Genomic DNA, 115343 nt, shown 5'->3' on the forward strand with positions numbered 1-115343 from the left:
ACCTGCAATGGGATGAAGCACTGTTTGGTTACACCATCGGCCATCCCGACGGTGATCTAAGTTTCGATGAGCGGGACAGTGCACCGTTTATGCCGCGTTGCCGCGTGATCGACCCGGCCTTTACCTGGGGTCGCTCGCGGGATGTGCAGTTGCCTTGGGATCACACCATTGTTTATGAGACCCATGTTCGTGGGTATACCATGCGCCATCCATCGGTACCTGAAGCGCTACGCGGCACCTTTGCCGGGCTGATGGTCAACGATGTGGTTGACTATATTCACTCCCTTGGCGTGTCGTCGGTTGAGTTACTGCCGATCCACGCCTTCGTAGATGATCAGCGCCTGTTAGAGCAAGGGCTGCGCAATTACTGGGGCTACAACACGCTCGGTTTTTTCGCCCCCCATTCGCGCTATCTCTCTGGCGAAAGCATCAATGAATTTAAAGAGCTGGTGGCGCGTTACCATGCCGCCGACCTGGAGGTCATTCTCGATGTGGTCTACAACCACACGGCCGAAGGTAACGAGCTAGGCCCCACCCTTTCGCTTAAAGGCATCGACAACGCCTCTTACTACCGGCTGATGCCCGAAGAGCCGCGCTACTACATCGACGATACCGGCACGGGTAATACTCTTAATCTTAGCCATCAGCGTGTGCTGCAAATGGTCACCGACTCGCTGCGCTATTGGGCCACCGAGATGCGCGTTGATGGTTTCCGCTTTGACTTGGCCACCATTCTTGGCCGCGAACCCCACGGCTTCGATGAGGGCGGCGGTTTTCTCGACTCCTGCCGCCAAGATCCTATTCTCAGCCAGGTCAAACTGATTGCCGAACCCTGGGACTGCGGCCCCGGCGGTTATCAAGTCGGTGGCTTCCCTCCTGGCTGGGCAGAGTGGAATGACCGCTACCGGGACACGGTACGCGCTTTCTGGCGCGGCGATGAAGGGCAGTTACCGGAGCTTGCGACCCGGCTAATGGCATCGGCTGATTTCTTTAAGCGTCGCGGACGGCGGCCATTCGCCTCGGTTAACTTCATCACTGCCCACGACGGCTACACCCTTTTTGATCTGGTGGCCTACAACGATAAGCATAACGAGGCGAACGGCGAGGACAATATGGATGGCCATGACCACAATTTATCGTGGAACCATGGCGTCGAAGGCCCTACTGACGATGAGGATATCCAGGCATTACGGCTGCGTCAGATCCGTAATTTTATCGCCACCACGCTGCTCTCCCAAGGCACGCCGATGCTGCTGGCGGGCGACGAACTATTGCGCACCCAGCAAGGCAACAATAACGCGTACTGCCAGGATAACGAGATCAGTTGGGTGGACTGGAACCTCGACGGTGACGCCCACGCCATGATCGAGTACCTGCGGCGCGTGATCGCACTTCGGATGCGTTACCCCATCCTGCGGCGAGGTCGCTTCCTTTCCGGTGAATACAACGAAGAAATGGGGCTCAAGGAAGTGACATGGCTGGCCCCGGATGGCGCCGAAATGGATGTTGAGCGCTGGGAAGATACCGAGGCGCGCACACTCGGTCTTTTACTCGATGGTCGCGCGCAGCCTTCCGGCATACGCCGTGCGGGGGCCGATGTCACCTTGCTGCTAATTTTCAATGCGCACCACGAGGCCGTCGCTTTTCAACTACCGGCCGCCCCAAGCGGTAGCGGATGGTTATGCCGCCTCGACACCAGCCAAACCTGCGAGGAAGCCCCGTTCCAGCGCGCCTTTGGTGAAGAACATAGGATGGAAGGTCGTTCACTGGCCCTGCTAGAGCTAGTACAGCACAGCGAAGGCGCCGTTACCTAGATATAAGGCGGCGCGGATACCTTCGCTGTCGTTTTCGCGCTGCAAGGAGAAGCATGCGATGAGTTCACCTGTCTATCCCACGTCCGGGGCTCTCCCGGCACAGAGTCAACACCAGAACCATGGCCTAGCGGCCACCCATGCCCCGCGCATTGCCATTGAAGCCGTCACCCCTTCCCTGGATCAAGGGCGCTTTGCGACCAAAGCCATCGTTAACGAAACGGTAGTGGTGAAAGCCACCATCTTCGCGGACGGTCACGATGTGCTGGCAGCGGCTATCTGCTGGCATGACGATGAGGGGCAGCAACAGCGCGCGCCCATGAGCCAGGTCGAGCCCCTTGGCCTGGATGTATGGGAAGGGAGTTTCACGCCTCTCCGGGTGGGCCGCCATGGTTTTATTATTGAAGCCTGGTGGGATGTGTATGCCACTTATCACTACGAACTTGCCAAGAAACACCAGGCGGGGGTTCCCATCGGGCTCGAACTGGAAGAAGGCAGACAACTGGTGGAACAAGCCGCCGAGCGTAGCGAAGGAACGCTTTATGAATCACTGTCTGATCTCCTTGAGCAATTTCAGCTAGCGCAGAATGATGCAGACCGCGTCGCGCTGCTATTAGATGATGAAACCACTAGATTGATGCACGAAGCGGATACTCGTCCGCACCTAACCAGAAGCGACGCCCTCTATCCGCTCGAAGTCGAACGGCTTAAAGCGCGTTTTGCCAGCTGGTACGAACTGTTCCCCCGCTCGGAAACCGACGATCCCAATCGCCACGGCACGTTCAAAGATGTGCACAGGCGGCTACCGTTAATCCGCGACATGGGCTTTGACGTACTCTATTTTCCGCCTATCCATCCCATCGGTCGGGCGTATCGCAAAGGGCCTAACAACAGCCTTGAAGCCGGGCCGAACGACCCAGGCAGCCCTTACGCCATTGGTAGCGAAGAAGGCGGACATGACGCCATCCATCCTGAACTTGGCACCCGCGAAGATTTCCGCGATCTGGTGTGTGTCGCGGCGGATCATGGCCTAGAGATAGCGCTCGATTTTGCCATTCAGTGTTCACCGGATCACCCCTGGCTAAAGGAGCACCCCGGCTGGTTCTCCTGGCGGCCCGACGGCTCAATTCGCTATGCAGAGAACCCGCCCAAGAAATATCAGGATATTGTTAACGTCGATTTCTACGCCGCAGAGGCGATTCCCTCGCTGTGGCTTGAACTGCGTAATGTGGTTCAAGGCTGGGTCGATGAAGGGGTAAAGATATTTCGTGTAGATAACCCACACACCAAACCGCTGCCCTTTTGGGAATGGTTAATTGCCGATATTCGCCAACGTGACCCTGATGTGATTTTCCTGGCCGAAGCGTTTACCCGCCCGGCCATGATGCTGCGCCTGGGCAAGCTGGGTTTCACACAGAGCTATACCTATTTCACTTGGCGCCATACCAAGGCGGAGTTAACCGAATACTTCACGCAACTCAATGAATCGCCTCTGCGTGACGGCTATCGGCCCAACTTTTTTGTCAACACACCGGATATCAATCCCTACTTTCTGCAATCGTCCGGACGGGCAGGTTTCCTGATTCGCGCGGCGCTGGCCACCATGGGTTCAGGATTGTGGGGCATGTACTCCGGCTTTGAACTCTGCGAAGGCGCACCGGTACCCGGCAAGGAGGAGTACCTCGATTCAGAGAAATACCAGATTCGTCTGCGCGACTATAGCGCCCCCGGCAACATCATCTATGAGATCGCCCAGCTCAACCGAATCCGGCGCGAGAATCCGGCGCTGCATAGCCATCTTGGGCTGACTTTCCATGCGGTACACAACGACCGTTTATTGCTCTTCGCCAAGCGCACCGAACTAAGCGACGAGGCCATCTTGGTCGCCGTCAACCTTGACCCGTTTGAGCCTCAGGAGGGCGCCTTTGAGTTGCCCATGGCGCTATTCGACCTTCCCGATGAGGCGGCACTGCATGTGGAGGATCTCATGAGTGGCCGTCAATGGACTTGGCATGGCAAATGGCAATCGATGCGCTTAGACCCCAGCGTTATGCCGTTCGCCATTTGGCGACTTCGCCCGGTTTACTAGCTACCGGTTTACTAACTCCCGGTTTATTAATAACGGTATTGGCTTGGAAGCCGCTAGTTCATGTCAATTTTGACCTAATGATCAAAGCAGAGAGGGTAAGCCAATGATGGATGCCAGCAGCGAAACACACGCCGTCGAGGCGATGGATTTCCTCGATGACCCACTCTGGTACAAAGACGCAGTGATTTACCAGGTACACGTGAAGGCCTTCTTCGATGCCAACGACGACGGTATCGGCGATTTCGAAGGTTTGATTCAGAAGCTCGACTATATCGTCAGCCTGGGTGTTAACACGATTTGGATTTTACCGTTCTACCCCTCGCCGAGTCGCGACGATGGTTACGATATTGCTGAATACACCAGCGTTAGCCCCGATTACGGCACGCTTGATGACGCCAAGCGCTTCATCCAGGAGGCCCACCAGCGCGGACTGCGCGTGATTACCGAACTGGTCATCAACCATACGTCTGACCAACACGAGTGGTTTCAACGCGCCAGACAGGCGCCAGCAGGATCACCAGAACGCGACTTCTATGTCTGGTCGGACACCGACCAGAAATACCCCGGCACACGGATCATCTTTCTCGACACCGAATCCTCCAACTGGACCTGGGACCCGGTGGCTGGCGCCTACTACTGGCATCGTTTCTACTCCCACCAGCCGGATCTCAACTTCGACAATCCTGTGGTACTCGACGAGATTCTCAAGGTCATGGAGTACTGGCTCGATATGGGGGTGGATGGCCTGCGCCTGGACGCCATACCGTATCTGGTTGAGCGCGAAGGCACCAACAACGAAAACCTGCCCGAAACCCACGTGGTACTCAAGAAGATCCGAGCGGTGCTCGACGAGCGCTACCCCGACCGCATGCTGCTCGCCGAAGCCAACCAGTGGCCCGAGGACACCCGGCCCTACTTCGGCGACGGCGACGAGTGTCACATGGCGTTCCATTTTCCTTTGATGCCGCGCATGTACATGGCCCTGGCTCAGGAAGATCGCTTCCCGATTACCGACATTCTGCGTCAGACGCCTGAAATACCGGCCACTTGCCAGTGGGCGATCTTTTTGCGTAACCACGACGAACTGACCCTTGAAATGGTCACCGATAAGGAGCGCGACTACCTCTGGAATCACTACGCCGCCGACCGCCGGGCGCGTATCAACTTAGGCATCCGCCGCAGGTTAGCGCCGCTGCTGGAGCGCGACCGGCGACGTATCGAGCTACTTAACAGCCTGCTGCTCTCCATGCCGGGCACGCCGGTGCTCTATTACGGCGACGAAATTGGTATGGGCGACAATATCTATCTCGGCGACCGTGACGGCGTGCGTACACCCATGCAGTGGTCGGTGGATCGCAACGGCGGCTTCTCTCGCGCCGACCCGGCCAAGCTGGTGCTGCCGCCCATTATGGATCCGCTCTACGGCTATCAAACGGTGAATGTGGAAGCACAAATTCGTGACTCGCACTCGCTGCTTAGCAATATGCGGCGGCTACTGGCGGTACGCAGTCAGCACCGTGCTTTCAGCCGTGGCACCATGCGCCCACTCTACCCCTCCAATCGGCATATTCTCGCCTACCTGCGTGAGATGACGCTCGACAATGGTGAGACAGAAACACTGCTATGCGTGGCCAATGTGGCCAGCACTGCCCAGGCGGTAGAGCTCGACCTTTCCGCATTTGCCGGTCAGGTGCCGGTAGAAATGGTCGGCGGAAGCGCTTTTCCCCCGGTGGGTAAACTGGCGTACCTGCTGACGCTGCCTCCCTACGGTTTTTTCTGGTTCTTGCTGGCCCCGGCTACCGCCATGCCGGAGTGGCATGTTCCTGTACCAGAGCCCATGCCGGATTTCGTCACGCTGATTATCAAAAAACGCCTTGAGGAGATTTTTGAGGAGACGCCCAGACGGCTACTCGAACGTGAAACGCTGCCCAGCTACCTGCCCAAGCGACGCTGGTTTGCTGCCAAGCAGTCCCGTATCGAACACGTCCACCTACACCCCACCGGCCGTCTTGAGCACAGCGGGCACTCACTGCTGTTTAGCGAACTGGAGGTCAAACATGGCCAAGGTAGCGAGCGCTACCAACTGCCGCTGGCTTTCCTGGGCGAAGACGAGCAAAGCAATCCGCTACCCCAACAGCTCGCCATGGCACGGGTGCGTCGTTTCCACGAAGTCGGGCTGCTCACCGATGCAGTCACCCTGGATGCCTTTACGCTGGCGGTACTAGAAAACATGCGCCTAGGCACTGTGCTGCCTTATGAGAAAGGAGAAATCCATTTCTTGCTCACCGCCGCCTTCGCCGAACTGACGCTTCCCGAGCACCCCGAGGTAGTGCAACAGAGTGCCGAGCAGTCCAATAGCTCGGTGATCATCAATCATCAATTAGTGCTCAAGCTGTTCCGACGCTTGGAGCCGGGCATTCACCCCGAAGCAGAGATCGGCAGCTACCTGACTGAGCGGGGCTTTATGCATACCGTGCCCCTGTACGGCGTGGTAACCCGGCTTGAACAGGGCTCCACGCAGACGCTCATGATTCTGCAAGGCTTCATCGACAACCAGGGCGATGCCTGGTCATGGACGCGCAATAAGCTGGAACGTGCCATTCGTGAAGCGGTGGCGGACGACGAACGCGCAAGCGAGCCAAAAGCCGAATCCCGCTACGGCGCCTTCGAGGAGTTGGAAGAATTTTCCACCACCTTAGGACGCCGGCTGGGTGAGCTGCATATGGTGCTGGCGATGCCCAGCGACGACCCAGCATTCGCGCCCGAAGTCGCCGGGTCATCCCATGTACAGCACTGGACGCAACGCGTGACGCAGCGTGTTGAGGAAGCGCTAAACGTGCTGGAGCAACACAAGAATACTGCCAACGAAGCCGAACAGCGGCTTGCCGACATCATTTTGGCTCGCCGCGCCAAGTTGATAGATGCCATCAAAAAGATGGCGGAACTTGCCCAAGGCAGCCTGCTCACCCGTATTCATGGTGATTTACATCTCGGCCAAGTTCTAGTGGCTCATGATGATGCCTACATCATCGATTTTGAAGGCGAACCAGCCAGACCCCTGGAAGAGCGTCGCGCAAAAGATAGCCCGCTGCGCGATGTGGCTGGCATGTTGCGCTCCTTCGACTATGCCTATGCCAAGGTGGAGGAAGCCCGGCCCGGCGACAATGAAGGCGCCGATACACATACCGATACTAGCCATTCGGTGGTGGAGCAGTATCTGCTTAAAGGCCGCCAAGCCTTTCTCAACGCTTATTGGCTGGCCACCATGGAAATACCCCACGAGTGGAAGCAAGCCAGCGGAGCCGCCGCGGCGGTGGACCTGTTCGTGCTCGAAAAGACAGCTTACGAAATTGCCTACGAAGCCGCCAACCGCCCCGAATGGTTGGGTGTGCCGCTGCACGGCTTAGCTGCCCTCATCGAACAACTCAACCCAGGAGAGCCACATGAATAATGTTGTTCACACCCGACCCCTTCTGGATCGCAGCTTGTGGTTGACTGAGGAAGACGCCAGTGCACTAGCGCAAGGAACCCATCGCGATCCCTTCGCCATTCTTGGCATTCACAGTGATGGCAAAGGACAGTTTTTGCGCGTATTCCTACCCGGCGCGGTAGGGGTTGATGTTCTCGACCGCGACGGCGGCAATGTGCGTTGCTGCCTCACGAGCATGCAAATTCCTGGTCTATTCGCCGCCCGGCTGCCGCATGCGGCTCCCTATCTGCTGCGTATTCGCTGGCCCCAAGGCGAACAGCTAACCGAGGACCCGTATAGCTTCGGCCTGCTGCTGGGCGAAATGGATCTTTACCTGCTGGGCGAAGGCAATCATCGACAGCTGGGGCACTGCCTGGGTGCCCAGCCCATGACAATAGATGGCGTCAACGGCGTGCGCTTTGCGGTCTGGGCGCCGAATGCCCAACGTGTTTCCGTGGTCGGTAATTTCAATAGCTGGGACGGCAGACGACACATAATGCGCCTGCGCATCGCTGCTGGGGTGTGGGAGTTATTCGTACCGCGCCTTGGTCCTGGGGAGGCGTACAAATATGAGGTGGTCGAAGCCCACGGTGCAATTGGCCTGCGTGCCGACCCGGTCGCTTTAGCCACCGAAGCACCGCCCTCTACCGCCTCGGTGGTAGCCGACACCACGCCCTTTACCTGGCATGACGACGCATGGATCGCCCAGCGGCAAAAAATCCATGACCCGACCCACCCAATAAGCATTTATGAAGTGCACGCCGCCTCCTGGCGCAAGCATGGCGGCGACAACGGCGAAATCTATAGCTGGCGTGAACTGGCCGAGCAATTGATTCCCTATGTGTTGGAGATGGGGTTCACCCACGTTGAGCTCTTGCCCATCATGGAGCATCCCTTCGGCGGCTCCTGGGGTTATCAGCCGCTGAGTCAGTTTGCGCCCAGCGCCCGCTTCGGCAAGCCTGCCGACTTTGCCTACTTCGTTGATGAGTGCCATCGCGCAGGGCTGGGCGTCATTCTCGACTGGGTGCCGGCCCACTTTCCCACTGACCCCCACGGCTTGGCACGCTTTGATGGCACCGCTCTGTACGAATATGAGCATCCTTTTGAGGGGTTCCATCAAGATTGGGACACCTATATCTATAACCTGGGAAGGCGCGAAGTACATGGCTTTATGCTCGCCTCGGCACTGCACTGGCTGCGGCATTTCCATGTCGATGCACTGCGTGTCGATGCCGTTGCCTCAATGCTCTATCGCAACTACTCCCGTAACGAAGGCGAATGGATTCCCAACCGCTTTGGCGGTCACGAAAACCTGGAAACCATCGACTTCCTGCGCCACCTCAATGACGTTATCAGCGAGGAAGTCCCCGGCACCATCGTTATTGCCGAGGAGTCAACCGCTTGGCCGGGTGTCACCCAGCCGACCAAGGAGGGCGGGCTGGGCTTCGCCTATAAATGGAACATGGGCTGGATGCACGACACGCTGGAATACATCGCCAAGGACCCGGTGTATCGCACTTACTCCCATCACGATATGACCTTTCCGATGGTCTACGCTTTCTCTGAGCACTACGTGTTGCCGATTTCTCACGACGAAGTAGTCCACGGCAAAGGTTCGCTGATCGGTAAGATGCCTGGCGATGAGTGGCAGAAGTTCGCTAATCTCCGCGCCTATCTCGCCATCATGTGGTCACAACCCGGTAAGAAGCTGCTGTTTATGGGCTGTGAGTTCGGCCAGTGGCGTGAGTGGAGCCACGACCGCGAGCTGGATTGGTCGCTGCTCGCCGAAGGCCGGCATGCCGGTGTCCACCGTTTACTTAGCGACCTTAACCGTTGCTACGTCGAGCTACCCGCCCTGCACCAATGCGATAGCGAACCAAAGGGGTTTACTTGGGTCGTGGGCAATGACAACACCAATAGCGTTTTTGCCTGGCTGCGCTGGAGTGCTTCCGGTGAGCCGCTGCTGGTAGTTGCCAATATGACGCCGGTGCCACGTCAGGGTTATCGCCTGGGCGTGCCGCTTGCCGGTGGCTGGGAAGAACGCCTTAACAGTGACGCGGAGTGCTATGGCGGTTCCAACATGGGCAACCTGGGTCGGCTAACGGCTGAAGACTCCCCCCTACATGGGCAAATCGCCAGCCTGGAGTTGACGCTACCGCCACTCGCGGTATTGCTGCTACGTCCGACCGACATGCCCAACACTGACTGAGGTACTCAGCCAAAACACCACCTAATCCTAGTAGCGAGGAAGAATATGCACGAATTTAATATTGGGTTATTAGTCGTTGCAGCTAGCGCCTTATTGCTAGGGCTATTATCAACACCGCTGAAGCGCGTCGGCTTGCCCGACTCCGTCAGCTTGCTGCTGGTCGGGGTGGTGTTGGGGCCTACCGGATTTGGGCTTCTTGACCCAGCGCAGTGGGGGAATGAAATGGCCATTTTAGAGCAAGTGGCCCGTCTAGCCCTCGCCATTGGTTTGATGGGTATCGCGCTGCGGCTCCCCAAATCCTATATTTTTCACCATTGGCGATCGCTCTGCGTGTTATTGCTGGTGAGCATGCCGGTCATGTGGCTGTGCAGCAGCGTTATAACCGGCTGGGCTCTTGGTCTGCCATTAGGAGCGGCGTTACTCATCGGTGCTGTGATTACCCCCACAGACCCGGTGGTTGCCTCTACCCTGGTGACCGGCCCCGTTGCTAAAGAGAACCTCCCCGCTTATCTACGCCATATCATTTCGAGTGAATCGGGCGCCAACGATGGGCTGACGTTCATCTTTGTCATGTTTGCTGTGTTTTTGCTGACGTTACCGGCGAATCAATCAACAACCGTACACATGCTAGGGATTATAGGAGGCGATATTTTAGCGGCCCTTATGTTGGGGGCCATCATCGGTTACACGGTAGGCTTTGCAATGCGCAAGGCTGAAGAAAAAAACACTATCGACCAACCGTCGATGCTAATGGTAACCACAGCGCTTGCGCTCACCACCCTTGCCGCGGTGAAGCTAATGGGCAGCAATGGAATACTCGCTGTGTTCGTAGCAGGGTTAGCATTTGATCAACAAGCTAACGCCTCAGAAAAGCAGGAGGAAGAAAGAGTGGTAGAAGGCGTGGACCGCTTTTTTACATCTCCCATTTTCCTCTTGCTCGGCTTGATGATCCCTTGGCAAGCGTGGCTCTCCTTGGGGTGGCCCGCGCTGCTGCTGGTGATTGGTGTGCTTTTCCTGCGCCGCTTACCCATTCTGTTGTTAGTAGGCGGCCGTATTAGGGATCTTCCCAGCAAGTTAGATGGCAGTTTCTCAGGCTGGTTTGGGCCGATTGGGGTCGCCGCGCTTTACTATGCGGCATTGGCTCATCATAAAACCGATGTTGCTGAACTCTGGCCCGTGGTGAGCTTGCTGGTTGTTGCGTCCATCTTGGTACACGGGCTGACCGCCATGCCGTTTTCGCATCTTTATAGACGAATGAAAGATTCCAGCGCTTCATCGTAAGAGTGCTCTCAGCGTTCTATTCGCTACTGGTTCTTTGGTTAACGCCATAGACCACCTGAAGCGCTTTCGAATATCGAGATCAGCGTCTACTTTTAGGTGGCAAGATTAGGGTTTGCAGGTAGCAGACCAAGAGCAACATTAAGCGAAGGGAATATGTGCAAACACCTATTACTCTTAGGTGTTACCGCTCAAGGACGAAAGGTGAAATATGGCAGGTGCCAGCAGTATGTTGATCGCGCTCGCGGCCCTCTTCTGGGGAATTTCAGGGGGAATTGCAGGCATTTTATTAGATGCCGGCTGGGATGCCGGAGTTGTCTCTTTTTATCGTGGTTTTGTAGGGCTCCTCTGCGCGCTAGCTTGGCTGCTACTGCAACGCAGCCATAGCGGTTTAGCCAGGCGACAGCTTTGGTTTTGGTCAGTGGTGGCGGGGCTTGGCGTAGCGGGCAACTTCACGTTCTATTTTATCAGTATTGATCATGGCAGCGTGGCGGTCGCGGCTACCTTGATGTACTGCGCCCCAGTATTTGTTTATCTGATCTCCTTTGCCCTTAAGCTTGAGCGCCCCACCGCTGCCAAGTGGCTAGCCATCGTGCTAGTAATGGTGGGTGTGGTGCTGTTAACCAAACTGTATGCCATTAGTGCTAGCGGCCTCTCGTTGATGGGCGTAGCTACCGGGCTGCTTGCCGGGCTCTCTTATGCGGCCTTCATTTTTGGCTTTAAGTACGCTGCACCCCATGGCAGCCCCCAGGCGATACTGACGATCGCCTTCGCGGTACTGGCCATCATGCTCGTGGTGCCAAGCGATACGGGGCAGATTGTGAGTGTATTGGGCTCATCGGATTGGCCTCTATTTTTAACACTCGGCGTTTTGGGCGCAGGCGTGTCTTTTGTGCTGTATATCGTGGGGATAAAACGAACAACGCCAGCGCTAGCCTCCATGGTGGCCATGGTCGAACCTATCACGGCCACCCTATTTGGCGTTGCTGTTCTCAATGAAAGCCTGAGCATGATTCAGATAATCGGCATTGGGATCATCTTACTCACCGTGACCGCGCTTAGCATTACTTCCCGCTAATGGGCCGTTGTCTCATCGCATATGAATGCACTGAGCGCCTTGGCACACAGCAGCGGCATTCCAGGGTACAGCGGCAGCACTGCTGCCGCCTCCTCGGGCAAATGGATGAGCGTAAAGTTAGGCACCCCACTCAGCAGTGCCGATAGTTGGAGGAAGTCATACCGGTGCCGAGCTCGGCAAGCCCAGGGAAGCTGGGTGAATTGTGCAGCCAGGCTTAGTACACTCATCTTGTGAGCGCGGTTGCCGTGCAGTAATTGATCATGAAAATACAGACTCACTTCGCAAGGCGTTGCCAGGTGAGCGGTAAGCTATAGCGCGCTGACCACATTATCCAGTACATCGCTTCTTGGCTCACCCAGCGGAATTTGAGCGCCGATGGAAGTCACAGGCTTGCTTAACGCTCCGAGCATAAACGACAGCGCTGCGGTGTAGGCCATGGTGTCGATGCTGGGCAGCACTACGAATGCATCGTTGGCCTGACAGTCCTTTTCTATCAGGTGGTTCCACGCCCGGGCATAAGCTCGGCGCTGTCGATCAGTGGCTGCATTCCGTCATTAGAAGACCAACCCACTTCGCTCTTGTTTAGATCGACATACAATTATGCTATTACTCTGCAGAAATGGGACATAGAACAGAACTAACAATCATATTGATAAGTGTTGATATGCATTTTTTCAACACTACAAATTGGAGCGACAACTAAACACATTAACGGTGTTGAGTATGAAATTTGAGGCAGTAGAACTTGAGATCGTCGATATATAATTTTTAGACATTTATCACCTCCTGAGACTTTAACTTCAACATTAAGCTTTTTTTGTAAAAGAGATTCAAAGGCCCACTAAAACCATTTTCTCTTGCATTGGAAGAAATTATCGGCATGATGTAATCGGACAATACGTCCAAATTTTTAAGATCATAATCAAGAGTATATAATACCCTTTCACCTACTAGGACATGGCATGCAATAATTGCTTTTTTCATAGGAAGGTATTTTAGCCTATAGTCAATAGCTGCAAGCTGGTAAGCTTCATCCGCATAGGGAATACGTTTAAATTCCATAACCGTATGAAGGTAGCTCATAAATGGATAATAGGCCTCTTGTTCCTCTCTAGAGCGCTGCCAAATAACGTTGTCACACAAGCCTATTTGCTCAAGATTTATTTCTAGCCCACCATAAAAATTACGTACAATTATCTCTACACATTTTTCTCTGACTTCTAGGCTTTCATGATGCATGCCTAGAAAAACTGAAGCATCAATAATTGGCACCATTTTATATCAAATATCTCCAATAATATTTCATTGCCTTTATTATATTTGAGAGCTCACTTGGGTCTCGTGTTTGCCAGGTTTGTCATGACACAGGCACCTCAGCAACCCTTACCAACAGCCTACAATGTTGTTAAAATTCATTTATACCTTCGGCTCGCATTGCACTTTTAACGGCCGAACGATTAGAGATACGTTCCAGGAAACTTGATAAGTTTTGGTATGACACCAATTCCATATTGAACAAACCTGCCCATCGCACAATCGTGAATAAATAGATATCAGCGAGTGAAAATTTGTTATCAACAAGATACTGCTTATCTTCTAGGTGCGCTTCGATTATGTCAAAGCGCTCATAAATTTTCTGCGTCGCAATCTGTTGCGCCTCAGAGCTGTATTCCGGATGAAACAGCCAAGGGCTAAACATCTTATGTAATTCCGTGCTGATAAATGTGAGCCACTCTTGGAGCTGATAAAACGAGGAAGACCCTTGCTCGGCATTCAGGTTAGCGGGAGAGCCCCGGTCGGCTAAATATTGCATTATGGCCACGCCTTCTGTAAGCAGATAACCATCATCAGTCATAAGAGCAGGCACATAGCCTTTGGGGTTGATATGCCAGTAGTCGCTGCCGTTATCGGTATGGTGTTTTTTGATATCAACCTTTTGAGATTCCAGCTCTATGCCCAGTTCATGTGCGACAATACGCGGCCCAAGTGAGCAAGTTCCAGTGGCATAATAAAGTTTCATGATCTTCTCATAGGTGGGGTGGAGTACATTTAGCGAATTTAACCCTAAAGCAAGCTAGGCAAAATCACAGCAAAAGCGTTCTGATATCGCTCAGCGCCTGGGCCAGGAAGTCCGTGAAGCGGGCCGCATCCGCACCGTTGACCGTACGGTGGTCGTAAGACAACGACAGCGGCATCATCAGTCGCGGCGCGAACTCTGCGCCGTCCCACACCGGTTTCGTCTGCGCCTTGGAAACGCCGAGGATGGCGACTTCTGGGGCGTTCACGATGGGCGTGAAGGCGGATCCGCCGATGGAGCCCAGACTGGAGATGGTAAAGCAACCACCTGTCATCTCCTCGCGCTTGAGCTTTTTCGACTGCGCCTTGCCGGCCAGTTCGACGGATTCCTTGGCCAGCTCGATCAGCGATTTCTGGTCGGCGTTGCGGATCACCGGCACCATCAGGCCGTCAGGCGTATCCACGGCGATACCGATGTGCACGTAACGCTTCTGCACCAGGGTCTCCCCGTCGCTCTTCAGGCTGACGTTGAACTGCGGGAATTTCTGCAGAGCGTAGGCACAGACCTTGATCAGAAACGGCAGCGGCGTGAGCTTGGCGTCCTGATGGGTGGCCTCGTCCTTCATCGACTTACGGAAGGCTTCGAGCTCGGTGATGTCCGCTTCGTCGAACTGGGTCACGTGCGGCACGTTGAGCCAACTGCGATGCAGGTTGACCGCACCAGCTTTCATCAGGCGACCCATAGGCTTTTCCTTGACCTCGCCGAACTGACTGAAATCGATATCCGGCACCGTCGGGATGCCCTCCTCGCCAGACGGCGTGGCGATGCTTCCGGCATTGCTGGAACGCTGCTGAAGGGCGTTCTGGACGTAGCCTTGTACGTCTTCCTTCAACACGCGACTCTTGGGCCCGGTGGGAGTAATCTGGGCAAGATCGACGCCCAGTTCACGCGCCAACATGCGTACCGCCGGCCCGGCATGGACGTGAGCACTGGAGTTCTTCTTGTCTTGCTTGTGACACGCTTCGGGGCTCGGCTCGCGCGTCGACTGAACCACGCGTTTGGCATCGGGCTTGGTCGGTGCAGACTGGGACTCGCTCGCCTTTTGCCGACTGGCATCGGCTTTCTCATCAGCAGGCAGTTTCGTCGTTTTCGGAACATCTTCATTAATTTTGGCGCTGCTGGATACATCACTCGCTGACATTTCACTGGCATCTCTACCTTCGTCATCACCTTTGCTCGCAATCTCCAGGATAGCAATCAGGTCTCCTTCAGTAACGCTATCGCCTTCCTTGATTGATATCTCGACCACCTTGCCCTTATAGGGGCTGGGCACGTCCATGGACGCCTTGTCGGACTCCAGCGTAATCAGCGTATCTTCCACGTCGATCTCGTCGCCTTCGCTGATCGCCAATTCGATGACCGGCACGTTCTCACTGCCGCCGATGTCCGGTACCCGTATCATTTCCTTAAGCACTGTAGCGCTCCTCATCCTTTAATCCGCTTCCACATAACGTGGGCTCATATTCAGGTACGCTTTAATGATCGAGCGGGTTAGGCGCAGCAGGATCGATGCCGTAATGTGTCATCGCTTCGGAAACGGCTTGCGGCGCTATCTCGCCACGTTCGGCTAATGCCCAAAGCGTCATTGTCACCACGTGATAGCGGTCCACTTCAAAGAAGCGGCGTAGCGCCTCGCGTGTGTCGGAACGTCCGAAACCATCGGTGCCCAGCACATGAAAGTCACTCGGTACCCAGGCACGAATCTGATCGGCATACAGACGAATGGAATCGGTGGCCGCGACCACGGGGCCTTGTCGATCGGCCAACTGGCGCTTCACCCAAGGGGCTTCCTGGTGCTCACCCGGAGCAAGGAAGCGCCGGCGATCATAGTCGAGCGCCTCGCGACGCAACTCGTTGAAGCTGGTCACACTCCAGACGTCTGCGGTCACGCCATGTGCTTCGCGCAGTATCTCGGCCGCCGCCTCGACCTCGCGGAGAATCGTCCCGCTCCCCAGTAGCTGAACCCGGGGCTTGCCGTCGTCACTCTCTCCCGGATGCAACAGGTACATGCCGCGCACGATGCCATCTTCACAGTCGTCGGGCATGGCCGGGTGCGGGTAGTTCTCGTTCATCACTGTCAGGTAGAAGAAGATGTCCTTCCCTCGCTCGTACATCTCCTGCAGGCCATGGCGCACGATGACCGCAACTTCATATGCATAGGTCGGGTCGTAAGTACGGCAGTTGGGAATGACAGAAGCGAACAAGTGACTATGACCATCCTGATGCTGCAGCCCCTCACCGTTGATCGTGGTCCGCCCCGCCGTGCCGCCCACCATGAAACCCCGACACATCATGTCGCCAGCGGCCCAGGCGAGATCGCCGATGCGCTGGAAGCCGAACATCGCATAAAAGAAGTAGAAGGGAATCAACATCGTGCCGTGGTTCGCATGCGACGTCGCCGCCGCGATCCACGACGACATGGCGCCGGACTCCGTGATGCCTTCCTCGAGAATTTGACCCGCCTGGTCCTCGCGATAAAACATGATCTGCCCGGCATCGGCCGGCTCGTATTTCTGGCCTTCCGGCGCATAGATGCCAAGCTGGCGAAACATGCCCTCCATGCCGAATGTCCGCGCCTCGTCGGGAACAATCGGTACGATTCTCTCGCGTAGTGGCTTGTACTTGGTCAAGCCACTCAGCACACGTACAAAGGCCATGGTGGTCGAGACCTCGCGCTCCCCGGTGCCCTTCAATTGAGCAGCGAATGGCTTGTCTTCGAGTTCGGGAATCGGCAGCGTCTCGTGATCAGTTCGCCGCGCGGGCTGAAAGCCATGTAGCCGCTCGCGACAGTCTTGTAGATAACGCATCTCGGGAGAATCCGACGCCGGCCGATAGTACGGCATGCCACCGCCCTGCAGCTGTTCATCGGTAACCGGTACCTGAAAACGGTCGCGAAGTTGTTTCAGGCCTTCAGGCGTCATAGTCTTGATGTTATGGGCTTCCATGTCGGCCTCACCATGTTCGCTGCCCATGCCATAGCCCTTCACGGTATGCGCCAGAATCACCGTGGGACGGCCATTGTCAGCGTCCATGGCGGCACGATAGGCAGCATGAACCTTCACTGGGTCGTGTCCGCCGCGGATGAGCCCTTGGATTTCCTCGTCCGATAGAGAGGCGACCTGCTCTCCCAGCTCATCGTACTTACCGAAGAAATGCTCCCGTGTGTAGGCCCCACCTTGTGCCTTGAAGTTCTGGTATTCGCCATCGACCGCTTCGTCCATTCGCTGCTGCAAAAGACCGGTGCGATCTTCATTCAGCAAGGGATCCCAGGTACTCCCCCAGACCACCTTGAACACATTCCAACCGGCACCCCGGAAGGTCCGCTCCAGCTCACTCATCACGCTACCGTTGCCACGCACCGGCCCATCGAGACGCTGCAAATTGCAATTGATCACGAAGATTAGGTTATCCAGGCGCTCTCGGCTCGCCACGTTGAGCGCGCCCAACGCTTCCGGCTCGTCGCATTCGCCATCGCCGAGAAACGCCCAGACTTTACGATTCTGGAGAGGCTGTAGTCCGCGATTATCCATGTATTTCATCAAACGCGCCTGATAGATCGCCTGAATCGGCCCCAAGCCCATAGATACCGTCGAGAATTGCCAATAATCTGGCATCAGATAGGGGTGTGGGTAAGATGACAACCCTTCGCCCCCAACCTCTTGCCTGAAACGATCCAGTTGGCTCTCTGTCAGGCGCCCCTCAAGGAAAGAGCGTGCATAGATACCCGGCGCAATGTGGCCCTGAAAATAGATAAGATCGCCGGCGAAATCCGTCGACGCAGCACGGAAGAAGTGGTTGAAGCCGACTTCGTAGAGCGTGCTGCTCGACATGTAACTAGCCAGATGACCACCGAGGCTCTTATCCTTGGCATTGGCGCGCACCACCATGGCGACGCTGTTCCAGCGGACTGCCGACCGTATCTTGCGTTCTAGTGCCAGGTCGCCTGGATAATCCGGCTCGTCCTGGTGGGCTATAGTGTTACGGTGGTGAGTCGCGAATCTTCCGTCGAATGACACACCGCTTTTACCGGCCGCTTCTAGTAACTGGTGAATCATGAAGCGCGCCCGATCCTGGCCCTCGTAGTGAGTCAGCGATGACAAGGCATCCAGCCACTCATTTGTTTCAATGGGATCCGCATCGACAATGTTGCTGACAACGTCGCTCATAGAGTCGCGCCTTTATTCAAAATAAAATAAAACAACCTGTATAAGCGGCCTGCCGCCTAACCCTTAAAGAGCCTAATGTTTTGCCCAAATACTGACAACGCAATAAGCTTGGAAACACTTTCCCGGATTTGAGCCTATGAACCTTGACTACCTTAAAATCTTTATTGTTATCGCTAAGCAAGGCTCTATCCTTGCAGCCTCCAAGGCGTTAAACATTCCCAAATCCACTGTGGCGCGCCACCTTGAACAACTAGAAAGGCAGCTATCCCATCAGCTAGTACTGAGAAATACGCGCCACTTACGTCTTACCGCTGAAGGCCAGCGTCTGTATCATCTGGTAGGAGACATCATTAGCGACTTAGAGGAAGTAGAGCATGAGATGAGGGGCCGACATGGCAACCTGAGCGGTAGGATTACTGTCGCCATCCCTACCGAGTTCGGTGTCAAATGGCTTAATGAAAGTATCGCTAATTTTGTGGCCGCCCACCCGGACATCGCCATCGACTGTATCACCAGCATGGCGCCCCTCGACCCTGTTAGAAGGGATGTGGATGTCTCAATCTGCTACCACCGTGGCAAACTGTCCGATAGCGGCATGGTGGTTCGCCCACTGGTCAGCATGCGCAGCGCAGTGGTCGCCGCACCTTCGTTCATTGCCGACCATGGCCGGCCCGCTTCGGTGCAGGAACTCAAACAGTTACCCTGCATTTCGACATTAACGGCGCTACAGGCGAACCCCTGGCATTTCATCGATGAGGAAGGCCGAATCATCGCTCTGGACGTGCCGACTCGCTATCGCGTTGACAGTAGTTTGATGCTCCTCGCCGGTGCCCACGCTGGGATCGGGTTCGCGATCATTCCGTATGAGTTTTGCAAGGAAAGCATTGAGGCAGGTGATCTGGTCGAATTGGAGCTAGATCTTAAACCGGCACCGCTTGAAATCGTCGCGATCTATCCAGATCGGAAAAGCATTTCGTCACGAACGCGTGCGTTCGTAGATATCGTAGAGAAGCAGTTACTGTCACGCCACTGATACAAACAAGTAACAGTGGCATAACTAAATTTTATAAAATACAACCTAAACCTTCTGCCTGACACCGTAACGCCATCAAAGTGGCTCGCTATCATCACTTCTGGTTAACGCTTAATTAACCGCTTTCGCCGCCCGAGCAGCGTGGAGCTTCTTGTAGCTGTCGATCAGGCGCTGGTGGCGCTCAAGGCCCTCTAACTGCATGTTAGTCGGGGTTAGGCCATGGAAGCGTTCCTCGCCACTTACCGAGCCCACGACGGCCGCCATGGCTTCCTCGCCAAACATGCGCTGGAAGCTGTGTAGATAATCGTTTAGCTCCAGCTCGTCATCCAGCACAATTTCCAGCACCGCGTTCACTGCTTGATAGAACAGGCCGCGCTCGACGGTGTTGTCATTGTACTGGAGGAACATCTGCACACAGTCCAGCGCCTCTTCATGACGCTGCAGCGCCAGATAGACCAACAGCTTCAGTTCCAGAATCGTCAGCTGACCCCAGACGGTGTTCTCGTCAAACTCAATGCCGATCAGGGTAATAATATCGGCATGGTCATCCATCTGGCTCTCTTCCAGCCGCTCGACCAGATCAGTGAGCTGATCGTCGTCGAGGCGGTGCAGGTTGAGAATATCTTCGCGGTAATCCAACGCCTTATTGGTGTTATCCCAGATCAGATCTTCGATGGGATATACCTCGGAGTAACCCGGCACCAGAATGCGGCAGACCGGCGCGCCCAGGTCCTCGTGTACTGCCATATACACTTCCGCACCCAACTCTTCAAAAATGCCGAACAGCGTCTCGGCTTCTTCATCATTGCTGCCAGAGAAATCCCACTCGCTGAACTCGAAGTCGGACTTGGCACTAAAGAAACGCCAGGAGACCACGCCGACCGAGTCGATGAAGTGCTCCACGAAGTTGTTCGGCTCAGAGACCGTCTGCGAATTGAAGGTGGGCAGCGGCAGGTCGTTCAGGCCTTCGAAGCTGCGGCCCTGCAGCAGTTCGGTCAAGCTGCGCTCCAGTGCCACTTCAAAGCTCGGGTGGGCACCAAAGGAGGCAAACACGCCGCCGGTGCGCGGGTTCATCAAGGTGACACACATCACTGGGAACTGCCCGCCCATGGAGGCATCTTTTACCAGCACCGGGAAGCCCTGTGCTTCCAGGGCGTTAATGCCTTCGACGATACTTGGGTACTTGGCTAACACTTCCTGCGGTACATTCGGCAGGGTTAGCTCCTGCTCGAGGATTTCACGCTTCACCGCCCGCTCAAAAATTTCTGACAGGCACTGCACCTGGGCTTCTACCAGGGTATTCCCTGCACTCATACCGTTACTAAGAAACAGGTTTTCGATCAGATTGGAGGGGAAATAGACCGCTTCACCGTCGGATTGGCGTACAAACGGCAGCGATACAATACCCCGGTCTTCACGCCCCGAGTTGGTATCAATCAGGTTGGAGCCGCACAGCTCGCCTTCCGGGTTGTAAATGGCCAGGCAGTGCTCGTCGAGAATTTCTGCGGGCAGCTCGTCGTTCGGGCCCGGCTTGAACCACTTCTCATTGGGGTAGTGAACAAATTCACTGTTGGCAATCTCTTCACCCAAAAATTGGTCGTTATAGAAGAAGTTGCAGCTCAGGCGTTCGATAAACTCGCCCAGCGCCGAACAAAGCGCACTCTCTTTGGTCGCGCCTTTGCCGTTGGTAAAGCACATCGGTGAGGCCGCATCGCGGATATGCAGCGACCAAACGTGAGGCACGATATTGCGCCAGGAGGCGATCTCGATCTTCATGCCCAGGTCAGCCAGGATCGCACTCATATTGGCGATGGTCTGCTCCAGCGGCAGGTCTTTACCCTCAATATAGGTACTGCCGCCTTCCGGTGCGCCCATAAGCAGCGCTTGGGCATCATCGTCTATGTTCTCTACCGTCTCGATCTGAAAGTCGGGGCCAGTTTGCACCACTTTCTTGACCGTGCAGCGGTCAATGGAGCGCAGAATGCCCTGGCGATCTTTTTCAGAAATATCTTCCGGCAACTCGACCTGAATTTTGAAGATCTGCTTATAGCGGTCTTCCGGGTCGACGATATTGTTCTGGGAAAGACGGATATTCTCAGTGGGAATGTCTCGAGCGTTGCAGTAAACCTTTACGAAGTAGGCCGCGCACATGGCAGACGACGCCAGGAAGTAGTCAAACGGTCCTGGTGCCGAGCCGTCGCCTTTATAGCGAATTGGCTGATCGGAGATAACCGTAAAATCGTCGAACTTGGCCTCCAGACGGAGGTTGTCGAGATAGTTAACTTTGATTTCCATGAGCGGGCATCCGGAGCAATGAGTGTGCCTAGGCTTTTGCAAAAACAAGCCAACAGGCGAATTGCGGCCCATTATCCAGTTTTTTACCCGCTTCGTCTTGGTGAGTCGCTTGAATCACTTATTCCTTATCAAGCAAGAACGGCAGCGCCTCTTCTAACAGCGTCTCGGGAATCTCTTCAGCAATATAGTGACCACAAGGGAGCGCTTTGCCTTTTACATCGGTAGCGACTTTTTGCCATTCACTGAGTGCATCGAAGCAAGCTTCAATGGCGCCTTCAGCGCCCCACATCACATTTATCGGACAGGTGAGCTTAATGCCCGCGTCGATATCGGCCTGATCATGCTCCAAATCGATGGTGGCACTGGCGCGGTAGTCGCCACAAATACCGGTGGCGGTGTCTGGGAGCGATAGGCAGCGCTCATACTCCACCAGCGCTTCCGGGTCAAAAGGCGTCATGCCCGCGCTGCGTGCGCCCATCACGCTTTTCAGATATTGAGCGGGGTCGGCTTGAATCAGCATTTCCGGCAGCGGCTGGGGGCGAATCAGGAAGAACCAATGCCAGTAGCTGCGCGCAAAGGCCTCATTAGTGCCGCGATACATGGCAAGCGTTGGCGCGATATCGAGAAGCACCATACGCTCAACTCGCTCAGCGTGGTCAACCCCTAACCGATGGGCGACTCGCGCCCCACGATCATGGGCCAGCACTTTAAAACGTTCAAAGCCCAGCGCGCTCATTAGCTCTGCCATATCGGCAGCCATGGCGCGCTTGGCGTAATTTAGGTGCTCAGGATCGTCGTCGGGTTTACTGCTGTCGCCGTAACCGCGCAGGTCGGCTGCGATAACGGTGAAATGCTGGGCAAGCTCTTCTGCCATTTTGTGCCAAATTACGTGGGTCTGTGGGTGGCCGTGGAGCAGAAGAAGTGCCGGGCCGGTGCCGCCCATTCGAAACGTAATGTCGACACCGTTAACGTGACGTGTCTGTTTTTCAAACCCTTCAAACATGGTGAGCTCCTGACTTATGTCATGACGAATCAATTCAGCCTGCGCTGATATTACGCAGCAGAGTTCTTTTTAATAAAACAACATCCGGGCATGATGGTGCCACTTATCGTTAACGAGAGAACTACTATGAAAGCGTTCGCCTTTACTCAAAGCCTACCCATCGACCATCCTGATGCGCTGCAAGCCATTGAGCTCCCCTTACCCACGCCTGACGCCCACGACATTCGCGTTGCAGTTAGCGCGATTTCCGTAAACCCTGTTGATGCCAAAGTGCGCAACAGCGCCTTGCCGGAAACCGGTGAGCCGCGCGTACTGGGATATGACGCGGTAGGCATCGTGGATGCCGTCGGCAGTGCGGTCACCCGCTTTCAGCCGGGCGATCGCGTCTGGTACGCAGGCAATATCGCCCGCCAGGGCTCTAACGCTGAGTTTCAACTGGTCGATGAGCGCATCGCCAGCCTAGCGCCGAAAAGCCTATCTGATACTGAAGCCGCTGCCCTGCCGCTAACTGCCATCACGGCCTGGGAACTGCTGTTTGACCGGCTAGAGCTGGGCATGCGTGATACCCAAGGCAAAAGCCTATTGGTGATTGGCGCCGCGGGAGGCGTTGGCTCAATCCTGGTGCAACTTGCCAAGCAGCTCACCGATATTACCGTGATTGGTACGGCGTCTCGGCCCGAAAGCCAAGCCTGGGTGAAGTCGCTAGGCGCTGATGCCGTGATTAATCATCACCAGCCGCTTGATCAAGAGCTTAAAGCAGCGGGCTTTGACGGCGTGGATATGGTGATTAGCCTTAACCAGACCGATCACCACTTTGAAGCCATTATTGAAGCCCTCAAACCCCAGGGTAAGCTTGCCCTGATTGATGACCCGGAGCTGATCGATGTGCGTAAGCTAAAAATGAAAAGCCTGTCACTGCATTGGGAGTTGATGTTTACCCGCCCACTATTCGCGACGGACGATCTCGCCAAGCAGCATGACCTGCTTACCAAAGTAGCGGCCATGGTCGATGACGGTCGCCTAAAAACGACTCTAGGCGAGGTGTTGGGCCCGATTAACGCCGAAAACTTAAAGCACGCTCACGCCCTGATTGAGAGCAACCGCACGATTGGCAAGCTGGTCTTGGAAGGCTTTTAATACGCGTTCAACGTCACGCCCATCGCTGGCTATGGTGATGGGCGTACCAGTACTTGCTGGAACAGGATCGTTTCAAACTGCTCCATCGGCTCGACGGATTTAAGCGTTTTGGCACGCAGAATGGCCCCTTCCCAACCGGTGAGAATAAAGCTGGCGAGCGCCTCGGGTGCGGTGTGGCTGGCAATATCACCCCGCGCCTGAGCATCCTGCAGGCAGCGCACGAAGCGCTGTTCCCAGCGCTGAAACACAAGATTTAGCGCATCGCGGAAGGTGTCGCTCTGGCCCGAAAGCTCTTGGCCAAGGTTGCCAATCAAGCAGCCCGTGGCATGATCGCACTCGTGCATATGGTCACGGCCTGCTGCGAAGTACCGCTTCAGGCGCTCAAGTGGTGGCGTCTCACTATCTTCCAGCAGTGCCACCAGCGTTTCGTCATAAGTAGCCGCAAAGCGCTCAATCACCGCCAGCCCGAAATCTTCTTTGCTGGAGAAGTAGTGATAGAAGGAGCCCTTGGGTACACCGCAGGCCTTTAAAACGGCATTAATACCCGTCGCGTTGTAGCCTTGCTGACTAATCAGCTCGGCGCCACTATCAATTAATTTGTCGCGGGTTACATTGTTTTTCATATACTTAAAGTAGACCAGTCAGTCTATTACTATCAAATGAGTGAAAGCCAAGTAAGTAAAAGCCAAAGGATTGAGTGCCAAGTAAATGTTAATTACATGTTATTTGCACATTGTTTGACTAATCGCTGCTTAACAATGCGTGATGCTAGCATCATACGCTTATTTTTCTGGAATTTTCGCCCTAGCCAACGGATGACGCGCGGTAATGACACCAAAACGCTCCCTCTCTTCTCCTCACTCGTCTTATCAACGAGGCCGCGTTCGGTTAGGTGCCGTAGCTGCGCTGTTGATTCTTGTCGGCACCCTTGTGCTCGCTTGGTGGATTATATCTCAGCCACCCCGCATTGCGCGCACAGCGCCGCCGGAACCTCTACCTACAATGGTAGACGTAATGACCGTGTCCGCGAGCACTCAGGCTCCTAATCTTTATGGCTTTGGTCGCGTTGAGGCAGAGCAGGAAGCGATGCTGGCTAGCCGCGTAGCAGGGCAGCTTGAACGCTTCGCAGAGGGCGTGGTGCCAGGACAGGTCGTCGAGCAAGACGCCGCTGTCGCGTTTATCGATCAAGCCGATCTGGCTCTTACACTTGAAGATTCTCAAGCGCAGCTGGCTAATGCCCAGGCGCTACTTGCTTTAGAGCAAGCAGAGCAGCAGCGCGCCCGTAGTGAATACGAATCCTTTGGTCGCCAACTCTCCGCCGAACGCCAAGCCCTGGTTTTGCGTGAACCACAGCTGCGCCAAGCACAAGCTGAACTCACCCAAGCACGCGTGGCCCGCGACCAGGCAGCACTGAATGTTGAGCGCGCAACCCTCACCGCTCCCTGGCGGGCCATGGTACAGGAGCGCTTGGTCGGCGCTGGCAGTCTGCTCAGTCAAGGAACCGAGGTATTGCACCTGGTGGGCGTCGAGCAGTTTTGGGTGCGCGCCTCACTACCCGGTGAGTGGATGGAGTGGCTGGAAGCGGGCAGTAGCGTGACGTTAACCAGCCGCGGCTGGCCCGAAGGCGCCACACGTGAAGGCACGCTGGTGTCGATGTTGCCCAGTCTGGAAGAGAATGGCCTGCAGGCACAGCTACTCATCGCAGTGAACGACCCTCTGGCGCTAGAGAGCGACGGCCCGGCCCTGCGTCTGGGCGATGTGCTTCGTGCCTCTTTTCAACCCGCTATTCAAGAGCAGCTCATATCACTACCCTCTGCCGCGCTTCGCCCAGGGGATGTTACGTGGCGGGTCGACGAGGAGAATCGCCTGCGTCGCACGCCGGTCACACTAGCCTATCGCGGGGAAGATGACGCCTTGATTCGTAGCGGTCTGGAAACCGGCCAGCAAGTCGTCACCGCGGGCTTGGCCCAACCTCGAGAAGGCCAGCTAGTGCGCATTCGTCGGCCCAACGACACCCCGGCCCAAGCGGGAGATGAATCGGGAGACGAATCATGAAGGTACCACGCGGCCCATTGGCATGGATGGTGGATCACGGGGTAGCCCCCAACTTATTGATGGTGCTGTTTATCATCGGCGGCCTAATGGCGTCGCTAGCGATTAAAAAGGAAGTATTCCCTGAATTCGACATCGAAGTCGTGCAAGTCACTATCAGCTACCCTGGCGCCACGCCGGAGGATGTGGAACAGAGCCTGCTGTTACCGGTGGAAGCCGCGATTGCCGATGTAGAGGGCATCGACGAGCTGACCGCGACGGCCAGCGAAGGCAGCGCCAACGTCAGCGCCACGCTGATTGACGGCATTGATGTCATGCGCGCCTATCAGGATATTCAGCAGGCAGTGAACGCTATCACCACACTGCCCAGCGCCGCTGACCCACCGCGTTTCACCCTGGCGGGACGCTCTCGCAGTGTGCTCAGCCTGCAGGTTTATGGCCAGGTCGGCCTAGAGGCACTCCACGACGCGGCTGAAGATGTACGCGGCGAGCTGCAAGCCACCTCGGGCATTTCCCGCGCTGAGCTTTCCGGCAACCGCGAGCGGGAGATTCAAGTCCACCTGGACGAAGAGGCCATCGAGCGCTTCGGTCTCGACCATCAGGAACTGGCTAGCCGCATCGCCGAAGAGGCGCTCGACCTTGCCAGTGGTCAGCTAACGACAGCCGAAGGCGAGTGGCTAATTCGCTATCAAGGGCGGCGCAATAGCGCCGAAGCCTTTGCAGAGCTGCCGATACTCACTAGCACCCAGGGCGCTCCGATTGTACTCGGTGAGATCGCCAGGGTCAGTGACGGTTTTGCCGAGACCGATCGCGAGGAGTTCTATAACGGTCAGCCCGGCCTCTCTGTAGATGTTTACCAGATTGGCGACCAGACCCCGACCAGTATCTCTGAAGCGGTCAACGGAGAGCTTGAGCGCTTGCGGGAAGGTATGCCGAAAGGCGTCAGCCTGGCTATTTCCCGCGACAGCTCGGAAATTTACGAAGACCGTCTCAGCCTGTTGTTAAAAAATGCCTGGATGGGCTTAGCGCTGGTGTTGGTACTCATGGCGCTGTTTCTGGAAGCACGGCTAGCCTTCTGGGTCACCCTGGGTATTCCGACGGCGTTTCTGGGCGCCATGCTGTTTCTGCCCTGGATCGGCGTCTCGCTCAACATGATGTCGATGTTCGCCTTTATTATCGCCCTGGGGATCGTGGTGGATGATGCCATTATCGTTGGCGAAAATATCTACAGCTATCGGGAAGAGGGTTACTCGCTGCGCGATGCAGCGGTGAAAGGCGCCAGCGAGATCGCCACGCCGCTCACGTTTGCCATTCTGTCCAATATCGTCGCCTTCCTGCCGCTGCTGTTTTTACCCGGCTTTTTGGGGCTAATCTTTGCCACGGTGCCGGTGGTGGTGGTGACCGTCTTTCTGGTCTCCTGGCTGGAAGCGCTCGTCATACTGCCCGCCCACTTAGCGCATAGCCGCAAACCGCGCCAAACGCCGGCGTGGCAGCGTCCGCTTGAATCACTTCGCCAGCGCCTGCAGGGCGGCTTGCACCACTTCACCTATCGTCAGTTCGAGCCGTTTCTACAACGCGCGCTGAACCAACGCCTGCTGAGTATTTCGCTGGGCATCGCCATTCTGCTGATCGCCCTCTCCTGGGCAATGAGCGGGCGTTTGGGCTTTTCCCTGATGCCACGGGTCGAATCGGATCAGGTGCAGGCAACGGTAACGCTGCCCATTGGCAGCAATATCAGCGTTAGCCGTGAGCTTAGCCAACAGCTGCTCGACGCCGCCGATGTCCTCAGCGAGCGCGAAGAAACACTCAGCTTTAGTAGCTCGCGCAGTCGCCTGGACGGCGAAAGCCTGGAAGTACGTTTGGATATTGCCAGCGAGAGTTTAGAGGCTTGGCCACCTTCGCGCATCGCCCGGGAGTGGCGCGACCTAACCGGTGATTTACTCGGTGCCCAGTCAGTGCGTTTTGAGGCAGATGTCGGCGGCCCCGGCAGCGGCGCGGCGCTAAGCCTTCGCCTTTCCCACCCGGATACGCAGGTATTGGAAGCCGCCGCCGAACGCTTGGCGGAAACATTGGGCGGCTATGGACTCACCGATATCGACAGCGGCCTGGGTGACGGTAAACCGCAGCTAGAGATGCGCCTCTCTGCCGAAGGCCGCGCGTTGGGGCTCACAGGCAGCAATTTAGCCGAAGCGCTACGCGGGCCTCTTCAGGGTGCCACGGCACTTGAACAGTACGTCGGGCGCAGCGAAATCAGCGTTGAGGTTCGTCTGCCCAACGACAATCGAGACAGTCTGAATGAGCTCTACCGCATGCCGGTGCGTACGCCTGACGGCCTCAGCGTGCCACTTTCACGGGTAGCCGACATCACCATCAGTCAGGCCTCTAGCAGTCTTGAGCGCATTAACGGGCGACGGATTATTACCGTGACCGCCGACTCAGAAAGCGATCTGGCCATTAACCAGGTACTGGCAACGTTGCAGGAAGAGGTGTTCCCCAACCTTGAGGCAACTTGGCCAGGGCTTGAGGTCAGCATGGGCGGTCGTCAGCAGGACACCGCCGACAACTTGGCCACGCTCAAGACCTCCATGTGGTTAATGATTGCCGCTCTTTACGCCCTGCTCGCCATTCCGTTCCGTAGCTATTTGCAGCCGCTGCTGGTGTTGGCCGCCATTCCCTTCGGCATTGTCGGTGCAGTGGCCGGCCATATGATTATGGGTTTCGGGCTTTCGATTATCAGTTTGCTGGGCATGCTCGCGCTCTCAGGCGTGGTGATTAACGATGCGCTGGTGCTGATTGACTACGCCAACCGTAAACGCCGCGAAGGCATGGATGCCCGGGGCGCCATCGTGGCGGCGGCTACCCGCCGTTTACGGCCGATTATGATGACCACGTTGACGACCTTCTTGGGCTTGGCACCCATGATCTTGGAAACCTCGCGGCAGGCACGCTTCATGATTCCGATGGCGATTTCGCTAGGTTTTGGCATGCTGTTCGCTACGGCTATCCTGTTAATTCTGGTGCCCTGCCTCTACCTGGGCATGGAGAATGTTCGCGAACGGCTTAGCGCACCGCGCCAGCCCTCCCTAGGCAGTAACTCCGGCGAAAACAAATCAAACCAAGAAGAAGGAGCTCATTAATGGCAGTGCTCACCGCGATACGCCACTGGCGGCCCTCTCGGTTGGGCCTGAAGCTGTTTGTGATTATCCTAAGCGTCAATGTGGCCATCTCAGCCAGTATGTTTCTGGCCGTCTCCTATAGTATTGATCGTGGCTTTCTCGACTATCTCAACCAAGCCCAGGAGCGCCGCGCCACGCTGCTGGCAGACGGTCTTGTCACACGCTGGGAAACCCAGCAGAGCTGGGAGTGGCTGGAGCAGTCACCGGAACGCTGGCCGTTTATTGTTCGTTTTGAGCTTGGCCAGGAGCATCGCGACCGCCCCTCACCGCTTGGCGAAGCACGGGATTTCAGCCTACGCGCAGCGGATGGACGCTTTGTCGTGCCGCCCCACAGCGGGCGCGAAAATTCGGGCAACTGGCATTGGCTAACCCTACAAAGCGGTGAAACCACTATCGGATCGCTGGGATTCAGGCCGCCGAGGGAAATGATGGAGCGCATGGAGAGCCGCTTTCTGGAGCGTCAGCAGCGTAATCTGGTGCTTATCGTCATCTCACTCTGCATTGCTTCATTGCTACTGGCGGGCGGGCTTTCCTGGTGGCTGGGGCGTCGTACCCGGGCATTGGCCGGCGCCACATTGCGCCTTACCGAAGGCGACTACCACACCCGGCTACCGGAACGCGGCCGCGACGAACTCTCTCGCCTAGCGCGGGATTTCAATGTGCTTGCCGCCACGCTGGAAGCCAGCCGTGATGCCCGCGCCCGCTGGGTATCAGATACGGCCCATGAGCTGCGCACGCCGCTGGCGGTACTGCGCGGAGAGATCGAAGCCATGCAGGATGGCATCCGGCCACTCAACCAGGAAAATCTTAGCTCTCTCGCCCAGGAGGTGGGTCAGCTAGAGCGCTTAGTGGCGGATTTACGTCTGCTTTCCCAAAGCGACGCGGGCGCGCTGGATATACAACTGGCGCCGATGGATCTAAGCGACTGCCTGGCTAGCCGACTGGCTGACGCTGATCGCTGGTTAGTGGACAGCGGTTTAACGCTGACGGAAAAGATCGAGCCTGGCATTATGATTCGTGGCGATGCTCAGCGCCTGCGCCAACTTTGGAACAACCTGCTGGACAACAGCTGCGCCTACACCCAGCCGCCGGGAGAGCTGCGTGTTACGCTCACGACTCAGAAAGGGGAGGCAGTAGTCACTTGGGAAGATAGTACGCCGGGGGTACCGGAAGGCGAGCTGGCCCGTTTGACCGAGCGCCTCTACCGAGTGGAAGGATCACGCAGCCGCGCTAGTGGCGGCAGCGGTCTAGGGCTCTCTATTGCGAGTGCCTTGGTCAATGCCCATGGTGCAACGCTGACGCCCTCTCCCTCCACGCTAGGTGGGCTGCGCTGGACGCTGCGCTTTCCTTTGTTGGCCGCTAATTAATGTTTTTCAGAATTCGTGTTTAAAAACTGTTTTAAGCCATGCTTTCCCGTTCACTGCTAAGCGAGTCTACCGCTATGTCTCATGCTGCCTCTTTGCTCGTTGTTGAGGATGAACCGAAAATTGCCCGCCTGATGGCGGACTACTTAACCACTCATGGCTTTGAGGTGACCACCCTGGGCCACGGCGATGAAGTGATGCCGTGGCTTGAGCAGCACTCCCCAGCCTTGGTGCTGCTCGATATTATGCTACCGGGTAAAGATGGCCTTACTCTGAGCAAGGAAATTCGCCAGCTGTGGCCTTCCATAGCGATCATCATGGTCACTGCCAAGGTAGAAGAGGTCGACCGCCTGCTGGGCCTGGAGCTAGGGGCTGATGACTATATCTGTAAGCCTTTTAGCCCTCGTGAAGTCGTTGCTCGGGTTAAAGCCGTACTGCGCCGCAGCCAAGCGGCAGCCGAGGCGCCGAGTGAAGTGCAAAACGCCCCGGTGGTGTTAAACGAAGACGGCTGGCAAGCCCTTGCCCACGGGCAGGACCTGGGCCTGACCGCGGTGGAGTTTCAGTTATTGCGCGTCATGATGCAGGCGCCGGGGCGAATCTTCAGCCGCGAGCAGTTAATGGATCACATGTACCGCGATAACCGCATCGTCTCAGAGCGCACCGTGGACAGCCACATCAAAAAGCTGCGCAAGAAGATTCACGAAGCGCTTCCCGAACTGGAAATCATCCGCTCGGTATATGGCGTCGGCTATAAGTATCAGCCGGAAGGTTAGGGGTTAACCTGCCGATTAAGAAACGCGATACCTGCATCAATAGCGCCGCCACGCAGTAGGAAGCTGGTGATGTGGCCGCGCCAGCGCTGGAGGTACAGCTCGCTTTCGATGTTGTTGTCCTGCAGAGCTTGATAGAAGTCCGTAGCGTGATCCACCGGCACGAGTTTGTCCCATTTGCCGTGGAAGAGAAAGAACGGCGGTGCCTGTGAGGTAATTTGCCAGGCAGGCGACGCTAGCCGGTACGTCTCGGTCTCTTCTGCGCGGGTGCCGCCAATAAAATCAACCACCAGCGGCCCATCCTCAAACTTGAGCAAATCACTGGGAAGACCACCCGCCAGCACCGCGGCCAGACGGCTCTGCTCACCGCCGTAAGGCTCAGCCAACGGCCCTTCTTCGCCGGCCAGTGCCAGCAAACTCACTAGATGGGCACCTGATGAAAAGCCAACGCCCACAATGCGATCAGTATCCACCTGCCACTCATCGGCGTTAGCGTGAATCCAGCTCATGGCCTGCTGCAAATCGTGTAGCTGGTTGGGAAAGCGGTATTCCGGTGCAAAACGGTACTCAACATTCACCGCCACATAACCTTGCCCGGCTAGCTGTTCGGCAATGCCCTGCATATCTTGCGGTGTACGATTGCGCCAGCCGCCGCCATGTACCACTAATGCCGCGGGTCGCCGCGTATCCGTTGATCCATTGGGCAGATAAACAGTCGCCTTTAACGCCTGTGGCCATGCCTCGGGTGTGTAAGTAACTGGGGCTAAGCGCTCAAAAGGCTGGGGATCATGCAACGGGTTACTCTCAACAGCAGGTTCGCCCTGGCTAATATGTTGGGAAGCGCTACAGCCATTCAATAGCAAGGCAAGTGCCCCCAGGCCAGTAACACGGCGTAGGGTGGTAAACGCATAACGCTGCTGAAACACGCGAAAGTACTCGATTCGCGACATTAAGTTGCTCCTTGATAACTAGGTGACCCCTCACCTACCGACTACGACCTGCAACGAGCTAATAAGATCATGATTGTTGCACACTATCTGCAAACGGTTTGCACGTCTCCTAGCGATACTGGCATCGTCAACTCACCAGGAGAGAACTTATGAAACTTTCAAGTGCTAAGAAACTATCAATTCGCCAACTGTTTGCCCCGGCCCTGCTGGCTATTGCTATTGCCCCGCTAGCGCTTACCGCTCAAGCGGATAGCCACGGTGACCATGAAGGTAAAGGCCCTGATCGGGAGCGTATGGAAGAACACATGGAGGAGCGCCGCCAAGAGGTATATCAGCGCGCTGAAATCTCTGAAGAGAAGCAAGCTGAGCTCAACGAAGCTCACGCTGAACATCGTGAAGCGATGCACGCGCTGCGGGACGAGCATAAAGAGCGCGTTGCGGAAATTCTCTCCGAAGAAGAGCAGGAAGCACTGCGCAGTGCCATGCACGAAGCTCATGAAGAGTATCGTGATAAGCACGGCAAGCGCGGCCACCACGGCGATAACGACGACAGCGCCGACAGCGCCGACAGCGCCGATAGTGAATAAGCGTTGATCGCTTTTTAAACGTTAGCGTTAACGCCCGGCTTGCCGGGCGTTTTTGCGTCTGCCTTTGCGTTTTTCTCACCGCTCACTCCGCGCTTATTCACCCCACAAAAGGGAGGTTAACTTGAAGGGGAAGGTTTAATCGCGTATTTTATTTGAACGTTCATTCAAAATAAAATATTACATCCACCCTTCAACGAAAAGGAGTCCACCTCGATGGCGAAAGACAATCCCGTCCTTCCCTCCCGCGACCGCCTCAACCCCGTGGTTTTCCACGGCAGTGTGGCGGGCATACTTATCTTTTTAGTGCTCACTATGCTGTTTACCGAGCAAGCTGGGGCCTTTTTCGATGCCGGGCTTGCCTGGGTGAGCAAAACCTTTGGCTGGTACTACATGCTCGCCATTGTGGCTTACCTGGTTTTCGTCATCGCCATTGGTATGTCGCGCTTTGGCAGTATTCGTCTGGGGCCTGATCACTCTCGGCCTGAGTTCTCGCTACTCTCCTGGTCGGCCATGCTGTTTGCCGCGGGTATCGGCATCGACCTGCTGTTCTTCAGCGTTGCCGAGCCGGTGGCTCACTATCTGGCGCCGCCGGATTTAACCCCGGAAAGCCAGGAAGCGATGCGTAACGCCGTCGTTCAAACCTATCTGCACTGGGGGCTCTCCGGCTGGGGGCTGTACGTGTTGATGGGTATGGCGCTGGCTTACTTCAGCTACCGTCACCGTTTGCCACTGGCGATTCGCAGCGCGCTTTACCCGATCCTCGGTAAACGTATCCACGGCCCGATTGGTAACGCGGTGGACATAACCGCAGTGATCTCCACCGTATTCGGCATTGCTACCAGCCTTGGCATCGGGGTAATGCAGCTTAACTACGGCCTCACCTATATGTTCGGTGTGCCGGAAACCCTCACCGTGCAGGTGATTCTGATTGTGCTGGTGGTCGTGTTAGCAACGATTTCCGTGGTGACCGGGGTTGAGAAAGGCATTCGCCGCTTATCAGAGTTCAACATGCTACTGGCGTTGGCGCTGATGCTGTTTGTACTCTTTTCCGGCGACACGCTGGTGTTACTGGATAAAGTGGTCAACAACGCCGGTGATTATCTATCGGGCTTTGTAGGCGCTAGCTTCGACACTTATGCCTTTGCCGATGAGGGCGCACAAGAGTGGAAGATGTGGTGGACGATCTTCTTCTGGGGCTGGTGGATTGCCTGGACGCCTTTCGTGGGACTATTCCTGGCACGTATCTCCCGTGGCCGTACCATTCGTGAATTCGTCGCTGGTGCACTGTTTATTCCGCTGGCCTTTATGATGGTGTGGATGTCGGTATTTGGTAACAGCGGCATCGAGCTGGTGGCCAACCAAGGCGTTGCCGAGCTTGGTGAGCAGGCGCTCAATACGCCGCAAACCACGCTTTACACACTGCTTGAATACTACCCCTACGTGGGCCTTACCGCGGCGGTCGTGACCGTACTGGGTATCGTGTTCTTTATTACTTCAGCCGATTCCGGTGCGCTGGTACTGGCCAACTTCACTTCTATTTTGAGCGATGTGAACCACGATGCGCCGGTGAAACTGCGTATTTTCTGGTCGGCGACGATCGGTTTGATCACTATCGCCCTGCTGATGGCGGGTGGCTTGAATGCATTGCAAAGCGCCGTGGTCATTACCGCACTGCCGTTCTCGCTGGTTATTTTCGCGGTCATGGTGGGTATGTATAAAGCCCTGAAACTGGAAGGCAGCAAGGCCGATGCACGCCGCATGATTGCCGGTAGTGCCCCCGGTGGCGATTGGAAAGAGCGTTTGGACCGCGCTCTGGATACTTCTAATCGCGCCGGTGCGGCCGCTACGATCGAGCATGCGATTCGCCCGGCGATGACCCAGTTCGCTCAAGAGCTTGAGAGCCGGGGCCAAACCGCCAATGTGACGGAAGAGCGCGTTGAGGGCGAGGCGCTGCCGAACCTGACCCTCCAGGTCGACTTCGGCGAAGCCACCAGCTTTGTCTATCAGGTTTGCCCGCACCGCATGCGCACGCCCAGCTTCATCCCTGCCGATGACGACTTTTATGTACGCTTGGATGTGTACCTGGCGGAAGGTGGACAAGATAAAGACCTTAACGGTTATACCCGTGGTCAGGTGATTGGTGATTTGGTGGCTGAGTATGAGCGCCACTTACACTTCCTCACCTTGGCCGGTGAGCAGATGGGTCATGTTCAGGCAATGCCTGGCACCATCGGCGAACCGCCTGAAGACTCGCAGATATAAGTAAGCATCTGCGCTTAGCCTAAAAAAATCCCAGCCAAGCGGCTGGGATTTTTTGTGCGCGAACGACTCCGCGACTAACGACTTGTTGTGCAAATTTCACCGCAGGCGTAGCGTAATGGCTTGTTTTCCCTATTTTTAGGAGGCTGACTCTATGTCCCGTGTCCATCAATCTTCGGGATACGTTTTCCCGATGCCTGGCCGCGCGTTAGTAAACGCCTGGCGTGAAGGGTATACGCTGGCCAAATTCAAGCGGGATGTAATGGCGGGTCTGACGATTGGTGTGGTGGCGGTACCGCTCTCCATGGCGCTGGCCATCGCTACTGGCGTGCCACCTCAGCACGGGCTATACACTGCCATCGTGGCAGGCGCGGTGATCGCCTTGACCGGCGGTTCGCGGTTTAATATCTCTGGCCCTACCGCCGCCTTTGTGGTGATCCTATTCCCCATTGTGGCCAATCATGGTTTGGGCGGGCTGCTGATTGCTACCTTTATGGCAGGCGCCATTTTGGTCGCGCTGGGGCTGTCGCGGTTGGGAAGCCTGATTCAGTACGTCCCCTACCCGGTCATTCTTGGCTTCACAGCGGGCATTGGCGTCGTCATTGCGCTGCTGCAACTGCCCGATTTTCTCGGTTTGGCCGGGGTCGAGCTCGGCGATAGTACTCTGCGTAACCTCATGCTGATTGGTCGAGCACTGCCCACTCTGTCACTGGCTGAAATCAGCGTCGGGCTTGTGACCTTGGCAACGCTGTTAATCTGGCCCCGTCTGAATACGCCAGTTCCTGCCCCGCTGGTTGGCTTGGCGGTGGGTACCCTGGTTGCCGCCCTGCTGCTGGTGGGTGGTGTCGAGGTCGATACTATCGCCTCGCGCTTTAGCTGGGAGTATCAGGGCGAAAGCGGCAGTGGCATTCCTCCCTTCGCGCCTGGCTTTATCGCACCGTGGCATTTCCCTGGTGCCGACGGCTCACCGCTTGAAATCGACTTTGCGTTGATTCAAGCGCTGCTGGGCCCGGCACTGGCGATCGCTTTACTCGCTGCGATTGAATCGTTGCTGTGCGCCGTTGTCGCAGATGGCTTAACCCGCACCCGCCATGACCCCAATGCAGAACTGATTGGCCAAGGGCTCGGCAATCTGGTGGTACCCTTCTTTGGCGGTATTACCGCCACGGCCGCACTGGCACGCACCGCGACCAATATCAAAAGTGGCGCGTTTTCACCTGTCGCTGCGCTGGTGCACTCGTTAGTGGTGCTGCTGGCCGTCGTCGCACTGGCGGGCGTGTTGGGGTATGTACCGATGGCTGCGTTGGCCGCGCTTCTGTTTATTATTGCCTGGAACATGAGTGAAGCGCGGCATTTTATGCACACGCTAAAAAGCGCACCTGCCAGCGATGTATGGGTATTGGTAATCTGTTTCGCACTGACGGTTATTTTCGACATGGTGGTTGCCGTGGCCGTGGGTATTGGCCTAGCCGCCGCGCTGTTTATTCGCCGAATGGCACAGCTGACTCATACCCAACGCTTGGCGGCACCCAACACCAGCGAACACTTCCCGCCGGAAGTAGCCCTTTATAAGATAAGCGGACCGCTGTTTTTTGGCGCAGCAGAAAAGGCCATTGCCACACTCAGAGTGATTGACCACAGCGTAAAAATCGTCGTTCTGGATATGCGCGATGTACCCAGCCTGGATACCACCGCCATGGTGGCGCTGGATACGCTGCGACGCGAGCTGGGCGAGCATGGGGTGGGGGTAATATTTGTAGGGTTGTCACCGCGCATGGCGCTGAAACTCAAACGCGCGGGCATTAAGCGCGAAGCAGGTCAGTTAGCGGTTGTCAGTAACCTTGCCCACGCAGAGCGAATGGCGCGCCGTTGGTTGGGCCAACAGGGGAACGGCGGGGATTAAATCGTGCCTGAGCAGTGACACTGCCGAAATTAAAAAGGGGAGTTGCCTCCCCCTGAGATACGACACTAGAACGATGTCAGCTCGCCATATCCAACACGATACGACCCTCGATTTTGCCGTCGATCATGCGCTGGAAGACATCGTTGATATTGTCCAGCGTATCGGTTGCGACCGTGGCCTTAACCTTGCCTTCGGCAGCGAAATCCAGCGCTTCCTGCAGGTCGCTGCGCGTGCCAACGATAGAGCCACGTATGGTAATGCCATTGAGCACTGTGCTAAAAATTGGCAGCGGGAAGTCGCCGGGTGGTAGGCCATTGAGCACCAGTGTGCCGCCGCGGCGTAGCATATTCTGCGCTTGATCAAACGCCTTCGGCGACACCGCTGTCACCAAGGCACCGTGAGCGCCACCAATGGTTTTCTTCAGGTAGGCCGCTGGGTCGGTTTTCATGGCGTTAACAGTTACCGTGGCGCCTAAACGCTCAGCCAGGGCTAGCTTACCGTCATCGATATCGACAGCCGCCACGTTCAGCCCCATCGCTTTAGCGTACTGCACCGCCATATGGCCCAGGCCACCAATACCCGAAATCACCACCCACTGACCGGGGTGGGTATCGGTCATTTTCAAGCCTTTATAAACCGTTACACCGGCACACAGCACCGGGGCTATTTCGATAAAATCAACGGCATCCGGCAAGCGCCCTACATAGCCTGCATCCGCTAAGGTGTAGTCCGCGAACCCGCCGTTAACGCTGTAGCCGGTATTCTGCTGGGACTCGCACAGCGTCTCCCAACCGCCTAAACAGTGCTCGCAGTAACCACAGGCCGAGTAGAGCCAGGGTACACCAATACGATCACCCTCTTTGACATGGGTAACGCCTTCACCCACCGCCACGATATGCCCAACGCCTTCGTGCCCTGGAATAAACGGTGGCGAGGGTTTTACCGGCCAATCGCCGTGAGCAGCGTGTAAATCGGTATGGCAGACACCAGAGGCCGCCACTTTCATCAACACTTCGCCCTGCTTGGGGCGAGGTACATCAACTTCTTCTATGACCAACGGCTGGCCAAACTCACGAACGACCGCCGCGCGCATTGTGCTATCCATGATACAACTCCTAATAGTTTTCGATACGGCAGTTTAAGCACTGCTCTTATCAGTAGAGTCAGCGTCAGGGGACTGACAATTACCGCCCGGCTGATGCCGGACGGTGTGGGTTAGCTATACATAGAAAAACGTGGCGGGTTAGAAGAAGCCCAGCGGATTGATGTCGTAGCTGACCAGCAGGTTTTTGGTTTGCTGGTAGTGCTCAAGCGCCACCTTGTGGGTTTCGCGGCCGACGCCGGATTTCTTGTAGCCACCGAATGCCGCGTGGGCGGGATATTGATGGTAGCAGTTGGTCCACACTCGCCCGGCTTGAATGCCCCGGCCCATACGGAAAGCGACGTTGATATCGCGGCTCCACAGGCCAGCGCCCAGACCGAACTCGGTGTCGTTGGCAATCGCCAGCGCTTCTTCCTCATCCTTGAAGGTGGTCACCGCCACGACTGGGCCAAAGATCTCTTCCTGGAAAACACGCATCTTGTTGTTGCCCTTGAGCAACGTTGGCTGGATGTAATAGCCACTGTTAAGGCTGTCGTCCAGGGTTTCTTTATTGCCACCGGTGAGGAACTCGGCGCCTTCGTCGCGGGCAATGTCCATGTACGACATGATCTTGTCGAACTGCTCTTGGGATGCCTGAGCACCTACCTGCACATCGGTATCCAGCGGGTTGCCACGCTTGATGGTTTGGGTGCGCTCAATAACCTTGGCCATGAACTCGTCGTACATACTCTCTTGAATGAGCGCGCGAGAAGGACAGGTACACACTTCGCCCTGGTTAAAGAACGCCAGCACCAGGCCTTCTACCGCTTTATCAATAAACGTCGGCTCGGCGTTCATAATGTCGGCAAAGTAGATGTTGGGGGATTTGCCGCCTAGCTCCACGGTAGAGGGAATAATGTTTTCTGCCGCGCATTTCAAAATATGCGAACCGACAGGCGTGGAGCCGGTAAAAGCGATCTTGGCGATACGCTTGCTGCTAGCCAGTGCCTGACCCGCTTCGGCACCAAAGCCATTGACGATATTGAGAACGCCAGGCGGCAGCAAATCGCCAATCACTTCCATCACTTTCAGAATCGACGCGGGGGTTTGTTCTGCGGGCTTCAAGACCACACAGTTACCCGCTGCCAGCGCAGGCGCCAGTTTCCAGGCGGCCATCAGGATCGGGAAGTTCCAGGGGATGATCTGGCCCACCACGCCTAGCGGTTCGTGGAAGTGATAGGAAACCGTGTTGGCATCGATATCCGCTGCGGTGCCCTCCTGCGAGCGCAGGCAGCCTGCAAAATAGCGGAAGTGATCGACAGCCAATGGAAGATCGGCATTGATGGTTTCGCGTACCGCTTTGCCGTTATCCCAGGTTTCGGCGACGGCGAGCATTTCCAGATTTTGCTCAATGCGGTCGGCGATTTTCAACAGAATATTGCTGCGCTCTTGAACCGAGGTTTTACCCCAGGCAGGCGCCGCTTTGTGGGCAGCATCTAAGGCCTTATCGATATCTTCTGCCGTCGAGCGGGGAATTTCGCAAAAAACATGGCCATTAACAGGGCTGATGTTATCAAAGTACTGGCCTTTGACCGGGGCAACGAATTCGCCGCCGATATAGTTGCCATAGCGCTTTTCAAATGACACCAGTGAACCGGTGTCACCAGGGTTGGCGTAGATCATTGTCATGCTCCTGAGTATTATGATTATTAAAGGTGCCTTTTTAAGATGCCTAAACAGTGTTGTTCACTAAAGCAAATGGCGATATAGCCCGATGGCAGGATTAGCCCTCATCCCTTGGTAGGAGACGCCATGTATTCCCTGTTAGTGGCCGATGACCACCCGCTGTTCCGTGATGCGCTGCAAACCGTGATTAGCGGGGGCTTGGCAGGCAGCCAACTGGCGGAAGCGGAGAGTCTCGCTGATGCGATGACGTTGGTGGAACAGCATGCGGAGTTGGATTTGCTGCTACTGGATTTAAGCCTGCCTGATGCCGAGGGACTAGAAGGGCTGACCCGCCTGCGCGAGGTGTTTCCATGGCTGCCGGTAGCAATTGTCTCTGCGCATCAAGAGCGCCAACTGGTGCTGGATGCCATTACCCTGGGCGCGGTGGGCTATATCCCCAAATCTACGCCCCGGGAAGCAATGCTGGCAGCCTTAACGCAGATTCTTGAAGGCCAGCTTTACCTGCCGCCCGACATCATGCGACGGCCTGCGCCCCGCGCGTCATTGCCCCCCACGACCGTCACCGCCACAACGCCCAGCGAGCGCCTGGCGCGCCTGACCGAAAAGCAGTTGATGGTCTTGGGCTGTATGGCCAAAGGCATGTCCAATAAGCATATTGCGCGAGAATTGTTGATTGCCGAAACCACCGTTAAAACCCATGTCTCGGCGATTTTGCGTAAATTAAATGCGACCAGTCGGGTACATGCGATCGTCATTGCCGGAGAGGAGGATTTAAGTTTTTATCGCGCCAACCGGGCTCACTAATGCTTATGCAACAGCGAGCCAAGCAGCATGCGCAGCCGCAGCGGTTTGAGCGGTTTTAGCAAACAGTGCATGCCCGCCTCACGGGTGGCCCGCTTAATCTCTGCCTCATGATTCGCCGTTATGACCACGGCGGCCAACCCGGGATAGCGCCGCTGTAAGCGCGCGGCCAGATCAATACCGGTTTCACGATGTTCACCCAAGTGGTAATCGACCAGCAGCACCGCAGGGCGCTCACCATCGCTGGCGGCCTCAAGGGCGCTCACCGTGGCGGCCGCACGTACCCGGCAACCCCAACTGCTTAGCAGTGCCTGCATGCCCTCAATAATGGCCAAATCATCATCGATCACCCAGACGATACAGCCCTGCAGCGGATCACCTATCTCAGATGAAGGCGAGGTATAGCGCGTGGGCAGTGCCGATGATGGGACCGCCGCGTAAGGCACGGTGATCGAGAAAAGAGCTCCTACACCGGGGCGGGAAGCAAGGGATACCGGTTGCTCCAGCATGCTACTGATCCGGTCAACGATGGCTAACCCCAGCCCTAAGCCACGGCTATTAGCACTATGGGGTTGGTTAACCCGCCGGAACTCCAGAAAGATCGCTTCACGCTGCTGCTCTGGAATACCGGGGCCGGTATCGCCCACCATAATTTCCAAACCATGAGGGCGTCGTCGGCAGCCCAGCAGCACGCGGCCATGTTCGGTATAGCGCACCGCGTTACTGAGGAAGTTGCGTATGACCCGTGCCAGCAGCGCCAAGTCTGATTCAATCATCATACTGGAGGGCACGTAGTGCAACGCCAAGCCCCGCACGCCAGCCACTTGGCGGTACTCTTCCGCCAGCGTATCGAGCAGTGTACTCACCGCGAACGGTGCTTTATCGGCACGCAGTACCCCCGCATCCAAGCGCGAGATATCCACCAGCGTGCCGATCAGGCCTTCCACATCTTTCAGCGAGCGGCCGATATGACCCACTAGTATTTGCGAGTTTTCAGGCAGTGAGTGGGTTTCTAAAGCGCTGGCAAACAGGCGGGCCGCGTTAAGCGGTTGCAACAGGTCATGGCTGACCGCCGCAAGGAATTTTGTTTTAGAGAGGTTGGCCGCTTCAGCCTCGGCTTTGGCCGCCAGTAATCGCGTATTGACCTGACCCAATTCATCCAAGGTACGGTGCAAGGTATCGGTACGTTCCCGAACCTGCTCGGCAAGTAGCACTGAACGCTCAAAGGCGGCATAAGGGGCGCCCTCGGCACTACCATCACCTTCCACCCGCTCCATTAGCGCTTGGCAGACTTTTCGCAGGCGACGGTTCTCTTCGCGCAGCGCAGCGACCTCGGCCTCGTCCTGGCTATTGGTGGCTTCAGTGGTTGTCGTTAGTTGGAAGAGATCCAAACGCCACCCCCGTAAACGTTTGATTCACATGCATGCCATGGTGCTGCTCACCGTAGGTATTGAACCCCACTACCCCAGCCTGGCGCAGCAGCTGCGACGCCTGATCTAGATGGGCTAGCGCTTCAAGCTCCATACGGCGTAAAAAGCAGTCGCAGGCAATGATCACACTAGGCGTACCCAGCCTGGCGCTCACCCCGGCAAGCATCTCTTCAAGGTTATCGAGTAGCGGCGTTGGTTGCATCGCCGTCAGCACGATGCCATTTTCTACTGCACAGTAAAAACTTAGGCTGCTATCGCTATTAACGCGCTGAATGGAGCGCACATAGTGCTGCCCACCGATACGTACCGCCAATGGATGATGGGCAAAAATCGCCGCATTGAGCTGCGCAGGTGCCACGCCCACTAAGTCGGCATATACCTGCGCGGCGGGTAGACCATTGAGCTCGATTACCCGACGCTGCTCACGATTCGCCTCCGTTACCACGAGTTTGTGGGCCAATGGGGTCAAATGATGAGTCGAAAAGACGTCAAAGGGCAGCTGGGTATTAATCATCACCACCACCGCAGCCCGGGTATGAAAGCGCCCGGCGGTGTACACATGGGTATGGCTGAGATGATTATCATCGCCCGCAGAGCCGCCAAAGCTGGGTATACGCCCCAGCGCGGCATCCAAGGTGGCAAGCACTTGCTCTTCGCGACTCGATAAGCCATCCAATAAGGTGAGCGCAAAGCTGTGCTCATTAATGGGCGCGACGGCTTGTCGACGGCAACGCTCCAATAGGGTATCGACTAGCGGCTGAGCGTTGGCCAACTCAAAATGATCCAGGTCATCGATCAGCGCTGTTTCGATGGCAAACCAACGACGATCAAAGCCCATCGCGACGATCGAACCGCGATCATAACCAAGCGGCGTTATTTCCCCAGCGGTAGTGCAGCCGCTAAGCGGCGTGGAGGGAAAGCTTCGCTCTAAAGCGGCCGCCAGCCCCGCTAAATCATACTCCGCGCTGCAGAAGAACAGAACGAAGCCCAAATGCTCGTGACATAGGGCGCAAGCTAGCTCGGCTGCAGCGTAGGAAGCGTCGGGATGCTGGCTAGCCGCCGTAATAATGCCCTTTTCAACGGGATAAGTGGTCACGACACCACCTCTCCAGTGCGGCATGGGTATGCGCCGCAGAAAGCCTTAACGTGCTGAACACATCATTGAGTTGGCGGGCAGTGGCTTGCTTTGTCTTGGCCAATATCTCCAACTGCTTCGCCAATTCGGCAAGCTGGTCAGCGCCCATGCTCACTGACTCGCCGCGCAGCTGGTGCGCCAAACGCATGACTTGATGATGCTGTTCTGGTGTCAGTGGGGTTGCTGCCAGGCAGGCAGCCAGTTGCTCGGTGTAATCGCTGACTTGCTGATGGTAAAGCATCGCCAGTTGGATCAGGCTCGATTCTCCCAGTGACGCTTTCAGCATGGTGAGAGTGTCGTCATTCAGTAACGGCGGCCCCTCGGTTGGCGTTTGTGTTCCCGCTAATGCTTGTACAGGAGCCGTGTCGGGAGTGGCAAAAAGCTGTAACGCCAGCACGTTACTTAACACCGAAAGTGACAGTGGCTTGGTAATGTAATCGTTCATGCCCGCCGCCAGGCAGCGTTGTCGGTCATCTTCAGCGCCGCCTGCCGTCATGGCGACGATAGGAACACTCGCCAGCCAGCCACCCTGTTCGCGTAAGCGCTGAGTGACTAACAAGCCATCCATATCGGGCAACTGGATATCCATAAAGATGAGTTGTACCTGCTGTGACTGGGCCATTGCCAAGGCGTCATGACCGTTCTCGGCCCAGACCACATCGCAGCCTAGGCGCGATAACAAGCCAATGGCGACTTTGCGGTTGACCGCATTGTCCTCCACCAGCAGCAGCGTTGTGCCGGAAAAATCGCGTTTAGGCATTACGGGCAGTGACGCTGAAACAGGGTCAGCTTCAACCAAGGGCAACTGGCACCAGAAGGTACTTCCCTGGCCTACTTGGCTCTTGACCCCTAACCGCCCTTGCATGGCTTCGCTTAACCGCTTGCAGATTGCAAGCCCCAACCCCGTTCCACCAAAGCGGCGGGCCACTGACTCATCCGCCTGCTGAAAAGGCTGAAAAAGCCGCTCTTGCTGCTGCTCGCTTAAGCCACAACCGGTGTCGATCACCTCAAATAATAGCTGTTCTACCGTAGAGGAGACCTTGACGCTTACCTCGCCATGGTCAGTGAACTTGATCGCATTGGCGATCAGGTTTAGCAGTATCTGCCGCAGGCGGGCAGCATCGACCAACACCCACGCAGGCACCAGGGGGTCGACGTTAACCGTAAGCGTCAATCCTTTAACTTTTGCCCTGGGTGCAAGCAGCACCACCACACTATCGATAAGTGGTTTTAGCGCAGTAGGCGATATTTCCAGGGTTAAGTGACCGGCTTCGATTTTAGAAAAATCGAGGATTTCATTAATCATTGCCAGCAGTTGATTGGCACTATCGTAAATCGTGTGAGCGTAATCCTCTACCTGAGCGGGACTCGCCGATTCCCGTAATAACTCACTCATACCAATCACACCGTTCAGCGGGGTACGAATTTCGTGACTGACCATGGCGAGGAAGTCTGACTTAGCTTGATTCGCCGCCTGCGCCTGTTTGGCAGTAACCTCCAATTGCTGGCCTAATTGCTCCTGCTCGCGCCTGACCGCCGCACTTTCGCGCATTTCGCGCACCAGGAAAGCAATCACCAGAAAAGCCGCTAAGCTCATTCCGACGATTAGTGACATGAGGAGCTTGTAGAGCAGGCTGAGCTGGGCGCGCTCTTCGGTCGCCGACTCGGCCAAATAGCCATTAATCGCAATAACCAGGCGCTCTGTTAACTGCGTTAGCGCCTGCAATTCCTCTTCCAGCACCGTCAACGGTAATTGATCAATTCCCCCCTCGGCTTCAGGCCCACCATAGGGATAAAACATACTATCCAGCACATCCAGCTGTTGCTGGATTTGGCCCAATAATTCCCGAGCCGTACCGATCTGTTGCAATAACGTGCTGACCTCACCCTCATTGAGCAACGTAATGCGGCTATATAACAGTTCAAAGCGTAGGTTTAGCTCATCATGCGTCTCGGACGTAAGCGACTCACGCGTCACAGCCAATAGATGGTTCAAGAGCTGTACCGCATCGCGGTCCAGCTTATAAACCACCCAGGCGGTATCTTCACGCAGACTCTGAGTGAGATTTTCCTGCCGCCAGGCAGCCAGGGTAGCGACGACCAACGCCGCGGCAAATAGCAAAACCGCAACGATGGCAACGAGCTTAAAACGGCGAGGATAACGCAGCAGGCTGGAAGCCTGTGCGGTTGAAGCGCTAGCGAACATCAATATGCATAACCTGCCATACCGCCCTGAAGCGTATTTTTTCGCTTAACAGCGCTTCATCCTCATCAAAGGGATAAAGCACCCATAACGGACCGTACTCACGAATGGGGATCGCTTTTTCATCCTTTTCAAGGGCTAAGATAACGTCATACTCTTCAAAATCGCTCACCGGTATTTCCGCTTCGTAGCCGTTCAGGGCGGCGACATGTACCGTATCGCTTTCCGCGTTTAAACGCGCCAGCAAGTCGCGCATTAAAGGCCCACGATAGTGGTTACTAGCTTCTGTCCAGGGTGTGGTAGTATCGAACTCGTGCTGTGGTAACGCCTCTAACATGGCGCGGTCAAACTGCGCTTCACCACCCACGTTCGTAAGGCCAACATTACCGCTAACGGTCAAAATAACCGGCCCGCTGGGTTCCTCTAAGCCATCGGCTGTTTCAGCGAGTCCCGCTAGGGGAATGCTGAATATCAGCACAGCCCACCCCATTAATAACGCTTTCACAGTAAACACCTCACGCCAAAAGACCCGTTGGTTTAAACGCCCAGAAATAAAAGGAGACAGCATAAAGATTACGCTATCTCCTTAAATAGGTCAGGCTCAATACTGTTTTTTCGTAATGTTTTTATCGTAATGGAAGCGTTATTCGCTCACAGCTGAGTTACGAGCTAATTTTCTCAAGCGGCTCAAAACGCACTAATTCTTCGTAGGCATGCCAACTGGCGTGACCTAATACCGGCAAGATGAGCGCCAAGCCAATATAGAATGTCATCACACCTACCAACACACACAGCGTTAAAATCACCGCCCACAACAACATCACGCGAAAGTTACGGGCAACACAGCGTACGCTGGCTTCAATCCCTTCCATGAAGGTTAAGTCTTGATCCATCAGTGTGGGTATCGCCACGACGCTAATAGCAAACGCGCCGAATGCTAAAATGCCACCTGCCACTGTGCCAACGGCAAGCATGCCTAAGCCTTCTGAGGTGGTCAGTAGCGATGTATAGAGGGTCGCGGGACTAGGAACTTCAAATCCAAAAAACAGGGCAAACAGCAGAGTGGCTAAACGAATCCAGGCCAGGAAGAAGATCATCATCATGACCCCCATCATCGCCAATTGACCGGCATGGGGTCTCCAGCTTCCGAATGCATCTCCCAGGTTAGGCACTTGCCCCCGTTCTAAGGCTCGGCTGATGCCATAGGAACCAACCGCGACCAAGGGGCCAATAAACATAAAGCCAGCAATCATGGGCAGCAACCAATACCAGTATCCCAGCGTAAATGCGCCAAGGGTGATCGCGATACTCAAGCCCACCCAAAACATGCCATACGAAAGACTGACCACCGTTGCGCGGCGAAAATCTTCTACCCCCGCAGCCAACCACGCTCTAGGCCGATCCAATCCGACCTTATTAATAGTAATTTTAACGCTGGGCTGATCTGAATGGTGGTTTGTTTTTGTTGTAGCCGCATTCATGGCATCACTCCTGTTGTACCTGATACTAGGTCCTGAACTCAGGGTTTACCTCAAAGCATCAACGCTTGTTAGCGCTGCTGGCATTAATGCCAACTTAATGGCATAACACTATCTTTCAGTGCTTTTTCTCAGTGCTTTCTTAATGCTCTCTTAATGTAGCTGACCTGAAGACCCGAGGCGTTGACTGAAAGGCTATGCGTACAAAAAATCCATGAGAAGGCCTTAAAACGCCAATTTAATTGCTGCGTTAGCAAAAGCGTATGTAGCCAACTTTAGGTACCAGCCATAAAAAAACTCCGGGCTAGCTGCCCGGAGTTTTTGGTTGTTGCTACGTGACGCTTTGAATGTCTAGCGCACAATCATTACCGACATTTTGGCATGGTGCACAACGTGCTCTGCATTAGGACCAAGCACATAATCGACAAACTTACGCTTATTGTGAGAGGCCATGACGATCAGATCCACGTCCAGTTTCTTACCGGCTTTGATAATGGCCTCCCAAGGCGAACCATCCACAATGACACTTTGCACCTGAATGTCATCGGGCACATTCGTCTTGATGAACGCGTGAAGCGCATCGGTGATCGCGACATGCGCTTTTTTAGCGAAGTCCTTGGGGAAGTAGGAACCCACCATGGGCATGCGATAGTCCGGCAGTACCGTCACCACATGAAGCGAGGCGCCGAAAGTGCGACATAGCGTCAATGCCGTGGGCAGCGCCTTCGACCAGGAAGACTCCTCGTTCAAATCCACCGGCAACATGATCTTACTGTACATGGCACTCTCCTTCATGCGGTGGCTGTCGCTTGCGTGTTATCACGACGCCGACGCTGCATTAATACAATCAACCCAAAGAGCAAGAAGGCAGGAATCCACATTAGCTCTTTCGTCCAGCGATCAACGGGGGCCAGAACCTCGATAATTTCTTGATCGAAGTCGAAACCGAGTTCAGCCGCCTGGCTGCCGTAGGTCACCATATCAACGGTCGCCGTGCCATCCTCGATAAAGAGCTCCATACCCAAGTTATCAAGCCGCTCTTGGCCTGTTTCACCTTCAGGCACCGGCAGGGTCATGTAAGTGGTCATGGGATCGCCATAATCATCGAGACCGGCAATCTGCAAGCGCAGCGTGGAGTCTTCATCGACACCACCCAATGCTTCGACGAACTGCGCGGGCGGGATGGATTCGTAGGGATCATGAATCATGTCCATCCAGAAGCCGGGCCGGAACAGCGTGAACGCAATCAACAGCAGCACAATAGACTCATACCAACGGTTGCGCGTAATCATGAAGCCCTGGGTCGCCGCGGCGAAAATCAGCATCGCGATGGTCGACACCACAAAGATTAGCACCCCCTGAAGGAAGGTCACATCGATGAGCAGCAGGTCGGTATTAAAGATGAACAGGAACGGCAGCGCTGCGGTACGAAGGCTGTAATAGAACGCCTGAAAGCCGGTTCGAATAGGGTCACCACCGGATACAGCCGCCGCCGCAAAGGACGCAAGCCCCACCGGCGGGGTAACGTCAGCCATAATGCCGAAGTAGAACACGAACAGGTGTACCGCAATCAACGGTACCAGCAAGCCATTTTCAGCGCCCAAGTTGACGATGACCGGTGCCAGCAGTGCCGATACGACAATATAGTTTGCTGTCGTGGGTAGCCCCATGCCGAGAATCAAACTAAGCACTGCGGTAAGCAGCAAGATGAGCATTAAGTTGCCCATGGCCAGCGTTTCCACCACCTCGGCTAGCACCAGGCCCACCCCGGTCTGCGATACGGCACCGACGATGATGCCAGCGGTGGCCGTCGCAATGCCGATGCCGATCATGTTGCGGGCGCCGGTGACCAGGCCATTCCACAGATCCATCGCACCTTCACGCAGATCCACACTCATATCGCTGCGTCCGCGAAAAATCGACGTGATCGGGCGCTGAGTAAGAATGATAAAAATCATGAACACAGTGGCCCAGAACGCCGACAACCCTGGCGATAAGCGCTCCACCATCAGACACCAGACCAGCACAATCACCGGCAGGATGTACTGCAAGCCAACCAGCACTGTGGGCTTGGTTTGCGGCAGCGAATAAATCGGTTCGTTAGGATCATCGAGCTCAAGCTCGGGGTAACCGGCCGCCAGCTTGAGAAGAGCGATATAAATAACCGTAAGCCCAACAGCCACCACCCAGGGCGTCGCCTCACCCAACACCGGCTTGAGCCAGCCAAGACCGTAATAGACTGCCAACGCGGTGACCATCATCAGCAGCAGACCACCAAGGAAACCGATCACTTTATTGACCAGCGGCTTAGGGGGGTTGCTGCTTTGCAGCCCCTTCATATTGGCTTTTAGGGCCTCAAGGTGAACGATGTAGACCAGCGCGATATAGGAGATCAGCGCGGGCAGGAAAGCATGCTTAATCACCTCTACATAAGAAATACCGACATATTCGACCATCAAAAAAGCGGCCGCCCCCATCACCGGCGGCATAATCTGTCCGTTGACCGACGATGCCACTTCGACAGCCCCCGCCTTTTCAGCGGAAAACCCAACACGCTTCATCATCGGCACCGTAAAGGTACCGGTGGTCACCACATTGGCAATTGAGGAGCCAGAAATCAGACCAGTCATTGCCGAGGCCACCACGGCGGCTTTAGCCGGCCCACCGCGATAGTGACCAAGCAGCGAAAACGCCACCTTGATAAAGTAATTGCCAGCGCCCGCCTTATCGAGCAGAGCACCGAACAACACAAACAGGAATACGAAGCTGGTTGAGACGCCCAGCGCAATACCGAAGACCCCTTGAGTTGTTAACCACTGATGATTAATCAAACCAAAGAGGCTCACCCCACCATGGGAAAGAATCCCCGGCATCCAAGGGCCAGCCAGACTGTAGAGAAGAAAAACTGACGCCACAATCATTAACGGCGGGCCAAGCGCACGACGCGTCGCTTCGAGCAGTAGCAGTATCCCGGCGATGCCAATAATCACGTCCTGCAGTATCGGTGCGCCGGGGCGCTGGGATAATTGCTCGTAAAACATAAACATGTAAGCGCCACAAAAGGCCGCCGCCGCTGCCAGCACCCAATCCTGGATCGGCACACGGTCGCGCGGCGAGCGCTTGAGTGCCGGATAGGCCATATACGCCAGGAACAGCGCAAAGGCTAAGTGAATAGAGCGGGCTTCCGTGGCACTAAACACGCCAAAACCCAGAACGAAGGGCACTGGGGATGCGATCCACAATTGAAAAAGTGACCACGCTGCCGCAATGCTTACCAAGAGCTTGCCGGGCATACCGGCCGGTTTGCGGGCTCCCGTGTCGCTGGAGGCGACCATATCCTCCAAGTCCCCTCCGGCTCCCGAAGGCCTGTTCTTATCTTCTGTCATATGACTGCCCTGCTCCGAGTCGATTGACGCATCATTGCCATATCGAAATGCCCTATTAACATCCTAGACGCCCTATCAACATTTTAGGCGTCCTATCAACATTTTAGGCGTCCTATCAATTTTTTAGACGCCCTATCAATATCCTAAACCAAAATGCGCGGCACCCTGGGGTAACCGCGCATTTCTTACTAAGGTAGCAACACCTCAGGCTGAAGGATTACTCAATCCAGCCTTGCTCACGGTAGTAACGCGCCGCCCCATCATGCAACGGTGCGGAAAGCCCTTCGCTTACCATCTCTTCCGGATCGAGGTTTTCGAAGGCCGGATGCAGCTGCTTGAAACGATCAAAGTTATCAAAAACCGCTTTTACGGTCTGGTAGATCACTTCTTCGTCAACTTCAGTGGTGGTAACAAATGTCGCTGCTACACCGAAAGTTTCGACATCTTCGTCATTGCCGCGATACAGACCACCCGGGATGACTGATGAAGAGTAGTAAGGATATTCATCGACAATGCCCTGAATGTCTTCGTCATTCAGCGGAATCAAACGAGCATCAACCGTGGTGGTCGCTTCTTGGATGGAACCATTGGGGTGACCAACGACATACACCATGGCATCGACGTTATTATCGGAGAGCGCCGCTGCTTGCTCGGCCGCATCAAGCTGAGATGCCAAAGAGAACGTATCTTCAGTCCAGCCCTTGGCCTCCATCACCACTTCCATGGTGTTGCGCTGACCTGAGCCTGGATTACCGATATTGACGCGTTTGCCTTCCAAATCATCGAGTGTTTCGATGCCTGAGTCAGCACGTGCAAGCAGGGTCAACGGCTCACCGTGGACACGGAACACAGCCCGCAGGTCTTCATAGGCCTCACCTTCGAAATTCCCGGTACCATTGTAAGCTTGGTACTGGACATCCGATTGAGCGACACCCATGTCCAATTCGCCGGACTTGATGCCATTGATATTGGCGACAGAACCACCGGTGGAAGGTGCGTTACACTTAATATCAGCGTCTTCAAGACGATTAACCAAACGACAGATCGACTGCCCTACGACGTAGTAAACGCCGGTTTGGCCACCGGTGCCGATGGTGATGAATTGCTCGTCATCCTGTGCCATTGCCGGAGAGGCGAAGGCAGCGGCGGCCAGTAGCGCACCGGAGAAAGCAGCGGTAGAAAACGTATGGCGTTTCATGAACACACCTCTTTATATTGATGTTATGAGCACTGCACGCTTTGGGCTCACCTAGTGAATTGTTCCCATAGGTGATTTTGCTCCAAAACGTTTTTCAAGACATTCTATTTTCAAGACAAACTGTTTTTAAGACAATCTGTTACAAGCACCCGTTGGCTGCCTGCTAATACTACTTTAGCGAAAAACTAAGCCTTTAGCGAAAAAAGCGTGCTTAACGACATGCCGCAGTACCTATCGCTATTTAAAACGCATTTCAGCTTGGTAGATAGTAGTTTAGTGGTTGGTAACGTTTAGTAAGCGTTAATCCCTATACCGTTTTGGCATAGGGGATAAGGATATGCGCTGCTTGTTAGACATGAGCAATGCCTTATGATCACTAATTTCTGAGCCCGCATCAAACGTTATAGCCCAACACGGTAGGCAGCCATAGCGCGATAGCGGGGAAAATAGCCACCAGCGCTAGCGCACACCCCATTGCCACCACAAACAACAGCGCCCAGCCGAGCGTATGCTCCAAACGAATTTTGGCCACCTCGGTCGTCACCATCAAATTCACCGCCACCGGCGGGGTAAACTGGCCAATAGCAATGTTCATTGCCAATAGAATACCGAACCACACCGGGTTCCATTCAAAGTGCTGCATCACGGGGATCAAGATCGGCATCATAATCAGATAAATCGAGATCGCATCCAGCAGCATCCCGGCGACCAGCACCGCCAACATCACCAGAATAAGCAACAGCACGCCGTTATCGGTCAGGCTAATGATCCACTCCGCCAAGTGGCGGAAGGTGCCCAGCATGGTGCCCGCCCAGGCAAAAATTCCGGCCAGCGCGATAATCAGCATCACCACCCCTGAGATAATCGCCGCCTCGCCTAACAGCTCCCACAAATCGCGTAGCGACAGTTCACGAGTAAGAAAAAGCCCGACAATCGCGCCATAGGCCACCGCCACCACGGCGGCTTCAGTGGGTGTAAACAAGCCTGAACGCAAGCCGCCTAAAATCAGCACAGGAGCAAACAGCGCCGGTATCGCCTGTTTAAAAGTGGTGCGCACACTGAGCTGTTCAGCGCCCTCTACCGGCGTGCCGCCCTCCCAACCATAGCGTTTGGAAACGATCATGGCAGGCACCAGCAGTGCTATCCCCGCCAACATGCCAGGAAACAGCCCCGCCGCAAACAGCGCCCGCAAATCAACACCGGGCACCACAATCGAGTAAAGAATCAGTGCCACTGAAGGAGGTATAAGAATCGCCGTCGAGGCTGAGGCCGCAATCAGCGTGGCCGAAAACGGCTTGGGGTAGCCCGCTTTGGTCATGCTGGGCAGCATCACCATCGCCACGGCCGCCGCATCGGCAGGGCCAGAGCCGCTCATGCCGCCCATAATCATACACACCAACACCGCGACCAGCGCCAAGCCGCCGTGGCGAGGGCCAATCAGCGCCTGGGCAAAACGCACCAAGCGAAGCGCCACACCGGAACGCTCAAAGATAAGCCCGGTTAAAATGAATAACGGAATCGCAATCAAGGGGTACTTGGCGATGCTGTTATAGGTATTAGTGCCCAGGGTCGCCAGCATATCCGGAGACAAGCCAAGCACGATACCGACAGCCCCGGAAAGCGCTAATGAAAACGCCACCGGCACACCCGCAATCAGCAAGCCTGCAAAGGCCAGAATCATCCAAACATCAGGGCTCATCGGTGAGCCTCCCCGTCAAACGGTCAGCGGTTTGCTGGAACAAGCGCCATAACATGGCCGCGGAAAGCACTGGCAACCAGACTAAATACCACCACTGAGGCAACCCCAGCCCCGGCGAAAGCGACTCCCACTGGTACTCCTGCCAAGCCAACTTGCCGCCATACCAAGTGATCAAACCCAGCACAATGGCACCGCACAGCGCTTGCAAAAGGATCAGAGCCCGACGGTATTTGGGTGGCAGTGCCCGTTCCAGAAAGCCAATACGGATATGGCGGTTGCGCCGCAGCGCCACCGAGGCCCCGGCAAACGTCAGCACTACCAACAAAAACACCGAAAACTCCTCCGTAAATGAAAAAGAGCCACCGGTCAGATAGCGGGTAATGACATTACCCAGGCTGATCAATGAGATAATGATTAACGCCAGCGCGCCCAGCCAGCGCTCGGGGCGTGCATCAGGAAAGCCTTTCATGGCAGCCTCACAGCAAAAAACTCCCAGCCTTGAGGGCCGGGAGTTAGAACATCATAGGTAATTAACGTGCGTCGATAGCCGTTTGTGCGGCGTTGACCACCTCTTCACCAATGCGCGGCGCCCATTTCTCATAAACGGACTGTGTCGCATCGACAAACGCTTGGTACTGCTCATCAGAAAGCTCGGTCACCGTCACACCGCGCTCTTGAATCGCCGCTAAGCGTTCACTCTCCTCTTCACGGGTCATGGCGATTTCCCATTCACCAGCTTCCTTGGCGGTTTCACGCAGCATGGTTTGCTGCTCTTCATCCAGCGACTGCCAAACCTGCTGGTTAACGGCGAAAATCAGCGGATCATTCATGTAGTTCCAGAGTGTTAAATGCTCTTGGCCCACTTGATCAATACGCGCCACGTCAAACACAGAAAGCGGGTTTTCCTGGCCGTCCACCGCGCCAGTCGTTAACGCTGGCTGAGCATCGGTCCAGCTCATTTGGGTGGGGTCGGCGCCCAGTGCAGAGAAGGTATCCTGGAACAGCGGCGAACCCACCACACGAATTTTCAGACCGTCCAGGTCATCCGGCTGACTAATCGGCCCACGCGAATTGGAAACCTGACGGAAACCGTTTTCACCCCAGGCTAACGGGATAACCCCACGTGATTCGATTGCTTCAAACACTAGCTCTCCCGCTTCACCACCGGTGACCGCATCCACGGCGGCTTCATCGGGAATGAAGAACGGTAAGGAGAATAGATTGAGTTCCGGCACCTGGGGCGACCAGTTGATCGTCGAGCCCACCGCAGCGTCGATTAGCCCAGAACGCATAGCGGAAAATTCGCGGGTTTGGTCGCCGGAAACAAGCTGAGAGTTGGGGTAAACGCGCAGCGTGAGTTCACCACCGCTGCGTTCTTCCACCAATTCGGCCCACTTCTCCGCCGCCTGCCCCCAAGGGAAAGCGTCGGACAAAACAGTGGACACCGAGAGTTCACGAGCTTGTGCAGACAGGGAAGCGGAAAGCAGAGCCGCACCTGCCAAGCCGGCAGTGAAACGAGCCATTGAGCGTTTCAGCGTCATAGTAGATCCTTTTTTATCGATTTTTATGGTGACTTTATAAGGAGGTCTATCACTGTATCGCCTAAATAACGGTGCGCATTGCGTGCATGTTGGCGATAAGCACTCCATTGTAGGTATTCTTGAGGGGAAGGAAAGCCATTCTATCGGCTATTAACGACCGACTTTCGGCGTGTATCACAGCGGTGTGACGCTACTACCACCGCCGCCGTCATAGAAACGTCACGTATCCGTGTGGGCCAATCGGTTAGACTAAAACAGTTACCAATCAAGGAGTTTCCCATGCAGATGCTGGCGCTTTACAGTATCAAGGGCGGCGTGGGTAAGACCGCCTCCGCCGTCAATCTCGCCGCTGAAGCGGCACGCGACGGCAAGCGAGTGTTGCTGTGGGATATCGACCCCCAGGCAGCCACCACCTTCTACCTGCGCAGCAAACCCAAAGTGCGCGGTGGTGTCGACAAACTGGTCAAGGGCAAGGCCGACCTTGATCGGGCGATCCGCGAGACCGACATTGAGGGGCTCGACCTGCTGCCTGCGGCACTGGGCTCCCGCGACCTGGAAGCGTCGATGGAAACCCGCAAACCTAGTCGACTGCGCAAGATCCTCAAACCAGTAATGACCAGTTACGACCTGGTGATACTCGACTGCCCGCCGAGCTTGTCGGCACTCGCCGACCAGATATTCTCCAGCGTCGATGCCCTACTGGTGCCGGTGGTGCCGACGACCCTGTCTTTGCGCACCCTCGAGCAACTGGACGGTCATCTTGACGCGGTCGAGCAGGCTTGCCCAATCTGGCCGTTCGTAACCCTCGCCGACCGCCGCAAAACCCTCCACCGCGAGGTGATGGAGAGTCTCAGCGAGCGCTGGCCGAGGCGCTTGTCCACGACCGTGCCAAACGCTAGTGCGGTCGAGCGCATGGGTGTCGAACGCGCGCCGGTCGGGCATTTCGCCCGCAGCAGTCCAGGCGGTCGCGCCTACGCTGCACTGTGGCGAGAGATCGCGCAGCGTATGCAATGACGCTCGTTTTCATCTAGCAAAAAACATCAATGAACGGACATCAATGTGCCCCTACGCGACCTGCTGCTTGGCCTATTTGTTATCGTCATTTGGGCGCTGAATATCATTGTGATCAAGGTCGGTGTGGTGGAGTTGCCGCCGCTGTTGATGACCACGCTGCGCTTTATGCTGGTCGCGGTGCTGCTGGTGCCCTTCTACCCGGTAGCGCGGGCACAGCTGCCGTTTTTGCTGCTGTTATCCATCACCTTCGGCAGTCTCCACTTTGCCCTGCTATTTATTGGCTTGGGGCAGGCCGAAGCAGGCACTGGGGCGCTGTTGGTACAAATGGGTACGCCTTTTGCGACGCTGCTAGCCGTGGTATTTCTTAAAGAGAAGCTGGGACCCAAACGTATCGCGGGGCTGCTACTCTCGTTTGCCGGAGTGATCGTGCTCGCCGGAGGGCCCACACTGCCTTCGCCTCTGCCGCTCAGTATTTTATTGATGAGCGCTCTCGGTTGGGCGGTATCGCAGCTATTGATTAAACGCGGCCCGCCAATTGCTCCGCTCGCATTGGCTGGCTGGGTAGCACTGTTTGCGGTACCCCAGGTAGCGCTGGGTTCGTGGCTGTTTGAGAGTGGCCAGTGGCAGGCGATGCGGCAGGCAAGCTGGGTAGGCTGGGGGGCGATGGTATACACCGCGGTCATGTCATCTATTGTGGCTTACGGCATTTGGTACGCCCTATTGCGTCGCCATCCGGTTAATCGCGTGGTACCCATGACGCTGCTCGTACCGGTATTGGCGGTCGGCCTAGGCGTGCTGTTGATGGGCGACAGCCTAGGCGTGCATAAACTGGTGGGCGGCGGCTTAGTGGTTGCGGGTATCGCTCTGATTGTGCTGAAGTTCCGCCGCAACCCTCACCCCGCTTAATTCGCAGGTTGGCAGAAGCCGGTGTCTTCAGGGATGGACACACAGTCGCCTACTTTGATGCCGCGCTCGGCAAAGTACCCACCATTAACCTCTAGCGCTGAATGATACGCCGTACCAGGAGGGTAAGAGGGGCAGTCGCTCGGTGAAGTGGACTCACAGGGCGGCATGGTATTAATCGCCACGATACGGCCATTTGCATCGATAAAGGCAATATCAAGGGGAATCAATGTCTTATACATCCAAAAAGCGTTATTGACCGATTGTTCATTCTCAAAACGAAATAGCATGCCCTGCGCTTCCGGCAGGCTCTCACGCCCCATCAATCCGCGCTGTCGCTGAGAGGATGTTTCTGCCACCTCAACGTCTAAGCGGTGCGGCCCGCCCTCGCTATGAATAGCCAGCGCCAGCGTCTGCATCTCTTTCGTTGCCTGCCCCCAGGCAAACGAGCTGAGTAACGACATCGGCAACAGCGCCGCCAGCGGTAACAGTAACGATGCTTTAAGCAGCGTGCGACGCGTGTGATCCATGCTTACTTCCTTTTGTCATGCGCATCTGCGCGAACTCGGTGGCCTGGCAACAGGTGTATTCCTGCCGCCAGCAGTGAAACATTCACCACTGCCCCGCGGGTTAACTGATTGCGACGTGCAGCATGGGTGGCAATGTCGAAACGTAACATATCACCGTGGTCAACGCTTAAGGAAACTGACGTAATGCCACCCAACACCACTACCTCACTGACCGTGGCAGCCAGCGGGTTTTCCCGCTCGCCTTGCGAAGGCCGATCACGACGGTGAAGCACAATATCGGAAGGCGGCAAATACCAGGCCACGGTCTCTCCCAGTGGCAGGTTGGTAAGTCCTTCAGCGACTTCCAGGTAAGTTTTCCCCCACTGCAGGCGACGCTGGCCTTCTAACTCTACGACGGTGCCTTCAAAGAGATTATGGCGGTCCAGCAAGCGTGCTACTAGCGGCGTGGCTGGGCGACTGAACAGCACCTCGGGCGAACCCTGCTGAAGGCTTACGCCGTTATGCAACACGCAGATTTGATCCGCCAGTGCCGTGGCTTCTTCCAGGTCATGCGTTACCAGCACGATGGGAATCTCGATTTGCTGGCGGAGCAGTGCCAGTTCGCGCTGCAAACGCCGACGGGTCACTTGATCCACCGCTGAAAACGGTTCATCGAGCAACAGCACTTTCGGATCGCGGGCCAAGGCGCGGGCTAGCGCGACACGCTGGCGTTGCCCACCGGAAAGCGCGTTGGGGTAGCGCTTGCCCAGCCCGTCTAAACGCACCTTGGCCAGCCACTGTTCCGCTTGTTCTCGGCGCTGAGGTTGAGGCAGATGACGCAGCGGCAGTTGAATATTTTCTAACGCGGTTAAGTGGGGAAACAGCGCATAGTCCTGAAACACCATGCCGACTTGCCGACGCTGGGGCGGAAGTGAATGCTTACGTTCAGCATCAAACCAAACGTCGCCAGCGCATTCCACACGCCCATTTTGAGGGCGATAAAGCCCGGCAATAGTCCGCAGCAGAGTGGTTTTCCCGCTGCCCGACGGCCCTACCAGCGCCAGCAGTTCGCCGGGTTGGCAGATAAACTCGGCGGCCAGCGGAATCGGCCCCGTTTGGTGGACCGCCACGCCTAGTCCTTCGATCGGCCCGGTGATGCGCGAATTAGCCACGTACCCACCGCCTGCGCCCGGCCAGTCCATAGACAAGCCCCAAGGTAATAAACGACACCAACAGCAACAGCGCCGACATCTGTGCCGCGCCCTGTTCGTCAAAGGCTTGAACGCGATCATAGATGGCAATGGCAAGGGTGCGGGTTTCGCCATCAATAGCGCCCCCCACCATCAAGATGACGCCGAATTCGCCCAGCGTATGGGCAAACGTTAGCGCTGCCGCGGACATAATGCCTGGCCATACCAAGGGCAGTTCGATACGCAGCAGCGTTTGCCAGGGGCTCAAGCCGCTGCACCAGGCCGCTTCTCGTAGGTTGTGGGGCACATGTTCAAAGGCGCGCTGAATGGGCTGCACGGCAAACGGCAGATTGGCGATCAGTGAGGCCAGTAATATGCCTGTGAAGGTAAAATTCAGCCCGCTGCCGGTCATTTCTGCCCAAAACGAACCCACCGGCGCATCGCGGCCAAAGCTCAACAGCAGATAAAAGCCCAGTACGGTAGGCGGCAGTACCAGCGGGAGGGCAATCAGCGCTTCGCATAGACCTTTGCCCCGGAAACGCGCGTAGGCCAGGGCGCGGCCTAGCCAAATAGCGATGGGGATAAGTAGTAAGCAGGTAAAGCCTGCAAGGCGTAGCGAGACTGAGAGTGCCGACCAATCCATTAAGAGCCATCCATTATTCAACGCTAAAACCGTAGCGGCGCAAGATGGATTGCCCTTCGTCTTGCTGTAACCAGTGATAAAAATTACTGGCCACTTCTCCCGCCTGATTAGTCAACACCATGCGTTGTCGAAGCGAGCTATGCCAGCCCTCAGGGATGAGTGCGTACTCACTTCGCTCACTAAGCGCAGGCGCTAAGGCCAAGGAATAAGCCACCAGACCACCGCGCGCATCGTCGGAAAGCGCAAACTGCGCCGCTTGTGAGACATTTTCTCCCAGCACTCGCAGCGGCTCAGTTGGCTCCCAAAGCCCGGCGTGCTCAAGAACCTGCTGCGCCGCCACGCCATAGGGCGCGTGTTCGGGATTCGCCAGGGCGATGCGTTCAGTAGTGCCGCTCACTTGCGCTTCAAGCGCGGCCTCTACCCCAGCCAGTGGCGCATCGGCACTGGGCAAATCACCGCGCCCTGCGCGCTGCAGCCACACTAACCGACCAATGGCGTAAATAACGCCCTCGTCTTTGGTGTGACCCTCTTTATAAAGCGCCTGAACGTAACGCTCATCAGCAGAAAGGTACAGCTCGAAAGGTGCGCCCTGGGCGATTTGGCGACGGAAGTTGCCCGACGAACCAAAGTTTAGCCGCAGGGCGTGGCCTGTTTCTTGTTGAAACTGCTCCGCGGCCTCCGTCAGCGCAAACTGGAGATCAGAGGCCGCCGCCACAATAGGAGGTCCCCCCGCTGCTGCGGGGGAACCTGTTAATAGCAAGCAGACCAGCAGCAGCCCGCGAGCTACATTAGCTGTTGCTAGGCTCAGCATGCTGATCGGTAATCTCCATCACCTTCATGGTATTGGTACCGCCATGAGCGTTCATATGGTCGCCGCGGGTAAGGATCACGTGATCCCCTGCTTTGGAGATACCAGTCTTCACCAACAGTTCCAGCGCACGGTCGTTTAGCTCGGTGGGTGTCATATCAGAGGTATCGAACGGCAGCGAAACGACCCCACGGTAGAGTGCCATGCGGCGCTGAGCGATGGGGTTATGCGCCAAGCCAACAATCGGTAGGCCAGAACGAATGCGCGACGCGATCAATGGCGTATAGCCCGACGATGTCATGCAGGCAATGGCAGTGACGCCGGTCATATGGTTGGCCGCGTACATAGCGGAAAGTGCGATGGTTTCGTCTGGGCGGGTAAAGCCTTCATGAATACGGTGACCAGACTCCTGGGCAGATTTTTCACGCTCAGCGCCCAGGCAAACACGCGACATTGCTTCTACCGTTTCCAAGGGATAGTCACCCGCGGCGGTTTCCGCTGAGAGCATGACCGCATCGCTGCCATCCAATACCGCGTTGGCCACATCAAAGACTTCAGCACGCGTAGGTAGCGGCGCCGAAATCATGCTTTCCATCATCTGCGTTGCGGTAATCACAGCACGGTTAAGAGAACGCGCCCGCTTGATCATACGTTTCTGAACGCCCACCAACTTGGCATCGCCAATTTCTACGCCTAAATCACCGCGTGCCACCATGACCGCTTCGGAAGCTTCGATAATGCCGTCCAGGGTGGCGTCATCAGCGACCGCTTCAGCGCGCTCGACCTTGGCGACCAGGCCAATGTCCTTACCCGCTTCGCCCAGTAAACGGCGTGCTTCCAGCATATCTTCGGCATGACGAGGGAAGGAAATGGCTAGATAGTCGACGCCAATATCAACAGCGGTTTTGAGGTCTTCTTTGTCTTTCTCGGTCAACGCCGGGGCGGAGAGGCCGCCGCCCTGCTTGTTGATGCCTTTATGGTTGGAGAGCTTGCCACCCACAACCACGGTGGTATGTACCTGTTGCCCTTCAACGCGAGCCACATCCAGCACCAAACGTCCGTCATCTAGCAGCAGACGATCACCAGCAGCCACATCTTGTGACAAGGTTTTGTAGTCACAACCCACTTGGTGGATATCACCGGCATCGCCGTCGAGTTCCATATCGAGAATAAACGGCTGGCCTTCTTTAAGCACTACGGAGCCATCTCTAAACCGCGCAATGCGGATCTTGGGACCTTGGAGGTCGCCTAGAGCCGCTACGCTGCGGCCCAGTTTGGCGGCAATTTCACGCACCTCGGTTAACCGGCGGCGGTGATCATCGGCGGTACCGTGAGAGAAATTAAGACGCACCACATCAACACCCGCCTTGAGCATGGCCTCCAATACGCCTTCACGGTCGCTGGCAGGTCCAAGGGTGGCGACAATTTTGGTACGACGGATCGTAGAGAAGTGCAGTGCGTTCATAATATTCCAACCATGCTAATGAGCGTGTAGTGACTTTGTTTAATAACACTAGCTTATCAGTTTAACGCGTTCTATATGACAGCCCTGCAACACGAAATGTACGTATTATTCCAACATAACGGTAATTGCCAGGGGAAACTCATCGCAGTTATTGCCATCGCCGCCCCGATCCACCACCAAGAACTCGCCCTCACGTTCTAGCACTGACTGAATGGCGTGCCAAGTGCCTGCGCGGTAATTCACGCCTTGGCGGCCATCGGTCACAAAAGCACGCACTTCGTCAGGATTGATGTGTTCACCGGGCGGCGCTACTACAACGATAAAACGTTCCTGATGCAGCGGCATAAACGCTTGGCTGCCCTGGGGATGGCGCTCTAGAAACGTGAGCTCGAGCGGCAGTGTGACCGGCTGGCTAACAAAGATGTTGATCAGCGTGTGGGCGTTTTCGCCCAGGGTTTCGACCTTCGCCAGATCATGGTGGCGCTGAGTGCGCCCGGCGTTAATGGGAAACGACGCTGACGTACGTGCATCCATCACATCGCCAAAAGGGGCGAAGGCCTCGGCCGTTAGCGGTTCGGCTTTTAATGTCAACATGACAGCTCCTTAGCGTGACGACAGTTTGAGAGAAGCGTGGCGGTTAACATCTTTATACAACAAATAACGGAACGGCCCTGGACCAGCGGCGTAGCAGGCCTGGGGGCAGAAGGCGCGTAGCCACATGAAGTCCCCGGCTTCTACCTCTACCCAATTTTGATTCAAGTGATAAACGGCCTTGCCTTCCAGCACGTAAAGGCCGTGCTCCATGACATGGGTTTCATCAAAGGGGATCACGCCGCCGGGCTGGAAGGTCACGATATTGACGTGCATATCGTGGCGAACGTCCGCAGGGTCGACAAAACGTGTAGTGGCCCAGCGCCCTTCTGTGCCCGGCATTTCGATGGGAGCAATGTCCTGCTCATTGGTGACAAACGCTTGTGGCACCTCGAGCCCTTCCACAAATTCATACGCCTTGCGTACCCAGTGGAAACGCACCGGCGCGTTTGATTCGTTGCGCACCTGCCAGTTACTACCAGGAGGAATAAACGCATAGCCGCCGGGCTGCATAACGTGGCGCTCGCCTGACAAAGTAAGCGTTAACTCACCTTCCACAATAAACAGCACGCCTTCCGCCTGGGGGTCTGGCTCGGGCTTATCACTACCGCCCTGGGGCTGGACTTCCATAATGTACTGGGAGAACGTCTCGGCAAACCCCGACAGCGGCCGCGCCAGCACCCACAGCCGGGTGCCTTCCCAAAACGGCAGATTGCTGGTGACGATATCGCGCATCACGCCTTTGGGTATTAGCGCGTAGGCTTCGGTAAATACGGCACGATCAGCGGTTATCTGTGTTTGCGGCGGGTGCCCGCCAGTGGGAGCGTAGTAAGTAGATTGTTTCATTATTTTGCCTTTCAACGGATTGGCGCCGGGTGGTTCTCTGCCCAGTGACGGGCGATATCGACCCGGCGGGCCACCCAAACGCGGTCGTGGGTTTCGATATAATCCAAAAAGCGCTGCAGCGCGCGAAAACGCCCCGGGCGGCCCAACAATCGGCAGTGCATGCCCACCGAGAGCATTTTGGGCGCCTCTTCCCCTTCTGCGTAAAGCACATCAAAGGCATCGCGCAGGTAGGTAAAGAAGTGATCCGCAGTGTTAAAACCTTGCGGCGCGGCGAAGCGCATATCGTTGCTGTCCAGCGTGTAGGGCACAATCAGGTGGTTGTGGTCACTGCCCTGACTATCGGTCACCTGCGTCCAAAAAGGCAAGTCGTCGCCATAATAGTCGCTATCGTAAAGGAAACCGCCTTCGTCAAGCACCAGCCGCCGGGTATTGGGGCTATCGCGGCCGGTGTACCAGCCTTGGGGCTTCTCACCGTAAAGGCGCTGAAAAATCTCCATGGCCTGCTGTAGATGCTCCCGCTCAACGTGCTCGGGCACTTCTTGATAATGAATCCAGCGATAGCCGTGGCAGGCAATCTCATGGCCTAGCTCTTTAAAGGCCATGGCCACCTCTGGATTGCGCTCCAGCGCCATGGCCACACCAAACACCGTGAGCGGCAGATCGCGTTTCTCAAACTCGCGCAAAATGCGCCACACCCCGGCGCGGGAGCCATATTCGTAGATCGACTCCATGCTCAAATGGCGGTCTGGATAGGCCGGGGCACCGATAATTTCCGACAGAAACTGCTCCGAGCAGGTATCGCCATGCAGCACGCTATTTTCGCCGCCCTCTTCGTAATTAAGCACAAACTGGACGGCAATTTTAGCTTTATTGGGCCAGTTGGCGTGAGGCGGATTGCGTCCGTAACCGATCAAATCGCGTGGGTAATGCACCTTGGATGAGGACGACATGGTTAGCTCCTTCAGTCATATTTCTGACCAGCACTGGTTAGCTTCTATTCGATGAGCAATGCCAGTGCGGCAACTAATTATTTGTATACAAAATAGCGACATTAATAGCGTACCGCAACGCAGCTGGACGCTAATCCTCTGACACCAATAGCCTTTCTCGCTATCAAAACCGTTAAGCCATTGAATCTTGAACAATTGGTCAAACTTTTAGCCTATCACTTTCGTCATGTATTCGCGGCTAGACCCTTGCGTCTCGCTAGAAACCGCCCTATTTTTGTATACAAGAAAAGCTATATTGTTTACATGCGGATTATTTAACGTGCATATACGAATTATTAACCCTAACACCACGGCCTCGATGACCGCTGCTATTCATCAGGCAGCACAGCAACAGGCAGGCGCTGGCACCACGGTGAGCGCTTCACAGCCGGATGCTGGCCCGGTTTCTATCGAGAGCCATTTCGACGAAGTGATCAGTGCGGTAGGGGTGGCCGAAGAAGTCCTCAAGGGCGAGCGCGAAGGCGGCATCGATGCCTATATAGTGGCCTGTTTTGGCGACCCTGGCTTGCTTGCCGCACGAGAACTGACCCGCGCGCCGGTCATTGGCATCGCTGAAGCGGCTTTTCATCTTGCTACGCTGGTCAGCACGCGCTTTTCTATCGTCACGACCTTGGGCCGCACCGGCATTATCGCCGAGCACCTACTTCAACAGTACGGCTTTAGTCACCACTGCCGTCGTATACGCGCCGCTGAAATCCCCGTGTTGGATCTTGAGCATCACCCTGACGCGGCGTTTACGCGCATTGTTGAAGAGTGCTGCCGCGCGAGGGATGAAGATGGCATTGGCGCCATCGTTTTAGGCTGCGGCGGCATGGCCAACTTGACCCAACAGATTAGTCAAGAAGTGGGCCTACCGGTAGTAGAAGGAGTTACCGCCGCGCTGAAACTGGCGGAATCGCTGGTCAGTTTAGGGCTTCACACCAGTAAGCACGGCGACCTTGCCTACCCACGGCCAAAAACCTTCACCGGTAAGTTTTCTGAACTTTCCAATCTGGATTTACCGCATAAGTCATAACAGCTGAAAAACATTTAAAAACAATAAATTAAACAGAATTTTGAAAACTATATTTTAAAAACCAGTACGTCCATTAGCACGCCACGCCGCAAGCGTTGCTTGGGTACTCAACGTACTCAAGCTGCCAATAAAACCGATAATCTTGCGAGGACGACATCATGAGCGCTTCACCCTCGGCTCTTGCGTCAGAAGAACGATCCGATGCTGGATCAAAAGCACTCGGGGCGGAAAGCCTAGCCCCTCAACACACCCGTATTATGGGGCGCGGCTCCTACTTTCTGGCGTGGTTCGGCGGCTGCGTTTCAATTGGCACCTTCGCCATGGGCTCCAGCGTGGTCGGCACCTTAAACCTGTTACAAGCCACCCTGGCCATTGCCATCGGCTGCTTTGTGATCGGGATAGCCCTGGCCATTAACGGGGCCGCGGGATACAAGTACGGCATTCCGTTTATGGTGCAGGCGCGTAGCGCGTTTGGTTTTACCGGCACGCGTTTACCGGGCCTGGTGCGCGCGGTACCTGCGGTAGTGTGGTACGGCTTTCAAAGCTGGATTGGTGCCGGGGCGCTCAATATGGTGTCGGCCACCCTGTTCGGTTTCGACAATCTGATCTTCTACTTCATTACCTTCCAGTTTCTGCAAATCGGCCTGTCAGTGATGGGCTTTCAGGGCATCAAGTGGTTAGAGAATATCGGCAGTGCCTTTATCCTAGCCTCACTGGTGTATATGTTCTACGCCACGGTGCAACGCTATGGCGATGAGCTTTCCGCCAGTCTGCTAACCATGGAAGGCTCCTGGGGCATGCCGTTCTGGGGCGCGACCATGCTGTTCCTGGGCATCTACAGCACCATGATGCTCAACGTCAGCGACTACTCCCGCGAGCATAAAAAGGGCACGGCCCAGAGCCTGCTGACCACCATCTACGCCATGTCGATTCTGCCCTGTACGCTGTTTATGGGCTTGATCGGCTATATGGTCTCCCAGGCTACTGGCACCGCCGATCCTATTCAGGTGTTTGCCAATGCCGTCGACAACACCCCGCTGTTAATGACCACCCTGCTGTTCATCGCCTTTGCCCAGGTCACCACCAACGTCCTTAACAACGTGGTACCGCCGACCTATGTGTTAATGGACATCTTCAAGATCAAGTTCTCGGTCGCCACGGTGATCGTTGGCTTGCTGGCCTTCGCCACTTTCCCCTGGAAACTGGTTCAGCCGGGTTCTGCGGCAGGCCTCCAGCTGTTTGTACAAACGTACTCTGCTTTCCTGGGCCCCATCTTCGCCATTCTGGTGGTCGATTATTATGTGATTCGTCGTCGCACGCTGGATATCGACAAACTGTATGACGTTAACGGGCCTTATCAGGGTATTAACCTGGCCGCTTTCATCGCCACGGCGGTGGGTATTGTGGCGGCGCTCTCTTTCTCGGCGATCTCGTGGTACGCCAGCCTGATCCCCGCCGGTGTTACCTACTATCTGTTGATGAAGTACTGGGCTCCCTGCCAGCGCTTTAGTCAGTAACTCCATTTGCCAACCGAAGAGCTAATAAGATGAAAGAGAGTAACGACGTTAGTGACCTGGATATTAAGCACATTGATCCCACGCTCTATAACGAGGATCTCGCGCCGCTTAAACCCCAGGATCGTAACTGGGGCGCCTTTGAGATATTTAACGTTTGGTCTAACGATATCCAGAGCCTGTTTGGGTACACCCTCGCCGCCTCGCTGTTTTTAACCTACGGCCTGAATGGCTGGGCGGTGATGGCAGCGATTATCCTGGCGGGCGTAATCGTGATGTTTCTGGTCAACCTCACCGGTAAGCCCAGCGTTAAATACGGCATTCCTTTCCCCGTCATGGTTCGCGCCAGCATGGGCGTACGCGGCGCGAACCTACCCGCGATGCTGCGCGCCATCGTGGGGATCTTTTGGTACGGCGTGCAGACCTACTTCGCTTCCACCGCTGTCACCCTACTCATTACCGCCTTTGTGGGTGCAGGCAGCGGCAGCACCTTCCTGGGGCTTTCCGGCGTGGCGTGGGTGTCGTTTGTGATTGTGTGGCTGTTTCAGATAGCGATCTTCTGGCAAGGCATAGAGCGCATTAAACACTTCCTCAACTGGGCGGGCCCGTTGGTCTACGTGGTGATGTTGGTGCTGATGATCATTGTCTGGTTCCAGGCGGGAAGCGAGCTGATCCCCGCCATTGGCACCATTTTCAGCGGTGGCAGTGAAACCAGCGGAAGCTCAATCGCGGCCTTTATGGCGATTGTCGGCACCATGGTGGCGTACTTCGCAGCAGTAGTAATCAACTTCGGTGACTTCACCCGCTTTGTAAAAACCGAGCGTCAGATGAAGCTAGGCAACCTGCTGGGTTTGCCGCTCAACGTGGCGTTCTTCTCGTTTATCGCGCTGATTATTACCGCTGGCACCCTGGTGCTGTTTGGCGAAGCACTGACCAACCCCGCCGATATCGTTGAGCGTGTGGATTCACTGCCGCTGACGATTATCGCCGCGCTCACCTTCTTTGCTGCCACGGTGGGCATCAACCTGGTCGCCAACTTCATTCCTCCCGCCTACGACCTGGCCAACCTGTTTCCCAGCAAAATCAGCTTTAAGATGGGTGGCCTGATTACCGCGGTCATCGCGTTCTTTGTCGGCGCGCTATGGCTTTCGGTCATCAGCCAGATTGGCGTTCCCGGCTTTGTAAATGCGCTAGGGGCCATCGTCGCGCCCTTCTACGGCATTATCGTGGTCGACTACTACCTGATTAAGCGCCAGCACTTAAACATGCAGGAGCTCTTCTCATCAGCACCGGGCAGCGCCTACTACTACGTCAACGGCTGGAACACCCGCGCGCTTATTGCCTTTGGCGTGGCGGCGCTGTTCTCGCTTTCCACCGTGTTAGTACCCGCGCTATCCGCACTTGGCGGCTACGGCTGGCTGATTGGTGCAGGATTGGGTGGGCTGTTCTACTACGGTTTGATGCGCCAGTTTAAGGCTTCGCCTGCGTTGGCTGAGCAGAAGGTTAGCTAAGTCGGTAAAAATGTAACTGACTGATTTAAAATAAAACTTTCGCCATCGGCACACAACCGATGGCGCTTTTCTTGTTAGTAATACAGCATGCGTATGAGCAAACATTGATCCATGTCTAATAGCTTGCCCTAAGTCATCCATTGGATTACTCTATTCAATATGCTGACTACAATCACTGAGCTTCCAGAATACATTAAGCGGGCAGATGCACTACTCACTGATTTTGAGCGCAAGTCTGTCATCGACTATCTTGCCGAGCACCCGCTGGCTGGCGATGTGATGGAGGGTACAGGTGGGATTCGTAAGCTTCGTTGGAGCAGAGGTAATAAAGGAAAGAGTGGTGGTGTGCGCATCATTTACTACTACCATGACCAACGACTCCCAATGTATTTGCTAACGATGTTTGGTAAAGGTGAGCGGGCAAACTTAATAAAAGCTGATAGAAATGCGCTTGCTAAGCTGGTCAGCATTCTTATTCATACAGCATTGGAGAAAAATCATGGCTAGTGCATATGAAAGTATTGCTCAAGGCTTACAGGAAGCCATTGAGCTTAATCAAGGACGTAAAGTTGCAGCTAGGACTCATCGTCCTGAACCAGTCGATGTTGCTGGAATTCGCAAGAATTTAGGTATGACTCAAATGGAGTTTGCTTCCAAGTTTTGTATTAGTGTGGCGACGTTGAGGCACTGGGAGCGTGGAGACCGCACGCCCCACGGGCCAGCGCTGGCTTTACTGCATGTGGTTTCAAAGGAGCCTCAGGCTGTATTGAGGGCTTTGGGTTAACAAAACACATCATGCTGCCGAACGTCATTACGTGTCGCCAGCACTTCAGCTTCGACGGCTGCCCTTCACATCATCCGAAAGCCAAATCTGTATCAGCAACTGGTAGGACTTATGTCGCTTGTTTACTTCGATTTTAACCCTAGCAAGCAGGATTTCCGGCAAGCGGAGTGAGATAGTCTTGGTTGAGAGCTTCAGCTTGAGGTTGCTGCTCTCACTCCCCAAATATCTGCTGCAAATCCGGCACGTTCTCTTCTTCTTCGAACATCGATAGCGAGGCTTCGATAGCTTTTAGGTGGCGGCTCATAAAGGCTCTGGCGCGCTCGCCGTTGCCTGTTTCCAGGTAGCCGATCAGGTCATCATGGTCGTGGGATTCACAGCCTAAGTGGCCGCGATGGCCGTAGACGGCGAGTATCAGCGATGAGCGCGAGCAGAGGCGTTCGACAAACTCTGCCAGGGTGGCGTTGCCTGATAATTGTGCCAAGCGCACGTGAAAATCGGCCGATAGCCGGATGGCCACGCTCTGCTGGCCACTGCGCAGCGCTTGGCGCTCCTGGCGGGCCATTTCGCGCAGCTCCGCTGCTTCTTTTTCGCCCATGCGTCGCGCTACATCGGGCATTAATCCACACTCGATCAACTGGCGGGCATCGAATACGTCTTTGGCTTCGTCGGCGGTGGGTCGGGTGACGCTGGCGCCACGACGCGGTGTTAGCGTGACTAACTGCTCCAATGCCAAACGTTGCAGGATTTTACGAATACCGGTGCGGCTAATGCCGAACACGTCCGCCAGGGCATCCTCGCGCAGCCGGGCGCCGGGCTTTAAGCGCTGCTCAACAATCGCGTCGCTGACGGAGCGATAGATAGCATTGTGGCGCTCATCGCCCTCTTTGCTATTTTTAACTTCTTTAGCAGGAGCGCGCCGCTTTACCGGCGCCTGCGCATCACTCATAGCTAGCCTCTCTGATCATTCCTCCCAAGCGGTGATGATATCGCGCTCTTCATCGCTCATGTTGGTCATATTGCCCAACGGCATATATTGGCTGGCGACAACCTGCTGAATTTGCGCCTTTTGGCCCAGAATCTCATCCCAGCTATCGAAAGCAAACCCGGCGGGTGGCGCTGAAAAACCAGCATGATCGGGGTTGCGAGCGTGGCACTGAACACAGTGCTGCTCGATCAAGCCAGTGATTTGCGCCTGATCCGGCCCTTGCGCGCCGGCATCGCCGCTTGTGGATGAAGCGCTCGGTGCAGCTACCCAAAAGGCTAACAGAATAAGCGCGACCCCAAAGGCCGGATACGCGGTTTGGGTTTTGCCTGCATGCATCAAGACAAAGAACTGACGGATCAAGGCACCAGCAAAGATAAACAGCACCATCACCACCCAGGCAAGCTCGTGGGAGTAAATAAAGGAGTAGTGATTACTCACCATCAGCAACACGACCGGCAGCGTGAAGTAGGTGTTATGCACCGAGCGCTGCTTGCCGCGTTTGCCATCCAGCGGATTGGGGGCATCACCTGCCTTCATGGCTTTTACCATGCGGCGCTGCCCGGGGATAATCCAGAAGAAAACGTTAGCCGACATCGCCGTCGCCATCACCGCCCCCGTGAGCAGGAAGGCGGCGCGGCCGGTAAACATTTGCGTGCTTAGATAGGCAACTATCACCATCATCACGGCAACCGCAATGCTGAGCAGGCCGTCGCGATCCATGTTGGGGCTAATGCGCTTACACAGCTCGTTATAAACCACCCAGCCACCGAGTAGAAATGCCAGTGCCAGCACGTTGGCCTGCCAGCCGGTCATGTTGGCGGCCCACTCCCAGGGGCTATTGGGGTTTACCAGATAGAAGCCTGGATTGACCATGTAGAGAATCACAAACAGCGCAAAACCGGAAAGCCAGGTGGTATAGGCTTTCCAGAATGACCAGTGCAGATCGTTGGGTAGCTTGGCGGGCGCGGTGGCGTACTTTTGGTTGTGATAAAAACCACCGCCATGCACCGACCACATTTCACCAAAGACGCCCTTCTCGCGGTCCTCCTCAGCTTTCGGTGCGCGCAGGCTATTATCCAGCATGACAAAATAGATCGATTCACCGATCCAGGCGATAGCCGCAATTACATGCAGCCAGCGAAGCAGCAAATTAACAAAATCGATTAGGTACGCTTGCATAAAATAAATCTCGTTAGGTTTGCCTGAAAACTCAGCGAGAGCAGCCAGGTTTCAGACAAATCAGCTACCGCGATAAGTTGAATAGCCATAGGGCGAGAGAAGTAGCGGCACATGATAGTGCTGGCTGGCATCCGCAACGCCAAAGCGCAGCGGGATTACGTCTAAAAAGCGCGGCTCATTAGCTTCAACGCCTTGGGCACGCAGGTAATCACCGGCATGGAACACCAGCTCGTACTCCCCTGATGTGAGCGCATCACCTTCTAAAATGGGTGCATCACAACGCCCGTCACTGTTAGTAATCACTGTACTCAGGTGTTGGCGCTCACTGCCTGTAAGGCGAAACACCTCAATAGTAATCCCCTGACCGGGCTGTCCTTTGGCGGTATCCAGTACGTGGGTGGTTAAACGGCCCATAGCCACTCCTTATTTATAACGTTGTTTGCTTTGCTTAACCTATTGGTCAAAGAGTACCGTTACTGCCATTTATTGTATACAGTAATTCCATCCACGCACCTTTTGAACCACCGTCGCTTTAACATTACCCGCTTTGGAGAGTGTCAATGCCAACATCTCACCCGTTACTGCTTTCACCCGCGCCTAGCAAGTGCAGCCTTGAAATGCTTACCCACCATTATGGGGATATTTATGAACACTCCCCCTGGGTGGCCGAAGCGGCCTGGCAGCACGGCCTGACGGAAGCCCACGACACCCCAGATGCACTGGCCGAGTTGATGGGGCTTATGTTGCAGCAGGCAAGCAGCGAACAGCAAATTAAAGTGATTCAGGCGCACCCAGACTTGGCAGGTAAAGCCGCCATGGCAGGTGAGCTCACTCAAGACTCAACCAGCGAACAGGCAGGCGCCGGGCTCGACCAGTGTAGCCCTGAAGAGTTTGCGCGCTTTGAATATCTCAATACGGCGTACAAGGAGAAGTTTGGTTTTCCTTTCGTGATTGCCGTTAAAGGGCTGGATCGGCATGACATTCTTGCTGCCTTTGAAGAGCGCCTGGACAACGATGCAGCCACCGAAAGACAAACGGCCATTGAGCAAATCATTCGCATTGCGGGGTTTCGTTTAAGGGCGCGGGCCGAACAATAAACCAAAGCGTTGACGCCTATTCGCCGAAGGGGCTATTGCATTTATTTCTTGTATACACTTTTATTAGTAACTGGATGCAATAAATAAACAATGCCACCCACTGCGAATAAAGGCTCCCTAATGTCTTCTCCGCCCGATGCCCAAACGCGGCCTTCGCGTACTATCAATCAAAATCCTGATGCGATGCCGCCGCTTTCCAAGGCGATTCCGCTAGGCCTGCAGCATATTATGGCCATGTTCGCTGGCAACGTGACACCGCCGATCATTATTGCTGGCGTGATCGGCGCTAACCCGGCGGAGCAGATTTTTTTAATTCAAGTGGCGCTGTTTGTGGCGGGGGTATCCACGCTGGTACAAACCATCGGTATTGGTCCGATAGGCGCCCGCCTGCCGATTGTGCAGGGCACCAGCTTTGGTTTTTTGCCGGTGGCACTACCGTTGGCTAAAGCATTTGGCCTGCCTGCCGTGCTCGGTGCTTCCTTTGTGGCTGGACTGCTACAAATTGTGCTCGGCGCTTTTTTGAAGAAGATTCGCCATTGGTTCTCGCCGGTGGTGACCGGCATCGTGGTACTGCTGATCGGTATTACGCTGATGCCGGTTGGCCTCAATTATGCCGCAGGCGGTGCGGGTGCGGATGACTTTGCATCACCCGGCAACTTACTTCTAGCACTCTTTGTGCTCAGCGTGACGATTGCCATTCACCAGTATGGGCGGGGCTTTATTAAAGCGTCTTCCATTCTGTTTGGCTTAATGGCTGGCTACGTGGTTGCCATCGCTCTTGGCAAGGTCGATTTTACCTCGCTAAGTAACGCTGCTTGGTTCGCGCTACCCAAACCACTGGAATACGGCATGACGTTTTCAGGCACCGCGATCGTCGGCATGACGCTGATTATGTTCGTGGTTGGGCTCGAAACGATTGGCAATATTTCTGCCATTACCACCACCGGCGCTGGCCGACCCGCTAAAGACCGCGAGCTTTCCGGCGGCGTGATGGCCGATGGGGTCGCAACTTCATTTGCCGCCGTTTTCAACACGCTGCCCAACACCGCTTATGCGCAGAACGTTGGCCTAATTACCCTCACTGGCGTGGTTAGCCGCCATGTGGTGACTATTGGCGGGCTGCTATTAATCGCCATGGGGCTATTTCCCAAGCTGGGTGGGCTGGTGGCCGCCATGCCGCCTGCGGTACTTGGCGGAGCAGGCGTAGTGATGTTCGGCATGATCGCGTCGGCGGGTCTTAAAATCATCAAAGAGTGCGAGCTGGATCAGCGCAATATGCTGATCATCGCCGTGTCGCTAAGCCTGGGGATCGGCCTGCCTGCCGTCGAGGCAATTTCTGAAACCATGCCTGGGCAGTTGGGGCTGTTGCTTAAGTCGGGCTTAGTGCCTGCCGCCCTCGCCGCTTTATTGCTGGATGCCATCTTACCGGGCAAGCCTGACCGGCAGGCCAAGTTAGCTGCTGCAGAAGCTGAAGCTACAGCTAAGCGTTAACGGTCATTACACCTTTTGCCATTAGCTAGATACAAAAAAGCGCCGCGCCCCTATAGGGCAAAGCGCTTTTAGATAGTCTAAAGCTAACTTATTGTTTCGCTTTTTCTACCACGTTCTTCGTGGATTCTTCCGCATGTTGCTGGCTATCTTGAGCGAAACTTTTACCGATTGATGTCACTTTTTCAGTATCGCCTTTTACGCGTTCCATGAATTCACTGGCTGTTTTCTGCTGACTTTCCATCGCTTTCTTGAAACTATCAGCGTCTTTTACATCAAGCCAAGTGCGCGCTTGTGAAATTGCCATATCAGAGTAGGCACGGAAAGCGTCCATTTGCGCACTGAAAAGCTGATCGTAGTAATCAAGGGCGGTTAACGTATAAGAACGCATGGGTGAAACAAAAGCGGATTCAAACTGTTGCGTTGTCTTATCAGTCGCTTTATTCATCTTAATATCTCCAGATGTGAGCTAGCACATAAACACGCCTGCATTAGGCGGTTGTTAGCCAGGCTGTTGCCTCTGCTGCTATTAAAGCTAGCAGTGCTTTTTGTGCAGCGCAACATGGTTTTTACTCATGCTGCGCCTGCTCACTTCTGGTTAGTGCAAAACGCTGTCGGCACCCCGACGACTAGCGGTTACCGAACAAATGCTTACGCGCTTGCTCGTCCATTTCCACCCCTGCCTGGGGATTTACTTCTTCCACTAATGCGTACGCCCGGCGCACGGCTGGGCGTGCTTTGACCATCTCAAACCAGCGTTCTAGGTCGGGGAACTCTTCAATGGTTTGACGCTGTTTTTCCCAAGGAACAATCCAGGGGTAGATCGCCATGTCGGCAATCGAGTAGTCATCGCCGCCCACATAAGTGTGATTCGCCAGGCGCTGATCCAACACGCTGTAAAGGCGATTGGTTTCACGCACGTAACGCTCGATGGCATACTCAATTTTCTGCGGGGCGTAGTGGCAAAAGTGGTGGTTTTGGCCTGCCATCGGGCCTAAACCGCCCATTTGCCAGTGAAGCCACTGCAGCACGATGTAGCGTTCGCGGCCCGCAGCAGGCAGGAAAAGACCGCTCTTATCGGCGAGGTATTCCAGAATCGCGCCAGACTCAAACATCGAAAGCGGCTGGCCGCCATCTTTCGGCGCGTGATCGACGATCGCAGGAATGCGGTTATTAGGGGCAATAGTGAGAAATTCAGGGTCAAACTGCTCGCCGCGGCCAATATTGATTGGCTTCACTCGATACGCCAGTTTGGCTTCTTCGAGCATGATGGAGATTTTGTGGCCGTTAGGTGTTGTCCAGTAGTACAGATCAATCATTGCCATCTCCTTGTTGAAAACGTTGATTCACTCGCCATGAGTTTATCAAGCTTTCACTCTTAATCAGGCGGTACGTTAGCGTACCGCCCTTGTCAGCTATATCGCGCAGTTGGCGTTATAGATCGCGCACGGTCAGGGCCTTGCTAGCTTCTCCACCGTGTACGCTTAGCATACGCTTAAACCATTCATCGACCGGGTCGCCAGCCTCTACTAGCGTCTGTGTCGATACGACGTGCGCCCACATCATGCTGCCGAACAGTAGATAATCGGAACCGGCAGGTGCATCGCCGTCTAAAAAGGCGCTGTCCCGTAGCAGGTCGCGCACGGGTGCTAATACCTGCTTGAGCTGCTGTTTGCCCTGCTCTGGCTGATGGAACTCTTCTAATGTGCAACCAAACCGCGCTTCACGAGCTTTGCGGAAATAGTCGCGATCGTTTGGGTGAATGGCCGCGAGCAGATCCATGGCAATAATGCGAAACAGTGCTGGTGTTACGCTACGTTCAACAAAGTATTTGAACAGTAAAACCCGCTGATAACTGGCCCCTTCACCCAGCATGGGGGCGTCGGGATAGGCTTTATCCAGATAGCGCATGATTTCAAAGCTATCGGTCACCACTTGATCGCCATCACAGAGCACCGGCACTTTGTCGTAGTCAGCAAACTCCAACGCTTTTTTGTCGAGGAATCGCCACGCCACGGTGGTGAATTCCAGGCCTTTGTGGGCGAGCGCCATGCGCACGCGCCAGCAGTAAGGTGAGAAGCGTAGCCGTTCATCTCGGCCGCACAGGTCATAAAGCTTTAGTGCCATCACTACCGCCTTTTTGTTGAGAGGATCGTTGGTGAAAATAATGGGTAAAAGGGCTTAGAAGGCTCTCTTACACACTTAGCGTAGTTAACAATGAGCCCAACCATCTAACCGTGCAAGAGAGACTACTTAGCACTGTCTATTAGTCTAATGGGCCAGCGGGGCACCCGCCTTGAAAATACATCTAAAAATATTTTAAAAACAATAAATTAGGAAAAAACCAGTAGCGTAATCTTACATTCAAAACAAGCGTTACACTGGTAAGACCAATTTTCCAATGTAGTCATCTGGTTAGCCTAAACGTATCTTTCCCCTACACCCGGCAAGCGATACAAATGCTGGGCGATTATTGCGGAGCATACCAAATTAATAACAAGGGGCAGTTCCTTCCATGAATGAAACGATACTTGCACTTCTGGCCTTCTTGCCGCTGTTGATGGCCGGTATTTTACTCGTTGGGTTTAAAATACCTGCCAAGATAGCGATGCCTCTCGTCTTCCTGACAGCCGCCATCATTGGCTTAACCGTTTGGGATATGTCGTTTAGCCGTGTCGCGGCTTCCACCATTCAAGGCTTGATCCAAACCGCTGGCCTTCTATGGATTATCTTTGGTGCCATCCTGCTGCTTAACACGCTTAAGCACTCCGGCGGCATTACGGCTATCCGTAATGGCTTCTCCGGTATTAGCCCTGACCGTCGCGTACAGGCGCTGATTGTTGCTTGGCTGTTCGGCTGCTTTATCGAAGGCGCGTCTGGCTTCGGTACACCAGCCGCCGTGGCGGCACCGCTGATGGTCGCGCTCGGCTTCCCGGCTCTTGCGGCAGTCGTCGTTGGCATGATGATCCAGTCAACACCGGTCTCCTTTGGCGCGGTCGGTACACCTATTGTGGTGGGTGTCGGTAGCGGCTTGGATCGAGCGGGCATTACCACTGAACTTGACTCGGTAGGCTCCAGCTGGGATGTCTTCTTCCAACTGGTAACCAGCGAAGTGGCGATCACTCACGGCATCGTGGGTATTTTAATGCCGCTGATTCTGGTCACCGTCATGGTGCGTTTCTTCGGCGCTAACCGTTCCTGGAAAGAGGGGCTGTCGATTACTCCCTTCGCCATCTTCACCGGTATCTGCTTCGTGGTGCCTTACATGCTGGTAGGCGTGCTGCTTGGCCCTGAGTTCCCGTCGATGATCGGCGCGATGGTAGGCTTGGCGATTGTGGTTCCGGCGGCCAAACGCGGCTTCCTGATGCCTAAAGATACCTGGGACTTCCCTGAATCGACTTCGTGGCCAGACGAGTGGATCGGCAACCTGCAGATCAAGCTGGATGACGTTGTCGGCAGAGCCCCGATGTCCACCTTCAAAGGCTGGGTACCCTACGTATTGCTGGCGCTGTTCCTGGTCGCTTCGCGCACCATCGAACCGCTACGCGTCGCTCTGACCTCGATCAATCTCAGCTGGAACAATATTCTGGGTGAAGCGGGTGTTAGCGGCGGTGTTCAGCCGCTCTACCTGCCGGGCGGTATCATCCTGGCCGTGGTTATCGTGACCTACTTCCTGCATCGCATGAATCCGCAAAAAATGAGCGCAGCGGTGTCGGAATCCACTAAAACCATTTTTGGTGCTGGCTTCGTGCTGATCTTTACCGTGCCGATGGTACGTATCCTTATCAACTCCGGCGTTAACGGTGCGGACCTGGTCTCGATGCCGGTGATGATGGCACAGGCGGTGGCCGACAGTGTTGGCGGCATCTACCCCTTCTTTGCCCCCGCGGTCGGGGCGATGGGGGCCTTCATTGCAGGCTCCAACACGGTTTCGAACCTGATGCTGGCGGAATTCCAGTTCAGTGTTGCTGAAACCCTGGGCCTTTCCACCGCCATGATGGTGGCACTGCAAGCAGTCGGTGCGGCGGCGGGTAATATGATCGCTATCCACAACGTGGTTGCGGCATCAGCGACGGTGGGCCTGCTCGGCCGTGAAGGGGCCACCATCCGTAAGACGATTCTGCCGACGATCTACTACCTTATCTTTACCGGTACCATCGCCCTTATTGCGTTCTACGTGATTGGCGTAACGGATCCGTTAATGTGACCGTGAAGTAGCTCTGGCTGAAATAACGACGCTAGAAACGCAAACCCCCAGGCCAAGGCCTGGGGGTTTGCTATTTAGTACAGCGGGTTTTACGCGTCAATCGATACGCTTTAGCTGCTGGCTATGGAGTTTGCCGCGTTCAACATAGCTTTGAGCGTTCTTCTTCAGTCCCGCCACGACTTCTTCGGAAAGCTCCCGCACTACCTTGGCCGGCGAGCCGACGATTAGCGAGTTGGGCGGAAACACTGCGCCCTCCTTAATAAAGGCACCGGCACCCACCAGGCTGTTCTCACCAATCACTGCCCCATTAAGCACTACGGCTTGTATGCCGATTAAACACCCATCGCCGATGGTGCAGCCATGCAGCATTGCCTGATGCCCAACAGTTACGCCTTTACCTACCTTGAGCGGAAAGCCTGGGTCTGCGTGAAGCACCGCGCCATCCTGAATATTGCTCTCTTCACCTACTTCAAGATGGTCGGTGTCACCGCGCAACACGGCTTGATACCAAACGCTTGAGCGCGCTTTTAAGGTGACCTGGCCGATTACATCGGCCGTTTCCGCAATGTAAACATCGTCGTGAACCTCTGGGCGATGCTCGCCGTATTGATAAAGTGCCACGTTAACCTCCTGGGTTGTTATTGATGTTTTGGACTCTTGGCTCTTGGTGCTTGGCTTTTCTACTGCCACTCTTCAAGGCGCATGGAGGAGCGCTCCAGCCGATCATGCTCTACCTCTAAATCACGCAGCAGTTGGCTAATGCTGGAGAGATGCTCCAGCGCTACCTGTTTTGCCTGCGCCGCCTCGCCGCTGACAACGGCATCATGCAATTGGGCATGCTGCTGATTGATCATCGCCCGCGGTACCGGCAAATGATAAAGGTGTTTGACCGAAGCGAAAACCGAGCTAAGCAGTAAGTCGGTCAGGCTTTGCAGCGTGTGTACCAGTACTGGGTTGTGCGAGGCTTGGGAAACCGCTAAATGAAAAGCGTGATCGAGCCTGGCGAGACGCTCGACATCGATCGTCTCGGCTGTTTCCACGTAGTCAGCCATTTCACGATAACGCCGGGTGATCAACACTCGGTCGGCGGAAGTGCCTCTGTTTGCCGCTAACCACGCTGACTCTCCTTCCAGTAGAGCACGCACTTCCAGCAGATCAAACAGCGTGCGTGGATGATCTTTAAACAAGTGCATTAAAGGGCTTTGATTGCTGACGGGCAGTAGCGTAGCTACCGTTGAGCCGTGGCCCTGCCGGGTATCGATAATTCCTTTGCTGCGCAGAATTCTTAATCCCTCGCGCAGCGATGCGCGGGAGACGCCCAACCGGTCACACAGCCGTCGTTCCGAAGGAAGCAGCTGGCCGGGGCGAAAAACGCCATCAAGAATAAGGCGCTCAAGCCGGGTGGCCACTTGTTCCGGCCTTCGCTGCCCGGGTGACAAGGCTTGATTTTCTGCTGCCATGGTGACTCTCCTGATGGGCAATATGACCAGCTTGCCAGCACTTCACCCAGTACTAAACAAAGAAGGCATCACTGTCGACCAATTACTGGTCAGACCAATGCACCACCACCTAGACAGATGGATAAAAAAAGCTCAAATTGAGGCCATGCTAGTTGGCGGTATGCGCTTAAATTTTCAACGTTTGCCTTTAATGATAATAAGCATGGGATGTCGTGATGAATATCCTCTTTGATGAGCGTCTGGACGGCGAATTGGTTCAGCGAGATAAAAGCGAGGTCTTGAGCGACCTGCAGCAAGCGGTCCCGGATATGACGCTGCTGCACCGTGAAGAAGACCTCCGCCCCTTTGAGTGCGATGGGCTAGCGGCCTATCGCGTGCTACCGATGCTGGTGGCACTGCCTGAAACCCTGGAGCAGGTAAAAGGGCTGCTGAAGCGCTGCTATGCGCTGGGCGTGCCCGTCGTTACCCGCGGCGCGGGCACCGGCCTATCTGGCGGCGCACTGCCGCTGGAGCAAGGCGTGCTGCTGGTCATGTCGCGCTTTAGCAAAATACTGAGTGTAGACCCCGATGCCCGCATGGCGCGGGTTCAGCCTGGCGTGCGTAACCTAGCAATTTCTGAAGCTGCTGCGCCTTACGGACTTTACTACGCGCCGGACCCCTCCTCGCAAATTGCCTGTTCGATCGGCGGTAACGTGGCCGAAAATGCTGGTGGCGTGCACTGCCTCAAATACGGCCTGACAGTGCATAACGTGATGCGCGTCGACGTGCTCACCATTGAGGGTGAACACATGACACTGGGTGCTGAGTCGTTCGATGCGCCCGGATTTGATCTGCTGGCACTGATGAATGGCTCAGAAGGCATGCTTGGTGTGGTCACCGAAATTACCGTTAAGCTGCTGCCCAAGCCCGAAACCGCCAAGGTGCTCATGGCCAGCTTCGACGATGTCGAAAAAGCGGGTCGCGCCGTGGGCGACATCATTGCCGCTGGCATTATCCCCGGCGGCCTGGAGATGATGGATAAACTTGCCATCAAAGCCGCCGAGGATTTTGTCAAAGCAGGCTACCCCCTCGACGCCGAAGCGATTCTGCTCTGCGAGCTGGATGGCGTTGAAGCCGACGTGGACGACGATTGCGATACCGTACGCCGCGTGCTGGAAAAAGCCGGGGCTACCAATATCCAGCAGGCCCGCGATGAAGCCGAGCGCGCCAAGTTCTGGGCCGGACGTAAAAACGCCTTCCCCGCGGTGGGTCGTATGTCACCCGACTATTACTGTATGGACGGCACTATCCCACGCCGTGAACTCCCCCGCGTACTCAAAGGCATTGCCGCGCTTTCCGAGGAGAGCGGCCTGGCAGTTGCCAACGTATTCCACGCTGGCGACGGCAACATGCACCCGCTGATCCTGTTTGATGCCAATAAAGAGGGACAGTTGGCGCTTGCCGAAGAGGTGGGCGGCAAGATTCTTGAGCTTTGTGTCGCGGCAGGCGGCTCGATCACAGGTGAGCACGGTGTAGGGCGCGAAAAGATCAACCAAATGTGCAGCCAGTTCCAGCCGGATGAGATTAGCGTTTTTCATGCCCTGAAAGCGGCATTTGACCCTAAGCGACTGCTCAACCCCGGCAAGAATATTCCAACCCTGGCGCGCTGCGCAGAGTTTGGCGCCATGCATGTTCACAATAACGAACTGCCGCACCCGGATCTGCCCCGTTTTTAATAGTGACCTAGTTAAGATAACCACTAGGCAAAATAAATATTGGAATAGACCATGACCGAACTAGCGATGCATGCCGCCGACCGCGATATCGCTGACACGCTGTGTGAGCAGGTGCGCAGTGCGTATGACGCACGCACTCCGCTACGTATTGTAGGCGGAGATACCCGCGCTTTTTATGGCCGACCGGTGGAAGGCCAAGCGCTGCAGATGGCTGAACATAGTGGCATTGTCAGCTACGACCCGGTGGAATTGATCGTCACCGTGCGCGCTGGCACGCGGCTAAGCGCCCTTCAAGCAGCGCTGGCAGAGAAACACCAAATGTTAGGGTTTGAGCCGCCCATGTTTGGCGAAGCCTCGACCATTGGTGGTGCCGTTGCGACCGGCCTTTCCGGCCCACGCCGCCCCTGGGCGGGTGCGGCGCGGGATTTTGTGCTCGGCACACGGATAATCACTCAAGAGGGCAAGCTGCTGCGCTTTGGTGGCGAAGTGATGAAGAATGTCGCCGGTTACGATCTTTCGCGCATGATGGCCGGCGCCCAGGGAACGCTTGGCGTACTGACCGATATTTCGTTTAAGGTGCTGCCGATCCCTAACGCCACGCACAGCCTGCGTTTATCACTCAACCTTAACGATGCGCTGAAAAAGCTGGCCGAGCTGGGCCGTCAGCCGCTACCGATCACGGCGGCTGCCTGGCATAACGGTGAGCTCTTTCTGCGCCTAGAGGGGGGTAAAAGCTCAGTACAGGCAACCCAGGAGCGCTTAGGCGGCGAATCGCTTGATCCAAGCTTCTGGACATCCCTACGCGACCATAGCCATCCATTTTTCCAGCTCAACGACGGCCAAGCATTGTGGCGGCTATCGCTGCCGCCCAATACCGCGCCGCTGAACCTGGATATTGCCGAAACCGATATTTTTTACGAGTGGGCAGGCAGTCAGCGCTGGGTAAAAACAGCGCTGGACGCTGATACGCTGCGCGCAGCCTGCAAAGCAGTAGGCGGCCATGCCACCTGTTACACACCCCATGCCCAGGGCGGCGCCGTTGAGCCTTTCACACCGCTGAATGCGGTGGTGGAAAAATATCATCGTAACTTAAAGGCGGAGCTGGATGCCCATGGCATATTCAATCCCGGTCGTCTTTATGCGGCGTTTTAATCAGGAGAGCTGACATGCAGACGCAATTTACCGATGCCGACCGTCAGAAGCCGCACATTCAGGAAGCAGATAGCATTTTGCGCACCTGCGTTCACTGCGGTTTCTGTAACGCCACCTGCCCCACCTACCAGCTGTTGGGCGATGAGCGTGACGGCCCCCGCGGACGCATCTATCTAATGAAGGAGCTGCTTGAGAGCCGCGACGATGATGACCAAGTCACCGAAGAGACTCGCCTGCACCTTGACCGCTGCCTGACCTGCCTTAACTGTGAAACCACCTGCCCTTCAGGCGTGGAGTACCATAAGCTGCTCAACATTGGCCGTGCCGAAATTGAGCGCCGGGTGCCCCGCCCTGCTGGCGAGCGGGCTCAGCGCTATGCGCTGCGTAAGATGATGGTCGAACCTAAACGCTTTCAGGCGCTGCTAAAGCTGGGCCAAACCTTTAAGCCGCTGGTGCCTAGCAAGCTACGCAATAAAATGCCCGCTGAACCGATAGATGCAGGCGTACGCCCTGATGCGCACCGTCATACCCGGCAAGTGCTGATTCTGGAAGGCTGCGTGCAGCCGGGGCTGTCACCCAATACCAATGCGGCTACCGCGCGGATCCTAGATCGGCTCGGCATTAGCGTAACGCCGGTGGCTGAAGCAGGCTGCTGTGGCGCGGTTGATTTTCACCTCAACGCCCAGGACGATGGGCGGGCTCGTATGCGCGCCAATATCGACGCTTGGTGGCCATATATTGAACAAGGCGCTGAAGCCATCGTTCAAACCGCCAGCGGTTGCGGCGCCTTTGTTAAAGAGTATGGCTATATGCTCAAGGATGATCCTGAGTACGCCGTTAAAGCGCAAAAGGTCAGTACCTTGGCCAAAGACATTGTCGAAATCTTGCGCGATGAGCCCCTGGAAGCATTGAACGTTAAAGAATCCAAGCGGCTGGCATTTCACTGCCCTTGTACGCTGCAACACGCGCAAAAGCTTAACGGTGCAGTGGAAGGCGTACTCACCAAGCTCGGCTTTTCGTTAACGCCGGTGCAGGATGCGCACCTCTGCTGCGGCTCGGCGGGCACTTACTCGATTACTCAACCGGAAATTGCCACCCAACTGCGCGACAATAAGCTCAATGCCCTGGAGGCCGGTAATCCAGAGATGATTGTCACTGCCAATATCGGTTGTCAAACCCACTTGGCTGGTGCCAACCGTACGCCGGTGCGCCACTGGGTTGAAATCGTCGATGCGGCACTTCCCTAGCGCTAGTGGTTACTCTTTAACCCCTACCGCCGCGCTGCTACTTAATAGCGCGGCGACTCACTCCCTGCCTTAAAAAGGATTACACCATGCAAACAAAAGCCATCCTCGCTCAAGCCGATGTCATCAATGTATTAGACGCGGCGCAAAAAGAAGCCGACAGCAATAACTGGCCGGTCACTATCGCAGTAACCGACGACGGCGGCCACTTATTGGGCCTGCGCCGCTTAGATGGCGCCGCCCCTTTCAGTGCCGATGTCGCCACGCAAAAAGCGCGCAGCGCAGCGCTAGGTCGTAAAGAGACCCAGGTATTTGAAGAGATGATTAACGGCGGCCGTACAGCGTTTATTTCTGCGCCGCTGCAGGGTCTACTTTCAGGTGGTGTGCCGATCACAGTGGATGGCCATGTGGTGGGTGCCGTGGGCATTTCCGGCGTTAAACCCGACCAGGACGTACAAGTTGCCAAAGCGGGTGTCAGCGCTATCGGCTAAGGCTAGCGTGCAGCCTACGGGCTGCACGCAATAAAAAAGCCCGGATCATTGATCCGGGCTTTTTAGAATTCGTTCGGCTAATGCCGATATTACCTTTACAGCATAAGTACTTATGGCGGACCGGACGAGACTCGAACTCGCGACCTCCGGCGTGACAGGCCGGCATTCTAACCGACTGAACTACCGGTCCACGTAAAAGCACTTCTACAACAACCATCAGGCTAACATTTATAAGCGGTTCAGAGGCGCTTAAAACGGTTAAGCGATGGTGGGTGGTACTGGGTTCGAACCAGTGACCCCCAGCTTGTAAGGCTGGTGCTCTCCCAACTGAGCTAACCACCCAATCTATTGGTAAGTATTTGCTGTGCTTACCAACTTTTTCTTACCAGCTTAGTTCTCACCAGCTTGGCTTAGCAGTTATCGTGGCGGACCGGACGAGACTCGAACTCGCGACCTCCGGCGTGACAGGCCGGCATTCTAACCGACTGAACTACCGGTCCGAATAGCGATAACGTACTTTAATGCTACTTACTCATAAAGCAGATACTGATTTGATGTTGGCGGACCGGACGAGACTCGAACTCGCGACCTCCGGCGTGACAGGCCGGCATTCTAACCGACTGAACTACCGGTCCGTTATGCACATCAAAGCTTAATCTTACTTTTTACTTCACGCTTCCAACCATTTTAGCGATTACTAAATATGGTGGGTGGTACTGGGTTCGAACCAGTGACCCCCAGCTTGTAAGGCTGGTGCTCTCCCAACTGAGCTAACCACCCGCTGGTCACGTGGCGCTGCATTTTACAGAAGGTTGTTTCAATGTCAACATGCTGCGCTTAAAAACTGCTTTTAAGCTAGCGCGTTGCCCTCTTCTTTCAAGCCTTGGCTGTGAACGCGGACGAAGGATGCCGCAACCTGGGTGGCTTCGTCAATCAAAAACGTTTGCGTTAGCCCAGAAGAGCGCCGTGGCTTGAAATCGTGATCGCCATCTTTCAGCCAAGCCAGCTGAGCATTAGCGGGCAGCGTATAGCTTGCGACCTCCTCCTGAGTACCGAAAGGATCTCGCTCGCCTTGTATCACTAGCATGGGGCAAGTAATCGCCGACCAGTGTTCCAAACGAAGCTTTTCCGGCGCTTTGGTGGGATGAAACGGGTAACCAGCCACCACGACACCAGGGCACGGTTGTTGACTGGCTAACAGCGTCGCCACGCGACCGCCCATTGATTTCCCCCCAACCCAAAGCGGCCCGTCAAAAAGAGAATCAAGTAGCGCATACCACTCGGCAAACTGAGCCAAGGTCTGCGCGATCGGAGGCGGTGGGCGTCGCTTGCCGGTTTCCTGCATTTGCTGCATATAGGGGAAATCAATACATAGAACTTGTATGCCCCGCCCAGCCAAAGAGGTGACAAATTGACGCATGAAAGCGGACTGCTGGCCGGCGCCAGCGCCATGGGCAAACAGCAAGCGTCCTATCTTGGCCTCACCATGAACCGCCAACGGCCCCATGCCCTGCACCAGATAACAGCCGTTTGAGTCGAGATGAGTCTCTTCGTTTAATGCGTCTGGCGTTAGCGAAATATAGTCAGACAAAGCGTAATGTGACATGCACCGCTCCTAATAATTCAATGATTAACCTATTGGCATGTTCAGCTTAAGCCTCGGCTGCGCTAGAATCCTCGTCGGATCTTGACCTGCATCATCAAGCGGGTGGCCGCATCCGTGCAAAATGCCACGGGTTACCCCCTAACCGCGTTCGATGGGAACATGAAATGAGCACAGCACTTGAACACCCGACCTACAACTACAAGGTAGTTCGGCAGTTCGCGATTATGACCGTTGTGTGGGGCATCGTGGGAATGACCGTTGGTGTCATCCTCGCCTCGCAACTGGTTTGGCCGCAACTGAACCTCGGCATACCTTGGACCAGCTTCGGGCGACTGCGTCCGTTACACACTAACGCCGTTATTTTCGCTTTTGGTGGCTCGGCGCTCTTTGCAACGTCCTATTACGTTGTCCAACGAACGTGCCAGACACGGCTATTCTCGGACAGGCTGGCGGCCTTTACGTTCTGGGGCTGGCAAGCCGTTATTATCTCAGCGATCGTGTCGCTCCCCATGGGCTACACCACGACCAAGGAGTACGCTGAGCTAGAGTGGCCGATCAATATATTGATTGCAGTCGTTTGGATCAGCTATGCCATCGTGTTCCTGATGACGATTAAAAAGCGCACCACGTCGCATATTTATGTGGCGAACTGGTTCTTTGCGGCGTTTATTTTAACCGTTGCAGTGCTGCATATCGTCAACAACGCGGCGATCCCGGTTACCCCAATGTACTCCACCTCGATCTACGCTGGTGCGGTGGATGCCATGGTGCAGTGGTGGTACGGCCATAACGCGGTAGGCTTTTTCCTGACCGCTGGCTTCCTGGGCATGATGTACTATTTCGTGCCGAAGCAGGCTGAGCGACCGATCTACTCTTACCGTCTTTCCATCGTCCACTTCTGGGCGCTGATCATGATTTACATGTGGGCAGGTCCGCACCACCTGCACTACACGGCGCTGCCGAACTGGGCACAGTCGCTGGGCATGATCATGTCGATCATCCTGTTGGCGCCCTCTTGGGGCGGCATGATCAACGGCATGATGACCTTGTCAGGCGCCTGGCATAAGCTGCGCACGGATCCGACACTGCGCTTCTTGGTAGTGGCCCTATCGTTCTACGGCATGTCGACGTTTGAAGGCCCGATGATGGCCATTAAAACGGTCAACGCGCTGTCGCACTACACGGACTGGACCATTGGCCACGTTCACTCCGGTGCGCTCGGCTGGGTAGCGATGATCACTATCGGCTCAATGTACCACCTGATCCCGCGCGTATTCGGTCGCACTGAAATGTACTCGGTCAACCTGATCGCCGTGCACTTCTGGCTGGCCACGATCGGTACCGTGCTGTATATCGCCTCCATGTGGGTAAACGGTATTCTGCAGGGCCTGATGTGGCGTGCGATCAACCCTGACGGCACCTTGATGTACACCTTCGTTGAATCCGTTGAAGCCAGCGGGCCGGGCTACTTTGTTCGCTTAATCGGCGGCCTCTTCTGGGTCACCGGTATGCTGATCATGGCGTTCAATGTGTACATGACCGTTAAACGTCGTGAGGCTATCAGCCATTCAGCGCCACAAGCTGCCTAAACCGGGGAAGTTGAGACCAATGAAACACGAGATTGTCGAAAAAAACGTTGGCCTGCTTGCCGTGTTGATCCTTGTCGTGATCAGTTTCGGCGGCTTGGCTGAGGTGGTGCCGCTGTTTTTCCAGAAGCAGACCACCGAGCCGGTTGAAGGCCTGGAGCCGCTGTCTGCTCTGGAGCTGGAAGGCCGTGACATCTACCGCCGCGAGGGCTGCGTGGGCTGTCACTCGCAAATGGTGCGTCCGTTCCGCGCGGAGACCGAGCGCTACGGCCACTACAATGTGGCAGGTGAGCAGGTTTACGAGCACAACTTCCTATGGGGTTCCAAGCGTACCGGGCCAGATCTGGCGCGTGTTGGCGGCCGCTATAGCGACGACTGGCACCGTGCTCACCTCTACAATCCCCGAGATGTAGTCCCTGAATCGGTTATGCCGGCTTACCCCTGGCTGTTTGAAAATACCCTCGATGGTGACGCTACTCCCGCTAAAATGCGCACCCTGCGCCAGCTAGGCGTGCCGTACACCGACGAAGATATTGCCAACGCAACTGACGATGTTCGCGGTACTCAGGAAATCACTGCCCTGGTCGCGTACCTACAGCAGCTGGGAACCGTGCTCGAGGGCACTCGCTAAGTTATGGATACGGGAACTTTTCGCGGTCTCATCACGCTAATCTTGATTTTCGCGTTTATTGGCATCGCCCTCTGGGCGTACTCCAAGCGACGCAAGCCAGATTTCGACGAAGCGGCTAATTTGCCCTTTGCCGACGACGATGAGCTACCGACCAGTGACAAGCACGCTTCGCGTGAACGCGACAGCGAAGCGCATTCCCGCGACGACAGGGGAGATAAGAAGTTATGAACAATCTATGGGGTGACTCCCTATCCGGCTTCTGGAGCGCCTGGATCATTATCATTACGCTGGGCACGATCGCGCTGAGCGTATGGATACTACTGGCCAACCGCCGCACCGATAAAACGCCTGACGCGGACGGTAACGTTGAAACCACGGGCCATGCCGCCGATGGCATCGAAGAGTATGACAACCCACTGCCAAAGTGGTGGTTTCAGCTATTCGTCTTGACGGTGGTCTTTGCACTGGGCTACCTGGTGTTTTATCCCGGCTTGGGCAACTACGCGGGGATACTGGGCTGGTCGCAAGAGGGCCAGTGGGAAGAGGAAGTCGCTCAGGCCGAAGAGCGTTTCACACCGATTTTTGCCCAGTATCAGGAAGTGCCCATTCCTGAGCTTGCCGAAGATCCCGAGGCGATGCAGGTTGCTGAACGTATCTACCAAAACAACTGCGCGGTGTGTCACGGTTCCAACGCTCAGGGCGGTTACGGCTTCCCCAACCTGACCGACGACGACTGGCTGTACGGCGGAGAGCCCGACAATATCGTTCAAACGCTGACGAATGGCCGTAACGGTCTGATGCCTTCCTGGCAGCAGCTGGGGCAAAACAATATTGAGAACCTGTCTCAATACGTGCTCTCACTGTCTGATGAAGCGCATGACGAGGCACAAGCTGAACAGGGCGAAAGCACTTTCACAGCAGTCTGTGCGGCTTGCCACGGCCCAAGCGGCACGGGTAATACAGCCCTCGGCGCGCCTAACTTGACCGACAATACCTGGCTCTACTTGGCGCCCGGCCAAGAAGTAGGTGACTCCATCCGTCAAACGCTACGCAATGGCCGTAACGGTCATATGCCAGCGCAAGCGGCTTATATTGGTGAAGAGCGTGTTCACCTGGTCGCCGCCTACGTGTATAGCCTGCGCTTAGCGGACTGATTAACTGCTCAGCCATACTCGCCAAGAAAGGGTGCGGCCTCAAACCGCACCCTTTCTTTATGCACAACCCGATACAATATTGACCATGCACTCGCCTTCATGAGACTGGGGGTGCTACCTCTCCTGCCTTCTGAGCCGGGAATACCGCCATGGAAAAGATACCAACCCAAGACGTCACGCCGAATCCGGTGGGGCATCACACGCCTCCACAACAACCGGTTACTCAGGAAATGTACGCCAAACGGCGTCACATTTATGTGCGAGAAATTAAAGGTATTTTCCAGAAACTACGCCGCAGTACTAACTGGGCGTTAATGCTGATGTTTTTCCTATTGCCCTGGATCAATGTTGGCAACCGGCCCCTCATTCTGTTCGATCTGCCTAATCGCGAATTCCATATCTTTACCGCCACGTTCTATCCGCAGGAGTTCATACTGCTATCGTGGCTGTTGATCATTTGTGCTTTTGGGCTGTTTTTTATTACCGTTTTTGCGGGCCGGGTGTGGTGTGGTTATACCTGCCCGCAAAGCGTTTGGACCTTTCTGTTTATCTGGCTTGAACACCGCATCGAAGGCTCGCGCAATCGGCGTATCAAGCTCGACAATCAACCGATGACGGCGGATAAGGCTTGGCGAAAAACTGCTAAGCACACTGCTTGGCTATTGATAGCGCTCGCTACCGGCATCACCTTTGTGGGTTACTTCACGCCAATTCGTGATTTAGTGACAGAGCTCCCCACCCTTGAAGCCCATGGCTGGTCCTACTTCTGGGTGGGCTTTTTCCTGGTATTCACTTACCTGAACGCGGGTTGGCTGCGTGAACAGGTGTGCATTTATATGTGCCCCTATGCCCGTTTTCAATCGGTGATGTTTGACCGTGACACACTGATTGTCTCCTACGATGAGTCCCGTGGTGAACCCCGTGGCCATCGCCCTAAAAGCCTGAGCCATCTAGAGGCCCGTGAAGCAGGATACGGCGACTGTATCAATTGCGATCTTTGCGTTCAGGTATGCCCTACCGGTATCGATATCCGTGACGGACTGCAGTATGAGTGCATCACCTGCGCCGCCTGCATCGACGCCTGCGACAGCGTAATGGACAAAATGGGCTACCCGCGGGGGCTGATACGCTACACTACCGAAAACGCGCTTGAGGGCAAAAAGAGCCATATCATGCGCCCTCGCCTGCTAGGCTACTTTGCCGCATTGGTGCTAATGATAGGCACTTTTGCCTGGGCGATTAATGACCGCATGCCACTTAACTTTGACGCTGAGCGCGAGCGCACCCAACTTTACCAAACGACCCGCGACGGCCTGATTAGTAATGTGTTTACCCTGACCATTCGTAACCTTGATGACCAGGATCACACTTACCAGCTGAGCGTTTCCGGGCTGCCCAGTTTAGCCTTAGATAGCAATATGATTGACGTGCCTGCGGGTGAGTCGCGCTTAGAAGTCGTTACAGTGACCGCTAGCCCTGACGAACTACAGCAACCCAGTCACGACATTGTATTCACACTGCAGGCTCAGCAAGACGAACGTATTCGCCTTGAGCGGGATGCCCGCTTCCTGGGCGATATTAGGAGATAAACGACGATGTCATCCCTACCCTCTAGCGAGAAGGTGATCCCCTGGTACAAGCAGTTTTGGCCATGGTTTCTAATCGGCATTCTGCTCTCATCCATTATGTTCAGCATAACCTTTGCCGTTATGTCAGTTAAAAGTTTTGATGGCATGGTAGTGCAAGAGGATTACTACGAGCATGGCAAAGCCATTAATATGGTACTTGCCAAGCAGGAGCAGGCGCGCACTCTGAACTTAAGCGCCGAGCTACGTCTTGATCCGATGACCAGCGACATCGTGGTTGATTTAAGCGGCGATGCGCGTCCCGACAAGCTCTATCTGGACCTCATCTTCCCTACCGAGGATGACCGTGATCAATCGTTCATACTGGAGCATGTCCGTGACGGCCGCTATATCACCCAGGGCCCTGACAACCTGCGCTACCGCTGGTACCTACAGATTCAGCCCGCACTAGAAGATGCCGACTGGCGTCTGACGGGTGAAGCGACGTTCCCTAATGAAAATAGCGTCGCGCTATTGCCAGGAGGGCGTCCAGAAAGCGAATGAGCAACGCCGTGCCTGCCTCTGACTGCTACCACTGCGGTAACCCGGTGCCCGCTGCGGCACCCTGGACGATTACCCTGGATGACCACACCCACCCGCTCTGCTGCCCCGGCTGCGAAGCGGTGGCTCATGCCATTGTCGATGGCGGGCTAGAGAGCTACTACCGCTACCGAACCGAACTTCCCGAACGCCCCGATGAACGCCAAGCCGCCAAAGCGGACACGTGGTCGGTATTTGATGATCCCGGCCTGCAAGCGCAGTTTGTTCACCCTGATGGTGATGAGGGCAATGTCAAAGCCACCCTCGCCATTGAAGGCATTACCTGCGCCGCCTGTGCGTGGCTGATTGAACACCGCCTGAATGCGTTGGAGGGAATTACCACCAGCGCGGTGAATTTAACCCACCACCGACTGCGCGTGAGCTGGGACCCGCAGCAGCTTAAACTCTCGCAACTACTAGCCGAACTGGCTGCAATTGGCTACGACGCTCAGCCTTACGAACCGGATCAAGCCCAAGCACGCATGCAGCATGAAGAGCGCATGAACGTGCGTCGATTGATCATCGCTGCAGTAGGCATGATGCAGGTGATGATGTTCTCGATCCCCATTTATGTCTCCGGTCCCGGTGAAATCAGCGACGATTTCTACGCGCTGTTCCACTGGCTCTCGTTTGCCTTAGCAACGCCGGTAGTATTTTTTTCCGCCCAGCCGTTCTTTCGTAATGCCCTGCGAGACCTGCGCACCGGTGTATTGGGTATGGATGTGCCAGTATCGCTGGCGATCGGTGGGGCTTATCTTGCCAGCAGCTATGCGGTGCTGTTTAACGTCGGCGAGGTCTATTTTGACTCGGTCGCCATGTTCACCTTTTTCTTGCTGTTTGGGCGCTACGTGGAAGGCCGAGCCAGGCGCCGTAGTGGGCATAGCGGCAATGTGCTGAGTGGCGTGCTGCCGATCTCGGCCACGCGGCTGGAAAGCGACGGCAGCGAACGCATTCTACCCGCGAGCGAACTCGCCCCGGATGATCGAGTCCTGATCAAGCCCGGCCACGGCGTGCCTGCCGATGGCGTGATTGAGGAGGGAGAATCGAGCCTGGATGAATCCATGCTGACCGGCGAATACCTGCCGGTCACCCGCCGGGTGGGCGACAGCATTACCGGCGGTAGCCAGAACATGGAAAATCCGCTGGTGATCCGTGTTACCCACGCCGGGCGCGATGCCCGAGTGGCGGGCATTGTCGATCTCACCGACCGCGCCTTTGCCAGCCGCCCGCGGCTGGCCCAGATGGCAGCACGCATGGCCCACCTATTTGTGCTCCGCCTGTTAGTGGTAACCGCCTGCGTCACCATCGCCTGGTGGTTTATCGACCCCTCGCGGATGCTCTGGGTACTACTTTCGGTGCTGGTCGTGACCTGCCCTTGTGCGCTGGCGCTGGCCACCCCCGCGGCCCTGACCGCAGGCCATGGTCAACTGCGCAAGCGCGGCGTGTTGATCACCCGTGCCGATGCCATGGAGACGCTCTCCAACGTAACCCGAGTAATCTTTGACAAAACCGGCACGCTAACCCGCGGCGAAATGCACCTGACCCAAACCCAGCCGTTTGGCGAATTGACCGCCGAGCACGCCCAGGCAATTGCCGCTGCGCTTGAAGCCCACTCAGAACATCCTATCGCCCGCGCCTTTCGTCCGTTTCGGGATGCAACGCTTCAGGCAAAAGATATTCATAGCCATACCGGTCAAGGACTAGAGGGCACGCTAAACGGCGCGCGCTGGAAGCTGGGCAAACCAGAATTTGCCGCTGGAGAAGCCATTTCGGCACCCGCCAAGGGCCAATGGCTGCTGCTGAGCGAAAACGGCGAACCCCGTGCCTGGTTTGGTCTGCATGATGGTATTCGTGATGACGCTGCTGCCACGATCAAAGCCCTTCAGGGCCAGGGGCTAACCGTGGAGCTGCTCTCCGGTGATACCGTCGATGCCGTTGAGAGCCTGGCTAACCAGCTCAACATTACTACTTGGCATGCGGGTACCAGCCCCGAAGGCAAACTGGCCAGGATGAAAGAGCTTCAAGCCGCTGGCGAAACCGTGGTAATGATTGGTGACGGCATCAACGACGTACCGGTGCTAGCCGGTGCTGATGTGGCAATTGCCATGAATGGCGCGACGGATCTCGCCCGTACCCGAGCCGACGCGGTGCTGCTCAGCCCACGCCTGATGCGGATTTTTGAGGCTATCGAGATTTCCCGCGCGACCCGGCGTATCATGCGCCAGAACATGATCTGGTCAGTATGCTACAACTTTTCGGCGCTGCCGCTGGCGGCAATGGGGCTGGTGCCGCCCTGGCTGGCGGCCATTGGTATGTCGCTCAGCTCGCTAGTGGTGGTGGGTAACGCGCTGCGGCTGTCACGCTGGCGTACGACGCCGCCCGCTTCTTCGCCAAGCGCTTCAACACCGGTAACCGCATGACGATTCTGTATCTACTCATTCCGCTTTCACTGATTCTGCTGGGCCTCGCCGTCTGGGCATTTTTCTGGGCGGTGAAAAATGATCAGTTCGACGACTTGGAAGGCCCGGCGCACCGCATTTTGTTTGATGAAGATGAGAATGACCTCAACCCCGAACAGCGACGCCAGCGGCAGCAGACCAAGCACCGCCCTGCTGCCCCCTCCGACACACACTCACCCGACGACCAAGAGCCCCGGCCATGAATCCAACCGGCCTTGACCTGCCGCCACTGCTGGCGGCGTTCGTGTTTGGTTTGATGGGCGGCGCCCATTGCATTGGCATGTGTGGTGGCATTATGAGCGCGCTCACTTTTGCAGTACCCCCCAGCATGCGTCATCCGGCGCGTATGGGTGGCTTGCTGCTCAGCTATAACGCAGGTCGCATCACTAGCTACATGAGCGCAGGCGCGCTGGTAGCCCTACTAGGCACGCTATTTTCCCTCTCTGCCACGGCGCGAATGCTGCTACAAGTGTTTGCGGCGCTGATGCTGATCCTGATGGCGCTGTATATCGCCAATTGGTGGAAAGGGCTGCTTAAAGTTGAAGCGATAGGCCGCCGCCTATGGCGCTTTATCGAGCCGGTAGGGCGACGTTTAATGCCCGTAGTTCATTTACCCCAAGCCTTTGCGCTGGGGGCGATATGGGGTTGGCTGCCCTGTGGGCTGGTCTACTCCATGCTGGCCTGGAGCTTAGCAATTGCCGACCCGCTCCAGGGCGCACTATTGATGGGCGCCTTTGGACTGGGCACGCTACCTGCGCTGCTGGCCACCGGGCTTGCCGCGCGCCAGTTAAGCCACCTGATTCGTCACCCGGCAACGCGCAGCGTGGCCGCGCTGACGATCATTGCTTTTGCGCTGTGGCAGCTGTGGACACTCACAGCACACAACCTTCATTAACATGACATGGCTCAATATTTATATCGGCGCCGCGCGTTAGGCTGGCATCAAAGCTTTAACGCCACTTTTAACGCCGGAGCGTCACTTCATGCCCGTTCATGCCCTCGCGGCTTCTTCTACGATGACTTCAACCATGGCCGGGGCAGCACCGGAGCAGAAAAAATGGGATGAAGCCTTGCTGCGCCGTTACGACACCAGCGGCCCGCGCTATACGTCCTACCCCACGGCGTTGTCGTTTCACGACCAATTTACCCCGAGCGATTTGACTCAGGCGTTAGAGCGCAGCAATGCCAGCCAACGTCCTCTTTCGCTGTATGTGCATATCCCCTTCTGCCGCAAAATTTGCTTTTACTGCGCGTGTAATAAAATCGCCACCAAGAACACCGCCCTGGCCGAGCCGTACCTATCCCGGCTTGACCGTGAAATGGTGCTGACCGCTCGCCACCTGGATACCACACGACCGGTGAAGCAGTTGCACTGGGGTGGCGGAACACCGACGTTTCTTAACTTGAACCAGATGGGCGACTTGATTGATCGCCTGGACGCGCGCTTTGGTCTCTCGTCCGCGTCTGATCGCGATTACGCGATTGAAATCGACCCACGCGAAGCGGACGTATTTACGCTGCGCCACCTGCAGTCGCTCGGTTTCAATCGCATCAGTTTAGGCGTGCAGGACTTAAGCCCGCTGGTGCAGAAAGCCATTAACCGTATTCAGCCACGGGTACTCACCGAGACGCTGATGGATGAAGCACACCGGCTGGGCTTTCGTTCGCTCAATCTCGATTTAATATACGGCTTGCCCTTTCAGACTGAAAAAAGCTTTGCAGACACCTTGCGCCAAGTGATCGAGTTAAATCCCGCACGGCTTTCTGTGTTTAACTACGCCCACATGCCCGAGCGCTTTGCCCCCCAGCGGCGGATTAACATCGATGACCTGCCGGGCAGCGAAGAGAAGCTGGCGATTCTGCGCACCACGATTGAGATGCTCACCGCGGCCGGTTATGTGCACATCGGCATGGATCACTTTGCTCGTCCTGATGACAGCTTGGCGATCGCCCAGCGCGAAGGCTCGCTCCAGCGCAACTTTCAAGGCTACTCCAGTCACGCCCAGTGCGACTTAATCGGGCTTGGCGTGTCGGCGATTTCTCGCGTCGATGACGTCTATGCACAGAACCCTAGCGATCTGGCCCGCTATGAAGCAGCGCTGGATCAAGGCCAATTGGCAACCGTACGTGGGCTGCGCTTAAGTGACGATGACCTGATCCGCCGGGACGTTATTGAGCGACTAATGTGTGATATGCGCATTGATCTGGCCGCCATCGATCAACGCTGGAACATTGATGCCCCGCGTTACTTTGCGCAAGCGCTTGAGCACTTACAGGGCGCCGAGCGAGATGGCCTGCTGACGCGCAGCGGCGACCAGCTTAGCGCGACGCCCATGGGACGGCTGCTGATTCGTCACTTAGCCATGGCGTTTGATGCTCACCTGCCGCAGCAATCAGGCAAGCACTACTCAAAGATTGTGTAAACAAGCTATCGCTAACGAAATGAAGCTTCCATACTAAGAGAAGCCTACCTCAGCACGGCGTAATGATTACCTGCCACTCACGACGCTACTCAAGGAGTTATGCATGTTGGAACCCATGAGCCGCCGACGCTCGCTACTCCATGAAGCTCGCTGCCAAACCTGCAGCTTGAGCTCACTATGCTTGCCACTTGCCCTTGAGATAGACGATATGGGCCAGTTCGATGCCATTATTCGTCGTCGCGCACCGCTGAAAAAAGGCGAGCCACTATTTCGCCAAGGCGATACTTTTACCAGCGTTTATGCGGTACGTTCGGGCAGTTTGAAACAAGTCACATCAGAGGGAAACGGCAGCGAACAACTGACCAATTTCTACCTCCCCAGCGAACTAGTGGGGTTGGACGGGATCGATGAAGAGCACTACCCAGGGAGTGTAATTGCCCTGGAAACGACCACCGTTTGCGAGATTCCCTTTGATCGCTTGGACTCACTCTCTGAGGAGTTGCCCGAACTGCGTGGCCAGCTGTATCGCAGCATGAGCAAAGAGTTGCGCGACGACCGGCGCATGATGCGCCTGCTGTCACGTAAAACCGCCGACCAGCGGCTGGCGAGCTTTTTAATCACGCTTTCAGATCGTTTTCGTCGCCGTGGCTACTCGCCCTACAGTTTCCGCCTTTCCATGCCCAGGGCCGATATCGGCAACTATTTGGGTTTAGCGGTGGAAACCGTCAGCCGGATTTTAAGCCGCTTCCAGCAGCAGAGCGTAGTGGCGGTATCCGGGCGAGAGGTCAATATTCTTGATATGCAGCGCTTAATCACCCTCGCCGAAGAGGAGCAAAACGCTAGCTGACGTTAAATGCCTGGATACGCCCGGCCAGTAGTTCTGCCTGTTTGGCTTCTAGCCCTTCAAAATCAAAGAGATTGCGATCCGCTAGCTGGGAAGGCGCAATATTGGTAACGGCTTTAAACATGCTTTCCAGGCGACCGGGGAATTTTTTGTCCCACTCGGCGAGCATCTCTTTGACGACCTGACGCTGCATATTGGGCTGCGAACCGCATAGATTGCAGGGAATAATCGGGAATTCCATCAGCCGTGAAAACTCGGCAATATCCGCCTCTTTACAGTAAGCCAACGGCCGAATGACGATATTTTTACCATCATCAGAAAGTAGCTTAGGCGGCATCGCTTTTAAGTTGCCGCCAAAGAACATATTGAGAAACAGGGTTTCAAGGATGTCTTCACGGTGGTGGCCCAGGGCAATTTTATTGGCGCCAATCTCTTCGGCAAAGCCATACAGCGAACCGCGGCGCAGGCGTGAACAGAGCGCGCAAGTCGTTTTACCTTCTGGCGTTTTTTCTTTCACCACCGAATAAGTATCACGCTCGACAATGTGATATTCCACGCCCTGCTTATCCAGATACGCAGGCAGCACATGCTCGGGAAAACCGGGCTGTTTTTGATCCAGATTGACCGCTACCAGTGAGAAATTGACCGGCGCGTTGCGCTGCAAGTTGCGCAAAATCTCCAGCATCGTATAGCTGTCCTTGCCTTATATGCCAAATTTTTTTAAAAGAGGAAGAGTGAGTGAGTGAGTAAAGCATTACAATACAGTCACTTAATTTTCTTTCTTCTAAAGAAAACAAACACAAGCCATACAAAAAATTCATTTTTTGTAAAAAAAAGCTTTAAGCAAATGCAGTTGATCAAAATATAACCAAAGACAGCCCAGATACACCAATGTATTCTTTACAAAATCATAGGTTGATTGCTTCTATAAAATTGGTCGAAGAAACATCTACACTGCCAGTATGGTTCGAGATGACTTTACTAGACCTGTCGATATCGAGATTGTGGAAATCGAAAAGATTTAAGTCAGCTAGTTGGCTTGGACTTACATTCTGGATACCGTTAAATATGTTTTCAATACAACCCGCTTTTTGTTTTTCCCAGCCTGCCAACATGTTTTTTATATTCTGTCTTTGTAAGTTCTCCTGAGAACCACAAAGATTACATGGAATAATTGGAAATTCTACAATTGATGCCAGCTTAGCAATATCTTTCTCACGACAATAAGAAAGCGGTCTTATTACAATATTTCTGCGATCATCACTTAGCAGCTTAGGAGGCATTGCCTTTAACTTACCGTTAAAAAACATATTCAAAAAAAGAGTTTCTACAATGTCATCCATGTGATGGCCAAGAGCTATTTTTGTAGCCCCAATCTCCTCAGCAAACCCATATAGAGAACCCCTTCTAAGTCTCGAACAAAGTGAACAAGTAGTTTTCCCTTCAGGAGTTTTCTCTTTAACAATTGAATATGTATCCTTATCTATAATATAATAATCAATATTATTCTTTTTGAAGAAGCCAGGAAGAACATGCTCCGGAAAACCGGGTTGTTTTTGGTCGAGATTCACAGCGACCACATCAAACTTAATCGGTGCTACTCTCTTCAAATACAACAGAGTATCAAGCATAACAAATGAATCTTTGCCACCACTTATGGCAGCCATTACTTTGTCACCATCTTCAATCATAGAATAATCACAAACAGCTCTCCCAGCGTTAGCCCTTATTTTTTTATAAAGCTTGTTCAAATCCATCTTTTCTTTAGGCTTCATAAACCACCATTAAAATAAAAGTTATAAATAAATAACAAATCAAAATCTTCATAACCAATATTCTAAATCAGATGGCATAAATTTTCGACAGATGAATTGAGATATTCGATGGGAGATAGAGTGTTTCAAATTCCTGAGCTAGCAGAAGCTTCAGATGCATGAGCATATGACCAACATTCGACATTTTGTCGATTCGCAATCTCGCTAAGTTGAGATTGGGTGCTTTGTTCGCTAGAGCTGACTCGGAGGTAGCCGATCGTCGCCATTGAGCTGTATTCTCAATTTTGGATCATAAAATGGGGCTTTCTTTTGAACCTTAGCTATAACCCCAAACGACACTTATTACCCATTGAGTTTTAAAGATAATAGAAGCGTGTCAAAAGGTACACTTTATGAACCTTGAAGATGGGTGGGGGTAGCCATGGAAAGAAAAAACTACATTAGCGATAATAGATACTGCCGGTAGTATTGAGAAAAGCTCAGCGTCAGTAATGAAGCCTCAGTAACTTGCAGCTCGCGCTTACCGTTCTGCTCTTTTACGGAAAGGGGATTATCTTCACTTTCTTTTGCGCCCTCGGTATTGCCATCGGCGTGCTCAGCGTGGGATTTAGTTAGACGATCATTAAGCTTTTTTGCCTGCAGCGTGGATTGATCCTCGGGAAGGTCATTGGCGATTCTTTGCGAGTATTTACGTAGGGTAGGTTCAGCGATCACGTAAAGCCACGCCTCTCTGTCATCAGTGCCCATCTTTCTTAAGATGCGACCAAGAACCTGCCTGTAGTGAAGCTCGGTACGAATGCGACTGAGGTAACAGCAAACTGAAAGACGCTGTATATCTGTGCCTTCAGAAATCATGCTAACCGCTACAATCCAGCAGGTGTTGTCATGCCGAAACCGGTCGATTAGTTGCTGAGCCCGAGGTGTTTTACTGGTGACCACGACATAGCTTTGATGCTTAGCATTCAGTATTGCAGCAATTTGGTGGGCATGCTCAATATCCGTTGCCACCACTAGCCCCCCAGCTTGAGGGGTCTTATGTCGGGTTTCACTCAGCTGATGAATACCTATATCCAGCACAGCATTGAGGATGTCATCATGGCGCAACAGGTCTTCGTAGCTAACGGGTGACTCACTGAGTAGTTGAGAGAAGCATGAAAACCCTCGAACAGACTCAGTGTTTTCTTTTTCCTCGACGAGCCTGATTAAAGGGTTATCGATCAGCGTAATCCGTGGGGCTCTGCAAACGCCCTCGTTCACAGCACTTTGTAGGTCATAACGATAGTCACAGATCAGCTGCCCTTCTGGATCAGAGTACCGTGCCAACGCGATAGGAAGGTCATCAGAACGCCAAGGGGTTCCAGACAAGCCTAGGGTATAAGTAGCTTGATCCTGGATATTCCGAATAATCTGCTGTCCCCATGTGTTACTAAGGAGAGGATCATGACCTGCGCAGTGATGAATTTCGTCGAAGATAGCTAATACGCGGAATTTTTTAAAAATATCCCAAAATTCTTCCTGTTGGTATTCCATGGATTGGTAAGTATAAGCGGCTCCTGCGGATGCAATGACGTTTCCAAAACGCTGATCTAAAACAGCAGAAAACGTGCGCTGCATACCTGCAACCACTTCCCGCGTAGGGGCAAAGCAGATAACGAAGTCGATAAGTTGTTCTTCAAGCAACCACTTGGCCAATTCGGCAGCAAGACGCGTTTTTCCGCTACCCGGGGTTGCCTGAACGAAATAATCACGGTGGCTCTGATAGTGTGCTTTGGCCTTGTCTAAACAGTCCGCTTGCCACTTCCGCAATACAATCATGAGCCACTGAGGCGGCTTATGGCCTTTTCTAAAGCACTGACATGGCCTAAAAGACGTGAGCTACGCTCGTGAGCACTGCGGTAGTCAATTGAAAGGCTATTATTAAGCTCCGGATGGTCCCTCATAAGCTGCTGGAAGGCCTCCACTTCCCCTAAAGCTTCCAAAAACCGGCTTTGCGCCTCACTTAACTTTTTTTCCAATACCGTGTAGCTATCGGCAGGCGCCTTTACTGCTTGCCTGTTCTCTTCGATATTTGACTGGCTCGCATCATTGGTGACTGGCTCATTCGGTGTTTGAGGGTGAGTACGTTGTAGCCATGAGACAAAGTCATCTTCATCAATACCAAGATCAGCTTCTATCAACATAGAGCTTACATGGTACTTCTGGCCGCGGCTCTTTATCTCACTGTCCTTCTCTACAAAGTGGGCCTTAATTAACTTTCTGACGCGCTCATAAATAAAGCGACGCAGTGGCGCTTTATGCATCGGATTTACGTCGTATTGCTCAATGTACTGATCCCGAAGGCTTTGAACGCAGAATGTTACATTTTCTGGTTTCAGTAAGAGTTCAATGATTCGCCTATCTATGCTCGGGAGGTTACGGGACATGGGTATGGGCATCAAAGGAGTGAAAATACGGATTATAAGCCGTGGCTTGATAGGCCGCAACGCTCGATAGTCCTGCCTCATGACCAATGAGGCAGATATGGAAGAGCTGGCAGTCGCTATCGGAAAAAACATTAGGGAAAAGCGCCGAGCGAATGGCCTCTCTCAGGATCGTTTTGCAATAGTAGCAGGCGTTGATCGTAGCTATATGGGAAGGATAGAGCGTGGAGAGGTGAGCATCACCATTGAGATGCTGTATAGGATCGCAGCGACATTACAGTGCGAGCCGATAACCTTGCTCCCTAAGGTGTCTTCTATACGTTTACCTAACACTCGTAAGGCTAATAAGAGAGGATTTAATGAAGGACGATAACCGTTTCTACGATGAGAGAGGTGACTCGATAGTTGTTTGAGGTGGCGTTTTTGCGGTAGGTCTGCAACGTGCATAACAATACCAAGCAGGCACAAAGCTATCTACTTCCATCCGAGCAACGCAATTTAGTGTATTGATTGCTCTAATTCAGCGCCGGCCCGAGTGGCCTCTACGAAATGACTCTTTGTTGTAATGTTCAGAATTCATCTTCATTAATTAATCGAAACACCATCCTCTTGGCATGGCTAAGATCACTCTTAGCCAGCACGTACCAATCGTACACTTCGCTTCCTGGCAACATTTCCTGACCCACTGCACAGCGATCCCGCTCGTAACGAAACCTTGTACCCGCTGGCGATTGCCATTCGACAACGTTTTCACCACTAAAAACCGGCTTAAGATCACTTATTTTTCGTATAGCCATCGTAGTCAGCCACCTGAAGCATATTAATCTTTCTTAATTTATTGATTTGGTTCACTTTAACGCTAATCGCCGACAGGTTGCACGTGGTACTTGAAGGCCAAAAGGAGCCGATAGAATCACGACCTAGCGCCAGACGGGCAATAGGTGGCTTGAGCAGTACCTGGCCAAAACCACACGGCTGGTTGAATATGATAAATTTATAGATAACCGCGACGAGCGTAGATTATCCAACTACGGTCGGCCTGGATGCCGTTATTTAAACGAGGCTGTCTCAAAGATAATCACCCTCGTTTCGGAAATTTTTATCTTAACGAAACAAGTCATAATGCGAACCCTAAACACCGAAGGAGAGTCTAGACATGCCATCTTTATCGCCTGATGCTTTGGCTATACTTCTCCCTCTCGGCATTCTTTTCTCCGCTCTACTCATGTTCGGAGCCGGCCTTGTATGGGCCCGCTACCGCGATTACCAGAACGAAAGGCAAGATCGAGAAAAGTTAATTCAAACTATTTTGGACCAGATCGAACCTTGGGCAGGCTCTCGATCCTCCGCCTGGGCATGGTATCAAACATATCCCATTTCGGCCCTCGGTGGACAGACAGCCCAGCAACTAGCCGCTCAAGGAAAAGCTTACGAGGTAATCGCGTACATAGCCCATATTCGCCAGGGCGGATATGCTTAACCCGGCCTATCGCTTGTTTTACGTTTTATGTAGCTTTCAGTACGCGTAACCACTGAGTAATACCGGATAGTCCCGTTTGTATAGCGATGGTAGGAATCAGACCGTCGCTAACCGGCCAATAGAAGACTTTCAGATCTTTCGCATATATGCCTAAATATTATATTAAATCAGATAACCCAACGACCACTATCTCATCTAATTCTGTAGACGGTTTCCCATCAATGTAGCGACGCTGATGGCAAAAGCCCCTAACGCTCAGGAGAGCGCTAGGGGCCACTGCTTTAGAGAACCTTGTTCAGCTCCCCATAGTCCCCTCCAACACGCAACACCACGGTCACGTCGTTATCATTGCGATTGCGAAAGAACCAACCGTGGTTACCGGTGAACGCGGCTTCCAGTTCTCCCTCATCTTCGGGCACGCCGCGTCCTTTCTCATAGCTGATCGAGTTGCCATTTCCGTCACCGTGGGTGTCGAAATTAAGTGGTCCCCCATCGGACGTCCAAGCGAATGTCGCGACAGCGCCTTCTTCCATCGTCAGCTTGTACTCGGTGCCCTCGCCCGGTGTGAGGGTGAAGCTCACTTCATCGCCCCATGTGGCAGCTTCTTCAGTTGCCTGGGAGGCTGCCTCTTCAGCGGCCAAAGCGTCAGCAAGCGCTACGCTAGCCTCGGGCTGCACCATCTCTTGGTCAGGTACCAAGGAGGCTACTTGCTCCGGCTCTACGTCTGAAGCCTGTTGAGCAGCAGTGTTTGCAGCCGTGGGCGGGTTATCACTTGCTGATTCTTGAGGTGTGCTGGTTTGTGATGCCTGCATGGCAGCGGCTTCGTCATTAGCCTGGTCAAGCTCGGCCTCCTCGGCTAGTTGGGTCTTGATTTCACCCATCTCGGTCAGCCCCAACAAGCGGCCAGCGCCGGTGGGGTCAATGGCATACTCAGCAGGCAGCACGACGGTGATCAGCAAAGCGACTGCAATGACGGCTGCCATCAGCGTAGAACGAAGTAACTTACCTGTTGACGGTAACTCGGCACGGGTGGGAAGGTCGGTATTGTACATTTGGGTCTCTCCTGAATTAGGCGATGAAATAGCCGGTGAGCTGATAACCAACCAGCATAAAGCCAGCGCACATCATGGCGACGTTAGCGGTGTAGGCGTGGCGTAAGAAGCCATTGGTGCGTCGCCAGAAACCCATCACGATAAGGATGGCACTCAGGGCCAGTAGCTGGCCGATCTCTACCCCAACGTTGAACGCCAGGAGATTGGGGACTAATCCATCAGAAGCGATATCGTACTCAATGATCTTGCTCGACAGTCCAAAGCCATGGAACAGGCCGAAGACCAGCGTCGCCACCTTGGTATTGGGCTGAAAGCCGAACCAGCGCTGATAAGCACCGATGTTATCGAGTGCCTTGTAGACAACGGAGAGACCGATGATGGCATCGATAAGGTAGCTATTGATGCCGATATTAAAGTACACCCCTAGCAGCATGGTCGTAGAGTGACCGATGGCGAAGAGGCTGACGTAGATGGCGATATGCTGCATTCGATAGAGGAAAAAAATCACCCCTAGCAAAAACAGGATGTGGTCATACCCCGTCACCATGTGCTTGGCACCGAGATAAACGAACGACATCAGGTGAACGCCATAGATCTCCTGGATATACCCTTTGTCGCCTTCAGCAACAGCGTGGGCAAGGGCTTCACCGCTGGCTCCCAGGAGCAACACCAGCAATGTGAGAAGGGTCAGTGCGTGGCGCCGGTTCATAGCAGACAAGCCGAACGCACCCCCTATTTGGGATGGAAACATAAAACCTCCACGGGTCTGTCATTGGGAATGGCCGTCAGGCAGACGGCCTCAGTCATCCAGCAATGACAGGCCGTGGAGGACGCTCAAAGCGGTAGACGCGACGCAACGGTAGACCGCTTCGTTCACCTAGCCGCTGGGTGTTGCGGAAGCTCGGCTCAATGGCAATGCCCGATCCGAGCCTATCCGCTTTTTCGTGAAAGTGGCTGCCACTCTCGTTATGGAGATGGCGGCCGTCCTCATGCTCGTGACCATGGGTATGCCCATGGCCTTTCTGTACATTCTCGTGTTGAGATGGCTCAACCCCCATCACGCTCGCCGCCCCATGCGCACGCGCCTCACCCACACTGGTGATTACCAGGCTAGGCAGGAACAGCAACAGAAAGGTCAGATAGCCAAGGCGGTGGCGCAGCCGATTGAGCATGTAGAGCAACCAGGATAAAAGTAAAAATCATAAAAATAGATAACCGTCTGCCTTGAACCATAGCGTTGGCAGAATAACGGCGATAGATTACCATCCCCTCCGGGGGGATAGGAATATAATAAGGGAAAAGAAAATGACAATGCATACTCACCAGTCACATCCCGATATCGTCAAGCGCCTGAACCGCGCTCGGGGGCACCTTTCGAGTGTGACCCAGATGGTAGAGGATGGACGCCACTGTCTGGACATCGCTCAACAACTCCATGCGGTAGAAAAAGCCATTCAGCAAGCTAAACGCACCTTAGTGCTGGATCACATCGACCACTGCCTAGACGAAGCCCTGGGTACTCAGAATCAAACGCAACGGGCACGGGCTGAAGAGTTCAAGACGATTGCACGCTACCTGTAAGCGCTTTTAGGCACCCCTCATTTGAGGAAGTTCTATGCTCGATGTACTCGCCCACCGCGTCTACCGCCATCTCTTTCTAGCGCAGGTCATTGCACTGATCGGCACTGGCCTGACCACGGTTGCGCTGGCGTTGCTGGCTCACGATCTTGCTGAAGGTCAGGCGGGCGTCGTGCTAGGCACGGCGCTGGCGATCAAGATGGTCGCTTACGTGGGCATTGCCCCTTTGGTCGGCGCTTATGCATCACGCCTGCCTCGGCGCACCTTATTGGTTAGCCTGGACTTGCTGCGTGCAGCCGTGGTTTGCGCACTGCCTTTTGTTACCGAAGTGTGGCAGATCTATGTGCTGATCTTTCTGCTCAATGCTTGTTCAGCTGGCTTTACGCCCGTTTTCCAGGCGATGATCCCTGACATTCTCGAAGACGAAGAGCAGTACACACGAGCATTGTCCCTGTCGCGTCTCGCCTATGATTTAGAGAACCTTCTTAGCCCGATGGCGGCGGCGGCATTGCTGATGGTGATGGGTTTTGATGTCCTGTTTGTAATCAATGCTCTGGCCTTCGTTATCTCTGCCGCCCTGGTTATATCGGTGATCCTGCCTGCGTCTCACCCCCTAGAGGAAGCCCCCGGCGTCTGGCGTCGCGTTACTCATGGTATGCGGATTTACCTAAAGACGCCCCGGCTGCGCGGGCTGCTGGCGTTGAGCCTGGCGGTATCAGCCGCCGGGGCCATGCAGATCGTCAACACGGTGGTACTCGTACGCTCGGTGTTGAATTTGGGCGAGAAAGAAGTCGCACTGGCCTTTGCCGCCGCAGGCGGGGGCTCCATGCTAATAGCCTTACTGCTGCCCAAGGTGCTGGAACGGGTGTCCGAGCGGCCAGTCATGCTGCTGGGTGGCGTTATGATGGCACTCAGCCTCTACCTGGGCTGGCTGGGCCCATCGTTTGCGGGGCTTGTCGGGCTATGGTTACTGCTGGGCGCTGGGGCCTCGTTGGTCATGACCCCCACCGGGCGCCTGCTCAAACGTTCATGCCAGCCGGAGGAGCGTCCAGCGCTGTTTGCTGCCCAGTTCTCGTTGTCACACAGCTGTTGGCTAGTCACCTATCCGTTGGCAGGCTGGCTGGGAGTGAACCTGGGACTGACGGGTACGTTCGCTTTGCTGGGAACGGTGGCCCTGGCGGCAACGGGGCTCGCGGCCCTTATCTGGCACGCACATGACCCGATGGCTCTTGAGCACGAGCACGCTGCCCAAAGTCACACCCACCTGCACTACCACGATGAACATCATCAGCACGAACATGAGGGATGGGAGGGGCCGGAACCTCATCGCCATTCCCACCATCATTCCCCAGGCTCACATGGGCACGTCTTTGTTATCGATGACCACCATTCCCATTGGCCATCGTAAAACGAGTAAGGACGCGGGCTTGGGAAATAAACGTGGGATGCGAACTGCCAATCTTACTAACGCGGGTATACAACATGCTCACCTTTTATTAAGGCGTAATATTAATAGGAGGTTTTTGCGCAAAGTAAGCTTTAACAGGCTTGCTAGTGTGGCAATGTGTAGGTGTAAAGAAAACGACGCAATCTTATTTTTAGCTTACCGTAACGAATCGACCCGTAACGCACTAGCAAAGTAAATCCTAAGTTTAATACAGCGCTTTCGTTTTAGTAATGTATGACTTGAATGCGCCTGCTGTACTACAAGAGTCCGTTAGAACGGCGTGCAGACAGCAGGCGAGCTTTTATCACCCTACTAAAGGGTCATAAATGGCTCATCTTCCTGGCCTGTAAACGTGTACACATTGTAAGGGCTTTCTTGTGGCCCCGGCATACCCGGTGTGCCAATGGGCATACCCGCCAAACCGATACCGTCAATATCGGGTTGTTCCTCAAACAGCGCCTGCACGGCTTCCATTGGAACGTGGCCTTCGATCCAATACTCGCCCATCTCAATGGTATGGCATGAACCCAGGCCATAGGGCACGCCTGCCTGCTGCTTAATATCACCCAGCTCTACATCGTCAATAATCGTCACTTCTACGCCGAGCTCTTCAAGATGGCGTGCATAAGCGTCACAGCAGCCGCACTGGGGGTTTTGGTAAAGCGTGGCTTCATCCGGCAATGCGGCCTGAGCCGAGGCGGCTCCTAGGGCCAAAACACTAGATAAAACCGTAGCGGTAAATCGCTTCATGAGCGGTCTCCTTGAGGTGCGTGGCTAAACAAGTACTTGACTAACGAGGCGATACCCAGCCCTATCAACAGTAAAAAAGTGAGCGGCATTAACCAACCAAACCAACTCATGGAGCTCATAAAAGCAAAACAATCTGCGTTCATCATGGTTAGTCTCCTAACAAGTCAGTAAGTAATAACGCTGTAAGCATACAACCTTGGGGTTACCCTAAGGTCAAGCCTTGCAACCTTGCGGACAACGAAAGGTTGCTACAGATCATATTTTGCCCGCTGGGTTCAGGCTCGTTTCAGGTTAACACCGTATAAAAAACGGGTGACAATCACCCCTGAGGGAAATAACCATGCGCAAAACCACTTTAACAACGTCTTTGTTTGCCCTTTCAGTAAGTCTGGTAACCAGCGCCGCATGGGCTGCGCCCGGCCACGGCGGTGGTGACAATAACCTAACCAAGGCTCAACCGAATCAGTTTTAGCGCCTCCGCGATGAAGTAACAATATCCATTCAACCCTGAAAAACATAAGGATACGGTATGCAAAAGAAGAAGAGTTCGCTCCCTATCATTCACGCTTCCTTAGCAACGCTGTTGCTGTCGCTAGCAATCCCGGCACTGGCCCATGAAGGCCTCGCAAACACTTTACCGAGGGATGGCGTCACCATTCAGGATTCCCCAGCAGAGATTGGCATCGAGTTTGGTGGCATGATGCGCATCACCCAGTTTGAAGTGACAGGCCCAAACGGCCCCGTTCCTCTTGATGGTCAGCCAGGCAGTGAACAGGTCGATCGCTACTTCGTAAAGCCCAGTGACACTCTTTCGGCTGGGGATTACCAGGTGCGCTGGCGTGGCCTATCGGATGACGGGCACATGATGTCCGACGGTTTTAACTTCTCGGTCGAGCCCTGACCCGTGGCCTGGTGGTTCTCCGTAAATAGCCTCGACGTCTGGACCGTCGCGATGATTCTCGTGGCGGCTGGGGTTTACCTTAGTGCCCTAGTCGCGACGGGGGCCGTGTTGTTTCGTCTAGCGTTTCCCCGACTCCCTGATCACGACCGGAGGCGCGTCGCCCGCATGGGCGTCTTTGCTGCCTGGGCGGGGGTCATTCTGATTCTGTTCCAGTGGCCTTTAGAAGCTGGTTACCTTGGGGGCGGCAATATCGCTGCTGCAACCAACCCAATGCTGCTCGGAATCGTGTTTGAGGGTGCGTCCGGGGGCCGGCTAATGCTGGCGGTAGCTGGCTTGCTGCTGGTTCAGGCGATTCAGCTTAATAACTTAGCGCTCTCGAAAACAGCCAACAGCGTGAGCCTAGTAGGCGTTTTATTGGTGATGCTGGCATTCGTGCAGGTGGGGCATACAGTAAACACCCCACGCCTCGTTCTGGCTGGCTTGCTGATCGTTCACCTGATGGCGGCAGCATTTTGGGTGGCCTCGCTTTGGCCGCTGTTCCATTTAGTAGGACGGGGTCACAACCAGGACAATACCGCCCACATTCTGACCCGTTTCGGGAAAATCGCCATGGGCGGAGTCGGCTTGTTGGTACTCGCGGGCGTCACTTTGGCCACGCTGCTAACAGGCGGTCTCACACCCCTGCTCACCACGGCATATGGACAGCTCTTGATCGGCAAGGTATTGATTGTGGCGGCGCTACTGTTATTTGCTGCCGCGAACAAGTGGCGGCTTGTGCCGGCCTTTGAGAGCGGCGACGCAACAGCCCCAGGACGGTTACAGAGAAGTATTGCACTGGAGATGGTGCTGGTCGCGGTTATCTTGTTGATCACGGCAGTGCTGACAAGAGTGTCATCACCGAATGGGTGACTAACCCGCGCTCGGCACCTTCTGCAGGGTCAGCAGCTGCTGGAACGGCTTGTCGCGGCGGAAGTTCTCGATGGCGTCATAGTCGCTCATGCCCAGACACAGCAGGCCCAGGTAGCTCTTGATCACGTCACTGGTGCGCATGCCCAGCGTGGTGGGGAAGCGGCTGTCGATGCTGTCGACGCCAGCGATCTCGAAGCATTGCCCGATGATGGACAGCCCGGCGTGGCTGGTGAGGGTGCGGCGACTGGCGCGGAACTTTATGTTGGGCATGGCACTGTCTGGGTGAATGGCGATAATGGCTATATTGCCATGCAGGTCAGTGGGTTAGAAGTGCTTCCGGGGGCCGGTCTCACGGATTCAGGGTAATGTATGACTTGAATGCGCCTGCTGTACTACAAGAGTCCGTTAGAACGGCGTGCAGACAGCAGGCGAGCTTTTATCACCCTACTAAAGGGTCATAAATGGCTCATCTTCCTGGCCTGTAAACGTGTACACATTGTAAGGGCTTTCTTGTGGCCCCGGCATACCCGGTGTGCCAATGGGCATACCCGCCAAACCGATACCGTCAATATCGGGTTGTTCCTCAAACAGCGCCTGCACGGCTTCCATTGGAACGTGGCCTTCGATCCAATACTCGCCCATCTCAATGGTATGGCATGAACCCAGGCCATAGGGCACGCCTGCCTGCTGCTTAATATCACCCAGCTCTACATCGTCAATAATCGTCACTTCTACGCCGAGCTCTTCAAGATGGCGTGCATAAGCGTCACAGCAGCCGCACTGGGGGTTTTTATACAATGTTGCCTCTGGCGGTAACGCCGCCTGGGCGGAGACCGCCCCAAGCAGCATGGAACCAGAGAGTAAAAGCTTGGTGCTCATATGTTGCATTATTTTCAACTCCTTAGCGTGAACGACTGAAGAGGTACTTGGCCAGCGAAGCGATCGCCAAGCCAATTAATAACAGCATGGCCAGGGGCATCAACCAGCCTAGCCACCCCATTGACCCCATAAAAGCAAAACATTCCGCGTTCATCATGACATCACTCCTGGTTTATGCCTTGAGCGAAGATGGCGCTACTTAAGATACTGAGGATTGCAGCCCGACCAATGGCAAAGTTCATCCTGTGCTTAACCATGATATTTCCCCTCATCATGTTGCTGGTCGAGACATCGCCTTATCCATTAAAAATGGAAGAAGGCGGAGTTAGCTTTCGTTATAAGCCTACAACCTATAGGTGGCCCAAAGGTAAAGGAGAAGCCGATCCCAATACCTAAGTGTTGTCACAGATCATTTTTTCCGCCATTTTCAGCCCTGCTTCAGGTTGGCACGCTATAACACCTACACATTTCTTTGAAGATTCATACGACGCCATGCGCCTTGTTCGCCAAACAGGGAAAATGAACGATGTAAGAAGGCTCAACCGAATCAGTTTTAGCGCCTCCGCGATGAAGTAACAATATCCATTCAACCCTGAAAAACATAAGGATACGGTATGCAAAAGAAGAAGAGTTCGCTCCCTATCATTCACGCTTCCTTAGCAACGCTGTTGCTGTCGCTAGCAATCCCGGCACTGGCCCATGAAGGCCTCGCAAACACTTTACCGAGGGATGGCGTCACCATTCAGGATTCCCCAGCAGAGATTGGCATCGAGTTTGGTGGCATGATGCGCATCACCCAGTTTGAAGTGACAGGCCCAAACGGCCCCGTTCCTCTTGATGGTCAGCCAGGCAGTGAACAGGTCGATCGCTACTTCGTAAAGCCCAGTGACACTCTTTCGGCTGGGGATTACCAGGTGCGCTGGCGTGGCCTATCGGATGACGGGCACATGATGTCCGACGGTTTTAACTTCTCGGTCGAGCCCTGACCCGTGGCCTGGTGGTTCTCCGTAAATAGCCTCGACGTCTGGACCGTCGCGATGATTCTCGTGGCGGCTGGGGTTTACCTTAGTGCCCTAGTCGCGACGGGGGCCGTGTTGTTTCGTCTAGCGTTTCCCCGACTCCCTGATCACGACCGGAGGCGCGTCGCCCGCATGGGCGTCTTTGCTGCCTGGGCGGGGGTCATTCTGATTCTGTTCCAGTGGCCTTTAGAAGCTGGTTACCTTGGGGGCGGCAATATCGCTGCTGCAACCAACCCAATGCTGCTCGGAATCGTGTTTGAGGGTGCGTCCGGGGGCCGGCTAATGCTGGCGGTAGCTGGCTTGCTGCTGGTTCAGGCGATTCAGCTTAATAACTTAGCGCTCTCGAAAACAGCCAACAGCGTGAGCCTAGTAGGCGTTTTATTGGTGATGCTGGCATTCGTGCAGGTGGGGCATACAGTAAACACCCCACGCCTCGTTCTGGCTGGCTTGCTGATCGTTCACCTGATGGCGGCAGCATTTTGGGTGGCCTCGCTTTGGCCGCTGTTCCATTTAGTAGGACGGGGTCACAACCAGGACAATACCGCCCACATTCTGACCCGTTTCGGGAAAATCGCCATGGGCGGAGTTGGCGTGTTGGTACTGGCGGGCGTCACTTTGGCCACGCTGCTAACAGGCGGTCTCACACCCCTGCTCACCACGGCATATGGACAGTTCTTGATCGGCAAAGTATTGATTGTCGCGGTGCTGCTGTTATTTGCTGCCGCGAACAAGTGGCGGCTTGTACCTGCCTTTGAGAGCGGCGATGCAACAGCCCCACGACGTTTGCAGCGCAGTATTGCGCTGGAGGTGGTGCTGGTCGTGGTTATCCTGCTGATCACGGCGGTGCTGACAAGGGTGACATCACCGAATGGGTGACTAACAGGTCAACCACCTTGTTGAGCCGTTCCAGAGCTCGAAATTAACGGTCTCCTTCTTATGGGCCTTACGGTGACTGCTCCCCGCCCTAAGCGCTGACGCGCCACGGGCGAGGCTTCCCACTTCTCAGGCAGCTGCCGACGATGTGCCGGACTTACGCAAGCCTCCATGGGCAGAGACGGACAGCCCTTCCGCCTTCAGCTCGATAATGCCTTGATGCTTGATGTTCAGCGCCGCGTTGATGTCCCGGTCGTGCTGTGTGTGGCAGGCGGGGCACTCCCACGACCGGACGTTCAACGGTATGGCGTCCATCTTGTGCTGGCAGACATGGCAGGTCTTGGAACTGGCAAACCACGGATCAATCTTGACCAGATGCTTGCCCTGCTCCCTGACCTTGTAGTCCAGCTTGGTCATCAAGGCATGCCAGGACGCATCGCCGATGTGCTTGGCGATGCAGGTGTTTTTCATCATGTTGCTGACCTTCAGCGTCTCGACGATCACCGCTTGATTATCGTCAACGATCTGTCGAGAGAGCTTGTGCTGGAAGTCGTTGCGGGCATTGGCGACCCGCTCATACGCCTTGGCGACGAGTAACCGTGCCTTGGCCCGGCGGGCGCTGCCCTTCTTCGTGCGTGACAATGCCTGCTGTTTGCGCTTGAGGTTCTTCTGCGCCTGCTTGAGGAAGCGCGGATTGGCGACCTTGCGGCCATTTGAGTCGATAGCAAGATGGGATAGCCCCATGTCCAGTCCGACGACGCGAGAGGTATCAACGTCCATGGTCGGCACGGGGGTCGCCTGGTCGGTATCAAAGAGCAGCGAGGCGTAGTGCTTGCCGGTGACCGTGCGCGACAGCGTGATGCTCTTGAGCTTGCCGTCAACAGGCCGGTGAACTTTGGCCTTGATCGGCCCCAGTTTGGGCACCTTGATCCAGTTGTCGCCGGCCTTGACGCCGACGCAGTGATAGCTGGACTGCTTGCCCCGCTTGCTCTTGAAGCGCGGATAGCCGGCCTTCTGCTTGGGGTCGAAGAAGCGCTGGAAGGCATGATCAAGGTTGATGCAAGACTGCTGGAGCGCCATGGAATCCGCCTCTTTCAGCCAGCCGTACTTGCGCGATTTCTTGGCCACCGGCAGCAGCTTCTTGATGTCGTGCTTGGCGCTCAGCGACTGCCCGTGACGCTTGTAGCGATGCGACATGATGCGAAGGCCGGTGTTGTAGCAGAAACGTACCGCACCGAACTGGCGGTTCAGGAACTCCGCCTGCTCGGTCGTGGGATAGATGCGTACCTTGGTGGCCTTCAGCATGTCAGTGCTCACTGCTATAATAGCCAGAGATTAAGGACTATAACGAGGAATGTAAAGTGAGTGTGTATGAAAGTTATCGGCGAGGGCGGCATAGCGTCACTCGGCTAGTCGTCCACCTTGTTTTTACGACGAAGTATCGGCGCAAAGTGTTCGACGGCTACATGATAGGGCAGCTCCGAGAGGCATTTGAATCAGCTTGCGAAAAACTCGACTGCCGCATCCTTGAGTTCGATGGTGAAGAAGACCATGTTCACCTGCTCGTGGAGTATCCGCCGAAGCTGTCGATCAGTGTGCTGGTCAACAATTTGAAATCCACGTCGTCCCGACGGGTGCGGTTCTTGAATGCCCATATTCCGCGCCTCAGCAAGAGCGCCGTGCTGTGGTCGAGATCGTATTTCGCTTGTAGCGCAGGCGGAGCCACTATCGAGACGCTCAAGGCTTATGTGCAGGGACAGAAGACACCAGAATAGGGCCGCTTGTGCGGCCCCCGCTTACCTCCCCGCCCGAGTGGGCGAGGGTTCACGCGGGTTTTTGCTGAGGTTTAGGCGGAGGCTGCCATAGGCAATTGCACCAACAAGACGAAAAGTCATTGCTGCAGCGTTGACTCTAATCAGGGGGGCAGGATCCATCATCATGTTAGAAATGCTTTTGGGTAGCAGGCCATATTTTTACGTTAGGTTCAGACTCGTTTCAGGCTAACACCGTATAAATAAGCAGTGACAACAACCCTTTTGAGGTAAATGACCATGCGCAACACCATTTTAACAACTCCTTTGCTTGCTCTTTCACTAAGCCTAGTAACAAGCGCGGCATGGGCTGCACCCGGCCACGGCGGTGGTGGCAATAACCTAACCGAGGCTGACGTTGACCGCACGATCAGCCTTGAGGCTGGCGATATGTGGTTCGACCCTGAAGAGCTAGAACTGGCGGCTGGGGAGGTGGTTAAATTTGAAATCACCAACACCGGCAATTTAGAGCATGAATTTGTGATTGGTAGCAAAGAAGCCCAAGAAGAACATCGCCAGATGATGCTAAACATGGCCAATGGCGGAGGCCATGACATGTCAAATATGGCACACGGTGAAGGCCACGATATGTCCAATATGTCAAACGGCGATGGTCACGATATGGCCAATATGAGCATGGCAGGGGTGACCATTGCACCTGGCGAGACTGGGTCTCTATTATGGCGTGTTCCTGATAATGTTAACGAGCTAGAGTATGCCTGTAACATTCCCGGCCATTATGAATCCGGCATGTACGGTAATTTTTCTCTCTAATCTGACGCAGACCCATGAAACTGTTGCTACTCGAAGATGATGATTTGCTGGCAGAAAGCTTGGCAGAGAGTCTCAAGGACAACGGTTACCTTGTCGACTTGGCCGCTTCATTGAAAGCGGCCAAGTCGCTGATGGCAACCGAGCATTATAAACTGGCGATCTTAGATGTCGGTTTGCCCGACGGCTCAGGGCTGGATCTGCTCGCCCAGTGGCGCAGGCAAAAACGCGACACGCCTATTTTGATCCTGACGGCGCGCGATACCTGGGAAGATAAAGTTATCGGACTTGAAACCGGAGCCGATGACTATCTCACCAAGCCTTTCCACGAAGCCGAACTTATGGCTCGCCTGAAGGCCTTGTTGCGTAGGCAGTCTGGTCAGTTATCTCCGGTGATTACGCTTAACGGTGTCTCGTTGGATGAGGCGGGTCAACGCGTGTGCTTAGAAGGAGAAACGTGGCGTTCGCTAACAGCAACGGAGTTTCGATTACTGCGCTACTTAATGCTGCATCCTGATCGCATTCACTCGAAAGAGCAGCTACTAGAGCAGCTCTATGCATTGGATCAGGATGCCGCCGCGCCTAACTTGGTGGAAGTCTACATCGCTCGTCTGCGCCGTTATCTCGGTAAATCAGTCATTCAAACGCGACGTGGTCAGGGGTATTTCTTTGCTTCACATTGATAGACGCAGTTTACGTATTCGACTACTCGCCTGGCTAGCCCGGATTTCTCATGAGGGGATAAAAGAAAGCGGCTGAAAGTGCTATAGTTTCAGGACCTTACACCGTTCACCAAGCACCAACAGCCGCTATCCAAAATGGTACCTGAAAAACTGACCTTCTCGCCACTGTCTCGCCGTCAAATTGAAGCCGATTTCTCCGGTGGTCATATCACCTCCGATGCCGGCCTGCTTTTGCTTCGCGAAGTCGACAACCAACACCAGCTCACTCAGCGCCTGGCTACGGTGCTGGACGATGCCCGTAATCCGGTACTGGTTCGCCACAAGCTTCAAACCATGATCCGGCAACGGGTCTTTGGCGTAGCCGCCGGATACGAAGATCTGAACGATCACGAAACGTTACGCGCTGACCAGGCACTTCAGACCGCGACTGGCGAAGAGGCCATTCTGGCGGGCAAATCAACACTGTGCCGAATGGAGCAGCGCGTAGACCGGCAGGCCGTGGTCAAGGCCCACGAACTGCTGTGGCATCACTTCATTGAACAGCACGAGACTCCACCCAAGGAAATTGTGCTGGATTTTGATGGCACCGACGTTCCGGTGCATGGCGACCAGCCCGGCAAGTTCTTTAACGCCTACTACAATCACCATTGTTACTTCCCACTGTACGTGTTCTGCGGTCGCCATCTGCTGGTGAACTACCTGCGCACCAGCAACCGAAGCGACAGCCGCCACAGCTGGGCCATTCTGGCCCTGCTGGTGAAATTCATCCGGCAGTACTGGACGAATACCCGCATCGTGTTCCGGGGTGACAGCGGCTTTTACCGTCCCCGATTGCTGAGCTGGTGCGACCGGAACAACGTGGACTATCTGGTGGGCCTCAGCAAGAACAGCCGGCTGCTCAAGGAGGTAGACGTACCCTCGATGCTGGTTCGCAAGGCTCACAACGAACTGGGTGAAAAAGT

The 115343-nt window shown here is 55.0% G+C and carries 106 protein-coding genes, 5 tRNA genes and 3 pseudogenes (2 of these 114 only partly in view); 54 read left to right on the forward strand and 60 right to left on the reverse strand.

All coding sequences use genetic code 11. The features are described from left to right. The 6 genes from glgX to ACWI0H_RS16265 form a co-directional block, all read left to right on the forward strand. Positions 1-1814 carry the 3' portion of a glycogen debranching protein GlgX gene (gene glgX, locus ACWI0H_RS16240; RefSeq protein WP_485873963.1) on the forward strand. Its footprint begins 385 nt before the window's first position, so 1814 of the gene's 2199 nt are visible here — the last part of the coding sequence; the start codon falls outside the window, past its left edge; its stop codon occupies positions 1812-1814. Positions 1815-1872: 58 nt separating this feature from the next. Next, complete coding sequence (locus tag ACWI0H_RS16245; RefSeq protein ID WP_485873964.1) at positions 1873-3900, forward strand: alpha-1,4-glucan--maltose-1-phosphate maltosyltransferase; 2028 nt, start codon at positions 1873-1875, stop codon at positions 3898-3900. A gap of 103 nt (positions 3901-4003) precedes the next feature. After that, complete coding sequence (treS, locus tag ACWI0H_RS16250; RefSeq protein WP_485873965.1) at positions 4004-7351, forward strand: maltose alpha-D-glucosyltransferase; 3348 nt, start codon at positions 4004-4006, stop codon at positions 7349-7351. After that, positions 7344-9578, forward strand: coding sequence for a 1,4-alpha-glucan branching protein GlgB (gene glgB, locus ACWI0H_RS16255; RefSeq protein WP_485873966.1), 2235 nt, complete (start codon positions 7344-7346; stop codon positions 9576-9578). The genes treS and glgB overlap by 8 nt, the downstream gene beginning before the upstream one ends. 45 nt (positions 9579-9623) lie before the next feature. After that, complete coding sequence (locus tag ACWI0H_RS16260; protein ID WP_485873967.1) at positions 9624-10859, forward strand: cation:proton antiporter domain-containing protein; 1236 nt, start codon at positions 9624-9626, stop codon at positions 10857-10859. 208 nt (positions 10860-11067) lie between these two features. Then, positions 11068-11934, forward strand: a complete 867-nt coding sequence (locus ACWI0H_RS16265; protein ID WP_485873968.1) for a DMT family transporter — start codon at positions 11068-11070, stop codon at positions 11932-11934. Here ACWI0H_RS16265 and ACWI0H_RS16270 read toward each other — a convergent pair. From ACWI0H_RS16270 to aceE, 6 genes and pseudogenes are all read right to left on the reverse strand, one after another. Further along, the gene (locus ACWI0H_RS16270; protein ID WP_485873969.1) at positions 11931-12161 is read right to left on the reverse strand and encodes a hypothetical protein; all 231 of its coding nucleotides are present in this window, start codon (positions 12159-12161) and stop codon (positions 11931-11933) included. The genes ACWI0H_RS16265 and ACWI0H_RS16270 overlap by 4 nt on opposite strands. An 81-nt stretch (positions 12162-12242) precedes the next feature. Beyond that, the gene (locus tag ACWI0H_RS16275; protein WP_485873970.1) at positions 12243-12392 is read right to left on the reverse strand and encodes an asparaginase domain-containing protein; all 150 of its coding nucleotides are present in this window, start codon (positions 12390-12392) and stop codon (positions 12243-12245) included. A 310-nt stretch (positions 12393-12702) separates the two neighbouring features. Beyond that, positions 12703-13209, reverse strand: coding sequence for a DUF6190 family protein (locus ACWI0H_RS16280; protein ID WP_485873971.1), 507 nt, complete (start codon positions 13207-13209; stop codon positions 12703-12705). A gap of 130 nt (positions 13210-13339) precedes the next feature. After that, entirely contained in the window at positions 13340-13954 is a 615-nt protein-coding gene (gene gstA / locus ACWI0H_RS16285; RefSeq protein ID WP_485873972.1) for a glutathione transferase GstA, read from the reverse strand. Positions 13955-14018: 64 nt separating this feature from the next. Beyond that, positions 14019-15419 (reverse strand): annotated as a pseudogene (locus tag ACWI0H_RS16290) (2-oxo acid dehydrogenase subunit E2); the annotation flags it as partial. A gap of 67 nt (positions 15420-15486) precedes the next feature. Beyond that, on the reverse strand, positions 15487-18177 hold the full coding sequence (gene aceE / locus ACWI0H_RS16295) for a pyruvate dehydrogenase (acetyl-transferring), homodimeric type (protein WP_485873973.1): 2691 nt from the start codon (positions 18175-18177) through the stop codon (positions 15487-15489). A gap of 136 nt (positions 18178-18313) precedes the next feature. On the opposite strand from aceE, the gene ACWI0H_RS16300 reads away from it, so the two are divergent. Beyond that, complete coding sequence (locus ACWI0H_RS16300; protein WP_485873974.1) at positions 18314-19210, forward strand: LysR family transcriptional regulator; 897 nt, start codon at positions 18314-18316, stop codon at positions 19208-19210. Positions 19211-19321: 111 nt separating this feature from the next. Here the strand turns inward: ACWI0H_RS16300 and ACWI0H_RS16305 are convergent, their stop codons facing one another. Further along, on the reverse strand, positions 19322-21505 hold the full coding sequence (locus ACWI0H_RS16305) for an OsmC domain/YcaO domain-containing protein (protein WP_485873975.1): 2184 nt from the start codon (positions 21503-21505) through the stop codon (positions 19322-19324). Between the two features lie 118 nt (positions 21506-21623). After that, positions 21624-22508, reverse strand: coding sequence for an alpha/beta fold hydrolase (locus ACWI0H_RS16310; protein ID WP_485873976.1), 885 nt, complete (start codon positions 22506-22508; stop codon positions 21624-21626). Positions 22509-22634: 126 nt separating this feature from the next. On the opposite strand from ACWI0H_RS16310, the gene ACWI0H_RS16315 reads away from it, so the two are divergent. Then, positions 22635-23645 (forward strand): zinc-binding alcohol dehydrogenase family protein, encoded by a 1011-nt coding sequence (locus ACWI0H_RS16315; protein ID WP_485873977.1) that lies wholly within the window; start codon positions 22635-22637, stop codon positions 23643-23645. A gap of 29 nt (positions 23646-23674) precedes the next feature. Here the strand turns inward: ACWI0H_RS16315 and ACWI0H_RS16320 are convergent, their stop codons facing one another. Then, the gene (locus ACWI0H_RS16320) at positions 23675-24268 is read right to left on the reverse strand and encodes a TetR/AcrR family transcriptional regulator (RefSeq protein WP_485873978.1); all 594 of its coding nucleotides are present in this window, start codon (positions 24266-24268) and stop codon (positions 23675-23677) included. A 205-nt stretch (positions 24269-24473) separates the two neighbouring features. Between ACWI0H_RS16320 and ACWI0H_RS16325 the strand changes: the two genes are divergently transcribed. The 4 genes from ACWI0H_RS16325 to ACWI0H_RS16340 all read left to right on the forward strand — a co-directional run bounded on the left by ACWI0H_RS16325 (position 24474) and on the right by ACWI0H_RS16340 (position 31010). Beyond that, positions 24474-25700, forward strand: a complete 1227-nt coding sequence (locus tag ACWI0H_RS16325; RefSeq protein WP_485873979.1) for an efflux RND transporter periplasmic adaptor subunit — start codon at positions 24474-24476, stop codon at positions 25698-25700. After that, a complete protein-coding gene (locus ACWI0H_RS16330; RefSeq protein ID WP_485873980.1) occupies positions 25697-28834 on the forward strand; it encodes an efflux RND transporter permease subunit in 3138 nt (1045 codons plus the stop codon). Before ACWI0H_RS16325 ends, ACWI0H_RS16330 begins: the two co-directional genes overlap by 4 nt. Beyond that, a complete protein-coding gene (locus ACWI0H_RS16335; RefSeq protein ID WP_485873981.1) occupies positions 28834-30240 on the forward strand; it encodes an ATP-binding protein in 1407 nt (468 codons plus the stop codon). The genes ACWI0H_RS16330 and ACWI0H_RS16335 overlap by 1 nt, the downstream gene beginning before the upstream one ends. A gap of 74 nt (positions 30241-30314) precedes the next feature. Then, positions 30315-31010: a response regulator gene (locus ACWI0H_RS16340; protein WP_176302404.1), complete on the forward strand. Its 696-nt coding sequence runs from the start codon at positions 30315-30317 to the stop codon at positions 31008-31010. On the opposite strand, the gene ACWI0H_RS16345 is transcribed toward ACWI0H_RS16340, so the two are convergent. Further along, on the reverse strand, positions 31007-31957 hold the full coding sequence (locus tag ACWI0H_RS16345; RefSeq protein ID WP_485873982.1) for an alpha/beta hydrolase fold domain-containing protein: 951 nt from the start codon (positions 31955-31957) through the stop codon (positions 31007-31009). The two genes, ACWI0H_RS16340 and ACWI0H_RS16345, sit on opposite strands and share 4 nt — an antisense overlap. 149 nt (positions 31958-32106) lie before the next feature. On the opposite strand from ACWI0H_RS16345, the gene ACWI0H_RS16350 reads away from it, so the two are divergent. The 3 genes from ACWI0H_RS16350 (at position 32107) to dauA (ending at position 36706) form a co-directional block, all read left to right on the forward strand. After that, on the forward strand, positions 32107-32544 hold the full coding sequence (locus ACWI0H_RS16350) for a hypothetical protein (protein WP_485873983.1): 438 nt from the start codon (positions 32107-32109) through the stop codon (positions 32542-32544). 213 nt (positions 32545-32757) lie between these two features. Continuing rightward, a complete protein-coding gene (gene betT / locus ACWI0H_RS16355) occupies positions 32758-34806 on the forward strand; it encodes a choline BCCT transporter BetT (RefSeq protein ID WP_485873984.1) in 2049 nt (682 codons plus the stop codon). Between the two features lie 151 nt (positions 34807-34957). Continuing rightward, positions 34958-36706: a C4-dicarboxylic acid transporter DauA gene (gene dauA / locus ACWI0H_RS16360; protein WP_101147480.1), complete on the forward strand. Its 1749-nt coding sequence runs from the start codon at positions 34958-34960 to the stop codon at positions 36704-36706. Between the two features lie 76 nt (positions 36707-36782). Here the strand turns inward: dauA and adhP are convergent, their stop codons facing one another. Together adhP and exaC are read right to left on the reverse strand one after the other, a co-directional pair. After that, on the reverse strand, positions 36783-37811 hold the full coding sequence (adhP, locus tag ACWI0H_RS16365) for an alcohol dehydrogenase AdhP (RefSeq protein WP_101147481.1): 1029 nt from the start codon (positions 37809-37811) through the stop codon (positions 36783-36785). Between the two features lie 138 nt (positions 37812-37949). Beyond that, positions 37950-39470, reverse strand: coding sequence for an acetaldehyde dehydrogenase ExaC (exaC, locus tag ACWI0H_RS16370; RefSeq protein ID WP_485873985.1), 1521 nt, complete (start codon positions 39468-39470; stop codon positions 37950-37952). A 129-nt stretch (positions 39471-39599) separates the two neighbouring features. On the opposite strand from exaC, the gene ACWI0H_RS16375 reads away from it, so the two are divergent. Continuing rightward, positions 39600-40277 (forward strand): response regulator, encoded by a 678-nt coding sequence (locus ACWI0H_RS16375; protein WP_101147483.1) that lies wholly within the window; start codon positions 39600-39602, stop codon positions 40275-40277. Here the strand turns inward: ACWI0H_RS16375 and ACWI0H_RS16380 are convergent. The 11 genes from ACWI0H_RS16380 to ACWI0H_RS16430 form a co-directional block, all read right to left on the reverse strand. Then, the gene (locus ACWI0H_RS16380; protein ID WP_485873986.1) at positions 40274-41665 is read right to left on the reverse strand and encodes a hybrid sensor histidine kinase/response regulator; all 1392 of its coding nucleotides are present in this window, start codon (positions 41663-41665) and stop codon (positions 40274-40276) included. The genes ACWI0H_RS16375 and ACWI0H_RS16380 overlap by 4 nt on opposite strands. After that, positions 41634-42800, reverse strand: coding sequence for a nitric oxide-sensing protein NosP (gene nosP, locus ACWI0H_RS16385; RefSeq protein WP_008956025.1), 1167 nt, complete (start codon positions 42798-42800; stop codon positions 41634-41636). The genes ACWI0H_RS16380 and nosP overlap by 32 nt, the downstream gene beginning before the upstream one ends. Continuing rightward, positions 42781-45045, reverse strand: a complete 2265-nt coding sequence (locus ACWI0H_RS16390; RefSeq protein WP_485873987.1) for a hybrid sensor histidine kinase/response regulator — start codon at positions 45043-45045, stop codon at positions 42781-42783. Before ACWI0H_RS16390 ends, nosP begins: the two co-directional genes overlap by 20 nt. Continuing rightward, positions 45035-45610 (reverse strand): putative pterin-binding protein, encoded by a 576-nt coding sequence (locus tag ACWI0H_RS16395; protein WP_101147487.1) that lies wholly within the window; start codon positions 45608-45610, stop codon positions 45035-45037. Before ACWI0H_RS16395 ends, ACWI0H_RS16390 begins: the two co-directional genes overlap by 11 nt. A 94-nt stretch (positions 45611-45704) precedes the next feature. Next, positions 45705-46523: a DUF2189 domain-containing protein gene (locus tag ACWI0H_RS16400; RefSeq protein WP_101147488.1), complete on the reverse strand. Its 819-nt coding sequence runs from the start codon at positions 46521-46523 to the stop codon at positions 45705-45707. Positions 46524-46871: 348 nt separating this feature from the next. Then, the gene (locus tag ACWI0H_RS16405) at positions 46872-47300 is read right to left on the reverse strand and encodes a universal stress protein (protein ID WP_101147489.1); all 429 of its coding nucleotides are present in this window, start codon (positions 47298-47300) and stop codon (positions 46872-46874) included. A gap of 11 nt (positions 47301-47311) precedes the next feature. After that, a complete protein-coding gene (locus tag ACWI0H_RS16410; protein WP_485873988.1) occupies positions 47312-49906 on the reverse strand; it encodes a TRAP transporter permease in 2595 nt (864 codons plus the stop codon). A 217-nt stretch (positions 49907-50123) separates the two neighbouring features. Then, a complete protein-coding gene (locus tag ACWI0H_RS16415; RefSeq protein ID WP_485873989.1) occupies positions 50124-51104 on the reverse strand; it encodes a TAXI family TRAP transporter solute-binding subunit in 981 nt (326 codons plus the stop codon). 394 nt (positions 51105-51498) lie between these two features. Then, the gene (locus tag ACWI0H_RS16420; RefSeq protein WP_485873990.1) at positions 51499-52803 is read right to left on the reverse strand and encodes a TRAP transporter large permease; all 1305 of its coding nucleotides are present in this window, start codon (positions 52801-52803) and stop codon (positions 51499-51501) included. Then, complete coding sequence (locus ACWI0H_RS16425) at positions 52793-53272, reverse strand: TRAP transporter small permease (RefSeq protein WP_485873991.1); 480 nt, start codon at positions 53270-53272, stop codon at positions 52793-52795. The genes ACWI0H_RS16420 and ACWI0H_RS16425 overlap by 11 nt, the downstream gene beginning before the upstream one ends. A 61-nt stretch (positions 53273-53333) precedes the next feature. Beyond that, on the reverse strand, positions 53334-54344 hold the full coding sequence (locus tag ACWI0H_RS16430) for a DctP family TRAP transporter solute-binding subunit (RefSeq protein ID WP_176302390.1): 1011 nt from the start codon (positions 54342-54344) through the stop codon (positions 53334-53336). A gap of 279 nt (positions 54345-54623) precedes the next feature. On the opposite strand from ACWI0H_RS16430, the gene ACWI0H_RS16435 reads away from it, so the two are divergent. Both ACWI0H_RS16435 and ACWI0H_RS16440 read left to right on the forward strand, forming a co-directional pair. Then, on the forward strand, positions 54624-55358 hold the full coding sequence (locus ACWI0H_RS16435) for a ParA family protein (protein ID WP_485873992.1): 735 nt from the start codon (positions 54624-54626) through the stop codon (positions 55356-55358). A 45-nt stretch (positions 55359-55403) separates the two neighbouring features. After that, complete coding sequence (locus tag ACWI0H_RS16440; RefSeq protein WP_485873993.1) at positions 55404-56264, forward strand: DMT family transporter; 861 nt, start codon at positions 55404-55406, stop codon at positions 56262-56264. Here the strand turns inward: ACWI0H_RS16440 and ACWI0H_RS16445 are convergent. The 8 genes from ACWI0H_RS16445 to puuE form a co-directional block, all read right to left on the reverse strand. Next, complete coding sequence (locus ACWI0H_RS16445) at positions 56261-56791, reverse strand: DUF192 domain-containing protein (protein ID WP_485873994.1); 531 nt, start codon at positions 56789-56791, stop codon at positions 56261-56263. The two genes, ACWI0H_RS16440 and ACWI0H_RS16445, sit on opposite strands and share 4 nt — an antisense overlap. Positions 56792-56793: 2 nt before the next feature. Further along, on the reverse strand, positions 56794-57972 hold the full coding sequence (locus ACWI0H_RS16450; protein ID WP_101147497.1) for an ABC transporter ATP-binding protein: 1179 nt from the start codon (positions 57970-57972) through the stop codon (positions 56794-56796). Further along, positions 57935-58603, reverse strand: a complete 669-nt coding sequence (gene modB, locus ACWI0H_RS16455; RefSeq protein WP_008956011.1) for a molybdate ABC transporter permease subunit — start codon at positions 58601-58603, stop codon at positions 57935-57937. The genes ACWI0H_RS16450 and modB overlap by 38 nt, the downstream gene beginning before the upstream one ends. A 13-nt stretch (positions 58604-58616) precedes the next feature. Next, complete coding sequence (gene modA / locus ACWI0H_RS16460; protein ID WP_485873995.1) at positions 58617-59414, reverse strand: molybdate ABC transporter substrate-binding protein; 798 nt, start codon at positions 59412-59414, stop codon at positions 58617-58619. Continuing rightward, a complete protein-coding gene (pyk, locus tag ACWI0H_RS16465; RefSeq protein ID WP_485873996.1) occupies positions 59392-60876 on the reverse strand; it encodes a pyruvate kinase in 1485 nt (494 codons plus the stop codon). Before pyk ends, modA begins: the two co-directional genes overlap by 23 nt. 105 nt (positions 60877-60981) lie before the next feature. Continuing rightward, positions 60982-61470: an ureidoglycolate lyase gene (locus ACWI0H_RS16470; RefSeq protein WP_485873997.1), complete on the reverse strand. Its 489-nt coding sequence runs from the start codon at positions 61468-61470 to the stop codon at positions 60982-60984. 9 nt (positions 61471-61479) lie between these two features. Next, positions 61480-62313 (reverse strand): bifunctional allantoicase/(S)-ureidoglycine aminohydrolase, encoded by an 834-nt coding sequence (locus ACWI0H_RS16475; protein WP_485873998.1) that lies wholly within the window; start codon positions 62311-62313, stop codon positions 61480-61482. Between the two features lie 11 nt (positions 62314-62324). Continuing rightward, positions 62325-63263, reverse strand: a complete 939-nt coding sequence (puuE, locus tag ACWI0H_RS16480) for an allantoinase PuuE (protein ID WP_485873999.1) — start codon at positions 63261-63263, stop codon at positions 62325-62327. Between the two features lie 319 nt (positions 63264-63582). Between puuE and ACWI0H_RS16485 the strand changes: the two genes are divergently transcribed. The 5 genes from ACWI0H_RS16485 to ACWI0H_RS16505 all read left to right on the forward strand — a co-directional run bounded on the left by ACWI0H_RS16485 (position 63583) and on the right by ACWI0H_RS16505 (position 68147). After that, positions 63583-64338 carry an aspartate/glutamate racemase family protein gene (locus ACWI0H_RS16485; protein WP_485874000.1) on the forward strand — a complete coding sequence of 252 codons (756 nt, stop codon included), beginning with the start codon at positions 63583-63585 and terminating at the stop codon, positions 64336-64338. Positions 64339-64496: 158 nt separating this feature from the next. Next, positions 64497-65855: an NCS1 family transporter gene (locus ACWI0H_RS16490; RefSeq protein ID WP_485874001.1), complete on the forward strand. Its 1359-nt coding sequence runs from the start codon at positions 64497-64499 to the stop codon at positions 65853-65855. 29 nt (positions 65856-65884) lie between these two features. Continuing rightward, complete coding sequence (locus ACWI0H_RS16495) at positions 65885-67363, forward strand: NCS1 family nucleobase:cation symporter-1 (protein WP_485874002.1); 1479 nt, start codon at positions 65885-65887, stop codon at positions 67361-67363. A 159-nt stretch (positions 67364-67522) separates the two neighbouring features. Beyond that, positions 67523-67870, forward strand: coding sequence for a transcriptional regulator (locus ACWI0H_RS16500; protein ID WP_485874003.1), 348 nt, complete (start codon positions 67523-67525; stop codon positions 67868-67870). Further along, the gene (locus ACWI0H_RS16505) at positions 67863-68147 is read left to right on the forward strand and encodes a helix-turn-helix domain-containing protein (protein WP_176302375.1); all 285 of its coding nucleotides are present in this window, start codon (positions 67863-67865) and stop codon (positions 68145-68147) included. Before ACWI0H_RS16500 ends, ACWI0H_RS16505 begins: the two co-directional genes overlap by 8 nt. A gap of 45 nt (positions 68148-68192) precedes the next feature. Here the strand turns inward: ACWI0H_RS16505 and ACWI0H_RS16510 are convergent, their stop codons facing one another. The 4 genes from ACWI0H_RS16510 to uraH are packed head-to-tail and all read right to left on the reverse strand — an operon-like array spanning position 68193 to position 70725. Then, the gene (locus tag ACWI0H_RS16510; RefSeq protein WP_217908766.1) at positions 68193-68369 is read right to left on the reverse strand and encodes a CopG family antitoxin; all 177 of its coding nucleotides are present in this window, start codon (positions 68367-68369) and stop codon (positions 68193-68195) included. Continuing rightward, positions 68359-69093 (reverse strand): GntR family transcriptional regulator, encoded by a 735-nt coding sequence (locus tag ACWI0H_RS16515; RefSeq protein ID WP_485874004.1) that lies wholly within the window; start codon positions 69091-69093, stop codon positions 68359-68361. Before ACWI0H_RS16515 ends, ACWI0H_RS16510 begins: the two co-directional genes overlap by 11 nt. A gap of 15 nt (positions 69094-69108) precedes the next feature. After that, positions 69109-70311 (reverse strand): urate hydroxylase PuuD, encoded by a 1203-nt coding sequence (locus ACWI0H_RS16520; RefSeq protein ID WP_485874005.1) that lies wholly within the window; start codon positions 70309-70311, stop codon positions 69109-69111. Between the two features lie 60 nt (positions 70312-70371). Next, positions 70372-70725, reverse strand: coding sequence for a hydroxyisourate hydrolase (gene uraH / locus ACWI0H_RS16525; RefSeq protein WP_008955996.1), 354 nt, complete (start codon positions 70723-70725; stop codon positions 70372-70374). 146 nt (positions 70726-70871) lie between these two features. Between uraH and uraD the strand changes: the two genes are divergently transcribed. Both uraD and ACWI0H_RS16535 read left to right on the forward strand, forming a co-directional pair. Then, the gene (gene uraD, locus ACWI0H_RS16530; RefSeq protein WP_485874006.1) at positions 70872-71408 is read left to right on the forward strand and encodes a 2-oxo-4-hydroxy-4-carboxy-5-ureidoimidazoline decarboxylase; all 537 of its coding nucleotides are present in this window, start codon (positions 70872-70874) and stop codon (positions 71406-71408) included. Between the two features lie 120 nt (positions 71409-71528). Continuing rightward, on the forward strand, positions 71529-72899 hold the full coding sequence (locus tag ACWI0H_RS16535) for a uracil-xanthine permease family protein (protein WP_485874007.1): 1371 nt from the start codon (positions 71529-71531) through the stop codon (positions 72897-72899). 88 nt (positions 72900-72987) lie between these two features. Here the strand turns inward: ACWI0H_RS16535 and ACWI0H_RS16540 are convergent, their stop codons facing one another. The 3 genes from ACWI0H_RS16540 to ACWI0H_RS16550 form a co-directional block, all read right to left on the reverse strand. Beyond that, positions 72988-73344 carry a phasin family protein gene (locus ACWI0H_RS16540; RefSeq protein ID WP_485874008.1) on the reverse strand — a complete coding sequence of 119 codons (357 nt, stop codon included), beginning with the start codon at positions 73342-73344 and terminating at the stop codon, positions 72988-72990. Positions 73345-73525: 181 nt separating this feature from the next. After that, the gene (locus ACWI0H_RS16545) at positions 73526-74215 is read right to left on the reverse strand and encodes a glutathione binding-like protein (RefSeq protein ID WP_008955992.1); all 690 of its coding nucleotides are present in this window, start codon (positions 74213-74215) and stop codon (positions 73526-73528) included. Positions 74216-74330: 115 nt separating this feature from the next. Beyond that, positions 74331-75023 (reverse strand): glutathione S-transferase family protein, encoded by a 693-nt coding sequence (locus ACWI0H_RS16550; RefSeq protein WP_176302369.1) that lies wholly within the window; start codon positions 75021-75023, stop codon positions 74331-74333. A 388-nt stretch (positions 75024-75411) separates the two neighbouring features. Here ACWI0H_RS16550 and ACWI0H_RS16555 point away from each other — a divergent pair, with 388 nt between their 5' ends. Next, positions 75412-77103, forward strand: a complete 1692-nt coding sequence (locus ACWI0H_RS16555) for an L-lactate permease (protein WP_339884779.1) — start codon at positions 75412-75414, stop codon at positions 77101-77103. 96 nt (positions 77104-77199) lie between these two features. Here the strand turns inward: ACWI0H_RS16555 and ACWI0H_RS16560 are convergent, their stop codons facing one another. Together ACWI0H_RS16560 and glcC are read right to left on the reverse strand one after the other, a co-directional pair. Beyond that, positions 77200-77724: a gamma carbonic anhydrase family protein gene (locus ACWI0H_RS16560; RefSeq protein ID WP_101147518.1), complete on the reverse strand. Its 525-nt coding sequence runs from the start codon at positions 77722-77724 to the stop codon at positions 77200-77202. 59 nt (positions 77725-77783) lie between these two features. Further along, a complete protein-coding gene (glcC, locus tag ACWI0H_RS16565; protein WP_485874009.1) occupies positions 77784-78563 on the reverse strand; it encodes a transcriptional regulator GlcC in 780 nt (259 codons plus the stop codon). Between the two features lie 13 nt (positions 78564-78576). Here glcC and ACWI0H_RS16570 point away from each other — a divergent pair, with 13 nt between their 5' ends. The 5 genes from ACWI0H_RS16570 to ACWI0H_RS16590 all read left to right on the forward strand — a co-directional run bounded on the left by ACWI0H_RS16570 (position 78577) and on the right by ACWI0H_RS16590 (position 83165). Beyond that, positions 78577-78795 carry a hypothetical protein gene (locus ACWI0H_RS16570; protein WP_336275137.1) on the forward strand — a complete coding sequence of 73 codons (219 nt, stop codon included), beginning with the start codon at positions 78577-78579 and terminating at the stop codon, positions 78793-78795. Next, a complete protein-coding gene (gene glcD / locus ACWI0H_RS16575; protein ID WP_101147520.1) occupies positions 78779-80278 on the forward strand; it encodes a glycolate oxidase subunit GlcD in 1500 nt (499 codons plus the stop codon). The genes ACWI0H_RS16570 and glcD overlap by 17 nt, the downstream gene beginning before the upstream one ends. Positions 80279-80329: 51 nt before the next feature. Next, positions 80330-81430 (forward strand): glycolate oxidase subunit GlcE, encoded by a 1101-nt coding sequence (glcE, locus tag ACWI0H_RS16580; RefSeq protein ID WP_485874010.1) that lies wholly within the window; start codon positions 80330-80332, stop codon positions 81428-81430. A 14-nt stretch (positions 81431-81444) separates the two neighbouring features. Continuing rightward, entirely contained in the window at positions 81445-82677 is a 1233-nt protein-coding gene (gene glcF / locus ACWI0H_RS16585) for a glycolate oxidase subunit GlcF (RefSeq protein WP_101147522.1), read from the forward strand. Positions 82678-82763: 86 nt separating this feature from the next. Further along, positions 82764-83165 carry a heme-binding protein gene (locus ACWI0H_RS16590; protein ID WP_008955984.1) on the forward strand — a complete coding sequence of 134 codons (402 nt, stop codon included), beginning with the start codon at positions 82764-82766 and terminating at the stop codon, positions 83163-83165. Between the two features lie 113 nt (positions 83166-83278). Here ACWI0H_RS16590 and ACWI0H_RS16595 read toward each other — a convergent pair. From ACWI0H_RS16595 to ACWI0H_RS16620, 6 genes are all read right to left on the reverse strand, one after another. Further along, a tRNA-Asp gene (locus ACWI0H_RS16595) sits at positions 83279-83355 on the reverse strand. A 76-nt stretch (positions 83356-83431) separates the two neighbouring features. Beyond that, positions 83432-83507, reverse strand: a tRNA-Val gene (locus tag ACWI0H_RS16600). 81 nt (positions 83508-83588) lie between these two features. Beyond that, positions 83589-83665, reverse strand: a tRNA-Asp gene (locus ACWI0H_RS16605). Positions 83666-83723: 58 nt separating this feature from the next. Beyond that, positions 83724-83800, reverse strand: a tRNA-Asp gene (locus tag ACWI0H_RS16610). 69 nt (positions 83801-83869) lie between these two features. After that, positions 83870-83945: transfer RNA gene (locus ACWI0H_RS16615), tRNA-Val, on the reverse strand. A gap of 70 nt (positions 83946-84015) precedes the next feature. Further along, on the reverse strand, positions 84016-84771 hold the full coding sequence (locus tag ACWI0H_RS16620; RefSeq protein WP_485874011.1) for an alpha/beta fold hydrolase: 756 nt from the start codon (positions 84769-84771) through the stop codon (positions 84016-84018). Between the two features lie 164 nt (positions 84772-84935). Here ACWI0H_RS16620 and ccoN point away from each other — a divergent pair, with 164 nt between their 5' ends. The 11 genes from ccoN to fnr all read left to right on the forward strand — a co-directional run bounded on the left by ccoN (position 84936) and on the right by fnr (position 96036). Next, a complete protein-coding gene (ccoN, locus tag ACWI0H_RS16625) occupies positions 84936-86360 on the forward strand; it encodes a cytochrome-c oxidase, cbb3-type subunit I (protein WP_485874012.1) in 1425 nt (474 codons plus the stop codon). A gap of 19 nt (positions 86361-86379) precedes the next feature. Beyond that, complete coding sequence (gene ccoO / locus ACWI0H_RS16630) at positions 86380-86988, forward strand: cytochrome-c oxidase, cbb3-type subunit II (RefSeq protein ID WP_088699417.1); 609 nt, start codon at positions 86380-86382, stop codon at positions 86986-86988. 3 nt (positions 86989-86991) lie between these two features. After that, positions 86992-87216: a CcoQ/FixQ family Cbb3-type cytochrome c oxidase assembly chaperone gene (locus tag ACWI0H_RS16635; protein ID WP_035585415.1), complete on the forward strand. Its 225-nt coding sequence runs from the start codon at positions 86992-86994 to the stop codon at positions 87214-87216. Then, positions 87213-88142, forward strand: coding sequence for a cytochrome-c oxidase, cbb3-type subunit III (gene ccoP, locus ACWI0H_RS16640; protein WP_101147525.1), 930 nt, complete (start codon positions 87213-87215; stop codon positions 88140-88142). The genes ACWI0H_RS16635 and ccoP overlap by 4 nt, the downstream gene beginning before the upstream one ends. A gap of 149 nt (positions 88143-88291) precedes the next feature. Then, positions 88292-89731, forward strand: coding sequence for a cytochrome c oxidase accessory protein CcoG (gene ccoG / locus ACWI0H_RS16645; protein WP_101147526.1), 1440 nt, complete (start codon positions 88292-88294; stop codon positions 89729-89731). A gap of 6 nt (positions 89732-89737) precedes the next feature. After that, positions 89738-90271, forward strand: a complete 534-nt coding sequence (locus tag ACWI0H_RS16650) for a FixH family protein (RefSeq protein ID WP_101147527.1) — start codon at positions 89738-89740, stop codon at positions 90269-90271. Then, complete coding sequence (locus ACWI0H_RS16655) at positions 90268-92727, forward strand: heavy metal translocating P-type ATPase (protein ID WP_485874013.1); 2460 nt, start codon at positions 90268-90270, stop codon at positions 92725-92727. The genes ACWI0H_RS16650 and ACWI0H_RS16655 overlap by 4 nt, the downstream gene beginning before the upstream one ends. Continuing rightward, a complete protein-coding gene (gene ccoS / locus ACWI0H_RS16660) occupies positions 92724-92969 on the forward strand; it encodes a cbb3-type cytochrome oxidase assembly protein CcoS (RefSeq protein WP_101147529.1) in 246 nt (81 codons plus the stop codon). The genes ACWI0H_RS16655 and ccoS overlap by 4 nt, the downstream gene beginning before the upstream one ends. Beyond that, a complete protein-coding gene (locus ACWI0H_RS16665) occupies positions 92966-93661 on the forward strand; it encodes a sulfite exporter TauE/SafE family protein (RefSeq protein ID WP_101147530.1) in 696 nt (231 codons plus the stop codon). Before ccoS ends, ACWI0H_RS16665 begins: the two co-directional genes overlap by 4 nt. A gap of 88 nt (positions 93662-93749) precedes the next feature. Then, complete coding sequence (gene hemN / locus ACWI0H_RS16670) at positions 93750-95189, forward strand: oxygen-independent coproporphyrinogen III oxidase (RefSeq protein ID WP_485874014.1); 1440 nt, start codon at positions 93750-93752, stop codon at positions 95187-95189. Positions 95190-95292: 103 nt separating this feature from the next. Beyond that, on the forward strand, positions 95293-96036 hold the full coding sequence (gene fnr, locus ACWI0H_RS16675) for a fumarate/nitrate reduction transcriptional regulator Fnr (RefSeq protein WP_281662210.1): 744 nt from the start codon (positions 95293-95295) through the stop codon (positions 96034-96036). Here the strand turns inward: fnr and ttcA (ACWI0H_RS16680) are convergent. The 4 genes and pseudogenes from ttcA (ACWI0H_RS16680) to ACWI0H_RS16695 form a co-directional block, all read right to left on the reverse strand. Beyond that, positions 96029-96736, reverse strand: a pseudogene (gene ttcA / locus ACWI0H_RS16680) (tRNA 2-thiocytidine(32) synthetase TtcA); the annotation flags it as partial. The gene fnr and the pseudogene ttcA (ACWI0H_RS16680) sit on opposite strands and share 8 nt — an antisense overlap. Positions 96737-96941: 205 nt before the next feature. Further along, a complete protein-coding gene (ttcA, locus tag ACWI0H_RS16685; RefSeq protein ID WP_101147533.1) occupies positions 96942-97808 on the reverse strand; it encodes a tRNA 2-thiocytidine(32) synthetase TtcA in 867 nt (288 codons plus the stop codon). A gap of 435 nt (positions 97809-98243) precedes the next feature. Beyond that, positions 98244-99623 carry a DEAD/DEAH box helicase gene (locus ACWI0H_RS16690; RefSeq protein WP_485874015.1) on the reverse strand — a complete coding sequence of 460 codons (1380 nt, stop codon included), beginning with the start codon at positions 99621-99623 and terminating at the stop codon, positions 98244-98246. Further along, positions 99620-100231, reverse strand: coding sequence for a hypothetical protein (locus tag ACWI0H_RS16695; RefSeq protein WP_485874016.1), 612 nt, complete (start codon positions 100229-100231; stop codon positions 99620-99622). The genes ACWI0H_RS16690 and ACWI0H_RS16695 overlap by 4 nt, the downstream gene beginning before the upstream one ends. Positions 100232-100328: 97 nt before the next feature. On the opposite strand from ACWI0H_RS16695, the gene ACWI0H_RS16700 reads away from it, so the two are divergent. Continuing rightward, positions 100329-100601 carry a helix-turn-helix domain-containing protein gene (locus ACWI0H_RS16700; RefSeq protein WP_485874017.1) on the forward strand — a complete coding sequence of 91 codons (273 nt, stop codon included), beginning with the start codon at positions 100329-100331 and terminating at the stop codon, positions 100599-100601. Between the two features lie 196 nt (positions 100602-100797). Here ACWI0H_RS16700 and ACWI0H_RS16705 read toward each other — a convergent pair whose 3' ends face one another. Continuing rightward, positions 100798-101025, reverse strand: a complete 228-nt coding sequence (locus ACWI0H_RS16705) for a hypothetical protein (protein ID WP_485874018.1) — start codon at positions 101023-101025, stop codon at positions 100798-100800. 359 nt (positions 101026-101384) lie between these two features. Here ACWI0H_RS16705 and ACWI0H_RS16710 point away from each other — a divergent pair, with 359 nt between their 5' ends. After that, the gene (locus tag ACWI0H_RS16710; RefSeq protein ID WP_053856994.1) at positions 101385-101708 is read left to right on the forward strand and encodes a hypothetical protein; all 324 of its coding nucleotides are present in this window, start codon (positions 101385-101387) and stop codon (positions 101706-101708) included. A 281-nt stretch (positions 101709-101989) separates the two neighbouring features. On the opposite strand, the gene ACWI0H_RS16715 is transcribed toward ACWI0H_RS16710, so the two are convergent. The 3 genes from ACWI0H_RS16715 to ACWI0H_RS16725 are packed head-to-tail and all read right to left on the reverse strand — an operon-like array spanning position 101990 to position 103932. Next, positions 101990-102760 (reverse strand): hypothetical protein, encoded by a 771-nt coding sequence (locus ACWI0H_RS16715; RefSeq protein WP_485874019.1) that lies wholly within the window; start codon positions 102758-102760, stop codon positions 101990-101992. Positions 102761-102776: 16 nt separating this feature from the next. Continuing rightward, positions 102777-103511, reverse strand: a complete 735-nt coding sequence (locus ACWI0H_RS16720) for a HupE/UreJ family protein (protein ID WP_485874020.1) — start codon at positions 103509-103511, stop codon at positions 102777-102779. Positions 103512-103563: 52 nt separating this feature from the next. Beyond that, positions 103564-103932, reverse strand: coding sequence for a hypothetical protein (locus ACWI0H_RS16725; protein WP_485874021.1), 369 nt, complete (start codon positions 103930-103932; stop codon positions 103564-103566). A 133-nt stretch (positions 103933-104065) separates the two neighbouring features. On the opposite strand from ACWI0H_RS16725, the gene ACWI0H_RS16730 reads away from it, so the two are divergent. Then, on the forward strand, positions 104066-104341 hold the full coding sequence (locus ACWI0H_RS16730) for a metal-sensing transcriptional repressor (RefSeq protein ID WP_008957440.1): 276 nt from the start codon (positions 104066-104068) through the stop codon (positions 104339-104341). Positions 104342-104375: 34 nt separating this feature from the next. Then, complete coding sequence (locus tag ACWI0H_RS16735) at positions 104376-105746, forward strand: MFS transporter (RefSeq protein ID WP_485874022.1); 1371 nt, start codon at positions 104376-104378, stop codon at positions 105744-105746. 351 nt (positions 105747-106097) lie between these two features. On the opposite strand, the gene ACWI0H_RS16740 is transcribed toward ACWI0H_RS16735, so the two are convergent. Continuing rightward, entirely contained in the window at positions 106098-106535 is a 438-nt protein-coding gene (locus ACWI0H_RS16740) for a DUF411 domain-containing protein (RefSeq protein ID WP_062363487.1), read from the reverse strand. After that, positions 106532-106681, reverse strand: a complete 150-nt coding sequence (locus ACWI0H_RS16745) for a hypothetical protein (protein WP_167348110.1) — start codon at positions 106679-106681, stop codon at positions 106532-106534. The genes ACWI0H_RS16740 and ACWI0H_RS16745 overlap by 4 nt, the downstream gene beginning before the upstream one ends. A gap of 383 nt (positions 106682-107064) precedes the next feature. Here ACWI0H_RS16745 and ACWI0H_RS16750 point away from each other — a divergent pair, with 383 nt between their 5' ends. Beyond that, positions 107065-107436 (forward strand): copper resistance CopC family protein, encoded by a 372-nt coding sequence (locus ACWI0H_RS16750; RefSeq protein ID WP_058577233.1) that lies wholly within the window; start codon positions 107065-107067, stop codon positions 107434-107436. 51 nt (positions 107437-107487) lie between these two features. Further along, on the forward strand, positions 107488-108345 hold the full coding sequence (locus ACWI0H_RS16755; protein WP_254842172.1) for a copper resistance D family protein: 858 nt from the start codon (positions 107488-107490) through the stop codon (positions 108343-108345). A 6-nt stretch (positions 108346-108351) separates the two neighbouring features. On the opposite strand, the pseudogene ACWI0H_RS16760 reads toward ACWI0H_RS16755, so the two are convergent. The 3 genes and pseudogenes from ACWI0H_RS16760 to ACWI0H_RS16770 all read right to left on the reverse strand — a co-directional run. Then, positions 108352-108615 (reverse strand): annotated as a pseudogene (locus ACWI0H_RS16760) (IS1380 family transposase); the annotation flags it as partial. 177 nt (positions 108616-108792) lie between these two features. After that, positions 108793-109233 (reverse strand): DUF411 domain-containing protein, encoded by a 441-nt coding sequence (locus ACWI0H_RS16765; RefSeq protein ID WP_008957442.1) that lies wholly within the window; start codon positions 109231-109233, stop codon positions 108793-108795. Positions 109234-109246: 13 nt separating this feature from the next. Beyond that, positions 109247-109381, reverse strand: a complete 135-nt coding sequence (locus ACWI0H_RS16770) for a hypothetical protein (protein WP_008957443.1) — start codon at positions 109379-109381, stop codon at positions 109247-109249. 457 nt (positions 109382-109838) lie between these two features. On the opposite strand from ACWI0H_RS16770, the gene ACWI0H_RS16775 reads away from it, so the two are divergent. Together ACWI0H_RS16775 and ACWI0H_RS16780 are read left to right on the forward strand one after the other, a co-directional pair. Next, on the forward strand, positions 109839-110210 hold the full coding sequence (locus tag ACWI0H_RS16775; protein WP_058577233.1) for a copper resistance CopC family protein: 372 nt from the start codon (positions 109839-109841) through the stop codon (positions 110208-110210). 51 nt (positions 110211-110261) lie between these two features. After that, positions 110262-111119, forward strand: a complete 858-nt coding sequence (locus tag ACWI0H_RS16780) for a copper resistance D family protein (RefSeq protein WP_485874023.1) — start codon at positions 110262-110264, stop codon at positions 111117-111119. A 126-nt stretch (positions 111120-111245) separates the two neighbouring features. On the opposite strand, the gene ACWI0H_RS16785 is transcribed toward ACWI0H_RS16780, so the two are convergent. Further along, positions 111246-112421, reverse strand: a complete 1176-nt coding sequence (locus tag ACWI0H_RS16785; protein WP_485874024.1) for an RNA-guided endonuclease InsQ/TnpB family protein — start codon at positions 112419-112421, stop codon at positions 111246-111248. Between the two features lie 56 nt (positions 112422-112477). Between ACWI0H_RS16785 and tnpA the strand changes: the two genes are divergently transcribed. From tnpA to ACWI0H_RS16805, 4 genes are all read left to right on the forward strand, one after another. Then, positions 112478-112891, forward strand: a complete 414-nt coding sequence (tnpA, locus tag ACWI0H_RS16790; RefSeq protein WP_485874025.1) for an IS200/IS605 family transposase — start codon at positions 112478-112480, stop codon at positions 112889-112891. Between the two features lie 276 nt (positions 112892-113167). Next, entirely contained in the window at positions 113168-113701 is a 534-nt protein-coding gene (locus tag ACWI0H_RS16795; RefSeq protein WP_485874026.1) for a cupredoxin domain-containing protein, read from the forward strand. Positions 113702-113715: 14 nt separating this feature from the next. Further along, on the forward strand, positions 113716-114381 hold the full coding sequence (locus tag ACWI0H_RS16800; RefSeq protein ID WP_485874027.1) for a response regulator transcription factor: 666 nt from the start codon (positions 113716-113718) through the stop codon (positions 114379-114381). Between the two features lie 135 nt (positions 114382-114516). Then, positions 114517-115343, forward strand: the 5' portion of a protein-coding gene (locus tag ACWI0H_RS16805; RefSeq protein WP_035561701.1) for an IS1380 family transposase. 475 nt of this gene lie beyond the right edge of the window; only the first 827 of its 1302 coding nucleotides appear in the window; the start codon lies at positions 114517-114519; its stop codon lies off the right edge, out of view.

This window comes from Halomonas sp. NYA30 (assembly GCF_976980765.1).

Excerpts from the sequence above, each read along its gene's own strand:
- ACWI0H_RS16315 (WP_485873977.1), top strand. The coding sequence starts at position 22,635 with ATGAAAGCGTTCGCCTTTACTCAAAGCCTACCCATCGACCATCCTGAT.
- ACWI0H_RS16445 (WP_485873994.1), bottom strand. The coding sequence starts at position 56,791 with ATGGATCACACGCGTCGCACGCTGCTTAAAGCATCGTTACTGTTACCG.
- ACWI0H_RS16705 (WP_485874018.1), bottom strand. The coding sequence starts at position 101,025 with ATGGCTATACGAAAAATAAGTGATCTTAAGCCGGTTTTTAGTGGTGAA.
- ACWI0H_RS16405 (WP_101147489.1), bottom strand. The coding sequence starts at position 47,300 with ATGTACAGTAAGATCATGTTGCCGGTGGATTTGAACGAGGAGTCTTCC.
- ACWI0H_RS16420 (WP_485873990.1), bottom strand. The coding sequence starts at position 52,803 with ATGAGCCCTGATGTTTGGATGATTCTGGCCTTTGCAGGCTTGCTGATT.
- uraD (WP_485874006.1), top strand. The coding sequence starts at position 70,872 with ATGCCAACATCTCACCCGTTACTGCTTTCACCCGCGCCTAGCAAGTGC.
- ACWI0H_RS16635 (WP_035585415.1), top strand. The coding sequence starts at position 86,992 with ATGGATACGGGAACTTTTCGCGGTCTCATCACGCTAATCTTGATTTTC.
- ACWI0H_RS16325 (WP_485873979.1), top strand. The coding sequence starts at position 24,474 with ATGACACCAAAACGCTCCCTCTCTTCTCCTCACTCGTCTTATCAACGA.
- ACWI0H_RS16345 (WP_485873982.1), bottom strand. The coding sequence starts at position 31,957 with ATGTCGCGAATCGAGTACTTTCGCGTGTTTCAGCAGCGTTATGCGTTT.
- ACWI0H_RS16280 (WP_485873971.1), bottom strand. The coding sequence starts at position 13,209 with ATGGTGCCAATTATTGATGCTTCAGTTTTTCTAGGCATGCATCATGAA.
- ACWI0H_RS16740 (WP_062363487.1), bottom strand. The coding sequence starts at position 106,535 with ATGAAGCGATTTACCGCTACGGTTTTATCTAGTGTTTTGGCCCTAGGA.
- ttcA (WP_101147533.1), bottom strand. The coding sequence starts at position 97,808 with ATGAAGCCTAAAGAAAAGATGGATTTGAACAAGCTTTATAAAAAAATA.
- ACWI0H_RS16710 (WP_053856994.1), top strand. The coding sequence starts at position 101,385 with ATGCCATCTTTATCGCCTGATGCTTTGGCTATACTTCTCCCTCTCGGC.
- ACWI0H_RS16715 (WP_485874019.1), bottom strand. The coding sequence starts at position 102,760 with ATGTACAATACCGACCTTCCCACCCGTGCCGAGTTACCGTCAACAGGT.
- ACWI0H_RS16415 (WP_485873989.1), bottom strand. The coding sequence starts at position 51,104 with ATGAAACGCCATACGTTTTCTACCGCTGCTTTCTCCGGTGCGCTACTG.
- glcF (WP_101147522.1), top strand. The coding sequence starts at position 81,445 with ATGCAGACGCAATTTACCGATGCCGACCGTCAGAAGCCGCACATTCAG.
- glcE (WP_485874010.1), top strand. The coding sequence starts at position 80,330 with ATGACCGAACTAGCGATGCATGCCGCCGACCGCGATATCGCTGACACG.
- uraH (WP_008955996.1), bottom strand. The coding sequence starts at position 70,725 with ATGGGCCGTTTAACCACCCACGTACTGGATACCGCCAAAGGACAGCCC.
- ACWI0H_RS16590 (WP_008955984.1), top strand. The coding sequence starts at position 82,764 with ATGCAAACAAAAGCCATCCTCGCTCAAGCCGATGTCATCAATGTATTA.
- ACWI0H_RS16550 (WP_176302369.1), bottom strand. The coding sequence starts at position 75,023 with ATGGCACTAAAGCTTTATGACCTGTGCGGCCGAGATGAACGGCTACGC.
- ACWI0H_RS16780 (WP_485874023.1), top strand. The coding sequence starts at position 110,262 with ATGATTCTCGTGGCGGCTGGGGTTTACCTTAGTGCCCTAGTCGCGACG.
- ACWI0H_RS16410 (WP_485873988.1), bottom strand. The coding sequence starts at position 49,906 with ATGACAGAAGATAAGAACAGGCCTTCGGGAGCCGGAGGGGACTTGGAG.
- ACWI0H_RS16430 (WP_176302390.1), bottom strand. The coding sequence starts at position 54,344 with ATGACGCTGAAACGCTCAATGGCTCGTTTCACTGCCGGCTTGGCAGGT.
- ACWI0H_RS16435 (WP_485873992.1), top strand. The coding sequence starts at position 54,624 with ATGCAGATGCTGGCGCTTTACAGTATCAAGGGCGGCGTGGGTAAGACC.
- betT (WP_485873984.1), top strand. The coding sequence starts at position 32,758 with ATGGCGAAAGACAATCCCGTCCTTCCCTCCCGCGACCGCCTCAACCCC.
- glcC (WP_485874009.1), bottom strand. The coding sequence starts at position 78,563 with ATGGCAGCAGAAAATCAAGCCTTGTCACCCGGGCAGCGAAGGCCGGAA.
- ACWI0H_RS16695 (WP_485874016.1), bottom strand. The coding sequence starts at position 100,231 with ATGTCCCGTAACCTCCCGAGCATAGATAGGCGAATCATTGAACTCTTA.
- ccoG (WP_101147526.1), top strand. The coding sequence starts at position 88,292 with ATGGAAAAGATACCAACCCAAGACGTCACGCCGAATCCGGTGGGGCAT.
- ACWI0H_RS16725 (WP_485874021.1), bottom strand. The coding sequence starts at position 103,932 with ATGCTCAATCGGCTGCGCCACCGCCTTGGCTATCTGACCTTTCTGTTG.
- ACWI0H_RS16535 (WP_485874007.1), top strand. The coding sequence starts at position 71,529 with ATGTCTTCTCCGCCCGATGCCCAAACGCGGCCTTCGCGTACTATCAAT.
- ACWI0H_RS16520 (WP_485874005.1), bottom strand. The coding sequence starts at position 70,311 with ATGCAAGCGTACCTAATCGATTTTGTTAATTTGCTGCTTCGCTGGCTG.
- ACWI0H_RS16540 (WP_485874008.1), bottom strand. The coding sequence starts at position 73,344 with ATGAATAAAGCGACTGATAAGACAACGCAACAGTTTGAATCCGCTTTT.
- ACWI0H_RS16765 (WP_008957442.1), bottom strand. The coding sequence starts at position 109,233 with ATGCAACATATGAGCACCAAGCTTTTACTCTCTGGTTCCATGCTGCTT.
- ACWI0H_RS16515 (WP_485874004.1), bottom strand. The coding sequence starts at position 69,093 with ATGAGTGATGCGCAGGCGCCGGTAAAGCGGCGCGCTCCTGCTAAAGAA.
- gstA (WP_485873972.1), bottom strand. The coding sequence starts at position 13,954 with ATGAAACTTTATTATGCCACTGGAACTTGCTCACTTGGGCCGCGTATT.
- ACWI0H_RS16720 (WP_485874020.1), bottom strand. The coding sequence starts at position 103,511 with ATGTTTCCATCCCAAATAGGGGGTGCGTTCGGCTTGTCTGCTATGAAC.
- ACWI0H_RS16470 (WP_485873997.1), bottom strand. The coding sequence starts at position 61,470 with ATGTTGACATTAAAAGCCGAACCGCTAACGGCCGAGGCCTTCGCCCCT.
- ACWI0H_RS16570 (WP_336275137.1), top strand. The coding sequence starts at position 78,577 with ATGGGCAATATGACCAGCTTGCCAGCACTTCACCCAGTACTAAACAAA.
- ACWI0H_RS16770 (WP_008957443.1), bottom strand. The coding sequence starts at position 109,381 with ATGATGAACGCGGAATGTTTTGCTTTTATGGGGTCAATGGGGTGGCTA.
- ACWI0H_RS16265 (WP_485873968.1), top strand. The coding sequence starts at position 11,068 with ATGGCAGGTGCCAGCAGTATGTTGATCGCGCTCGCGGCCCTCTTCTGG.
- puuE (WP_485873999.1), bottom strand. The coding sequence starts at position 63,263 with ATGTCGTCCTCATCCAAGGTGCATTACCCACGCGATTTGATCGGTTAC.
- ACWI0H_RS16795 (WP_485874026.1), top strand. The coding sequence starts at position 113,168 with ATGCGCAACACCATTTTAACAACTCCTTTGCTTGCTCTTTCACTAAGC.
- treS (WP_485873965.1), top strand. The coding sequence starts at position 4,004 with ATGATGGATGCCAGCAGCGAAACACACGCCGTCGAGGCGATGGATTTC.
- ACWI0H_RS16735 (WP_485874022.1), top strand. The coding sequence starts at position 104,376 with ATGCTCGATGTACTCGCCCACCGCGTCTACCGCCATCTCTTTCTAGCG.
- ACWI0H_RS16495 (WP_485874002.1), top strand. The coding sequence starts at position 65,885 with ATGAAAGAGAGTAACGACGTTAGTGACCTGGATATTAAGCACATTGAT.
- ACWI0H_RS16500 (WP_485874003.1), top strand. The coding sequence starts at position 67,523 with ATGCTGACTACAATCACTGAGCTTCCAGAATACATTAAGCGGGCAGAT.
- ACWI0H_RS16330 (WP_485873980.1), top strand. The coding sequence starts at position 25,697 with ATGAAGGTACCACGCGGCCCATTGGCATGGATGGTGGATCACGGGGTA.
- glgB (WP_485873966.1), top strand. The coding sequence starts at position 7,344 with ATGAATAATGTTGTTCACACCCGACCCCTTCTGGATCGCAGCTTGTGG.
- modA (WP_485873995.1), bottom strand. The coding sequence starts at position 59,414 with ATGCTGAGCCTAGCAACAGCTAATGTAGCTCGCGGGCTGCTGCTGGTC.
- ACWI0H_RS16730 (WP_008957440.1), top strand. The coding sequence starts at position 104,066 with ATGACAATGCATACTCACCAGTCACATCCCGATATCGTCAAGCGCCTG.
- ACWI0H_RS16650 (WP_101147527.1), top strand. The coding sequence starts at position 89,738 with ATGTCATCCCTACCCTCTAGCGAGAAGGTGATCCCCTGGTACAAGCAG.
- ACWI0H_RS16425 (WP_485873991.1), bottom strand. The coding sequence starts at position 53,272 with ATGAAAGGCTTTCCTGATGCACGCCCCGAGCGCTGGCTGGGCGCGCTG.
- ACWI0H_RS16545 (WP_008955992.1), bottom strand. The coding sequence starts at position 74,215 with ATGATTGATCTGTACTACTGGACAACACCTAACGGCCACAAAATCTCC.
- ACWI0H_RS16390 (WP_485873987.1), bottom strand. The coding sequence starts at position 45,045 with ATGTTCGCTAGCGCTTCAACCGCACAGGCTTCCAGCCTGCTGCGTTAT.
- ACWI0H_RS16555 (WP_339884779.1), top strand. The coding sequence starts at position 75,412 with ATGAATGAAACGATACTTGCACTTCTGGCCTTCTTGCCGCTGTTGATG.
- pyk (WP_485873996.1), bottom strand. The coding sequence starts at position 60,876 with ATGAACGCACTGCACTTCTCTACGATCCGTCGTACCAAAATTGTCGCC.
- ACWI0H_RS16690 (WP_485874015.1), bottom strand. The coding sequence starts at position 99,623 with ATGATTGTATTGCGGAAGTGGCAAGCGGACTGTTTAGACAAGGCCAAA.
- ACWI0H_RS16755 (WP_254842172.1), top strand. The coding sequence starts at position 107,488 with ATGATTCTCGTGGCGGCTGGGGTTTACCTTAGTGCCCTAGTCGCGACG.
- ccoP (WP_101147525.1), top strand. The coding sequence starts at position 87,213 with ATGAACAATCTATGGGGTGACTCCCTATCCGGCTTCTGGAGCGCCTGG.
- exaC (WP_485873985.1), bottom strand. The coding sequence starts at position 39,470 with ATGATCTACGCCAACCCTGGTGACACCGGTTCACTGGTGTCATTTGAA.
- ACWI0H_RS16395 (WP_101147487.1), bottom strand. The coding sequence starts at position 45,610 with ATGCTGTCTCCTTTTATTTCTGGGCGTTTAAACCAACGGGTCTTTTGG.
- ACWI0H_RS16775 (WP_058577233.1), top strand. The coding sequence starts at position 109,839 with ATGCAAAAGAAGAAGAGTTCGCTCCCTATCATTCACGCTTCCTTAGCA.
- adhP (WP_101147481.1), bottom strand. The coding sequence starts at position 37,811 with ATGGATAGCACAATGCGCGCGGCGGTCGTTCGTGAGTTTGGCCAGCCG.
- hemN (WP_485874014.1), top strand. The coding sequence starts at position 93,750 with ATGCCCGTTCATGCCCTCGCGGCTTCTTCTACGATGACTTCAACCATG.
- aceE (WP_485873973.1), bottom strand. The coding sequence starts at position 18,177 with ATGAGCGACGTTGTCAGCAACATTGTCGATGCGGATCCCATTGAAACA.
- ACWI0H_RS16270 (WP_485873969.1), bottom strand. The coding sequence starts at position 12,161 with ATGAGTGTACTAAGCCTGGCTGCACAATTCACCCAGCTTCCCTGGGCT.
- ACWI0H_RS16305 (WP_485873975.1), bottom strand. The coding sequence starts at position 21,505 with ATGGAAATCAAAGTTAACTATCTCGACAACCTCCGTCTGGAGGCCAAG.
- ACWI0H_RS16785 (WP_485874024.1), bottom strand. The coding sequence starts at position 112,421 with ATGCTGAAGGCCACCAAGGTACGCATCTATCCCACGACCGAGCAGGCG.
- ACWI0H_RS16310 (WP_485873976.1), bottom strand. The coding sequence starts at position 22,508 with ATGTTTGAAGGGTTTGAAAAACAGACACGTCACGTTAACGGTGTCGAC.
- glcD (WP_101147520.1), top strand. The coding sequence starts at position 78,779 with ATGAATATCCTCTTTGATGAGCGTCTGGACGGCGAATTGGTTCAGCGA.
- ACWI0H_RS16490 (WP_485874001.1), top strand. The coding sequence starts at position 64,497 with ATGAGCGCTTCACCCTCGGCTCTTGCGTCAGAAGAACGATCCGATGCT.
- modB (WP_008956011.1), bottom strand. The coding sequence starts at position 58,603 with ATGGATTGGTCGGCACTCTCAGTCTCGCTACGCCTTGCAGGCTTTACC.
- dauA (WP_101147480.1), top strand. The coding sequence starts at position 34,958 with ATGTCCCGTGTCCATCAATCTTCGGGATACGTTTTCCCGATGCCTGGC.
- ACWI0H_RS16350 (WP_485873983.1), top strand. The coding sequence starts at position 32,107 with ATGAAACTTTCAAGTGCTAAGAAACTATCAATTCGCCAACTGTTTGCC.
- ACWI0H_RS16335 (WP_485873981.1), top strand. The coding sequence starts at position 28,834 with ATGGCAGTGCTCACCGCGATACGCCACTGGCGGCCCTCTCGGTTGGGC.
- ACWI0H_RS16400 (WP_101147488.1), bottom strand. The coding sequence starts at position 46,523 with ATGAATGCGGCTACAACAAAAACAAACCACCATTCAGATCAGCCCAGC.
- ACWI0H_RS16655 (WP_485874013.1), top strand. The coding sequence starts at position 90,268 with ATGAGCAACGCCGTGCCTGCCTCTGACTGCTACCACTGCGGTAACCCG.
- ACWI0H_RS16505 (WP_176302375.1), top strand. The coding sequence starts at position 67,863 with ATGGCTAGTGCATATGAAAGTATTGCTCAAGGCTTACAGGAAGCCATT.
- ACWI0H_RS16320 (WP_485873978.1), bottom strand. The coding sequence starts at position 24,268 with ATGAAAAACAATGTAACCCGCGACAAATTAATTGATAGTGGCGCCGAG.
- ACWI0H_RS16375 (WP_101147483.1), top strand. The coding sequence starts at position 39,600 with ATGTATTCCCTGTTAGTGGCCGATGACCACCCGCTGTTCCGTGATGCG.
- ACWI0H_RS16750 (WP_058577233.1), top strand. The coding sequence starts at position 107,065 with ATGCAAAAGAAGAAGAGTTCGCTCCCTATCATTCACGCTTCCTTAGCA.
- ACWI0H_RS16800 (WP_485874027.1), top strand. The coding sequence starts at position 113,716 with ATGAAACTGTTGCTACTCGAAGATGATGATTTGCTGGCAGAAAGCTTG.
- ACWI0H_RS16665 (WP_101147530.1), top strand. The coding sequence starts at position 92,966 with ATGAATCCAACCGGCCTTGACCTGCCGCCACTGCTGGCGGCGTTCGTG.
- ACWI0H_RS16700 (WP_485874017.1), top strand. The coding sequence starts at position 100,329 with ATGGAAGAGCTGGCAGTCGCTATCGGAAAAAACATTAGGGAAAAGCGC.
- ACWI0H_RS16745 (WP_167348110.1), bottom strand. The coding sequence starts at position 106,681 with ATGATGAACGCAGATTGTTTTGCTTTTATGAGCTCCATGAGTTGGTTT.
- ACWI0H_RS16245 (WP_485873964.1), top strand. The coding sequence starts at position 1,873 with ATGAGTTCACCTGTCTATCCCACGTCCGGGGCTCTCCCGGCACAGAGT.
- ACWI0H_RS16260 (WP_485873967.1), top strand. The coding sequence starts at position 9,624 with ATGCACGAATTTAATATTGGGTTATTAGTCGTTGCAGCTAGCGCCTTA.
- fnr (WP_281662210.1), top strand. The coding sequence starts at position 95,293 with ATGTTGGAACCCATGAGCCGCCGACGCTCGCTACTCCATGAAGCTCGC.
- ccoO (WP_088699417.1), top strand. The coding sequence starts at position 86,380 with ATGAAACACGAGATTGTCGAAAAAAACGTTGGCCTGCTTGCCGTGTTG.
- ACWI0H_RS16475 (WP_485873998.1), bottom strand. The coding sequence starts at position 62,313 with ATGAAACAATCTACTTACTACGCTCCCACTGGCGGGCACCCGCCGCAA.
- ccoS (WP_101147529.1), top strand. The coding sequence starts at position 92,724 with ATGACGATTCTGTATCTACTCATTCCGCTTTCACTGATTCTGCTGGGC.
- ACWI0H_RS16450 (WP_101147497.1), bottom strand. The coding sequence starts at position 57,972 with ATGGACTGGCCGGGCGCAGGCGGTGGGTACGTGGCTAATTCGCGCATC.
- ACWI0H_RS16620 (WP_485874011.1), bottom strand. The coding sequence starts at position 84,771 with ATGTCACATTACGCTTTGTCTGACTATATTTCGCTAACGCCAGACGCA.
- ACWI0H_RS16340 (WP_176302404.1), top strand. The coding sequence starts at position 30,315 with ATGTCTCATGCTGCCTCTTTGCTCGTTGTTGAGGATGAACCGAAAATT.
- ccoN (WP_485874012.1), top strand. The coding sequence starts at position 84,936 with ATGAGCACAGCACTTGAACACCCGACCTACAACTACAAGGTAGTTCGG.
- ACWI0H_RS16300 (WP_485873974.1), top strand. The coding sequence starts at position 18,314 with ATGAACCTTGACTACCTTAAAATCTTTATTGTTATCGCTAAGCAAGGC.